This window comes from Pseudarthrobacter sp. NPDC058119 (assembly GCF_042884655.1).
Lineage (GTDB): Bacteria > Actinomycetota > Actinomycetes > Actinomycetales > Micrococcaceae > Arthrobacter.
The window spans coordinates 1-111,616 of the sequence record NZ_JBHVTN010000004.1; the positions used below are offsets into that span (position 1 = coordinate 1).

General features: G+C 66.4%; 111 protein-coding genes and 1 tRNA gene (1 of these 112 cut by a window edge). 61 read left to right on the forward strand and 51 right to left on the reverse strand.

The window, feature by feature from the left end:
* Positions 1-498: 498 nt before the first annotated feature.
* The 8 genes from ACFVTD_RS09955 to ACFVTD_RS09990 form a co-directional block, all read right to left on the reverse strand.
* Positions 499-1,524, reverse strand: coding sequence for an amidohydrolase family protein (locus ACFVTD_RS09955; protein ID WP_387561740.1), 1,026 nt, complete (start codon positions 1,522-1,524; stop codon positions 499-501).
* Between the two features lie 242 nt (positions 1,525-1,766).
* Complete coding sequence (locus ACFVTD_RS09960) at positions 1,767-2,009, reverse strand: hypothetical protein (RefSeq protein ID WP_387561743.1); 243 nt, start codon at positions 2,007-2,009, stop codon at positions 1,767-1,769.
* A 5-nt stretch (positions 2,010-2,014) separates the two neighbouring features.
* A complete protein-coding gene (locus ACFVTD_RS09965) occupies positions 2,015-2,314 on the reverse strand; it encodes an antibiotic biosynthesis monooxygenase family protein (protein ID WP_387561745.1) in 300 nt (99 codons plus the stop codon).
* Positions 2,311-2,769: a cupin domain-containing protein gene (locus ACFVTD_RS09970; RefSeq protein ID WP_387561748.1), complete on the reverse strand. Its 459-nt coding sequence runs from the start codon at positions 2,767-2,769 to the stop codon at positions 2,311-2,313. Before ACFVTD_RS09970 ends, ACFVTD_RS09965 begins: the two co-directional genes overlap by 4 nt.
* Before the next feature lie 8 nt (positions 2,770-2,777).
* Positions 2,778-4,175 (reverse strand): NAD-dependent succinate-semialdehyde dehydrogenase, encoded by a 1,398-nt coding sequence (locus tag ACFVTD_RS09975; RefSeq protein WP_387561751.1) that lies wholly within the window; start codon positions 4,173-4,175, stop codon positions 2,778-2,780.
* A 25-nt stretch (positions 4,176-4,200) separates the two neighbouring features.
* The gene (locus ACFVTD_RS09980) at positions 4,201-5,286 is read right to left on the reverse strand and encodes an isocitrate/isopropylmalate dehydrogenase family protein (RefSeq protein ID WP_387561754.1); all 1,086 of its coding nucleotides are present in this window, start codon (positions 5,284-5,286) and stop codon (positions 4,201-4,203) included.
* A 43-nt stretch (positions 5,287-5,329) separates the two neighbouring features.
* The gene (locus ACFVTD_RS09985) at positions 5,330-6,691 is read right to left on the reverse strand and encodes a 2-hydroxycarboxylate transporter family protein (RefSeq protein ID WP_387561757.1); all 1,362 of its coding nucleotides are present in this window, start codon (positions 6,689-6,691) and stop codon (positions 5,330-5,332) included.
* A 28-nt stretch (positions 6,692-6,719) separates the two neighbouring features.
* Positions 6,720-7,616, reverse strand: a complete 897-nt coding sequence (locus ACFVTD_RS09990) for an amidohydrolase family protein (protein WP_387561760.1) — start codon at positions 7,614-7,616, stop codon at positions 6,720-6,722.
* Between the two features lie 207 nt (positions 7,617-7,823).
* On the opposite strand from ACFVTD_RS09990, the gene ACFVTD_RS09995 reads away from it, so the two are divergent.
* The 10 genes from ACFVTD_RS09995 (at position 7,824) to ACFVTD_RS10040 (ending at position 18,214) form a co-directional block, all read left to right on the forward strand.
* On the forward strand, positions 7,824-8,672 hold the full coding sequence (locus ACFVTD_RS09995; RefSeq protein ID WP_387561763.1) for an FCD domain-containing protein: 849 nt from the start codon (positions 7,824-7,826) through the stop codon (positions 8,670-8,672).
* A 290-nt stretch (positions 8,673-8,962) separates the two neighbouring features.
* Positions 8,963-9,976 carry a Bug family tripartite tricarboxylate transporter substrate binding protein gene (locus tag ACFVTD_RS10000; protein ID WP_387561766.1) on the forward strand — a complete coding sequence of 338 codons (1,014 nt, stop codon included), beginning with the start codon at positions 8,963-8,965 and terminating at the stop codon, positions 9,974-9,976.
* Positions 9,973-10,464, forward strand: coding sequence for a tripartite tricarboxylate transporter TctB family protein (locus tag ACFVTD_RS10005; RefSeq protein WP_387561769.1), 492 nt, complete (start codon positions 9,973-9,975; stop codon positions 10,462-10,464). The genes ACFVTD_RS10000 and ACFVTD_RS10005 overlap by 4 nt, the downstream gene beginning before the upstream one ends.
* Positions 10,465-10,477: 13 nt before the next feature.
* Complete coding sequence (locus ACFVTD_RS10010; RefSeq protein WP_387561772.1) at positions 10,478-12,052, forward strand: tripartite tricarboxylate transporter permease; 1,575 nt, start codon at positions 10,478-10,480, stop codon at positions 12,050-12,052.
* Between the two features lie 302 nt (positions 12,053-12,354).
* Complete coding sequence (locus ACFVTD_RS10015) at positions 12,355-13,407, forward strand: D-2-hydroxyacid dehydrogenase (RefSeq protein WP_387561775.1); 1,053 nt, start codon at positions 12,355-12,357, stop codon at positions 13,405-13,407.
* 14 nt (positions 13,408-13,421) lie between these two features.
* Positions 13,422-14,159, forward strand: a complete 738-nt coding sequence (locus tag ACFVTD_RS10020; RefSeq protein ID WP_387561778.1) for a fumarylacetoacetate hydrolase family protein — start codon at positions 13,422-13,424, stop codon at positions 14,157-14,159.
* A 90-nt stretch (positions 14,160-14,249) separates the two neighbouring features.
* A complete protein-coding gene (locus ACFVTD_RS10025; protein WP_387561781.1) occupies positions 14,250-15,047 on the forward strand; it encodes an IclR family transcriptional regulator in 798 nt (265 codons plus the stop codon).
* Positions 15,048-15,225: 178 nt separating this feature from the next.
* The gene (locus ACFVTD_RS10030; protein ID WP_387561784.1) at positions 15,226-16,575 is read left to right on the forward strand and encodes an MFS transporter; all 1,350 of its coding nucleotides are present in this window, start codon (positions 15,226-15,228) and stop codon (positions 16,573-16,575) included.
* The gene (locus tag ACFVTD_RS10035) at positions 16,572-17,504 is read left to right on the forward strand and encodes an NAD(P)-dependent oxidoreductase (protein WP_387561786.1); all 933 of its coding nucleotides are present in this window, start codon (positions 16,572-16,574) and stop codon (positions 17,502-17,504) included. Before ACFVTD_RS10030 ends, ACFVTD_RS10035 begins: the two co-directional genes overlap by 4 nt.
* A 74-nt stretch (positions 17,505-17,578) precedes the next feature.
* A complete protein-coding gene (locus ACFVTD_RS10040) occupies positions 17,579-18,214 on the forward strand; it encodes an ANTAR domain-containing protein (protein ID WP_387561789.1) in 636 nt (211 codons plus the stop codon).
* Positions 18,215-18,236: 22 nt separating this feature from the next.
* On the opposite strand, the gene ACFVTD_RS10045 is transcribed toward ACFVTD_RS10040, so the two are convergent.
* The gene (locus ACFVTD_RS10045) at positions 18,237-19,259 is read right to left on the reverse strand and encodes a sugar phosphate isomerase/epimerase family protein (RefSeq protein ID WP_387561792.1); all 1,023 of its coding nucleotides are present in this window, start codon (positions 19,257-19,259) and stop codon (positions 18,237-18,239) included.
* A gap of 143 nt (positions 19,260-19,402) precedes the next feature.
* A complete protein-coding gene (locus ACFVTD_RS10050; RefSeq protein ID WP_387561795.1) occupies positions 19,403-19,792 on the reverse strand; it encodes a hypothetical protein in 390 nt (129 codons plus the stop codon).
* Between the two features lie 223 nt (positions 19,793-20,015).
* On the opposite strand from ACFVTD_RS10050, the gene ACFVTD_RS10055 reads away from it, so the two are divergent.
* The 3 genes from ACFVTD_RS10055 to ACFVTD_RS10065 all read left to right on the forward strand — a co-directional run bounded on the left by ACFVTD_RS10055 (position 20,016) and on the right by ACFVTD_RS10065 (position 23,363).
* Positions 20,016-20,465, forward strand: coding sequence for a helix-turn-helix transcriptional regulator (locus ACFVTD_RS10055; protein WP_387561798.1), 450 nt, complete (start codon positions 20,016-20,018; stop codon positions 20,463-20,465).
* Positions 20,462-20,881: a VOC family protein gene (locus ACFVTD_RS10060; protein WP_387561801.1), complete on the forward strand. Its 420-nt coding sequence runs from the start codon at positions 20,462-20,464 to the stop codon at positions 20,879-20,881. Before ACFVTD_RS10055 ends, ACFVTD_RS10060 begins: the two co-directional genes overlap by 4 nt.
* Before the next feature lie 94 nt (positions 20,882-20,975).
* Positions 20,976-23,363 carry an ATP-binding cassette domain-containing protein gene (locus ACFVTD_RS10065; protein ID WP_387561804.1) on the forward strand — a complete coding sequence of 796 codons (2,388 nt, stop codon included), beginning with the start codon at positions 20,976-20,978 and terminating at the stop codon, positions 23,361-23,363.
* A gap of 18 nt (positions 23,364-23,381) precedes the next feature.
* Here the strand turns inward: ACFVTD_RS10065 and ACFVTD_RS10070 are convergent, their stop codons facing one another.
* Positions 23,382-24,356, reverse strand: a complete 975-nt coding sequence (locus ACFVTD_RS10070; protein WP_387561807.1) for an alpha/beta hydrolase — start codon at positions 24,354-24,356, stop codon at positions 23,382-23,384.
* 61 nt (positions 24,357-24,417) lie between these two features.
* Between ACFVTD_RS10070 and ACFVTD_RS10075 the strand changes: the two genes are divergently transcribed.
* Positions 24,418-24,990, forward strand: coding sequence for an MOSC domain-containing protein (locus tag ACFVTD_RS10075; protein WP_387562668.1), 573 nt, complete (start codon positions 24,418-24,420; stop codon positions 24,988-24,990).
* A gap of 14 nt (positions 24,991-25,004) precedes the next feature.
* On the opposite strand, the gene ACFVTD_RS10080 is transcribed toward ACFVTD_RS10075, so the two are convergent.
* The 18 genes from ACFVTD_RS10080 to ACFVTD_RS10165 form a co-directional block, all read right to left on the reverse strand.
* Positions 25,005-26,549 (reverse strand): aldehyde dehydrogenase family protein, encoded by a 1,545-nt coding sequence (locus ACFVTD_RS10080; protein ID WP_387561810.1) that lies wholly within the window; start codon positions 26,547-26,549, stop codon positions 25,005-25,007.
* Positions 26,546-27,316, reverse strand: a complete 771-nt coding sequence (locus ACFVTD_RS10085) for an HD domain-containing protein (RefSeq protein ID WP_387561813.1) — start codon at positions 27,314-27,316, stop codon at positions 26,546-26,548. The genes ACFVTD_RS10080 and ACFVTD_RS10085 overlap by 4 nt, the downstream gene beginning before the upstream one ends.
* 30 nt (positions 27,317-27,346) lie before the next feature.
* Positions 27,347-28,648: an NAD(P)/FAD-dependent oxidoreductase gene (locus tag ACFVTD_RS10090; RefSeq protein ID WP_387561816.1), complete on the reverse strand. Its 1,302-nt coding sequence runs from the start codon at positions 28,646-28,648 to the stop codon at positions 27,347-27,349.
* A gap of 2 nt (positions 28,649-28,650) precedes the next feature.
* On the reverse strand, positions 28,651-28,971 hold the full coding sequence (locus ACFVTD_RS10095) for a 2Fe-2S iron-sulfur cluster-binding protein (RefSeq protein ID WP_387561819.1): 321 nt from the start codon (positions 28,969-28,971) through the stop codon (positions 28,651-28,653).
* Between the two features lie 49 nt (positions 28,972-29,020).
* Positions 29,021-29,764 (reverse strand): SDR family NAD(P)-dependent oxidoreductase, encoded by a 744-nt coding sequence (locus ACFVTD_RS10100; protein WP_387561822.1) that lies wholly within the window; start codon positions 29,762-29,764, stop codon positions 29,021-29,023.
* A 37-nt stretch (positions 29,765-29,801) separates the two neighbouring features.
* Entirely contained in the window at positions 29,802-31,667 is a 1,866-nt protein-coding gene (locus ACFVTD_RS10105; protein ID WP_387561824.1) for a PEP-utilizing enzyme, read from the reverse strand.
* Positions 31,668-31,728: 61 nt separating this feature from the next.
* Positions 31,729-32,802 carry a PEP/pyruvate-binding domain-containing protein gene (locus ACFVTD_RS10110; protein WP_387561827.1) on the reverse strand — a complete coding sequence of 358 codons (1,074 nt, stop codon included), beginning with the start codon at positions 32,800-32,802 and terminating at the stop codon, positions 31,729-31,731.
* Positions 32,803-32,807: 5 nt separating this feature from the next.
* Positions 32,808-34,085, reverse strand: coding sequence for a cytochrome P450 (locus tag ACFVTD_RS10115; protein ID WP_387561830.1), 1,278 nt, complete (start codon positions 34,083-34,085; stop codon positions 32,808-32,810).
* A 122-nt stretch (positions 34,086-34,207) separates the two neighbouring features.
* Positions 34,208-35,002: an IclR family transcriptional regulator gene (locus ACFVTD_RS10120; protein ID WP_387561833.1), complete on the reverse strand. Its 795-nt coding sequence runs from the start codon at positions 35,000-35,002 to the stop codon at positions 34,208-34,210.
* A 97-nt stretch (positions 35,003-35,099) separates the two neighbouring features.
* Positions 35,100-35,789: an HD domain-containing protein gene (locus ACFVTD_RS10125; protein ID WP_387561836.1), complete on the reverse strand. Its 690-nt coding sequence runs from the start codon at positions 35,787-35,789 to the stop codon at positions 35,100-35,102.
* 197 nt (positions 35,790-35,986) lie between these two features.
* Complete coding sequence (locus ACFVTD_RS10130; protein ID WP_387561839.1) at positions 35,987-36,967, reverse strand: cyclase family protein; 981 nt, start codon at positions 36,965-36,967, stop codon at positions 35,987-35,989.
* Entirely contained in the window at positions 36,964-37,221 is a 258-nt protein-coding gene (locus ACFVTD_RS10135; RefSeq protein WP_387561842.1) for a hypothetical protein, read from the reverse strand. Before ACFVTD_RS10135 ends, ACFVTD_RS10130 begins: the two co-directional genes overlap by 4 nt.
* 9 nt (positions 37,222-37,230) lie before the next feature.
* Entirely contained in the window at positions 37,231-38,568 is a 1,338-nt protein-coding gene (locus ACFVTD_RS10140) for a TRAP transporter large permease subunit (protein ID WP_387561845.1), read from the reverse strand.
* Positions 38,569-38,647: 79 nt separating this feature from the next.
* On the reverse strand, positions 38,648-39,427 hold the full coding sequence (locus ACFVTD_RS10145) for a DUF1932 domain-containing protein (RefSeq protein WP_387561848.1): 780 nt from the start codon (positions 39,425-39,427) through the stop codon (positions 38,648-38,650).
* A 33-nt stretch (positions 39,428-39,460) separates the two neighbouring features.
* On the reverse strand, positions 39,461-40,087 hold the full coding sequence (locus ACFVTD_RS10150) for a methyltransferase (protein WP_387561851.1): 627 nt from the start codon (positions 40,085-40,087) through the stop codon (positions 39,461-39,463).
* A 25-nt stretch (positions 40,088-40,112) separates the two neighbouring features.
* Positions 40,113-41,120 (reverse strand): tripartite tricarboxylate transporter substrate binding protein, encoded by a 1,008-nt coding sequence (locus ACFVTD_RS10155; protein WP_387561854.1) that lies wholly within the window; start codon positions 41,118-41,120, stop codon positions 40,113-40,115.
* A 49-nt stretch (positions 41,121-41,169) separates the two neighbouring features.
* Positions 41,170-42,672, reverse strand: a complete 1,503-nt coding sequence (locus tag ACFVTD_RS10160) for a tripartite tricarboxylate transporter permease (RefSeq protein WP_387561856.1) — start codon at positions 42,670-42,672, stop codon at positions 41,170-41,172.
* A gap of 2 nt (positions 42,673-42,674) precedes the next feature.
* Complete coding sequence (locus tag ACFVTD_RS10165) at positions 42,675-43,178, reverse strand: tripartite tricarboxylate transporter TctB family protein (protein WP_387561859.1); 504 nt, start codon at positions 43,176-43,178, stop codon at positions 42,675-42,677.
* 120 nt (positions 43,179-43,298) lie between these two features.
* Here ACFVTD_RS10165 and ACFVTD_RS10170 point away from each other — a divergent pair, with 120 nt between their 5' ends.
* A complete protein-coding gene (locus ACFVTD_RS10170) occupies positions 43,299-44,099 on the forward strand; it encodes an IclR family transcriptional regulator (RefSeq protein ID WP_387561862.1) in 801 nt (266 codons plus the stop codon).
* 152 nt (positions 44,100-44,251) lie between these two features.
* Here the strand turns inward: ACFVTD_RS10170 and ACFVTD_RS10175 are convergent, their stop codons facing one another.
* The 4 genes from ACFVTD_RS10175 to ACFVTD_RS10190 all read right to left on the reverse strand — a co-directional run bounded on the left by ACFVTD_RS10175 (position 44,252) and on the right by ACFVTD_RS10190 (position 48,702).
* Positions 44,252-45,424 carry an MFS transporter gene (locus tag ACFVTD_RS10175; RefSeq protein WP_387561865.1) on the reverse strand — a complete coding sequence of 391 codons (1,173 nt, stop codon included), beginning with the start codon at positions 45,422-45,424 and terminating at the stop codon, positions 44,252-44,254.
* Positions 45,421-46,098, reverse strand: coding sequence for a GntR family transcriptional regulator (locus ACFVTD_RS10180; RefSeq protein WP_387561868.1), 678 nt, complete (start codon positions 46,096-46,098; stop codon positions 45,421-45,423). Before ACFVTD_RS10180 ends, ACFVTD_RS10175 begins: the two co-directional genes overlap by 4 nt.
* Before the next feature lie 147 nt (positions 46,099-46,245).
* Positions 46,246-47,622: an MFS transporter gene (locus tag ACFVTD_RS10185; RefSeq protein ID WP_387561871.1), complete on the reverse strand. Its 1,377-nt coding sequence runs from the start codon at positions 47,620-47,622 to the stop codon at positions 46,246-46,248.
* A 207-nt stretch (positions 47,623-47,829) separates the two neighbouring features.
* A complete protein-coding gene (locus ACFVTD_RS10190) occupies positions 47,830-48,702 on the reverse strand; it encodes an NAD(P)-dependent oxidoreductase (protein ID WP_387561874.1) in 873 nt (290 codons plus the stop codon).
* A 139-nt stretch (positions 48,703-48,841) separates the two neighbouring features.
* Between ACFVTD_RS10190 and ACFVTD_RS10195 the strand changes: the two genes are divergently transcribed.
* Complete coding sequence (locus ACFVTD_RS10195; protein ID WP_387561877.1) at positions 48,842-49,102, forward strand: DUF3072 domain-containing protein; 261 nt, start codon at positions 48,842-48,844, stop codon at positions 49,100-49,102.
* Between the two features lie 106 nt (positions 49,103-49,208).
* Here ACFVTD_RS10195 and ACFVTD_RS10200 read toward each other — a convergent pair whose 3' ends face one another.
* The gene (locus ACFVTD_RS10200) at positions 49,209-49,412 is read right to left on the reverse strand and encodes a hypothetical protein (RefSeq protein WP_387561880.1); all 204 of its coding nucleotides are present in this window, start codon (positions 49,410-49,412) and stop codon (positions 49,209-49,211) included.
* Between the two features lie 357 nt (positions 49,413-49,769).
* On the opposite strand from ACFVTD_RS10200, the gene ACFVTD_RS10205 reads away from it, so the two are divergent.
* Positions 49,770-51,059 (forward strand): glycosyltransferase family 87 protein, encoded by a 1,290-nt coding sequence (locus ACFVTD_RS10205; RefSeq protein WP_387562671.1) that lies wholly within the window; start codon positions 49,770-49,772, stop codon positions 51,057-51,059.
* Positions 51,060-51,087: 28 nt separating this feature from the next.
* Entirely contained in the window at positions 51,088-52,344 is a 1,257-nt protein-coding gene (locus tag ACFVTD_RS10210) for a glycosyltransferase 87 family protein (protein WP_387561883.1), read from the forward strand.
* A gap of 23 nt (positions 52,345-52,367) precedes the next feature.
* Here the strand turns inward: ACFVTD_RS10210 and mptB are convergent, their stop codons facing one another.
* Both mptB and ACFVTD_RS10220 read right to left on the reverse strand, forming a co-directional pair.
* A complete protein-coding gene (mptB, locus tag ACFVTD_RS10215; protein WP_387561886.1) occupies positions 52,368-53,993 on the reverse strand; it encodes a polyprenol phosphomannose-dependent alpha 1,6 mannosyltransferase MptB in 1,626 nt (541 codons plus the stop codon).
* A gap of 148 nt (positions 53,994-54,141) precedes the next feature.
* Positions 54,142-54,543: a MerR family transcriptional regulator gene (locus tag ACFVTD_RS10220; protein WP_387561888.1), complete on the reverse strand. Its 402-nt coding sequence runs from the start codon at positions 54,541-54,543 to the stop codon at positions 54,142-54,144.
* Between the two features lie 182 nt (positions 54,544-54,725).
* Here ACFVTD_RS10220 and ACFVTD_RS10225 point away from each other — a divergent pair, with 182 nt between their 5' ends.
* Positions 54,726-56,225, forward strand: coding sequence for a SulP family inorganic anion transporter (locus tag ACFVTD_RS10225; RefSeq protein ID WP_387561891.1), 1,500 nt, complete (start codon positions 54,726-54,728; stop codon positions 56,223-56,225).
* Positions 56,226-56,235: 10 nt separating this feature from the next.
* On the opposite strand, the gene ACFVTD_RS10230 is transcribed toward ACFVTD_RS10225, so the two are convergent.
* Positions 56,236-56,979, reverse strand: a complete 744-nt coding sequence (locus ACFVTD_RS10230; protein ID WP_387561893.1) for a FadR/GntR family transcriptional regulator — start codon at positions 56,977-56,979, stop codon at positions 56,236-56,238.
* A 225-nt stretch (positions 56,980-57,204) separates the two neighbouring features.
* Between ACFVTD_RS10230 and ACFVTD_RS10235 the strand changes: the two genes are divergently transcribed.
* The 6 genes from ACFVTD_RS10235 (at position 57,205) to ACFVTD_RS10260 (ending at position 63,331) form a co-directional block, all read left to right on the forward strand.
* Positions 57,205-58,569 carry an MFS transporter gene (locus ACFVTD_RS10235; RefSeq protein ID WP_387561896.1) on the forward strand — a complete coding sequence of 455 codons (1,365 nt, stop codon included), beginning with the start codon at positions 57,205-57,207 and terminating at the stop codon, positions 58,567-58,569.
* A gap of 106 nt (positions 58,570-58,675) precedes the next feature.
* Positions 58,676-60,418 (forward strand): dihydroxyacetone kinase family protein, encoded by a 1,743-nt coding sequence (locus ACFVTD_RS10240; protein ID WP_387561899.1) that lies wholly within the window; start codon positions 58,676-58,678, stop codon positions 60,416-60,418.
* Positions 60,415-60,885 carry a ribose-5-phosphate isomerase gene (locus tag ACFVTD_RS10245; RefSeq protein WP_387561901.1) on the forward strand — a complete coding sequence of 157 codons (471 nt, stop codon included), beginning with the start codon at positions 60,415-60,417 and terminating at the stop codon, positions 60,883-60,885. Before ACFVTD_RS10240 ends, ACFVTD_RS10245 begins: the two co-directional genes overlap by 4 nt.
* Positions 60,869-61,672 carry a triose-phosphate isomerase family protein gene (locus ACFVTD_RS10250; RefSeq protein WP_387561904.1) on the forward strand — a complete coding sequence of 268 codons (804 nt, stop codon included), beginning with the start codon at positions 60,869-60,871 and terminating at the stop codon, positions 61,670-61,672. The genes ACFVTD_RS10245 and ACFVTD_RS10250 overlap by 17 nt, the downstream gene beginning before the upstream one ends.
* Positions 61,669-62,469 carry a sugar phosphate isomerase/epimerase family protein gene (locus ACFVTD_RS10255; protein WP_387561907.1) on the forward strand — a complete coding sequence of 267 codons (801 nt, stop codon included), beginning with the start codon at positions 61,669-61,671 and terminating at the stop codon, positions 62,467-62,469. The genes ACFVTD_RS10250 and ACFVTD_RS10255 overlap by 4 nt, the downstream gene beginning before the upstream one ends.
* Position 62,470: 1 nt before the next feature.
* Positions 62,471-63,331: a phosphogluconate dehydrogenase C-terminal domain-containing protein gene (locus ACFVTD_RS10260; RefSeq protein ID WP_387561910.1), complete on the forward strand. Its 861-nt coding sequence runs from the start codon at positions 62,471-62,473 to the stop codon at positions 63,329-63,331.
* Between the two features lie 93 nt (positions 63,332-63,424).
* Here the strand turns inward: ACFVTD_RS10260 and ACFVTD_RS10265 are convergent, their stop codons facing one another.
* The gene (locus ACFVTD_RS10265) at positions 63,425-64,462 is read right to left on the reverse strand and encodes a LacI family DNA-binding transcriptional regulator (protein WP_387561913.1); all 1,038 of its coding nucleotides are present in this window, start codon (positions 64,460-64,462) and stop codon (positions 63,425-63,427) included.
* A 296-nt stretch (positions 64,463-64,758) separates the two neighbouring features.
* On the opposite strand from ACFVTD_RS10265, the gene ACFVTD_RS10270 reads away from it, so the two are divergent.
* The 7 genes from ACFVTD_RS10270 to ACFVTD_RS10300 are packed head-to-tail and all read left to right on the forward strand — an operon-like array spanning position 64,759 to position 71,997.
* Positions 64,759-66,078: an extracellular solute-binding protein gene (locus ACFVTD_RS10270; protein WP_387561916.1), complete on the forward strand. Its 1,320-nt coding sequence runs from the start codon at positions 64,759-64,761 to the stop codon at positions 66,076-66,078.
* Between the two features lie 6 nt (positions 66,079-66,084).
* The gene (locus tag ACFVTD_RS10275) at positions 66,085-66,987 is read left to right on the forward strand and encodes a carbohydrate ABC transporter permease (protein ID WP_387561919.1); all 903 of its coding nucleotides are present in this window, start codon (positions 66,085-66,087) and stop codon (positions 66,985-66,987) included.
* Complete coding sequence (locus tag ACFVTD_RS10280) at positions 66,987-67,889, forward strand: carbohydrate ABC transporter permease (protein WP_387561922.1); 903 nt, start codon at positions 66,987-66,989, stop codon at positions 67,887-67,889. Before ACFVTD_RS10275 ends, ACFVTD_RS10280 begins: the two co-directional genes overlap by 1 nt.
* Positions 67,890-67,902: 13 nt before the next feature.
* Positions 67,903-69,093: a Gfo/Idh/MocA family protein gene (locus tag ACFVTD_RS10285; protein WP_387561925.1), complete on the forward strand. Its 1,191-nt coding sequence runs from the start codon at positions 67,903-67,905 to the stop codon at positions 69,091-69,093.
* A gap of 53 nt (positions 69,094-69,146) precedes the next feature.
* Positions 69,147-70,151 carry a sugar phosphate isomerase/epimerase family protein gene (locus ACFVTD_RS10290; RefSeq protein WP_387561928.1) on the forward strand — a complete coding sequence of 335 codons (1,005 nt, stop codon included), beginning with the start codon at positions 69,147-69,149 and terminating at the stop codon, positions 70,149-70,151.
* 47 nt (positions 70,152-70,198) lie between these two features.
* Complete coding sequence (locus ACFVTD_RS10295; RefSeq protein WP_387561931.1) at positions 70,199-70,897, forward strand: ThuA domain-containing protein; 699 nt, start codon at positions 70,199-70,201, stop codon at positions 70,895-70,897.
* Positions 70,882-71,997 (forward strand): Gfo/Idh/MocA family protein, encoded by a 1,116-nt coding sequence (locus tag ACFVTD_RS10300; protein ID WP_387561934.1) that lies wholly within the window; start codon positions 70,882-70,884, stop codon positions 71,995-71,997. The genes ACFVTD_RS10295 and ACFVTD_RS10300 overlap by 16 nt, the downstream gene beginning before the upstream one ends.
* A 37-nt stretch (positions 71,998-72,034) precedes the next feature.
* Here ACFVTD_RS10300 and ACFVTD_RS10305 read toward each other — a convergent pair whose 3' ends face one another.
* Entirely contained in the window at positions 72,035-73,186 is a 1,152-nt protein-coding gene (locus ACFVTD_RS10305) for a diguanylate cyclase (RefSeq protein ID WP_387562674.1), read from the reverse strand.
* Positions 73,187-73,402: 216 nt separating this feature from the next.
* Here ACFVTD_RS10305 and ACFVTD_RS10310 point away from each other — a divergent pair, with 216 nt between their 5' ends.
* Positions 73,403-74,764: a hemolysin family protein gene (locus tag ACFVTD_RS10310; RefSeq protein ID WP_387561937.1), complete on the forward strand. Its 1,362-nt coding sequence runs from the start codon at positions 73,403-73,405 to the stop codon at positions 74,762-74,764.
* Complete coding sequence (locus tag ACFVTD_RS10315) at positions 74,757-75,797, forward strand: hemolysin family protein (protein ID WP_387561940.1); 1,041 nt, start codon at positions 74,757-74,759, stop codon at positions 75,795-75,797. Before ACFVTD_RS10310 ends, ACFVTD_RS10315 begins: the two co-directional genes overlap by 8 nt.
* Positions 75,798-75,834: 37 nt before the next feature.
* On the opposite strand, the gene ACFVTD_RS10320 is transcribed toward ACFVTD_RS10315, so the two are convergent.
* Positions 75,835-77,100, reverse strand: coding sequence for an MFS transporter (locus ACFVTD_RS10320; protein ID WP_387561943.1), 1,266 nt, complete (start codon positions 77,098-77,100; stop codon positions 75,835-75,837).
* A gap of 87 nt (positions 77,101-77,187) precedes the next feature.
* Here ACFVTD_RS10320 and ACFVTD_RS10325 point away from each other — a divergent pair, with 87 nt between their 5' ends.
* The 8 genes from ACFVTD_RS10325 to ACFVTD_RS10360 all read left to right on the forward strand — a co-directional run bounded on the left by ACFVTD_RS10325 (position 77,188) and on the right by ACFVTD_RS10360 (position 85,391).
* A complete protein-coding gene (locus ACFVTD_RS10325) occupies positions 77,188-77,727 on the forward strand; it encodes a CGNR zinc finger domain-containing protein (RefSeq protein WP_387561946.1) in 540 nt (179 codons plus the stop codon).
* Positions 77,728-77,979: 252 nt separating this feature from the next.
* Positions 77,980-79,140 carry a ribosome small subunit-dependent GTPase A gene (rsgA, locus tag ACFVTD_RS10330; protein WP_387561949.1) on the forward strand — a complete coding sequence of 387 codons (1,161 nt, stop codon included), beginning with the start codon at positions 77,980-77,982 and terminating at the stop codon, positions 79,138-79,140.
* Positions 79,141-79,185: 45 nt separating this feature from the next.
* Positions 79,186-79,902 carry an alpha/beta fold hydrolase gene (locus ACFVTD_RS10335; protein WP_387561952.1) on the forward strand — a complete coding sequence of 239 codons (717 nt, stop codon included), beginning with the start codon at positions 79,186-79,188 and terminating at the stop codon, positions 79,900-79,902.
* A gap of 42 nt (positions 79,903-79,944) precedes the next feature.
* Positions 79,945-81,048: an agmatine/peptidylarginine deiminase gene (locus tag ACFVTD_RS10340; RefSeq protein ID WP_387561955.1), complete on the forward strand. Its 1,104-nt coding sequence runs from the start codon at positions 79,945-79,947 to the stop codon at positions 81,046-81,048.
* A complete protein-coding gene (locus ACFVTD_RS10345; protein ID WP_387561958.1) occupies positions 81,045-82,811 on the forward strand; it encodes an amidase in 1,767 nt (588 codons plus the stop codon). The genes ACFVTD_RS10340 and ACFVTD_RS10345 overlap by 4 nt, the downstream gene beginning before the upstream one ends.
* A gap of 32 nt (positions 82,812-82,843) precedes the next feature.
* Positions 82,844-83,677, forward strand: coding sequence for a pentapeptide repeat-containing protein (locus ACFVTD_RS10350; protein ID WP_387561961.1), 834 nt, complete (start codon positions 82,844-82,846; stop codon positions 83,675-83,677).
* A gap of 99 nt (positions 83,678-83,776) precedes the next feature.
* The gene (locus ACFVTD_RS10355; RefSeq protein ID WP_387561964.1) at positions 83,777-85,027 is read left to right on the forward strand and encodes a D-arabinono-1,4-lactone oxidase; all 1,251 of its coding nucleotides are present in this window, start codon (positions 83,777-83,779) and stop codon (positions 85,025-85,027) included.
* 22 nt (positions 85,028-85,049) lie between these two features.
* Positions 85,050-85,391, forward strand: a complete 342-nt coding sequence (locus ACFVTD_RS10360; protein ID WP_387561967.1) for a hypothetical protein — start codon at positions 85,050-85,052, stop codon at positions 85,389-85,391.
* A gap of 13 nt (positions 85,392-85,404) precedes the next feature.
* On the opposite strand, the gene ACFVTD_RS10365 is transcribed toward ACFVTD_RS10360, so the two are convergent.
* Positions 85,405-85,938: a MarR family winged helix-turn-helix transcriptional regulator gene (locus ACFVTD_RS10365; protein ID WP_387561970.1), complete on the reverse strand. Its 534-nt coding sequence runs from the start codon at positions 85,936-85,938 to the stop codon at positions 85,405-85,407.
* A gap of 274 nt (positions 85,939-86,212) precedes the next feature.
* Between ACFVTD_RS10365 and ACFVTD_RS10370 the strand changes: the two genes are divergently transcribed.
* From ACFVTD_RS10370 to ACFVTD_RS10380, 3 genes are read left to right on the forward strand one after another with little or no spacing between them, the layout of a single operon-like run.
* Positions 86,213-87,124, forward strand: coding sequence for a hypothetical protein (locus tag ACFVTD_RS10370; protein ID WP_387561973.1), 912 nt, complete (start codon positions 86,213-86,215; stop codon positions 87,122-87,124).
* Positions 87,124-87,552, forward strand: coding sequence for a phage holin family protein (locus ACFVTD_RS10375; RefSeq protein WP_387561976.1), 429 nt, complete (start codon positions 87,124-87,126; stop codon positions 87,550-87,552). Before ACFVTD_RS10370 ends, ACFVTD_RS10375 begins: the two co-directional genes overlap by 1 nt.
* Positions 87,549-88,211: a DUF3618 domain-containing protein gene (locus ACFVTD_RS10380; protein WP_387561979.1), complete on the forward strand. Its 663-nt coding sequence runs from the start codon at positions 87,549-87,551 to the stop codon at positions 88,209-88,211. Before ACFVTD_RS10375 ends, ACFVTD_RS10380 begins: the two co-directional genes overlap by 4 nt.
* A 98-nt stretch (positions 88,212-88,309) precedes the next feature.
* On the opposite strand, the gene ACFVTD_RS10385 is transcribed toward ACFVTD_RS10380, so the two are convergent.
* Entirely contained in the window at positions 88,310-89,095 is a 786-nt protein-coding gene (locus ACFVTD_RS10385) for a LysR family substrate-binding domain-containing protein (RefSeq protein ID WP_387562677.1), read from the reverse strand.
* Here ACFVTD_RS10385 and ACFVTD_RS10390 point away from each other — a divergent pair.
* Positions 89,094-89,495 carry a DUF5997 family protein gene (locus tag ACFVTD_RS10390; RefSeq protein ID WP_387561982.1) on the forward strand — a complete coding sequence of 134 codons (402 nt, stop codon included), beginning with the start codon at positions 89,094-89,096 and terminating at the stop codon, positions 89,493-89,495. The genes ACFVTD_RS10385 and ACFVTD_RS10390 overlap by 2 nt on opposite strands.
* A 13-nt stretch (positions 89,496-89,508) precedes the next feature.
* On the opposite strand, the gene ACFVTD_RS10395 is transcribed toward ACFVTD_RS10390, so the two are convergent.
* Positions 89,509-89,889: a VOC family protein gene (locus ACFVTD_RS10395; RefSeq protein ID WP_387561985.1), complete on the reverse strand. Its 381-nt coding sequence runs from the start codon at positions 89,887-89,889 to the stop codon at positions 89,509-89,511.
* 163 nt (positions 89,890-90,052) lie between these two features.
* Here ACFVTD_RS10395 and ACFVTD_RS10400 point away from each other — a divergent pair, with 163 nt between their 5' ends.
* On the forward strand, positions 90,053-90,679 hold the full coding sequence (locus tag ACFVTD_RS10400; RefSeq protein WP_387561988.1) for a hypothetical protein: 627 nt from the start codon (positions 90,053-90,055) through the stop codon (positions 90,677-90,679).
* 60 nt (positions 90,680-90,739) lie between these two features.
* Positions 90,740-91,348 carry a DUF6919 domain-containing protein gene (locus ACFVTD_RS10405; protein WP_387561991.1) on the forward strand — a complete coding sequence of 203 codons (609 nt, stop codon included), beginning with the start codon at positions 90,740-90,742 and terminating at the stop codon, positions 91,346-91,348.
* A 26-nt stretch (positions 91,349-91,374) separates the two neighbouring features.
* On the opposite strand, the gene ACFVTD_RS10410 is transcribed toward ACFVTD_RS10405, so the two are convergent.
* Both ACFVTD_RS10410 and ACFVTD_RS10415 read right to left on the reverse strand, forming a co-directional pair.
* Entirely contained in the window at positions 91,375-91,857 is a 483-nt protein-coding gene (locus ACFVTD_RS10410; RefSeq protein ID WP_141158775.1) for a pyridoxamine 5'-phosphate oxidase family protein, read from the reverse strand.
* Positions 91,858-91,923: 66 nt separating this feature from the next.
* Positions 91,924-93,315 (reverse strand): flavin monoamine oxidase family protein, encoded by a 1,392-nt coding sequence (locus tag ACFVTD_RS10415; RefSeq protein WP_387561994.1) that lies wholly within the window; start codon positions 93,313-93,315, stop codon positions 91,924-91,926.
* A 136-nt stretch (positions 93,316-93,451) separates the two neighbouring features.
* Here ACFVTD_RS10415 and ACFVTD_RS10420 point away from each other — a divergent pair, with 136 nt between their 5' ends.
* From ACFVTD_RS10420 to ACFVTD_RS10435, 4 genes are all read left to right on the forward strand, one after another.
* Positions 93,452-94,144, forward strand: coding sequence for a TetR/AcrR family transcriptional regulator (locus ACFVTD_RS10420; protein ID WP_387561997.1), 693 nt, complete (start codon positions 93,452-93,454; stop codon positions 94,142-94,144).
* 111 nt (positions 94,145-94,255) lie between these two features.
* Positions 94,256-95,458: an MFS transporter gene (locus tag ACFVTD_RS10425; protein WP_387562000.1), complete on the forward strand. Its 1,203-nt coding sequence runs from the start codon at positions 94,256-94,258 to the stop codon at positions 95,456-95,458.
* Positions 95,459-95,553: 95 nt separating this feature from the next.
* Positions 95,554-96,681: a mandelate racemase/muconate lactonizing enzyme family protein gene (locus tag ACFVTD_RS10430; RefSeq protein ID WP_387562003.1), complete on the forward strand. Its 1,128-nt coding sequence runs from the start codon at positions 95,554-95,556 to the stop codon at positions 96,679-96,681.
* Between the two features lie 23 nt (positions 96,682-96,704).
* Entirely contained in the window at positions 96,705-97,409 is a 705-nt protein-coding gene (locus ACFVTD_RS10435; protein WP_387562006.1) for a FadR/GntR family transcriptional regulator, read from the forward strand.
* A gap of 62 nt (positions 97,410-97,471) precedes the next feature.
* Here the strand turns inward: ACFVTD_RS10435 and ACFVTD_RS10440 are convergent.
* Positions 97,472-97,554, reverse strand: a tRNA-Leu gene (locus tag ACFVTD_RS10440).
* A 394-nt stretch (positions 97,555-97,948) separates the two neighbouring features.
* Here ACFVTD_RS10440 and ACFVTD_RS10445 point away from each other — a divergent pair.
* From ACFVTD_RS10445 to pknB, 7 genes are read left to right on the forward strand one after another with little or no spacing between them, the layout of a single operon-like run.
* Positions 97,949-98,689 (forward strand): FhaA domain-containing protein, encoded by a 741-nt coding sequence (locus tag ACFVTD_RS10445; protein WP_387562009.1) that lies wholly within the window; start codon positions 97,949-97,951, stop codon positions 98,687-98,689.
* Positions 98,686-99,168, forward strand: a complete 483-nt coding sequence (locus tag ACFVTD_RS10450; protein WP_141158780.1) for an FHA domain-containing protein — start codon at positions 98,686-98,688, stop codon at positions 99,166-99,168. Before ACFVTD_RS10445 ends, ACFVTD_RS10450 begins: the two co-directional genes overlap by 4 nt.
* Positions 99,169-99,170: 2 nt before the next feature.
* Positions 99,171-100,880 (forward strand): PP2C family protein-serine/threonine phosphatase, encoded by a 1,710-nt coding sequence (locus tag ACFVTD_RS10455; RefSeq protein ID WP_387562013.1) that lies wholly within the window; start codon positions 99,171-99,173, stop codon positions 100,878-100,880.
* Entirely contained in the window at positions 100,877-102,265 is a 1,389-nt protein-coding gene (locus ACFVTD_RS10460) for an FtsW/RodA/SpoVE family cell cycle protein (protein ID WP_387562016.1), read from the forward strand. The genes ACFVTD_RS10455 and ACFVTD_RS10460 overlap by 4 nt, the downstream gene beginning before the upstream one ends.
* Positions 102,262-103,722, forward strand: coding sequence for a peptidoglycan D,D-transpeptidase FtsI family protein (locus ACFVTD_RS10465; RefSeq protein ID WP_387562019.1), 1,461 nt, complete (start codon positions 102,262-102,264; stop codon positions 103,720-103,722). Before ACFVTD_RS10460 ends, ACFVTD_RS10465 begins: the two co-directional genes overlap by 4 nt.
* Entirely contained in the window at positions 103,719-105,449 is a 1,731-nt protein-coding gene (locus ACFVTD_RS10470) for a protein kinase (protein ID WP_387562022.1), read from the forward strand. The genes ACFVTD_RS10465 and ACFVTD_RS10470 overlap by 4 nt, the downstream gene beginning before the upstream one ends.
* A gap of 15 nt (positions 105,450-105,464) precedes the next feature.
* Positions 105,465-107,429, forward strand: a complete 1,965-nt coding sequence (gene pknB / locus ACFVTD_RS10475; RefSeq protein ID WP_387562025.1) for a Stk1 family PASTA domain-containing Ser/Thr kinase — start codon at positions 105,465-105,467, stop codon at positions 107,427-107,429.
* Between the two features lie 15 nt (positions 107,430-107,444).
* On the opposite strand, the gene ACFVTD_RS10480 is transcribed toward pknB, so the two are convergent.
* From ACFVTD_RS10480 to ACFVTD_RS10490, 3 genes are read right to left on the reverse strand one after another with little or no spacing between them, the layout of a single operon-like run.
* The gene (locus tag ACFVTD_RS10480) at positions 107,445-108,086 is read right to left on the reverse strand and encodes an aminodeoxychorismate/anthranilate synthase component II (RefSeq protein ID WP_141158786.1); all 642 of its coding nucleotides are present in this window, start codon (positions 108,084-108,086) and stop codon (positions 107,445-107,447) included.
* Complete coding sequence (locus ACFVTD_RS10485; protein ID WP_387562029.1) at positions 108,083-108,253, reverse strand: hypothetical protein; 171 nt, start codon at positions 108,251-108,253, stop codon at positions 108,083-108,085. The genes ACFVTD_RS10480 and ACFVTD_RS10485 overlap by 4 nt, the downstream gene beginning before the upstream one ends.
* Positions 108,254-108,255: 2 nt before the next feature.
* Entirely contained in the window at positions 108,256-109,050 is a 795-nt protein-coding gene (locus tag ACFVTD_RS10490) for a class E sortase (RefSeq protein WP_387562032.1), read from the reverse strand.
* Between the two features lie 173 nt (positions 109,051-109,223).
* Between ACFVTD_RS10490 and ACFVTD_RS10495 the strand changes: the two genes are divergently transcribed.
* Both ACFVTD_RS10495 and ACFVTD_RS10500 read left to right on the forward strand, forming a co-directional pair.
* A complete protein-coding gene (locus ACFVTD_RS10495; protein ID WP_141158788.1) occupies positions 109,224-109,475 on the forward strand; it encodes a cell division protein CrgA in 252 nt (83 codons plus the stop codon).
* A gap of 34 nt (positions 109,476-109,509) precedes the next feature.
* Complete coding sequence (locus ACFVTD_RS10500) at positions 109,510-110,121, forward strand: DNA-3-methyladenine glycosylase I (protein ID WP_387562679.1); 612 nt, start codon at positions 109,510-109,512, stop codon at positions 110,119-110,121.
* Positions 110,122-110,325: 204 nt separating this feature from the next.
* On the opposite strand, the gene ACFVTD_RS10505 is transcribed toward ACFVTD_RS10500, so the two are convergent.
* Entirely contained in the window at positions 110,326-110,793 is a 468-nt protein-coding gene (locus tag ACFVTD_RS10505; RefSeq protein ID WP_387562035.1) for a carboxymuconolactone decarboxylase family protein, read from the reverse strand.
* 541 nt (positions 110,794-111,334) lie between these two features.
* Positions 111,335-111,616 carry the 3' end of a rhomboid family intramembrane serine protease gene (locus ACFVTD_RS10510; protein ID WP_387562038.1) on the reverse strand. 597 nt of this gene lie beyond the right edge of the window, so the window shows 282 of its 879 coding nt (coding positions 598-879); its start codon lies off the right edge, out of view; the stop codon is at positions 111,335-111,337.

Genomic DNA, 111,616 nt, shown 5'->3' on the forward strand with positions numbered 1-111,616 from the left:
ACTCCACTGTGCAACCGGAGGTCCTCACCTTTGGCTCAACGACTCCAGCGAGTCATCACATTCACCGAACCAACGTCCCTGGGCAGTACACCTAGCACTGGTCGCTGCCGGCGAGGCGGTGGCCATTGCGCCCACCCTAGGCGCTGGCCGACGTAGTCCCTGACGGCGTGGAAATCTTGGATATCCCCAGACTAGGGACGTGTCGCATCGTCCTGCGACGGGTTGACGGCCGCCATCCTAACAGCACGCCGATGGATACCGTCGCGCGGCTACTGCGCAAATCAGCTGCGGCCTTCGACACACGAGCGGCGTCCTGACAGGCACCTTTACCCCCCAAGCGTTAGCCTGTTTGGAGTCGCCGTGGGGCTAACCACTCCCAAGAGCAGGCACACAGGTCCCCCTAAGGCTGTTGGGTGTTGATTCCGCGGCCCCGTGTTGACGCACGCATTTGCACTCTGACCGGAGCGGGCACGGTCTGACCGTGCCCGCTCCCACGTGTCACGCGTTTTCCGAGGACGCGGGGAATCCGTAGAGCTTTTCCGGGTTGTCGACCAGGATTCGTTTGCGGTCTTGCTGTTTGGGAACCCAGCTGGCGAACAGGTCAAGCATGGCTGAGTCGTCGGGGATGGGCACTTCACCCCGTGAGGCGGTGGTATGCGGCCAGTCTGATCCCCAAACCATCCGTTCAGGGGCTTGCGCCACGAAGGCTGCCCCGATGGCAGCACGATCCGTATATGACGGCGGTCCATCGTGGGATTCGAGGTAAACGCCGGAGAGTTTGACCCAGGTTTTGCCGCCGTCAAGAAGCCTGGAGATGGCCGCGTAGGCCGGGTGTGACGTGCCGGAAGGTCCCGGAATGCGCCCCATGTGGTCAATCACCAGATCAGTCGGCAGGTCGGTGAGACGGTCAAGGTTCTCGAGTATTCCGTCCGCTGTCATGTGGATTTGAACGTGCCATCCAAGGTCGGCAATCCGGGCGGCCAGCGGCCGGATCAACTCGTTTCCGGCTCCCCCGGGACGGGTCAGGTTGAACCTGATTCCACGGATTCCTGCGCTGTCGAGCTCCAGCAGCTGGCTCCGAGTGAAGCTGGCGTCGATGACGGCGACACCCCGGGCGGTATGCAACCCCAGCTGACTGATTGCATCAAGGGTGCAGCGGTTGTCGGTGCTGTAGTTCGAGGGTGTGACGACAACAGTTCGTTTTGTCCCGGTGCGGCCCTGCAACAGGCGGTAGTCATCGACCGTTGCCTTGGGCGGCGGTGTCGACGTCGGGTTGGGATATGGAAACCGGTCAGGATCAAGGACGTGGATGTGACAATCGGTGGCTTGCCCGGGCACACGGTATCCCGCCCTGGCCGTTCCTGCCGAGAAGGGGGCTGTCCGTTGGGTGGATGCCTGGGCTGAGGCCGCCCCCATGGCCGTAAGCGCTGCGCCCGCAAGTGTGCCTTGCAGCAGGCTTCGGCGGCCGATCAACTTGCCTTTTTCTTTAGGTTCCGGACTTCTATGGCCGCGCTGGTGTGTCATGGAGTCTCTCCTTTGAGCCTGATCTGGTTCTCGTCGCTGGGTCTGGGTATCTGGCAGTCTTGCCCTGCCCCATATGGTCCGTCGACGGCGTTCTTCCTGTAATTGTTAGGTTTGGGGCCGATGCTGGCCTTGGGTGGACTGGCTGGTCAGGAAGCTTCCCAACCTGCTTTGACGGCATCGACTGGCGGGCTTAAGTGGAAGCAGGGGATGCGTCAGCCGGTGGCGTAGCATCCCCTGCCCGGTTATTCGCAGGTGTAGAGAGTCAGCGGGTCTGTTTTAAGGTGTAGTGATCTGTGACCGCTGCCCTCGGTGACGAGCCAAATGATGGAGCCGTCCGCCGCGAGGTCGTCGACATACGCCCTGGAGAGCTCTCCGTCTTCGCTCAGTGCTTCCACCCAGGTCCCCGGTTCCAGGTGCTTCCACTTCCGCACGATACGGCCTGCGGGCAGGGCTTTGTCATGGTGCTTTGCAGTCGCCCGTGTCATAACGGTCAGAATCCGACGTAGGTGTGCTGGACGTGCTTGACCTGCGGCGGAGCTGCGAAGTGCGGACCGACCAGTTCCCGCCACTGCTGGAATTCCGCTGATTCCCTAAAGCCGACCGTGTGGTCTTCCAGGGTGGCCCAGCCGACGGTCAGGGTGTATTCGTTGGGGCTTTCGATAGTGCGGTCGAGGCGCCAGCTGAGTGCGCCGGGCGCCTTTTGGAACAGGGGAACGGCTTTCGCTGCCGCTGCTTCGAAGTCTTCCTCGGAGCCCGGAGTGATGGTGAGGGTGGCCACTTCCTGAATCATGCGTTTGCTCCTTCCGTTACGGGCGGCTGGTTGGCTTGCTCTTCGTCGATACGGTTGCGGTTGGTGGTTCCGGCCATGGTGCGCGTGGCGTCAATGGAGGCGTAGGTCCAGAAGATTTTCATCTCCTCGGTATCGGAGGCATTCCGGAACCGGTGGACGATGTTGGCCGGCACGAAGGTTGTGTCGTAGGTATCCAGGTAGTACTCCGTGCCATCGATGTCCACCCAGGCGGTGCCTTCGATGACGGCGACGGATTCGACGCAGTTGTGGGAGTGATGCCCGATGGCAGCTCCCGGCTCGAAGGTCGTGATTCCGTTCAGGAAGGCGGTGGAGCCCAGGTGGGATCCGACCAGCGGGACGGTGGCGGCGCCGTTTCCCCGGTCTTTTCGGGGCAGTTCGGCCGGGCGCAGGATGACCGCGTCGACGGAACTGGTGCTGGTGCTGATGTGGGTCATGGGTGTCCTTAGTCTGCGACGGCGGGGATAGTGGGGGTGGCCTTGCCGGTCCAGAAGGTCTTCATGTTGGTGAATTCCCGGATGCCGTAGGAGCCCAGCTCCCGTCCGTAGCCTGATTTCTTGATGCCGCCGAAGGGCAGGCGCGGGTCTGAGGCGACCATGCCGTTGATGAAGACGGCGCCGGCGTCGATGCGGGGCAGCAGGTCCCGGACGGCTGTTTCGGTGTCGCGGGTCCAGAGCGCCGCGCCAAGCCCGAACTCGGTCTGGTTGGCCAGTGCGATCGCTTCCTGGGTGGAAGAGACCCGAACGATCGCCGCAACGGGGCCGAAGGTTTCCTCATCGAACGCGGCCTGGCCGGGACGGACGTGGTCGATGACGGTGGGCTGGTAAAAGTAGCCCGCGCCGTCGACGACGTTACCGCCGAGGATGATTTTCCCGCCCGCTTCGGCGGTGCGCACCACCTGGTCGTGCAGTTCGGCGCGGAGGTTTTCCCGGGCCATCGGGCCGATGGTGGTTTCCCGGTCGGTGGGGTCGCCGACGACCAGCGCCTTGGTGTTGGCGACAAACTCGGCCACAAATTCATCGGCGATCTTTTCATCGACGATGAAGCGCTTCGCGTTCACGCAGGACTGGCCGTTGTTGGTGAAGCGGGCCTTCACGGCGACCTTGGCGGCTTCTTTGATATCAGCATCGGCCAGGACGATGAACGGGTCGGAACCGCCGAGCTCCAGGACCTGCTTCTTCAGCGCGGCGCCGGCCTGCGATGCGACGATCTGGCCGACCTGGGTGGAGCCGGTCAGGGTCACGGCAGCGATCCGGTCATCAGCGATGAGCCCGGCGACCCGGCTGGATTCGACCAGGAGGGTGGCGAACAGGCCCTCCGGCAACCCTGCCTGGTCCATGATGTCCTCGACTGCCAAAGCAGCCTGCGGAACGTTGTTGGCGTGCTTGAGGATCGCACCGTTCCCGGCCGCAAGCGCCGGCAAGGCAAAGCGGAAGAACTGCCAGAACGGGTAGTTCCATGGCATGATCGCCAGCACCACGCCCAGCGGGTCGAACACGACGCCGGACTCCGCAGCGTCGGACTCGATCAGTTCCGGTGCCAGGAAGCGCGGGGCATGTTCGGCGTAGTAGTCAGCGGTTTTGGCGCACTTTTCGATTTCTGCTTCGGCTTCGGTGATTGGCTTGCCCATTTCCAGGGTGATCAGCCGGGCGTACTCGGCCTTGCCGTCGCGCAGGACCTTGGCGGTGTTCCGCAGCACCTGGACCCGTTCCTCGACCGGGACCAGCCGCCATGCGTTCTGCGCCTCGGCAGCAGCAGTCAACGCTGCATCGACCTGCTGATCGGTATGGGCATCGAACGCCTGGGTCTGCTCACCGGTAACCGGGTTGATCGTGGAGATCATGATTCCTCCTTAGGGGTCGTGAATATTAGGCCGAGGCCTGGGCCACGCGTTCGCGCGGCAAGCTGGCGATGACTTCGTCGGCGAACTCGCGGGTTCCCAGGGAGCCGCCGATGTCGCCAGTGCGGGTCAGGGGGTTTGCGAGGACCGTCTCGACGGCGGCTTCGATGTCGGCAGCGGCGTTGATGAGCGCCTGGTTGTTGTCACGGCGGCCGCGCCAGTCCAGCAACATGGCTGCCGACAGGATCAGGGACGTTGGGTTGGCAATGCCCTTGTTGGCGATATCCGGGGCGGATCCGTGCTGCGCCTGGGCGACACCGATGTTGTGGCCGGCGTTCAGCGAGCCGCCCAGGCCCAGGCTGCCGGAGAGCTCGGAGGCTTCGTCTGAGAGGATGTCGCCGAACATGTTGGTGGTGACGATGACGTCGAACTCGTGCGGCTTGCGGATGAGCAGTGCTGCCGCGGCGTCGACGATCAGTTCTTCGAGCTGGACATCGGGGAATTCGGCGGCGACCTTGCGGACTTCGCGCAGGAACAGGCCATCCGAGAGCTTGACGACGTTGGCCTTGTGGACGGCCGTGACCTTCTTATTCCGGCCCTGGGCGATTTCGAAGGCGGCGCGTGCGACGCGTTCGGATGCCTTGGCAGTGATCTTGCGGACGCTCAAGGCGATGTCTTCGTCCGGCATGAATTCACCGGTTCCCGCGAACATGTTGCGGTCGGAGTAGAAGCCTTCGGTGTTTTCCCGGACGATCACCAGGTCCATGGGGGTGCGCAGGATGCTCAGGCCGGGGCGGGAGCGGCAGGGGCGGACGTTGGCGAAGAGTTCGAACTGGACGCGCAGTTCGGCGGAGGGGTTGAAGCCGCCTTCCTGTTTGGTCGGGTACTCGTAGTGGGAGACCGGGCCCAGGATGACGCCGTCAACCTGGGGTATGCGCTCCATGACAGCTGCCGGGAGGGTGGTGCCCTGTTCGGCCAGGCTTTTGAGTCCGATGTCTTTTTGCTCGAATTCCAGGCCAAGGTTGTGGGTCTGGTCAACGACCTTGAGGACGTCGAGGGTGGTTTCGGTGATTTCGGGGCCGATGCCGTCACCGGGGAGAACGAGGATCTTCATGATGGTGCCTTTCGGAAAAACGTGGTGAAAAGAAGTTGGGGGGTTAGTGAACGATGCTGATGAGGATGAGGGCGCCTGCGACCGTAAGGCCGCCGCCGATACGGGTGGCGATCTGTGCGAACGGCATGAGGCGCATCCTGTCCGCGGCCGTCAGGATGGCGATGTCCCCTGCTCCGCCCATGCCGCTGTGGGTGCTGGTGATCATCGCCGTTTCGATCGGGTGCAGTTTGACCCACCGCGCGGTGAAGAAACCACCGGCCACCATGGCCACGACGGTGGTGACGATTGTGATGAGGTTGGCCGGAGCGAAGCCTGCCACCAAGCTCTGCCAGGGGGTCTGGATGAGGCTGAAGGTGAAGAGAAGGGGGAAGGCAACGGCTGTGAGCGCGAACCGGTACACCATCTTGAGCCCTCCCTGGAGGCGGGGCGAGACACCGTGGGCCAATGCGAGCAGGACTGCAGCAAACAGCATGACCACAGGGGCAGGCCAACCAAGGAGCTCGTTGGCGAGGACACCGAGCAGGTACAGCGTGACGGCGACGATGCCGCCCGCGGCCACACCCTTGAGGTCGAACCGTGCCGGCTTCTGTCCGTCTTCCAGATCCAGGATGTCGTCGCTTCCGCCGCCGGCCTGCAGCTGTCCGTTGCCGGTCAGGTTCGGATACTTTTTGCCAAGAAGAGCCAGGGCTCCGGCCAGGATCACCGCGGTCAGGTTGCCCACCATGATCGGAGGCAGGACCCGGGCCAGCGCAGCACCCTGCTCCATGCCAAGGATCTGTGAGTAGCCGATGGTCAGCGGGATGGCGCCTTCACCTACACCGCCGGCCATGATCGGCACCACGGTGAAGAAGAAGGTGTCGTGCAGCCCCAGGCCCAGGGCGGTGCCCACGGCGGTGCCGGCAACAACGGCCAGGACACTGCCGGCCAGCAAGGGAACGAAGATCTTGAAAAAGCCCTTGATCAGAACTTGCCGGTTCATACTAAGGATGCTGCCGACGATGACGGCGGCAATGAAGAGATTGAGGATCTTGCTGCTGGTGAAGAAATCGCCCACGGCCTTCTTCATCGGGTCCGGCACCCAGCCGAGGTAGCCCAGAAGCGAAGGGATAAAGGTGACGAGGACAGCCCCGCCCCCGATCTTGCGCAGCAGCGGCAGTCGGTTGCCGATTTCACCGAGCGTGAAGGCGAATACGGCCGAAATGGCGATCACCATTGCCAGTTCGCCGGTGATGCCCTTGGTGGCAGTGAAGGCGATCAGCAGGATGATCAGGATTAGATAGAACGGGAGCGGGATGATTCCCACATCCGTATCCATGAGTTTCCACCAAAAGGCCCGGCCCTTGGGAATGGCGCCTTCGGTGGTTTCAGGGGGTTGGGATGCGGTCTTGGTCTTAGGAGTAGACATCGTCGTCCTTGGTCTCTATTGGAGGGGGTTAGTGTTCGGTGGGGCCGAAGTCGAAAAGTCGGGCCGGGTTATCCACGAGGATTTGCCTTGCAAGGTTGGAGGTCTCGAGCCACGCGAGGAAACTGCTGGTTTCTGCAACGTCGTCGATATCCCGGAAGGGCTCGACGGCGCTGGGGCCGCGGCGTTTACGGTCGGCGCCGCCGCCGGTGTGGGGCCAGTCCGAGGCCCACACCAGGCGGTCTGCCCGGGCCTCGACGAGGGCCCGCACGATGATGGGAATGGCCGGTGAGGCTGCTCCCGCTCCGGCCACCCGGTAGGGGGCTGAGAGCTTCACCCATACGTGCGGCAGTGACAACAGGTCGATGACCTGCGGCAAGCCGTTTACCGTTCCGTCGTCAGCTACTTTCACACCGCCGAAGTGGTCCAGGATGACGGGAACCGGCGAGGCGGCAATCAGGTCTGCTGCGCCGGCGAGGGAAGTGGCGCTGCAAAAGAGTTCCACGGCCAGGCCATACGGCCGTGCCCGGGCAACGAGCTCCTGCAGGGGTTCGCGGACGTCTGCTTTGCCGCCATCGGGATTGGACTTTACATTCAAGCGCAGCCCACGGACACCGGCGGCGCGAAGGACTTCCAGTTCCCCTTCGGAGGTTTCCGGTCCAACGACGGCCACTCCCCGGGACCGCTCGGCGCCGTGCAGCTTCAAAGCAGCCAGCAACGCTGAGTTGTCCGTGCCATACACGCTGGGCTGAACGAAGACGAACCGGTCCAGACCGATGGTCCTTCCGTAGGCCCGCACATCATCCAGGTCAGCTTGCGCCGGAGTGTAATCGCGGTCCCCAGCGTAGGCAAACCAGGCTGGATCAAAAACATGCACATGGGTGTCGATTGACCCTTCAGGCACTACGCGATGGATCACATCGGACATTGGTACTCCCTCACTGCGGTGTGTGGTGCACGTCGGTGACGTACACAACAATCATGAAGGCAAACTTGGTTTTTTGCAAGCCACAAAAACCAAAATTTGGTTAAGATCGTTTGGACGAGCGGCTCCTCCGCGTATGGTGGGACTAGTCGCCGCAGCAAAGGAGTGGATGTGCCAGCCGGTGTCGCTGGAAGTACTGAACTGACTTCCATGATTGAAACCAGGATCCGCGCTTACCTGCGCGACGAAACACCCGCCGTGGGCGATCGGCTGACCGAACGCTTCCTGGCTGAACGACTCAGAGTCTCCCGCTCGCCCATCCGCAAGGCCCTGCAGGAGCTGCAGCGCGACGGCACGGTTGGCAGGACCGAGAGTGGCGGTTACGTCGTTGCCAGGTCCGGGGCAGACGTTTCACTCCCGGAATCATCGGATGACACGGGCGACGACAATGCCGCCTATATGAAAATTGCCGCCGACCGCCTCGACGGGGCCCTTCCCGAGAGAGTGACCGAAAACGGGCTGATGCGCCGGTACAGCCTGACCCGGGGCCAAGTTGGCCAACTCCTGCTTCGGATCTCGGCTGAAGGATGGATCGCACCGCTGCCGGGATACGGCTGGGAGTTCCTCCCGGTTCTGACCTCCGTGAAGTCCTACCGGGACAGCTACCACTTCCGTCTCGTTGTGGAACCAGCGGCCATTCTTGAGGATACTTTTGTCCTCGACCGTGAGGCTGTGCGTGAACGGATGCTGGAACAGCAGGAACTGGTGGACGGAAAAATCTGGTCTATTTCAGGTTCCGAACTCTTTGATCTGAATACCCGCTTCCACGAAACAGTGGCAAAGTGCAGCAATAATGACTTCTTCATCGAAAGCCTCGCGCGCATCAACCGGCTGCGCCGGCTCATCGAGTACCGGCAGGCCCTGGTCCCTGAACGGGCCGTCCTAAGGTGCGCCGAGCACGTCGAACTCGCCCGACTGTTGCTCAAGGGTGACCTCCAGGAAGCCTCCGATCATCTGCGCCGCCACTTGTCCAGCGTTGGCAGCGAGAAGTCCCAGTAAGACGGCGCCGGGCCAAATCGTGCGCGGTGCGCGCGCCCGCCTTTCGGCCTTATGAAGCCGAGTATCAGCAATATTGCCGCGCATCACTACTGGACCTGCAGCAGCCTTTCCCTGCAACTTTGTCTTCGTTTCGCCCTGTGGATTGCGCCAAGCAAGACAACCTCGCCGCTACTTTTGGACCTTCGCTCACTAAAAAACCATTTTTTGGTTTTTTAAGTTGTGAAATACCACACAGGTTGGCATGATTGTTGCGTCCGTCACGGACTACAACTGAAGAAAGCGGAAAATCAATGAAGATCACTCCCCCTCGCCGCCGGCATATTCTTGCCGGTTCCGCCGCTGCCCTCGCCGCCGTCGTAGCACTCACTGGATGCGGTCCGGCAGCCAGCAACCCCAACGCCTCCGGCAGCACCTCGGTCGCCAAGGACATCACCATCGACGCGCCCTCCGGTCCAGGCAGCGGATACGACCAAACAGCCCGCGCCTTGGAAAAGGCGCTGAAGGGCGAAAAACTCAGCGACAAGATTGAAGTCCGTAACACCCAGGGTGCCGGCGGAACTGTTGCCTTGTCGCAATTCGTCCAGAAGTCCGGCACGAAAGACCTTATGCTCGGCGGCCTGTCCCTGGTCGGCGCCACCATAACCAACTCAGCGCCGAACAAGCTTACGGACCTGACGCCGGTTTCGCGGCTCATTGGCGAATACGAGGTCATCGTGGTGCCCGCCGCGTCCCCCCATAAGACGCTGAAGGATTTCCTTGACGCGTTGAAAGCCAACCCTGGCGCCAACCCGATCGCCATCGGCAACCAGGGCGGTGTGGACCATATCTGGGGTGGCACCCTGGTTAAGGACGCAGGCGTCAAGCCCACCGACGTGAACTTCGTGACCTTCTCCGGTGGAGGTGAAGCGCTGGTGGCGCTGCTGGGCAACAAGGTGGCAGCCGGGATCGCCGGCTACAACGAATTCGGCGACCAGGTTGACGCTGGCAAACTGCGCATCCTGGCAGTCTCCTCAGACAAGCCCATCGACGTCGCACCCGACGCCCCAACCATAAAAGACGCCGGGTACCCCAACGCCGTCCTGGTGAACTGGCGCGGGATCTTCGCCCCTCCAGGCGTCAGCGACGCTGACCGCAAAGCCCTCTCCGACGTTTTCGCCAAACTCGTCGAAAGCAACACATGGAAAGAAACCGTGAAGACCAATGGCTGGTCCAATGAATACCTGGACAGCGACAAATTCAAAGCCGACCTGGAATCCCAACAAACCAAGACTCATGACATCCTGACGACACTTGGACTGGCATGATCACCAGCGTTAAGAGCAGGGGTGAGCTCGTCTTTGCCGGGCTCACCCTCGCCCTGGGTATCTTCATCCTGATCGGCACCAGCTTCATCCACGAACCCGTCGCGGCGAGCAACGTCGGACCCCGGTTCTTCCCCTACGCCATAGGCATCCTCCTGACTGCTGCCTCAGCGTTTGTGGTGCTCGACGTGCTTCGCGGCAACAGCGCCGCACCGGAGGAAGGGGAACTGGTTGATCCCAGCCTGCCCATGAACAAGAAGCGAGTGGTTCTGCTCCTGATCTCCATCCTTGCCTTCGCCGTTCTTCTCGAGCCGGCCGGATACGTCATAGCCTGCGCGGTGTCCTTCTTCGGGATCGCCGTAACCCTCGGCGCCCGTCTGAGCTGGCGCGTCGCCGTCACGTCCGTCGCACTCTCTCTTGCCATCTACCTCCTGTTCACACGGCCCCTCGGGATCTACCTCCCACCGGGCGTGCTGGCCGGGATCCTCTAAGGAAGTACTCCGCATGGAAGGAATCAACGGCCTAATCCAAGGGTTCGCCGTCGCCGCAACACCCGGGAACCTGCTTTTCGCCCTGGTCGGCGTAATAGCAGGCACCTTCGTCGGCGTCCTGCCCGGCATCGGCCCCGCACTGACGATCGCACTGCTGCTGCCCGTCACCTACAACATGCCGCCTTCGGCGGCCTTCATCCTGTTCGCCGGCATCTACTACGGTGCCATGTACGGCGGTTCCACCACCTCGATCCTGCTCAACGCACCCGGCGAATCAGGGTCCATGATGACAGCCATCGAAGGAAACAAAATGGCCCGGGCCGGGCGGGCAGCTGCTGCCCTGGCCACCGCAGCCATCGGATCCTTCGTCGCCGGAACCCTCGCAACCCTGGCGCTGGCATTCTGCGCACCGTACGTCGTGGACATCGCCATCAGCCTCGGCCCCGCGGACTACCTGGCATTGATGGTCGTGGCATTCATGACTGTCGGTGCCCTCCTCGGATCCTCCGCAGCCCGAGGCTTCGCCAGCGTAGCTCTCGGGCTGGTCATCGGAATCATAGGCCTCGATGCCCAAAGCGGCTCCGCCCGCTTTACGTTCGGAGTTCCGCTGCTGCTCGACGGCATCGACACTGTGGTCCTGATTGTGGCACTTTTCGCCATGGGCGAAGCCATCTATCTCGCTGCCAAAATGCGTCCCGGCAAGCCCAAATTTATTGACCTCAAAGGCAAGTCGGGCAAATCAAGGACCGGCATGACGGGCCAGGACTGGAAGCGCTCCTGGCCTGCGTGGCTCCGCGGCACAGCCATCGGATGGCCCCTCGGCGCCATACCCGTGGGCGGCTCCGAGATCCCGACCTTCTTGTCCTATGCACTGGAGAAGAAGCTCAGCAAGCACCCCCAGGAATTCGGCAAGGGCGCCATTGAGGGTGTCGCCGGCCCCGAAGCGACCAACAACGCCAACGCTGCCGGCTCACTCATGCCGCTGCTCACGCTGGGACTGCCGACGTCGGCTACAGCCGCCGTCATCCTCGTCGCCTTCCAGCAATACGGCCTCCAGCCCGGCCCCCTGCTGCTGCAAAAGGAACCGGAGCTGGTGTGGGGACTGGTCGCGGCACTGCTCATCGGCAACGTCATGCTGCTGCTGCTCAACCTGCCCCTGGTGGGACTGTGGGCAAAGGTCCTTCTCATTCCCACCCCCTACCTCTACGCGGGAATCGCGGCCTTCGCCCTCCTCGGTGCCTACAGCATCAACGGCTCAGTCTTTGACGTGTACGTCATGCTGGCGATCGGGATCCTGGGGTACTTCCTGCGCCAATACGGGTTCCCGGTGGCGCCACTGATCATCGGCGCCATCCTGGGGCCGCTGGCAGAGACACAGTTGCGCCGGGCAATGTCCATCGCAGACGGGGACTTCGGTGCACTGGTTTCCACACCATTCTCCATCGCGGCCTACGTCATCGTGATTCTGGTGGCGCTTGTGCCCCAGTTCATGAAGCGCTGGGAACGCCGGACCGCGAAGGAAGTGGGCATTCTTCCGGAATTCGAACACGCCTCAGCTTCAGCGGTGGACAAGGGTCAAATGAATTAGAAAGTAGCGGCGGCGGGAACCTCCCCGCCGCCGCACTTTTTGCACAGCATCCGGCGTCAGCGTCACGCACACCCCACCCTGACGTCAGATCGGCGCCTGAACCACGTCAGAGTAGGGTCCGAAGCCGGCTTTTCTAATTCATTCCAAGGTCCTAGACCTCAACCGGACAAAAGTGCCGCCGGCAGGCCCGGCGGGGTGACAAAAGAGGCACACACCAGGTAGCCGCGGCAGCCGCTGAAGGGGCGCTCGAAATAAAACTCAGTTCGTTCATAATTTAGGACGTAGTCCAGTATGCTGAACAGATGACTTCCTCTAAGACCGTGGCCATCGCCGTCCCGCTCGAAGCAGAGCTTGTGGACCAGATCCGCGCCGTTGACCCCACCGTCACTGTCCTTTACGAGCCCGTCCTCCTGCCCCCGGAGCGCTTCCCGGCCGACCACGCAGGGGATCCGGCCTTCAAACGGACGGCTGAACAGGAAGAGCGCTACTGGGCCATGCTCAACAGTGCCGACGTGCTGTACGGCTTTCCCAACGAGAGTCCTGACGGCCTGGCGCGCATCGCCCGGGAAAACCCAAGGCTGGAGTGGGTCCACGCGATGGCGGCCGGGGCGGGCGGAGCGGTCAAGGCGTCGGGCCTGAGCCAGGACGCCCTGCAGAAGTTCAAGATCACCACCTCCGCCGGGGTCCACGCCCTGCCCCTCGCGGAGTTCGCAGCGATGGGAATCCTCAACGGCTTCAAGCGCAGCGCCGAACTTGCCCAGGACCAGGCCGTGAAGGCCTGGCCCAGCCTCCGTGTCCCCACCCGACTGGTCAACGGATCCAACCTGGTCATCACCGGCCTCGGCGAAATCGGCCTGGAAACCGCCCGGATCGCCAAGGCACTGGGCATGAAGGTCAGCGGCACCAAGCGGACCGTGGAACCCATCGACGGCATCGACCAGGTTGCTGACAACAAAGGCCTTCCCGCCCTCCTGGCCACGGCAGACGCCGTCGTCAACACCCTGCCCGGCACCGCCTACACGGAGAAACTGTTCAACCGTGAACTGTTCGCCGCCATGAAGCCCGGAACCACCTTCGTCAACGTGGGCCGCGGAACCGTGGTGGATGAGGATGCCCTGCTGGAGGCACTGGACAACGGCCAGGTGGGCTACGCCTGCCTTGACGTCTTCGCCGTGGAGCCGCTGCCGCAGGACAGCCCCCTGTGGAACCACCCCAAGGTCATGGTCTCGCCGCACACCTCAGCCCTCAGCGCCGCCGAGAACCGCCTCATCACCGAACGGTTCTGCAGCAACCTCCGGACGTTCCTCGACGGCGGGGATCTCCCCCACCTCGTGGACACGGTCCACTTCTACTAGGACGGGGCAGGGAAGTGCGCATCGCCAGAATCCAAACAGCCGCTGGCCCGCAGTACGCCGTTGAGAACGACGGCGGCTGGGACCACATTGCCGATCCTTTCGAGGAGCCACTTCGCTACACCAGCGGTACTACCTCCCACAGCGACGCAACGTTCCTCGCCCCAGTGAGGCCCGCCGTCGTCCTCGGCATTGGCCACAACCGGACGATGAATGACCACGCCCTGCCCATCCAGGCGTGGCACAAGTCCGTCCATACGGTCGCCCCGCCGGAAGCAGCCATCGTTGCGGCCCGCGACCGCGGCACCGTCCACGCAGAGGGTGAACTCGCCGTCGTCATCGGCAGGACAGCCGTCAACCTGACGATGGAAAACGCCCTGGAGCACGTCTTCGGCTACACCTGCGTCAACGACGTCACCAACGTGGACCAGAACGCAGTGGACGAGCGGAACTTCCAGGGCAAGGCCGGCGTCAACTACACACCCCTGGGCCCCTGGATAGAAACGGACCTCCCGGATCCCGAAAAGGTGGCCATCGACGTGTACGTCAACGGGACAGCCAAAGCCAGCTCCGGGACCTTCAACCTCCCCTCCACGGTGGTGGACTGCCTGGTCTACATCACGGCGTGGCTGACCCTGGAACCCGGGGACGTGGTGATGACGGGCGCACCCAGCACCGCGATTCCCATCGCCCCCGGGGACCAGGTGGACATCCTCGTGGAGGGCATAGGTACGTTGAGCAACCGTGTGGCGTGAGGTCCGGGGGACCAGCCTGGGGCCTTTATGATGGATAGCGTTCAGTTGACTGAACGCCTATGCCACCCATCCGGCGACCGAAGGAGAATCATGGCCGATTCCCACATCACCGCGTCATCCGACAAGCCGGGAGCCACCTCGCCGGCGCCGGCCGTGACCCGGGCAGCAGCCGTCCTGGATGCCCTCGCCGCCTCGGCCACCGGCCGCCTCACCTTGAGCGACCTGTCCCGCGAGGTGGGAATCCCCAAGTCCTCCACCTCCAACCTCCTGCTGGCCCTGGAGGAAGCCCGGCTGATCAGCCGGCAGGGCTCGGAGTTCACCTTGGGCCGCAAGCTGGTGGAACTGGGCGCCGCCTATCTGGGCCGCATGGATGAGGTACAGGAGTTTTACCGGTACTGCGAGCAGGCCTCCGTCCTTTCCCGCGAAACGGTGCGGATTGCCATGCTGGACGGCACCAACGTCATCTACCTGGCCCGGTACGAAGGCCATCCAGCAGTACGGCTCACGTCCAACATCGGCGACAAGATGCCGGTTTCCCTGTGCGCCGTGGGCAAGGCCCTGATCGCGCGTTTGCGTGACCATGACCTTGAGGAAATGTTCCCGGATGACGCCGAACTGCCGGTCCTCACCCCCAAATCCCTGCGCACAGGCGCGGAGCTGAAGGCGCAGCTGAAGGAGATCCGCGAGCAGGGCTTCGCCTTCGAGGACGAGGAATCCACCACCGGCGTGGTGTGCCTCGCCGTCTCCGTCCCCACCCGCGGCGCCCACGGCCCCAGCCTCGGCCTTTCCGTGACCGCCCTCAAGGCCACCTACACGCCGGAGCAGGGCGCCCAAATGGTCAAGGAGCTGAAGGAACTGGCCCACTCCCTGGGCAACCCGATGGGCTGACCCACTACAGCTAGCTAGGATCCGCGCCGGCCCGGAGACCTTCCGCAACTTCACAAGAAAAACTCTTGCCAGCCGTTCAGGATGCTGTATTGTGTTCAGCATAGTGACCGGCACAACAGGTGCTGCCGCTATCCCACCAGGCCAACGGGGGCCTGGAGTGCATTAGAGGGAGTTTCTCGTGACAACTCGTACTAACTCACCGCAGGCCACCGCGGACGGCGCCGTCGTCGATCCGGACCAGCTGCGAAGGGCAACACTTGCCAGCTCCGTTGGGTCCGCCCTGGAGTACTACGACTTCTACATCTACGGCCTGGCCTCGGCCCTGATCTTCGGCCCGCTGTTCTTCGCGCCGCTCGGAGACAGCGGCGCGGTTATCGCCTCCTTCGCCACCTACGGCGTCGGCTTCGCGGCCCGGCCCTTCGGCGGCGTGGTCTTCGGCCACATCGGCGACCGCTTCGGCCGCAAGATGGTCCTGATCCTGACCATCGGCCTGATGGGACTCTCCAGCTGCGCCATCGGGCTCCTGCCCACCTTCGACCAGGCAGGAATGCTCGGAGCGGTGCTCCTGGTGACGCTGCGCATCCTCCAGGGCCTGGGCGCCGGCGCCGAGCAGGCAGGCGCCACCACCCTCATCTCCGAGGTGGCCCCGCGCCGTCGTCGTGGCTTCTTCGCTTCCCTGCCGTTCGTAGGCATCCAGCTGGGCACCCTGCTGGGCGCCGGCACCTTTGCCCTGATGGCGCTGGCGGACAAGCAGGTCCTCCAGGGCTGGCTGTGGCGCGTCCCCTTCCTGGCCAGCGTCATCCTGATCGCGATCGCCATCTTCATCCGGCTCCGGCTCAAGGAAACCCCGGTCTTCCAGGAACTGGAGAAGCACAAGGCCGTCATCAAGAACCCGGTGGGCCAGATTTGGAAGCACTCCAAGAAGAACGTGCTGGTGGGCATTGGCCTTCGCATGGGCGAAAACGGCAACTCGTCCATCTACTCCGCGCTGCTGGTGTCCTTCATCAGCATGCCGGCCGGCGTCTTCCCCGGCGACAAGTTCATCGGCCCCACCGGCCTGCTGATTGCCGCGGGTTTCGCTGCGGTGCTGGTGGTTGCCTTCGGCGCCCTGTCCGACCGCTTCGGCCGGGTTCCTGTCTACCGCTACGGCGCACTCTTTCAGGCCGTCATCGCCCTGCCCGCGTTCTACCTGGTGACGCTCGGCAATGTGGCCCTGGTCTGGGTAGTCATGGTGGTGGGCATCGCCCTGGGCGTGCAAGCCATGCTCGGCCCGCAGTGCGCCCTGCTCCCGGAACTCTTCGGCTCCCAGCACCGCTTCACCGGCGTGGCCCTCAGCCGTGAGCTCTCCGCGGTGCTCGCCGGCGGCTTCGCCCCGATGATCGGCGTCGCCCTACTGGCGGCCACCAACCACTCCTGGCTGGTGCCGGCACTCTACTCACTGGTCCTGGCGGGCATCTCGTTCGCCACCACCTTCTTCACCCCGGAAACCAACGGCCGCGACCTGGTGCTCGTTGAGGACGCCAGGTGAACAACGGCAACGATGCCCTGACAAATCCCGCGCCTCACCGTGCGGGATTTGTCGGGCTGGGGCTGATGGGGGCACCGATGGCCGCCAACCTGCTCAAGGCGGGGTGGCAGGTCACGGGCTGGAACCGCTCCCCCGCCGCCGTCCGCGGCTTCGAGGCGCTGGGCGGGACCGGCGCCAGCCACGTTGCGGACCTACGGGACGAACCGGTCGTATTCTTCATGCTCCCCGACCTCCCCTTCATCGAAGACGCCGCGGCGGGGCTTTTGGAGTCGTGGCGGGATGCGCCGCCCGCCCCTGGAACGCTCGTAGTGGTGATGAGCAGCGTGTCGCCGGTGGGCGTGCAGGCGTTCGGCCTGGCGGTGGCCGCAGCGAGCGCCGGCAACGCCTCGGTGCTCGATGCCCCGGTCAGCGGCGGAACGGTCGGAGCGCAGCAGGGAACCCTGGCCATCATGGCCGGCGGGTCCCCAGAAGACTTCAACCGGGCCCTCCCGGCGTTGGAGGCAATGGGGACCTCCGTCCGCCGGCTGGGCGGCCTGGGTGCCGGCTCGCTGGCCAAGGCGTGCAACCAGCTGATCGTGGGAAGCACGACGGCGGCACTCGCCGAAGCGGCGGAGCTTGCGGAACGCTCGGGCCTGGATGTCAGCGCCCTCTTTGAGGTCCTGTCCGGCGGCCTCGCTGCCAGCCGGGTGCTGGAGGTGGTGGGACCACGGCTGGCGGCCAAGGATTACACCCCCACCGGCCCGGCGAAGTTCATGCTGAAGGATCTGTCCTTCGTCCTGGAAAGCGCCGCCACTGCCCGCACCGCCACACCCATGGCGTCCGCCGGCGTCGACCTGTATGCGGAACTGGTGGCGCAGGGCCTGGGCGACCAGGACCTGGCCGTGGTGCGGCAGGCGATCGCCACCCTGGCCGCCAACGCCGCCGGTTAGGTCCCTGCTATATTCTGAATGTTTTCAGGCCTGGGCAGGGGAGCCGGGCCACAGCACGTCGAACGGCCCTTTCAGTGATTTCCAGCAGCGCACACCCAGACTCCAGGCGAGGGAAAGCCCCGTCCACCGATTTCCTCAACTGCCCCACCGGGTTCGTCGAGTACTACTTCTCGGACGGCATCTTCCGCTGGTCGGACGGGCTGTACCGGATGTACGGGTATGAACGGGGCGAGGTGGTTCCCTCCATGGAGATGGTGCTCCCCCACATCGAGCCCGAAGACCGGCCAAGGGTCCAGGCCTATTGGGACCACGTGTCCACCCAGGGCGGACCGTTATCCATCTACCTGTCCATCCGGGACCGCAAGGACCACCAGCACAAGCTGCTCTACTCGGCCGACTACATCATGGACGGAAATACCCCGATCGGCGTCTGGGGCGTGGTGGTGGATCTCACCACGTCAATCCACACGGACCGGCACCAACTCGCCACCGAGGCTGTGGCTGCGTCCGCCGTCAACCGGGCAATTATCGAACAGGCCAAGGGAATCCTGATGGGCCGCACCGGCGTCACCGCCGACCACGCCTACCAGCTCATCAACCAACTGAGCCAGGACACCAACCGCAAGGTCTACGCAATTGCCCAGGACATTGTGGACCGGGCCACCATCGGCGCCGGAGATCCGGACGCCCAGGCCCACCCCCTGCTGTAGTCGGCGGGAAGAACAGGCCCCCTTACACGGCAGTTGAGGCCAGCGAGTCCCGCAGCGCTACGTCCGCGTCACGCAGGACCTTCGCGGCGACCTGGAGGCCTTCGATCCGGCCGAGCGATACGTCCTCGTGCTCAATGTTGACAAACATCCCCGGGTCCACCTCGTGAAGGGCGCGCAGGAACTCCGTCCAGTAAGCGGTGTCATGCCCGCGGCCCAGGGCCACGAAGTCCCAGGCGGAGTTCCGCGGCCATTCATTGACCCATTCGTCCCCGCCCAGGTTGGTACGGTCCTCGTCCTGGGACAACCGGCGGAAGCTGTTGTCCAGCACCCCGTACAGCGCCGCATTCCCCTTGTTGATCCGCACATCCTTTGCCGCGGCCTGGAACACCAGCGGGCCCAGCTCGCGGACCACGGCCACCGGGTCCATCTGCTGCCAGAACAGGTGGCTGGCATCCAGTTCCACGCCCACGTGGGTGGCGCCGGTGAGCTCGATCAGCTTGCGGACATCGGCGGTGTTGAACACCAGGTTCTGCGGGTGCAGCTCCAGGGCCACCTTGACGTCGAGTTCGCGTGCCAGCTGGTCGATTTCCTTCCAGAACGCGGCTGCGATCCCCCACTGGTAGTCCAAAACATCCAGGGCGGCCGAGTTCCAGGCGTTGACGATCCAGTTGGGCACCGTCGCGCCGGGCTCTCCGCCGGGCAGCCCGGACATGGTGACCACGCGGTCCTGGCCCAGCCGGTGCGCCAACCTGATGGAACGCCGGATGTCCTCGGCATGCTTTTGCCCAATCTCCGGGTTGGGGTGCAGGGGGTTGCCGTTGCAGTTCAGGCCGGCAATGGAAACTCCGGTGCCCTCGAAGACCGCCAGGTACTCGTCCCGCGCGGCGTCACTTTCCAGGATCTGGTCGAAAGTGGGAACGTGCACCGCGGGAAGGAATCCGCCGGTGTTGATTTCGATGCCCGTCAGGCCCAGGTTGGCGATCACCTTGAGCGCCTCGGGCAGCGGACGGTCGTGCAGGATCGCGTTGTAGACACCAAGCCTCATGGGTTCTCTCCTTTGAAGGGGCCCCGTACGAGAAATGGAGCGCTCTAACACAAGATAGGAGCCCAAGTTTGTCCTGTCAATAGGATAAACGTTGCCAAGTGGGCGCACCCACCCGCCCAACCGCCGTCAGGCATTGCCGGACGCTAAAGCGCCAGGCGAGCCCCATCCGCAACCGCCGGCGCAGGAGACACCGCGGGCAGCGCATCGGTGAAGGCCTCGACAACTGCCATCTGGCCGGTGGAGTCGGGAACGCCCGGGTACTGGACATGGGCAGCTTCCACCGGCTCGGCGGCGGCTTCCTCCGACCGCATCCGGACCAGCGCCACGGCGGAGATCAGGAACCAGGCCACATTGGTGACCACGGAAGGCCATGCGCTGTGCAGGGTGCCGTTGATGATGAAAGCCACGGAGCCAAACAGGTTGGCGGTCTGGAATCCCTTGCCAGCCTTCAGCCAGCCCATGGAAACGGCGAGGTACGCACTAAGAATCGCAACAGCGCCTGCCCAGCCGGCGAGTTCCCACAGCAGATTCATGGCGTCCTTTCAAGGGTTCCCGAGCAGTATTCGGGCAGGGTTCAGGAGGGGTAAAACGGGGGTTGGTTTTGCCGGGGCTTGTTTACTCGAGCCCTGATCGGGCGAGGACCTCATGCTGGCCGGCGGCATAATCATATCCCGCGCCCGGACACCACTTTTACCCGTGAAAGGTGATTCTCCCCACGTCTGGACAAGGCCTGCGCGGCGTAGCACGATCAGAGCTGTGACCAACAGTTCCGGCCCCGATCCCTATCTTCGCGAACTCACCCAGCTGAGGCGCGTCAAGGACCGGATGGACCGCGAATATGCGCAGCCGCTGGACGTCGAATCACTCGCCAAGGATGTCCATATGTCGGCCGGCCATTTCAGCCGCCGCTTCAAGCTGGCCTACGGCGAATCCCCGTACAGCTACCTCATGACCCGCCGGATTGAACGGGCCATGGCGCTGCTCCGCAAAGGTGACCTCAGCGTGACCGAGGTGTGCTTCGCCGTCGGCTGTTCCTCGCTGGGCACCTTCAGCACCCGCTTCAGCGAACTGGTGGGCATGCCGCCGAGCGCCTATAAGCAGGAGGCAGCGGAGTCGACGGCGGGGATCCCGGCCTGCGTGGCAAAACAGGTCACCAGACCGGTCAGGAATCGAGAAGCGCCGGCCCGTGAGCCGTCACTAGCATGACTGGCATGGACATCAACATTTCCTCAACCTTCCTTCCCGCCACCGATCCCGACGCTTCCCTCGCCTTCTACCGAGACGCGCTCGGCTTCGAAATCCGCAACGACGTGGGCCGCGGCACCATGCGCTGGATCACCGTGGGCCCTGCCGGCCAGAAGGACGTCTCCATCGTCCTGCACCCGCCGGCAGTGGACCCGGGCATCACCGAGGACGAGCGCCGCACCATCACCGCGATGATGGCCAAGGGCACCTACGCCACCATCGTGCTGTCCTCCCCCAACGTGGACGCCGCCTTCGCCAAGGTGGAGGCCGCCGGGGCCGACGTCGTCCAGGAACCCATCGACCAGCCCTACGGCATCCGCGACTGCGCCTTCCGCGACCCTGCCGGCAACACGGTCCGCATCAACCAGCAGCCCTAGGCATATAAACAGACACGTATATAACGGACGACGCCGGAGCGGGGCTGCCAGCGCAGCTTCGCTTCGGCGCCGCTCCAGGAAGAAGGGGGACACCTTGAGCACCGAAGCAGACACGGAAACCACCCAGGCGGCGCACATTGCCGACAGCCACGACCTGATCCGGGTGCAGGGCGCCCGGGAAAACAACCTGAAGGACGTGAGCCTGGAACTGCCCAAACGCCGCCTGACAGCGTTCACGGGTGTCTCCGGCTCGGGGAAGAGTTCGCTGGTGTTCGCCACCATCGCCGCCGAGTCACAGCGGATGATCAACGAAACCTACAGCGCCTTCGTCCAGGGGTTCATGCCCAGCTTGGCCCGGCCGGACGTGGACCGTTTGGAGGGCTTGACGACGGCGATCATCGTGGACCAGGAGCGGATGGGTGCCAACCCGCGCTCCACCGTGGGCACCGCCACCGACGCCAACGCCATGCTCCGGATCCTGTTCAGCAGGCTGGGCCAGCCCTATGTCGGGCCGCCCACCGCATTCTCCTTCAACGTGCCCACCCGCAAGGCCAGCGGCATCATGAGCACCGAGAAGGGCGGCCGGGTGGAAAAGAACGTGGTCCGCCAGGTCACGTACCTCGGCGGCATGTGCCCGCGCTGCGAGGGCATGGGGAACATCAGCGACATCGACCGGACGGCCCTCTATGACGACTCGAAGTCCCTTTCCGAAGGCGCGCTCACCGTTCCCGGCTACTCCATGGATGGCTGGTACGGCCGCCTCTTCGAGGGCATGGGCCTGCCCATGGACAAGCCGATCGCCAAGTTCACGGCCAAGCAGCTGGACACCATGCTGTACGCCGAGCCCACCAAGATCAAGGTGGAGGGCGTCAACCTCACGTTCGAAGGCGTGATCCCCAAGATCCAGAAGTCCATGCTCTCCAAGGACGTGGAGGCCATGCAGCCGCATGTAAAGCGGTTCGTGGAGCGCGCCGTCACGTTCGCCACCTGCCCGGACTGCGGCGGCACCCGCCTGACCCAGGAGGTGCTGGGCTCGAAAATCAACGGCAAGAACATCGCCGAACTGTGCACCATGCAGATCAGCGACCTGGCGCAGTGGGTCCGCGGACTGGACGAGCCCTCCGTGCGGCCGCTGCTCGCCGCGCTGCGGGACCTGCTGGATTCGTTCGCCGGCATCGGCCTGGGCTACCTGTCGCTGGACCGTCCCGCCGGCACCCTCTCCGGTGGCGAGGCGCAGCGGACCAAGATGATCCGCCACCTGGGGTCCTCCCTGACCGATGTCACCTACGTTTTCGACGAGCCAAGCATCGGCCTGCACCCGCACGACATCGAGCGGATGAACACGCTCCTGCTGCAGCTGCGGGACAAAGGCAACACCGTCCTGGTGGTGGAGCACAAACCGGAGATGATCGCCATCGCCGACCACGTCGTCGACCTCGGCCCCAAGGCCGGCACCGGCGGCGGCGAGATCATGTACGAGGGCGATGTGCACGGCCTGCGTTCCAGCGGCACCATCACCGGCCGGCACCTGGACGACCGCGCCCGCGTCAAGGACTCCGTCCGGAAGGCCACCGGCGCGCTCGAGGTCCGGGGCGCCTCGACGAACAACCTGCAGGACGTCGACGTCGATGTGCCGCTCGGCGTGCTCTGCGTGGTGACGGGCGTGGCCGGCTCCGGAAAGAGCTCCCTGATCCACGGCTCTCTGGCCAAGCGCGAGGGCGTTATCGTCATCGACCAAGGGGCCATCAAGGGTTCGCGGCGCAGCAACCCGGCCACCTACACGGGGCTGCTGGAGCCCATCCGGAAGGCCTTCGCCAAGGCCAACGGCGTGAAGCCGGCGCTCTTCAGTTCCAACTCCGAGGGCGCCTGCCCCACGTGCAACGGCGCCGGCGTGATCTTCACCGAACTGGGCGTCATGGCCACGGTGGAGTCCACCTGCGAGGACTGCGAGGGCCGCCGCTTCCAGCCCGCCGTCCTCGAATACACCCTCGGCGGCCAGAACATTGCGGACGTCCTGGACATGTCCGTGGAGGCGGCACTGGCGTACTTTGCCGAGGGCGAGGCGAAAACGCCGGCCGCGCACAAGGTCCTGGAACGCCTGGCGGACGTGGGCCTGGGCTACATTTCACTGGGCCAGCCGCTGACCACACTGTCCGGCGGCGAGCGCCAGCGGCTCAAGCTGGCCACCCAAATGGCCGAGTCCGGGGACGTCTACATCCTGGATGAGCCCACGGTGGGGCTGCACCTGGCGGACGTGGAACAGCTGCTGGGGCTGCTGGACCGGCTGGTGGACTCCGGAAAGTCGGTCATCGTCATCGAGCACCACCAGGCAGTGATGGCGCACGGTGACTGGATCATCGACATCGGCCCGGGAGCAGGGCACGACGGCGGCAGGATCGTTTTCGAGGGCACCCCGGCTGACCTGGTGGCCGGCCGGTCCACGCTCACCGGGCAGCATCTGGCAGCCTACGTCGGGTCCTGACGCCGGCGGTAATCCTGTTTACCGTCCGCCCGGCAACAGGCCCAGGAAGCTGGCGGTGGCGGCGCCTATCTGCTGCTGCGCTGCGCCGCGGCTGATGCCGGGCTCGCCGTCGCCTGGTTGTGGCCCGTAGTCGCCGAAGAACGCGTGCACCCCGCCCTGGACGGCGATGAACTCGGTATCCGACGGCAGCAGGTCCCTGGAGGCCTGGATCTTCTCCGGCGTGCTGAGTCCGTCCTTGGTCCCGGAGGCGGACAGCACTGCCAGGCCGGTCCGTCCCCGCAGCGATTCCACCGGGTAGGAGGCGTACAGGACCAGCCCGGAAATATCCGTGTTGTGCAGGGCGAACGATGAAGCCGCCACCCCGCCAAGCGAGTGGCCGCCCACCGCCCAGCTGGTGATGTCCGGGTTGTCCTGGATGGCACTGCGTGCCTGGTTTCCGTCCAGCAGGCTGAGCCCGAGCGGCTCCTTCAGGATGACCACCCGGTACCCGGCGCCCACCACGGGGCCCAGAATGTCCTGGTAGGCCCGGGCGTCCACGCGCGCGCCCGGGTAGAAGACCAGCCCCCTGGTGGTCCTGGCCCCATCGGGTGACATGGTGATGGCAGTGCTGGTTTCGGTGACGGTGAGGTCCGACGCCGGCCCGGCCTCCGCCGTCGGTCCGGGCTGGTAGGCGAAGGGGTTGAGCCAGGCCAGCGCGGCGGCGAGCGCCAGGACGGCCAGCCTGGCAGCCCACGCCCCGACGGCCCGGACACGGGAGCGGGGGCGGGGGACATTGCGGCGGCGCCAGAGCAGGGCCGCCCATGCGGCACCGGCGGCTGCCGCGGCCAGCAGGATGCCCGGCAGCAGCGGGTGGCCGCCCGGGACGGCGGGGTTCCCGGCCAGCATCCACAGCGCAACACCTGTCAGGGCGGTAGCACAAGCCACCGATGTCCAGAAAAGGGCCGTCCGTTTCCTGGGCGGCGCGCTGGCCTGGCCCGCAGGTGAGGTCTCCATGGTTCCTGATCCTTCCATCCGGCGGCAGGATTTCAATGCCGGGCTGGCCTACGCTGGCCGTATGCCCGAAAAGTTCCGGTACGACGTCGAGATCCTGCACCTGCTGGTCTCCCCCGCGCATGCTTACTTTGGCCGTGCCCGTGACGGCGCCGCCGACGTTCCCACCGCTGATGCTTCACAGGCTGAGGTGGTGGCCGGTAAGGGCATCGTGGGCGACCGCTTCTTCGGGAAGGCCGCGCACATGGATGCTGCGGTGACCCTGTTCGCCGTCGAATCCCTCGAGGCCATCGCCGAAGAGCTGGGCGCGGCGCCGTTCGATCCGCTGCTGACGCGCCGGAACGTGGTGCTCCGCGGAGCCCAGCTCGCGCCATTGCTGGGGCAGGACTTCGTGCTGGAATCCGGCGGTTCCGCGGTGACCCTGCACGGCGGGCGGCACGCCCAGCCCTGCGCGTGGATGAACGAGATGCTGGCCCCGGGCGCCCACCCGGCCATGCGCGGCCGCGGCGGCATCCGCTGCCGCGCGGTCTCCAGCGGATTCCTTCACCGGGGTCCTGCCGTGCTGGTCAGCCCAGTGCCACTGGACCCTGCGCTGGCCGGCGAGGCAAGCCTGCTCCGGCCCTCCAGGCTTCCCTAGCGGGCCCCGAGTGCCTACCGCTTCCGGTGGATGGACTTGTAGCTCAGGTAGGCGTTGAGGCCCTCGATCCCGTATTCGGTGCCCAGCCCGGAGTCGTGCCGTCCGCCGAACGGGGCGGAGTGGTTGGAGGCGAAGAAGTTCAGGCCCACCGACCCCGTGTCCATGCGGTCCGCCACGGCGAGCGCGGCGTCCTCGTCCCGGCCGAACACCAGGCCGCCCAGCCCGAATTCGGTGTTGTTCGCCAGCGCCAATGCCTCCTCGACGCTGCCGCCGGCGTCGTTGTACTTGAGGATGGTGATCACCGGCCCGAAGATCTCCTCGCGGGCGATCCGCATGTCCGGGGTGACGTCGGCGAACACCGTGGGCTCAATGAAGCAGCCGTTCTCCAGCCCTCCTGTCAGCGACGCAGGGCGCCCTCCGGTGGTGGCCCGGGCGCCTTCGGCGAGTCCGGACTCGACGTATTCCATGACCGTCCGGTACTGCGCTTCGGTGGCGCAGGGGCCAAACACCGTCTCCGGATCCAGGGGGTCGCCCTGCTTCCCGGCGGCGATGGTGGCCGTGACCATGTCCACCACCTCGTCGTACCGGCTGGCCGGGGCCAGGATGCGGGTGGAGATGTAGCAGGTCTGCCCCGTGTTCCGCATGGAGGACTTGATCAGCACCCGGGACATGGCGTCCAGGTCCGCGTCCGGCAGGACAATGGCGCTGGACTTCCCACCCAGTTCCAGCGTGACCGGGCGCAGCAGCTCACCGCAGGCAGCGGCAATCTTCCGGCCCACCGGCGTCGATCCCGTGAACGCCACCTTGGCCACTCCGGGGTGCTTGACCAGCACGTCGCCCAGGCGGCCGGAGCCGGTGACCAGGTTGACGACGCCGGCCGGGACGCCTGCTGCGGCGACCGCATCGATAATCACGCGGATGGACAGCGGGGTGGGCGACGCCGGCTTGATCACCACGGTGCAGCCGGCCAGCAGCGCCGGCGCCAGCTTGATCATCACCAGGTTGATGGGGAAGTTCCACGGGGCGATCAGGGCACAGACACCCAAGGGATCGCGCCGCACCACGGATTCGCCGCCGCCGCGGGGGAAGGGACGGACGTCCTCCTGTTCCAGGTACCCGGCCAGGGTGGCGAAGTAGCGCAGGATGCCGGCGGCGTTGGCCGCGGCGCCGGAGGATTCGGCCACCGGGGACCCGTTCTCCCGGGAATTGGTCAGGGAGAGTTCGTCGGCGCGCTTCTCCACTTCATCGGCGATCCGGAGCAGGTAGGCGGCCCGTTCGGACGGCGAGAGCCGGGGCCACGCGCCGTCGTCAGCGCCCTCAAAGGCTTGCTGCGCGGAGCCGACGGCGGCGTCCACGTCCTCGGGGGTTCCGTCGGGGACAGAGCCCCAGACTTCGCCGGTGGCGGGGTCGGTGACCGGGTTCCGGCCGGTGCCCCGGGAGGGCTGCCAGGCGCCGTTGAAGAAGATGGTGTCCACGTGCGTGTGCGGCAGGCGCAGGCCGAAGCGGGCGGACACGGCCGGCGCATCATGGGTGGCGGCGTCATGCGCCGGGGCAGTCATCGGATCACCGCCGTCTTCAGCAGGGCGTTGGACCGGGCAAGGTCGGCGGTGGCCATGTCCACGGCGGCCTGCGTGATGAGCTCCGGGACGATTTCGGTGACCAGCCGGTCCGTGTAGGTGGCGGGGTCCATGGCGAACCAGGAGGAGGCCAGCGCGATGCCGGCATGGTCGAACCGCCACAGCCTGTCCGCGTCACGCATCAGCGCGTCCTCCAGCGAGCGCGCCACCGGACGGGTGTCGTGGCCGTCGATGATCCCGCAGACGCGCTCCACGAACTCCGGCGGGTAGCCCAGGCCGGGCAGGACCCGGCGGGCCACGTCGCAGCCCTGCTTCTCGTGTTCGTAGCGGATGGTGGCCTTGCGCCAGTCCCCCGTGAACCCCTCCGAGAGGATGCGGGATTCGTCCACGTGCGCCCAGCCGGTGTCATGCAGCAGCGTTGCCACCCGGACCAGTTCGGCGTCGGCCTGCGGGTAGGCCCGGCAGAGCCGTTCTGCGAAGGCCAGGGAGATGGGCAGGTGGATGTCGTTGCCGCGGGTCCTGGTTTCGTGGACCACCGCTTTCCAGAGCGCGTCGAGCGAATCAAGGGCCGCGGGGGTGCCGGCAATGGGGGTGGTGTCCACGGGTCCAGCGGCGGGGATGGGGCGGACGCCGTATTCGGCGGCGAAGGCATCGGCCAGGGCGTCGCCCGTGTCCGGTGCGGTGCCGGGGGCGCTCCCGGCGGCAGTGCCGGGCTCCGCCGGGGCAAACGGCGTCTTGGGGGTGCTCATAATGCTCCTTCGGGTTGGCTGGCCTCGCGACTAGCTGTCCGTGGTGATGGTCTTGAGTTGGGTGCCGGGGTCTGCGGCGGCTTCGGCGGGAATGTTGAGGCCTTTGGCGAGCGCGTTCTTGACGGCCATGAAGTCCAGCGGCGCGTTCACGCAGTCCGCGGCGATAATGCGGCTCTGCCGGTAGTAGAGGACGCTGAATTTGCCGCGTTCCTGGTCGTTCCGGACCACGGTCTGGTCGTAGCCGTTGCACAGCCCGGCGATCTGCAGCTTGAGGTCCGCCTGGTTGGACCAGAACCACGGGATGCCGGCGTATTCCTCGCGCCGTCCGGTCAGCGAGTAGGCGGCCACCTTGGCGTGCTCGATGGCGTTGTTGACACTTTCCAGCCGGATCCGTTCCCCGGGCTCGGAGCCGGGAACGGGGTTGGGCATGTTGGCGACGTCCCCCACGGCCACCGTGGTGCCGTCGGAGGCCAGCGCGAACCGGTCCACCACCACGCCGTTGTCCACGGCCAGGCCCAGCTGTTCCGCCAGCTGGGTGTTGGGGATGACGCCGATGCCGATCAGGACGATCTGTGCCGGCAGAACCGTCCCGTCCTGGAGCTCGACGCCGGCAACGCGCGTGCCGCCGTCGTCTGCGGTGAAGCGCGCCGCACTGGTGTTGAGGCGGATGTCCAGTCCGCGGGACCGGTGGGCCTGCAGGAAGTATTCGGCGGTCTCCTCCCCCACGGCCCGGCCCACCAGGCGGGGGCCGAACTCGAGCACGGTGACATTCTTTCCCATCTTCTGCAGGCTGGACGCGGCCTCGAGGCCGATGAACCCGCCGCCGATCACCACCACATCCGCGGCGTCGCCCACCTTGGCCTTCAGCGCCAGGGCGTCGTCGGCGTTGCGGAGGTAGAGCACACCGTCCAGGCCGCTGCCCTCGATCTCCAGCTTCCGGGCGCGGGCTCCCACGGTGAGGGCCAGCCGCTTGAAGGGGAACTCCCGGCCGGACGAGGCGTGCGCCACTCCGGAGCCGTCCGCTTCCTTGTCGATCCGGACGATATATTCGCCCTTCACCAGGTCCACGCTGTGCTCGGCCCAGTAATCATTGGAGCGGAAGATCAGGGACTCGCTCTCCACCGTGCCCTGCAGGAACTCCTTGGACAGCGCCGGCCGCTGGTACGGGCGGTGGTCCTCGTCCCCGAGAAGGGTGATGTGTTCGTCGAATCCCAGGGCCCGGAGCGATACCGCCAGCTGGACCCCGGACTGGCTGGCGCCAATGATGAGAAGGCCCGTCCGGGTGGGAACCGTGGCCGCTGCCGTTTCCTTCTCCACTGCCTGCGTTCCCATGGCTACACCTGGGTTTCGGGGGTGGTGACGAAGAGTTCGAGCTCTTCCGTCAGGCGGAGCTGGCAGGACAGCCGGGAGTTGTCCTCGCGGTCCACGGCGGTGCCGTAGAGCATCTCGTCCTCCATGTCCTCCATGGCGGGCAGCTGCGAAGCGCAGTCCTCCCGGACAAAGACGTGGCAGGTGGCGCAGGACAGCGAGCCGCCGCACTCGGCCACGATGCCGGGGACGCCGTTGCGCACCGCGGTTTCCATGACCGAATCGCCTGGATTGCCTTCGACGTCCCGGACGGTGCCTTCTGCGTCGGTGAAGTGAACCGTTGGCATTGTGGTCCTCCTTGGTTGAAGTTGGTTTCGATGGTGGCGGGGTGGCCGGTCAGATGAACTGCCGGCCGCCGTCCACCACCATGGTCTGGCCGGTGTAGTAGGAGCTGTCCGGCCCGGCGAGGAACAGGGCGGCGCCAACGATGTCCTCGGGCTGGCTGGCGCGTTTGATCGCTCCACGGTCCACACCGTAGTTCTCGGCGTTTTCCATTAGTCCGTAGCTGGCCTCGGTGAGGGTGAAGCCTGGGGCGATCGCGTTCACGGTGATCCCCCGCCGGCCCAGTTCCTTGGCCATGACCCGGGTGAGTGCCACCACGCCGCCCTTGGAGGCTACGTAGTGCGCCCACTGTTCGGAGCCGCTGAAGATAGTGGCGCTGGAGAGGTTGATGACCCGGCCGCCCTCGGCCAGGTAGGGGCTGGCGGCGCGGGTCACCAGCCAGGGGCCTTTGAGGTTGACGTTCATCACCAGGTCCCATTCGGCCGGGTCGATGTCCTCGAAGCGGCTGCGGGTCACCCCCGCGTAGACCGCCGCGTTGTTAAGGACGACGTCGATGCGGCCGTTCCCGAACTCCGCGCAGCTTTTCGCGAGCTGCTCCGTGGAGTCCACATCGGTCACGTCGGCGGAGAAGGCTGCGGCGCGGGCGCCGGCCTCGCGGACCAGCTTGGCGGTCTGCTCGGCACCCTCGAGGTTGATGTCGGCCACCGCCACCCGGTAGCCGCGGACGGCGAAGCCGAGCGCGAACGCCCTGCCCAGCCCGCCGGCAGCTCCGGTGATGAGGACGGTTCTCCCTTTCATGCCCTCAACGGAATATTCTCCTGAGGGCATGTCCTGATCAGACATGGCTGTGGCTGTGGGCGCCTGGTCCGGCAACCACTAGGTCGTCGGCGTCCAGGATCTGGACCGTGCCCTTGGTGCCGTCCACCCGCAGCCGCTGGCCGGTCCTGATGGTGGTGGACCCGGAGCCCGTGCCGGTGACTGCGGGCAGGCCGTACTCCCGGCACACGATCGCGGCGTGACTCATCATGCCGCCGATGTCCGTCACCGTGGCGCTGATCTTGCCGAAGATCGGGCCCCAGGACGGGGCCGTCACGGTGGCCACCAGGATTTCGCCCTGCTGCACCTCGGAGAGCTGGTCGGCGTCGGTGACCACGCGGGCCAGTCCTTCCACCACGCCGGGCGAGGCGGCCATGCCGCGCAGTCCGCCGCCTTCCACTTCCTTGCCGGCTCCCAGCCACTGCTGGACCTGTTCGGTGGTGATGCCCCAGAGCATCCGGGTGAAGGGTTCGGTGATGGACGCCGGCGGGGTGTTCAGTGCGGGCGCGGGGCGGGCGGTCTTGAGGGCGTCCACGATGCCGCGGCGGCGTTCGATTTCCTCGGGCCAGTAGTCGGGGCCGATGGGCTTGGCCCCCACGCCCCAGCCGGTGATCAGGTCGAAGAGGGCGTCGCGGACCTCGTTGCGGCCCAGGTAGAGCAGGTCGTCCGGTTGGGTCCAGAAACCTTCGGCATGCATCATGCGGGAGAGTTCGCGGATCTTGCGCCAGAAGACGCCCATGGTCCAGTGCTCGATGTAGAAGTTGTGGTTCTCCACGTAGGGGTAGGCGGTGGCGGCGAGGCCGCGCTTGGCGTCGAAGACTGCCTGGCTGTCGCCTTCGAGGAGGTCCCGGTATTCCTCGATGATGCGGTCGCGTTCGGTGATCAGGGCCTCGACGGGGCGCATGATTTCCTGGCCCTCGTCCACGCGCCGGATGTAGTCGGCAATATAGCCCAGCGGGATTTCCTGGTTCACGTTCCAGTATTTGTCATGGCCGTAGAAGCCGTTGCCCACGGTGAAGTTGAACCACGGGTGCTTGGCACCTTCGTACTGGGCCAGCCAGCGGTCCCCGCCGGGGTCGGCGGCGATGGCACCCAAAGTAGCCTCGACGTCGTCCGTGTTTCCAAAGTGCGGCTGGAGGCCCAGTTCGACGGCGAGCTTGGCGAGCTGCTTGAGCTCGTCATCGGGGCGGAACAGTTCCATGTCCACGCCCTGCACCATGCTGGCGATGGACTGGTCCGGGATGTTGGGGAAGACCTGCTTGCAGAAGTTGAAGAAGTCCAGGTAGGCGATGTAGCCCAGGTTCAGGAACTCGAAGTGGTACTGCCAATTCTGGTATGCCAGCTGGATGAGGCGGTCGTAGCTTTCCAGGAGCTTCTCGGAGCCGTCCTTGCCCTTGCCGGAGGTGATGTCCTCCATGGGGACCATGTCCGGAAGCCTGGGGAAGGAGATGGTTTCCATCTCGTCGATGGTGCCCTTGACCTTGACGTGCCAGTCCTTCAGGAGCTGCTCCCAGTTCTGGAAGTAGTGGCCCACCCGCTGCTCGAACAGCGGCACGCGGGCGGCGATCTGGTCCCCCGGCACGGGAATGGGGGACATGTAGAGGTAGCCGAGGTGGATGCGGAACTCGATGCCGTTGGCATTGGGGATCATCAGGTGGCGGGCGTTGTACTGGCCCAGGCATTTGACCGCGAATTCGCCGCCGATGGTCTCGAAGGGCTTGAACACGGTGGGCCAGTGCTGGCTGTCGCAGAACCAGAACTTGGCGTCCTCCTGCTCCTTGAGCTTGTCCTGGAAGACCAGGTAGTAGGGGTAGATCTTTTCCCAGCCTTCGGCGCCGGCGGGGACCGGAAGCTCGGAGGGCTTGGGGAACGACTTCATGGACATGGCGGTCCTTTCGGGAGGGCTCGGCGGTGAGCCTTGGTGGGGTGAAGCCTCGGGTTTCGGGTCAGGCGGTCGGCTTGAGCGCGGGGGTGCTCAGTCCGCTGAAGTAGCCGCCGGTGACGACGGGCTGCGGCGCGGTCACCGGCTTGGAGGAGTGGACCGTTTCCGGCCGGGACTGCAGGAGGAGCAGGTTTTCGCCGTCGGGGAGGTCGGCGTCGAGGGCCCATTCGATGTCCTGCGGGCACTTGTAGTGCTTCTCGGCCCGCTTGGCCATCTGGGCGACGGCGGTGAGTTCCGCATCGGTGAGGCTGCGGCGGCCCCGGCGTTCGTCGTCGACCTCGCGTTCCACCAGGCGCTTGGCACCGGAGTCGGGGACCAGTTCGGCGTGCTTGTCGCCCAGGTGTTCGGTGACGACGGCGAGGGTCACCTTGTCCAGCACGATATTGTCCGGGGTGACCTGGCCGGACACCACCATCTCGCCCACGCCGTAGGAGGAATCGATGGTGATCTTGGACCTGTCGCCGTTGGTGGGGTCCATGGTGATGGCGACGCCGGAGACCCTGGAGTTGACCATCTTCTGCACCACCACGGCCATGGACAGGCCTTCGTTGGGGATGCTGTTCTTGAGCCTGTAGATGATGGCCCGGGACGTGTAGAGCGAGGCCCAGCATTGGCGGATGTGCTCGGTGACGGCCTTGACGCCGTCCAGCCAGAGGTAGGTGTCCTGCTGCCCGGCAAAGGAGGCGTCCGGCAGGTCCTCCGCGGTCGCGCTGGACCGGACGGCCACCGGAACAGGCGCGTCGAAGCGTCCCATCAGGGATTCGTAGGCCTCGATGGTCAGGCTGCGCAGCTTTTCAGGCACCGGGCGGGAGCAGATGTCCTCGCGGATGGCTGCGGACACCTGGTCCACCTGCCGGGTGTCCTCCGGGTCCAGCCCGGCGAGCACTTCGTGGATCTTCGCCGTGATCCCGGCTTCATCCATGAAGGCATCGAACTGCGCGGTGGTGACCACGAAGCCGGGCGGAACAGGCATGCCGGCTGAGGTCATGGTGACCAGGGACGCGCCCTTGCCGCCGAGGTTTTCAAGCTTCGGCTCGATGCCGCCGTCGAAGAACTGAACGTATTCGTTGCTTTGCATGGTGCTTAGGCCTTCCAGGTGACAGGAACGGTCTCGGGAACACGGAAGGAGAGGTTTTCGCGGAAGGCGATGTCCTCCGGGGCGTCGAGCTGCAACCGGGGGGCGAGCCGGGCCACTTCCTCGAGTGCGATTTTTGCCTGCAGCTTGGCGAGCATGTTGCCCAGGCAGTAATGGATGCCGAACCCGAAGGAGAGGTGCTCGCGGGCGTTGGGCCGGGTGATGTCGAAGTGCTCGCCAGCCTCGAACTTGGTTTCGTCGCGGTTGGCCGAGCCCATCAGGAGCAGCAGCTGCGAGCCCATTTCGATGGGCACGCCGCCCACCTCGGTGTCCTTGAGGGCCTTGCGGCGCCAGCCGACGATGGAACCGGCGTAGCGGAGGACCTCGTCGATGGCGGCGGGGATCTTCTTGGGATCCGCCACCAGCTGCTGCCACTGCTCCGGACGGGCCAGGAGTTCGCGCAGGGCGTTGGAGATGAGGGTGGTGGTGGTCTCGTGCCCGGCGAACAGCAGGCTGTAGAGGACAGAGGCGATCTCATGGTCCGAGATCTCGGCGCCGTCCTGCTGGGCCTTGACCAGGTCCGCCGTGAGGTTGTCGCCGCCCTGTTCGTGCGCCACCCGGACCAGGCGCAGGCATTCCTGCCAGTACTCCACCAGGTTGTGTGCGTGCGGGATCTGCTCCTCGTCGCTCAGGTCGCCCCAGGTCATGGCGGCGCGGGAGTCGGACCAGCGCTTGAACGTGTCCACCTGGGAGACGTCGGCCCCGATCAGGGTGAGGATGGTGATGGTGGGAACGTCGTAGGCCAGGTCCTTGACCAGGTCCCCTCGGTGCTCGTCGCGGGACAGCATCTTTTCGAGCAGGTCCACCACGTTCTGCCGGATGAACGGTTCCAGGGCCTTGTAGCGGCGGGGCGTGAAGGCCTTCTGCACCACGGCGCGGATGCGGGTGTGCTCCGGCGGACGCCTGGCGGACAGGCCGGAGTAGGCGGTGAAGCCGCCCTCTTCCATGATCTTCTTCGCGGCGGGTCCCCGCTCCCGGACCGGGGCCTGGGCGTTCTCGCTGGAGAACGTTTCCCAGTCCTCGAAGATGGCTTTGATGTCGTCGTAACGGGAGACGACGTACAGGCCGGTGCGCTCATCGAACATCACGGGCTGTTCGGCCCGGAGTTCCGCATAGGCGGTGAAGGGATCCTTCATCTGGAAGGGTTCGTAGCCATGGTGCCCGGCGGGGGCTTCGGCGCCGTACCCGAAGGGACAGCGGCCAGCCGTTTCTGTCGACGATGACATGGTGACTCCTGGTGACTTGGCTCCCCCGGCGCCTGGCGGGCCGCGGGGGTTTCTTAGTGACCAGTGTGGTCCACATCACCGGACGGGGACACTGCCCGCTTCCACTGGACGGAAGCCAATCATCAGCCGCGCGTTCCCTTGTGCACGCCGATCAACGTTTCCAGGGGGATCCGTGCCGTGGCCTTCTCAATTTGGGTGGAGATGCCCCTGAGTACGGGCAGGTACCGGGTCATGGTGGACGCCTGGGCCGTGGGCAGCACCAGGCCAATGGCGGCACCGATCCGTCCGGTATGGAACACCGGGACGGCGATGGAGCACGAGCCAAGGCGAACTTCCTCGAGGGTGGTGGCATAGCCCTGCGCATGGATGTCCGCCAGCTCGGCCGCGAATTTTTGGGGGTCGATGTGGGTGTGGGCGGTGGCCCGTTCCAGGTCCCGGTGCAGGTAGGCGTCGCGCACCCAGTCGTCTTCGAAGGCCAGGATGACTTTGCCGACGGCGGTGGCGTGCATGGGCAGGCGGCCGCCCACCCGGGACGCGCGGGGTACGCGCTTGGAGCCGTAGACCCGGTCTATGTAGAGAACTTCGTTGCCGGCCCGGATGGCCAGGTGTGCCGTTTCGCCGGTGAGCGAGAACAGGTCCTGGATGTAGGGGTGGGCGGCATCGCGCAGCTGGCGGCCGGTGTTCTGCGCCAGCTCCCACAGCCGGATCCCCAGCTGGTAGCGGCCGTTCGGTTCCCGCGACAGGAAGCCCCAGTCGGCCAACTCGTTCACCAGGCGGTGCGCGGTGCTGAGCGGGAGCCCGGATTTGTCAGCGATATCGGTCAGGCTCAGAGCACCGCGGGACGTCTCGAAGGCTTCCAGGATGGACAGCACTTTGGATGTCACTGTGCGTCCGGGGTCGCGGCTGCCGCCGGCCATGGGGGCCTCCTCGCTCCTGGCGCTGGGCCCAGGGTGCCGGCAGCGTCCGGAATGAGTCTAAGCGCGGGAACGGCTCCGGGCCGCGCCGGTTTCCAGGTCAGCCAAGCAGGCGTTGCCGCTGCGGCCAGAGGGTAACCGATTCCAGTGCCGACAGTGCCCGGGCCATGGCCTGCGCCTCTGCCGTGAACAGGTGGCCGTGCACGCGCTGGGAGCAGAGCCGCAGGGCCTGCCCGCGGTCCAGCCCGAACCAGTCCATGACGGTGTCGATGCCGTGTGGGCTGAGCCGCCAGGTCTTGTCCGCGTCCTTGACGATGGCGTCCTCGACGGAAATCGCCTCGCGCCGCGAATCGTGGCCGTCGATGATGTTGAGGATGGCGGGGATTTTGGCGGCGTCGTAACGGCACTTCGCGAGGATGTCCGCGGCCAGGCGCGCCCCCTCCTTTTCGTGCAGCAGCACCAGGTCTGGCCTGCCGCCGCCCGGTGCAATGGCTGCCAGGACGTCGCCCGGCGGGACCTGCGACCAGCCGATGTCGTGCAGCATGATCGCGGGAAGGACGACGGTGGCATCCGCCTCCGGGTGGGCGTCCAGCAGGGCGCGGGCCAGGCCGAACGCATATAGGGTGTGGGCGTCGTTGTCCCGGACCTTTAGGTATGGTGCGGCCAGTTCCCAGATTCCTGCCAGCACCGGGTCCAGCGCGATGACCCCAACCGGGTCCGGTTCGATTCCGGAGGCAACAGCGGCGGCGGCGAGGCCTGAGTGGTTGGCGGCGGGCTGCAGCTTCGTCATCCATCCAGCCTGCCCGGCAACCGGCCCGCGGGCAACGGGTGGCTTCTGCCCAGTGGAACTCCGGTGGTGAGGCGCACGACGGCGTCACGCACGGCACGCTTTCGGCCCACCTAAGGCGGGGAAGCCCCGGAAAGCCGGGCCCCGCCGTCGACCGTTGCCTTAAAGCGTGCCCCGCGTGACGCTCCCGCGCCTCCAGGTCACACGATGGCGGTGGCGTTGGCCGGGGAACCGGTGCCGCCGGTGATGTTCAGCGGCTTGATGCTGATGAAAGAGTCCCACCTGCCCGTGCTGCGCATGTGCCGGGCCAGCGGGCCGAGCCGCCACAGCTCACCCAGCGGCATGCCGAGCTTGGCCAGGAGCTGCTGGTGCATCATGCCGTGGTCGTTGAACGCGGACTCCCGGTAGGGGCTGTCCGGGACGGCGGGGAGGCATTCGAAGGCAAAGTTATCCGCCGCGACCACGGCAAACCGGCTGTCCCACGCCCAGGCCACGAACTCCTGCGACTGCGCCACGCCCGTTGCCATCCGGCTCTTCCGGAGCCGCTGCTTCTCTTCCGGATCCAGCGCCAGGAACCATTCGCACCATCCGGTGTGGAGCAGAAGGATGTCGCCGGGGCGGGCGGTCAGGGACTGAGACTCCAAGGCCGCATGGACCAATTCCAGGCCCAGGGGTTCCCCGGCCGCATGGTCGATGGGCTCCCCCATGCCGTTACGGAAGCCCTCAAGGTCCACCAGCACGCCCCTGCCGGCAATAGGGTGTTCAGCCCATTCCTGGACTCCCAGGTCCGGGGTGCCTTCGGTGATCCGGTGGTCCGGAACGCCGTTGTAGAAGCCAACGTCATCGGCACGGCGGTGCCTAAGACCGTCAATCTGGGTAGATCCCTGCAGGAAGTACCCGTCAAGGTAGTCGTCCCGGTGGGCGGGGTGGGAGGAGTAGATGGTGTGCCGGGGCGCCCCGCGCTTGAGCGACATGCCCGGATCAAAGGCGTCGGCGGGATAGTCCAAGCCGAACACGGCGCCGGCCCGGATGCAGTCCCTTGCCTCCAGGACGGCCGCGGGAGTGATGAACGACGGTGTTCCCCTGCCCGGTTCTGGGAAGAGGCCCCACGATGTACCCGCCAGGTTGCCCTCCCTCGCCAGGAGCTCCGAGAAGGTGGGAAACATTCCGGGTGCGGTCATCGGGTGGTGGCTTCCTGCTGCTGTTCGGCCTGTTTCCGGGGGCGCTGGTAGCTGAGCAGGAACCCGGCCACGGCGCAGACCGACGCGGCAATGCAAACCGGCGGCTTGACGTAGGTGTTGAAGAACTCGAGCCAGGCGTTTTGCCCGGCCACAAGGCCCGCGGCCTGTCCGGCAACGAACAGGACGCCGCCGATGAGGAGGACACCGAGCGTGAGGGTGAAGACGCTTTGGATGAACCGTCGGGGTGTTTTCATGGTGGTTCCTTAGATGGGCAGGATGCCGAGGGTGATCAGCACGCCGATGACCAGCAGGGGCAGCGCATAGTGGGTGAGCAGGCGGGCGAAGGTCTTGAGGGGGTTGACGTCCGCGATGCCGCAGGCCACATAGAGCGGTGCGCCACCGGGCGGAACCGCGGCCTCGCAGGAGGAGAAAATGAGCACGGCGACGGCGGCTGTGGTGGCCGGGACACCGGCGGCGACAAGGGCGGCAACGCCGACCGTTCCCACGGCGGCCATGGTGGCAGTGGCGGACAGCGGGGCTGCGACGGCGATGACGATCAGCCCGATCAGGATGGCGAGCAGCCAGAGGGGAAGGTTCAGCCCGTTCAGCAGGGCGGTCATTTGCTTGGGCAGGCCGGTGGCGGCGAGCGCGTTGGCGCCGGCGAAGGCGAAGAGCACCGTGACGCCGACGATTCCGAACCGCGGGGCCGAGCCCTGCAGCAGGTTTCCCCAGTCCCGGCCGGTGCGGGGCAGCCGCTTCCTGCCCAGCAGGGCACCGGTGATGAGGAGGACCACCGGGATCCAGACGATGACGCTGACCGATTTGCTGACGTCACCGCCGGTCCAGTCGGAGAGCGTTGAGGTCAGGAACCCGGAGGTGATGACCAGCGGGATGGCGACGACGACGAACAGCAGGAGCGTGGCCCATCCCTGGCCGAACGCGGCCCGGACGGACAGCCGGTGGGCAGGGTCCAGCGGTGCCATTCCGCTTTTCCTGATCAACAGCCAGGTGACGATGAGCCGGTGCAGGAAGCACCAGAGGCCGCCGAAGAGCAGGGGAAGGACCAGTGCGTTGATGTCCAGCAGCGGCCCCACGGTTGCTGAGCCGACCAGGACGAACATGGAGGCGCTGAACGGGAAGGTGATGCCCATCCCGGCGTTCCCCGCCACCAGGGTTGCCGCCGCGGGCTTGTCGAGCCTGGATTTTTCCATCCAGGGAATGGTCACCGAGCCTACCGTCGCGGCGATGGCTGCCTGGTTGTGGACCACTCCCCCCAGGGCGGCGGACGCCACGGTGGAGACCCAGGCCGGGCCGCCCCTGACTCCGCCGATCAGCGAGTTGAGCAGGTCGATCAGCCTATCGAGGACGCCGCCCTTATCCAGCAGGTAGCCCATGAAGACGAACGCCATGGTGGCGTAGACAATTTCGTCGGTCGCTGCCGAAGAGAGCGCTGACCAGCCGACCTGTGCCGCGGCAGCGCCGGTAAACGGCAGCACCACCAGGAAGCCCAGGATCATGGCCTCGCCCACGCTGCGCTTGACGGCGGTCGTCCAAAGCAGGATGACGGCGAGGTAGGCGCCCAGTGCCCAGATGCCGATCATGCTGCTGCTCCTGACGGCGGAATGCCGGTTGCTGTTGAAATCACGTATTTCCCGTTCCTGATTGTGCCCTGCTGTGCGGTCAGCGCAAGGCCGGTTCCGTGTCCTGGGCCATCCGGCCAAGGGCGGCGGCGGAGGCGGTGGTCATCTCGGCTGGCACGCCGAGGTCCGAGAGGTAGCTGGCGGTGTCCTGCATCTCCTTTGAGCGGCGGACGGCGTGCTTGGCGGTTCCGGTGAGGAACCTGTCGATGACCGCCTGGCCATCCCCAGCCAGCTGGTTCGCGATCTGGCCCCGGATCCAGTCCTCCAGGCCGGCCGCCTGGCCGGCCGTGACCGCTTCCACCACCACGGACGCCAGGCCCTTCATCAGGACGCTGCGCAGCAGCTTGTGGGCCATCGCCTCCCCCGGGCCGCCGTCGACGATCTCGACCTGCACGCCGAGGGGACGCAGCAGGGCGGCAACGGCCTGGGCTCCGGGACCACTCACCATCAACGGGGTCTTTTCCCCCAGTGCGGAAACCGGTCCCAGGATAGCGACGTCGGCAAAGGCTGCCTTGGCGGGCAGCTGTCCGAGTTCCTGCATGACACCCGGGGAAGATGATGTGAAGTCCGCGTAGACGCTGCCGTCACCGAGGACCGGCAGGCATTCCTGCGCCACACTGCGGGCCGCGGCGGCTCCGGTCATCACCAGGACGATGTCAGCCCCGGCACAGGCCTCGGCCGCCGTTGCCGCCCGGGATACACCTTCCGGGGTTGTGGCGGCCACGGGGTCGAACCCGGTGACGTGGTGGCCCGCAGCTGCGAGCGCTGCGGCGTAGGTGGCTCCGGCTTCGCCGAGGCCAATGACGGTGCACGTTGTCATGGTTTGCTCAGTTCCTTCTGGTGGTATTGCGGTCTAGTTGCGGGCGGCGACGATGGCCTGGCGGCGGCCGGTTTCATCAGCGAACACCGCTTCGGCGGCTTCGGCGACGGCGGCGGCCTGGTCCCGGGGGATGACCACCACCCCGTCGGAGTCACCAACGATGACGTCGCCGGGCAGGACCGGGACTCCGCCGAAGGCGACGGCGGTTCCCAGCCTGAACGGGCCGTCCTTGTAGGGGCCGGCGGGCGAAGTAGCCCTGGCGAAGACGGGCATGCCGATCTCACCCAGCGCCTCGGCGTCGCGCGCTGCTCCGTCCAGCGCGAAGCCCGCTACGCCAAGGTTGATGGCCCGCTCCCCGATCAGTTCACCCAGGAGGGCGCGGGACTCATCTGCGCCCCCGGCGACCACAATGACGTCTCCGGGACGGGCATGCTGCAGGGCAGCGTGTATGCCCTTGTTGTCTCCTGGCCGGGTCCACACGGTGAATGCCGGCCCGGCGAGCTTGGCACCGGGCCACACGGCCTGGATGGCGGAGTCCGCCACGCCGAGCCGGTCCATGGCGTCGCCGATGTTGGCGGCGGGCAGCTTGGCGAGCCGGTCCACGATGCCTTGGTCGGGGCGGGCGAAGTCGGCGCTGGTGTCGATGGCTGGAGTTGTCATGGTCGGTTCCTTACGGGTGTGTGGGTCAGTCTTTTTTCTGGACCTGCGGAAGGACCTTCTTGAAGTCGTCTTCCTGGCCTGCCCAGAACTTCTGGTACTCGGCGCCGCTGAGGTAGCTGGTCTGCAGGCCCAGGTCCTTCATCTTCTGCACCACGGCGGGGTCCTCGATGGCCTTCTCAATGGCGGCTTCAAGCTTCTTGGCCACGTCAGCCGGGAGCCCGGCGGGGGCGGAGTAGCCGCGGGCGGTCCCGGCGGTCAGGTCGTAGCCGGATTCCTTGAAGGTGGGGATCTCCGGCAGCGAGGGGGCGCGGTCCGCGGACATAACGCCGAGCACCCGTGCCTTGCCCTGCTTGCTGAGGTCGTTCACGTCGCTGACATTGGCCACCAGGACGTCCACGTGCTTCCCCAGGAACGCGGTAGTGGCCTGCGAGGCGCCCTCGGAGAAGTGGACCGGCGCGAACTCCGAGCCGGTGCTTTCCTGGATCTGGGCCAGGGCGAAGTGTTCGCCGGTCTGGATGCCGGTGGTGCTGGCGGTGAGGGACTTCGGCTTGGCCTTGACCGCGTCCAGCAGTTCCTTCAGGGTCTGGTACGGGCTGTCCGGCTGGACGGCGATGACGGTGGGGTCGATCACCTGCCGGCCCAGCGGCTGGAAGCTGTCCCTGGTGTACTTCGCGCCGCGGGCCGGATCCAGGGGTGAGACCACCACCGAGGGGGAACCGGTGGCGCCGATGGTGTAGCCGTCGGGCTTGGCGCTGGTCAGGGCCGTGTAGCCGATCTGGCCACCGGCACCGGGCTTGTTGATGACCTCGACGTTGGTGCCGAGCTCCTTTTCGAGGACCGGCTGGATGAGCCTGGCCGCGGTGTCCACTGCGCCGCCCGACGAGAAGGCGACAATCAGGTCGATGGACTTGCCTTTCTTGGGGAAGTCGCCGGCGGCTGCACCGGAATTGCTGGCTCCGGCGTTGGCGCCGCAGCCGGTGAGGGCGAGCAGGGACGCAGCCGCTACTGCTGCGAAGATCTTCTTGCGTGACATGGTTCTTCTCCTTTGAAGGGGTGCGGGTGTAGGGGTTACGGGTGGGGAGTCAGGCCTCCGGATCCTCCATGAGGGCCTTGGGCTTGCGGAGTTTGAGCAGCGGGCTGCAGATGATGAGGAGGCCGATGCCGATCAGGACAGCGGAGATGGGACGGCTGGTGAAGACGGTGAAGTCGCCCTGGGAGATCTCCAGCGATTCGCGGAGGGAGCGTTCCATCAGCGGGCCGAGGACCAGGGTGAGCACCATCGGGGCCAGCGGAATGTCGAGGTTGCGCAGTGCGAGGCCCAAGAGGCCGAAGCCGATCATGACGTAGACATCGAAGACGCTGAAGTTGATGGTGTAGGCCCCGATGACCATGAACACGAGGATCACTGCGGTCAGGATCGGGGTGGGTACGCGGAGGATTGAGGTCCACAGTCCGACGAGCGGGACGTTCAGCAGCAGCAGGAGGACGTTGCCGATGAAGAGGCTGGCGATGATGGCCCAGGCGATTTCCGAGTGTTCCGTGAACAGGCTGGGTCCCGGGGTGAGGCCCTGCTGCAGGAAGGCGCCCATCAGGACGGCGATGGTGGGCGAGGCGGGGATGCCAAGGGTGAACAGCGGGATAAGGGCAGCATTGGCGTGGGCATTGTTGGCGGTCTCCGGACCGGCGACGCCTTCGACGGCCCCCTTGCCGAGTTCGTGGCGGAAGCGGGAGAACCGCTTTTCCGTAGCGTAGGAAAGGAGCGAGGATACGGACCCGGTCATGCCGGGAATGAGGCCCAGGCCGAAGCCGACGCCGGTGCCGCGGGCCATGGACGGCGCGCTGCGGCGCCATTCCGTCCTGGAGGGGAACAGCTGCCGGAAACCGGGGGCGTGGACCACCGGGGTGGGCTCGTTCCGGCGGAAGGAGAGGATTTCGGAGAGCCCAAAGACGCCAACGATGACGGCGACGAAGCTGACTCCGTCCATCAGGTTGTCAATACCGAAGGTGAACCGAGGTGCTCCGGCCACGGGGTCGATGCCCACCATGGAGATCAGCAAACCCAGGGCGCCGGAGATCAGTGCCTTGACCATGGATTTTCCAGCCAAGGCAACCAGCAGGGAGATGCCCACCACCATGAGGGCGAAGAATTCGGGCGGCCCCACCAGCAGGCCCATCTCGCCGAGCGGCTTGGCGGCGGCGACCAGGCCGACGGTGGCGATGGTGCCGCCGATGAAGGAGCCGACGGCGGCCAGCGTCAGTGCCGCTCCGGCCCTCCCCATCCTGGTCATGGCGTAGCCGTCGATGGTGGTGATGGCCGATGACGCTTCACCGGGGGTGTTCAGCAGGACGCTGGTAATGGTGCCGCCGTACTGGGTGCCGTAGAAGATGGCACACAGCATGATGATGGACCCTGCGGGGTCGAGGTTGAGCGTCAGCGGGATGAGCAGTGCCACGCCCGCGACGGGCCCCACGCCGGGCAGGACACCGATGATGGTGCCGAGCAGGCAGCCGAGGAAGGCAAACAGCAGGTTTTGCCAGGTCATGGCGGTGGCAAAGCCGCCCAGCAGTTCGTTGAGGGTTTCCATGCCTAGAGTCCGATCAGGTTCAGCGGAGTAAATGCCGAGACGGGAAGGGCCACGTTCAGGCCGTAATTGAAGGCGTAGAAAGCACCGACGCTTCCCACCAGGGCGATGATCAGTGAGGGCACCCATGCCCGGCGTCCCCGGATTTTCAGGTGGTACAGCAGGAACGCGAACATGCTCAACTGGAAGCCCAGCAGGTCCATCACGGACGCCAGGATGACCAGGCTGGCCACGACGGAGATGACCACGCCTTTGTCCACGCCTTCGCCCCTGGCGCTTGGCCGGCGGAATTCCTGGATGAGCCAGACGGCCGACATTGCCACCAGAAGGGCGCCCATCGCGAAGGGGAACAGTCCGGCACCCGGGCCAAGGGACGTCCAAAGGCCCAGGCCCACCGAGCTCACCAGGACATAGATTCCGACGGCGGCGAAGGCGCCTATTCCCGTCAGCACACCGGGAGCGATCCGGATGGTGCTCCCTGCTTTTGTCGTGACTGACTCCGTTGTCATGAGTTTCCTTTTCACAGCGCGTCATTGCGTTTCACAGAATGAAACTATATTGCGTACTGAGAAATAGTGACAGGAGACACAGGGACTGTCAAGCGCAAGGAACTTACATAGAATGAAAGAATGGCGACGACGACTTCCACCACGGCCGGCCCGGCAGAAGAGGGCCCCAAGTCCTCGAACATGCGCTCCCTTTCGAGGGCCATGGAGGTCTTCGCCGAGCTGCAGCGGGCCGAGCGGCCGCAGCGGCTCAGTGATTTGGCGCGGAACTGCGGCATGAGCCTGCCCACCACGTTGCGGATCCTCCGGGTGCTGCAGGATTTCGGCATGGTGAGCCAGAAGGACAAGTCCTACCGGATCGGCCCGGCCGTGCTGCCGGCGGCAAAGAGTTTCCTGGAGAACGATCCACTGGCGGTCGCGGGCCGCCCGGTCCTGCAGCAGCTCGCAACCCAGACGGGAATGTCTGTCTCCTTGCACACCAGGCTCGGTTTTGAGCGGATTCTGGTGGCAAGGGTTCAAGGTGAAGCGCCCATGCAGTATGACCTGCCCTTGGGTAAGCGCCTCCCGCTGACGCGCGGTGCGGCGGGAAAGATTCTGATCGCGGGCGCCACTGACGCTGAACTCGAACAGGTGGTAGCGGCCGCGATTGCCTCCGGTCACGAGGAGCAGGGATTTACTGTGGAGGAACTGAAGTCGCGGCTGCCCGAGCCCGGCTGCGACTACGCCTATTCTGCGAATGAGCGCGTGATCGGCGTGCTCTCCGTAGGGGTGGCATTGACGAATAGAGCCGGCCGCGCCAACGAATCAATGGCGTTGAACTGCCCTGCGGAGGCGACGACCGAGGAGAAAATCAAAGCCAACGTCCCGGAACTGCGCCGTGCCGCCAGCCGGCTCTCGGAGCTGCTCGAGGGCTCCGTCTACTGACCCCCTGGCCACCTACCGCACCAACAAGGCGGACGAGGGCGTCACGCACGGCATCCTTTCGGCGCGCCTGGGGCGGGGAAGCCCCGGAAACCCGGCGGCCGCCGTCGTCCGCTGCCCAAAACCCTGCCCGGCCTGACGCGGGGCGGCGGCAATCAGTCCAGCTGCACCCCGCGGAGCAGCAGGAGCGTCCCTCCCACCACAGCTGCCGACGCCAGGAACACGCCGCCCGCGCCGAGTCCGGCGGCAACGACCCCGATGGCGCTGGGCAGGACCACCTGGCCCACCCGGTTTCCGGCGAGCCGGAGCGCCAGCGCCCGCCCCCGCTGCCCGGCAGGGGCCTGCGCGGAAAGCCAGGACATGGTCAGCGGCTGGCCGATGCCCAGGCCCAGCCCCAGCACGGCCATCACCACAAAGAGCAGCCACGCCGGCATGGGAATGGCCGCCGCCGCCAATGCCGCGGTGGACAGGGCCAGGCTGACCACCAGCAGCCGCATCCGGCCGATCCTCCGGGACACCCTGCCCAAAAGGAGCCGCGACACCATGGAGAAGACGGCGCGGACGGTCAGCATGGCGCCCACGGTGGCCGCTGTGAGTCCCCGGTCGGCGCCGAGGGCCGGCAGGTAGACCATGGTCAGGTCCACCACGGCGAGGACGGTGGCGCTGGTGGCGAGGGCACGGGCCACGCCGGGCGACTTCAGCAGGGATACGGCACTGCCGCTGGGTCCGGGCCCGCCGGCCTTCTTCCTCCCGCCGCTGACGTGGGCCGGGACAACGAAGGTGGTGGCAAAGAGCACGAGGCCCATGGCGACCGAAAGGAGGAAGATCGCATGCGTGTCGGGACGGATGGAAGCGCCGCCCACCAGGGAAATCGCCAGCGGCCCGAGGGCCTGGCCCAGGGACGCGGCGAACGTCAGGTATCCGAACGCGGAGTCCATCCGGGACGAGGCGGCATTGTTGGCCACCACCGCCTGCTGCCCCACCACGCAGGCCAGTTGTCCGGCGCCCAGCAGCGCGGTTCCGATGACCAGGGCCACGATCGAGGAGCCCCACAGCAACAGGAAGGCTGAGCAGGAAAGGACGACGGCGGACCCGATCGCCATGAGCCGGCGCTCACCCAGGCGGTCCACCAGGCCGCCCGTGGGCACGGCGAGCAGCAGCGGAAAGACAGCGTAGCTGGCGGCGAGGAGGCCCAGGGCGAAGCCGGGGACATCGAGTTCGAGCGCACGGTAGGTGGCGGCTGGGCGGACCAGGAACGTGACGGCCTGGATCAGCGCGGAATGGACCAGCAGGGCCGTGGACGTCCGGCGCCCGAGTTCACCGATCATGCGCCCGCGGCGGTGCTGGCACCGGTGGCGCCGGAGATGGCCCGCACCGCAGCGTCCCGGGCGCCCATCACATGCTCGAACGCGATGGCGGCAGCCTTCTCCGGATCGCCGCCGGCAATGGCTTCCACCAGGGTCCGGTGCTGGGCCAGGGCCTGGTCCCGGCGCTCCTGCGTGCTGTTGGTGAAGTGCCGGTACCGCTCCATATGGCTCGAGATCTGGCCGTGGAAGCGGCGGGCCCAGGAGTTTCCGGCGATTGCGGCGATCTTTGCGTGCAGCGCCATGCCCTGCTGCATGGCGTCGTCGGCGAACGTCACCATCGCGGCATTGCGTTCCAGGATGCCGTGCAGGGCTTCGATATCGTCCGGCGTCGCTTTCAGGCAGGCGTTGCGTGCCATCAGTGATTCGATGGCCGCGCGGACCTCGTACAGTTCCGAGATGGCGCCTTCGTCCAGTGCCGGCACCAGTACCCCGCCGGTGGGCTGCTGCTCCAGGAGGCCTTCGGAGATCAGCCGCCGGATGGCCTCGCGCAGCGGCGTCCGGCTCACCTGCAGAGCCGACGCCATCGCTGGTTCGTAGATACGCTCCCCTGGTTTCAGCTCCAGGCCCAGGATGCGGCGCTTGAGCTCGGCGTAGACATAATGGGCCCCGGTGTTCCGGGCGGGTGACTCTGGCATCGTGTGGACCTCCAGCAGTCATCATACTTGTATACAACTATGCACTTGTGCACCCGCGGCGTCCGCACCTCTTCCTCGGAGGTTCCAGCGGGGCACGAAGAAGGGGCAGCAGCCGCTGCCCCTTCATCGTTTCCTTATCGTCCGGAATCAGGCCCGATCCGCGGTGCGCCCGGCCTCCCGCTCCTCAAGATCCTCCAGGGACGTGCCCCTGGTATCGGAGGACATCAGGGTGGCCACCGCCGAGACAAGGCAGATGCCGAGCGTGGCAAGTCCGATGGTCAGCGGGATGTTGCCGGAGCCCGGAGGGGCGATCGCCGTGAAGATACTCGGGAAGAACGACGCGATCATGAGGCCGATGTTCTGCGACACCGCGAAGCCGGTCACGCGGATCCGCATGGGGAACTGCTCCTGGAAGAACGTGGCGAACGTGGCGTTCCACATCTGGAAGAAGATGCCCTGCACAATCACCACGCAGACGAAGACCAGCGGCAGGCTCCCCTGCTCGATCGCCCACAGGTATCCGGTCACCAGGACGCCGCCCACTATGCCGCCGGCCGCCATCAGCATCCGCCGGCCTATCCTGTCCGAGAGCGCGCCGAACATCGGAATGGTCACCACGGCTGCGACGTTGGCCACCAGCGTCACCCACAGGAACTCGCTGCTGGAGAAGCCGTTGCCGTAGCCCTTCTGCGTGGCGTAGGAGACGCCGAAGACCAGCGTGGCCATGCCGATGACATTGGTGAAGGTCATGAGGATGCAGCGGACCAGGTCGCCGGGGCGGGTGCGGAGGAGCTCAACGAGCGGGAAGCGCTGCCGGGCCGGCGCCGCTCCGGACTGCGCGGCGTAGGCAGGGGGTTCGGTCACCCTGCGGCGGATGAGGTATCCGGCGAAGATGACGACGGCGCTGAGCAGGAACGGGATGCGCCAGCCCCAGGAGCCGAACTGGTCAGCCGGGAGGAGGGCGGCGAGCGGCAGCAGGACGGCGGTGGCGAGGATGGATCCCACCTGCGTGCCCTGGAGGCTGAAGCTGGCGAAGAAGCCGCGCCGGGCGTCCGGCGAGTGTTCAACGATCATCGCGCTGGCGCCGCCCAGTTCTCCGGCCACCGCGAAGCCCTGGATCAGCCGGAGGATCACCAGGAGGGCGGGCGCAAGGAGGCCCACCTGCCCGTACGTGGGCAGGAGTCCGACCGCGAAGGTTGCGAAGCCCATCAGCAGCATGGCGAAGACGAGCACCTTCTTGCGCCCATGCCTGTCACCATAGGCACCCAGGACGACGGCGCCTACCGGGCGGGAGACGTAGCCCACCGCATAGGTTGCCAGGGAAGCAATGATCCCAACGGTGGGGTTCTCCGCGGGAAAGAAGATGGCGGGGAAGATCAGCGTGGCGGCCAGCGAGTACAGCGCGAAGTCGTAGTACTCAAGTGCGCTTCCGATCCAGCCGCTCAGCGCCGCTTTCCGCGGGTCCCGGGAGCCGGTTGCGCCTTCCAGGCGTGCATGGACGACGCGGGTTGGGGTGGTGCTCATGCTGCTTGTATCCTTCGTCTTCATTGGCAAGGAACCGGACCGCTAATGGCACTGGAGGCCGTGGCGGCGTCTGCGCCCGCGTCCCGCCGAAGCGGGGGCTCGGGCAACAGCTCTTGAATCGATTCATCCAATATAGAAGGTGACCTGGGTTACGTCAACGGGCAAGCGCTATCCCGCGTGCTTGCAAGCGCCTCGACGCTCTGCCTGCTACCGGCTGGCGTAGTAGGCCGCGGCCATGTCCTGCTTGGTCCGGCCCTGTTCTGCCACCCGGTCCAGCCTGGCGGCGAACGCTTCGGCGCCGTCAAGCTTGAGGCCCTGTTCAGCGGCGGCATCGACGATCAGGTGGGCATCCTTGCGGGCGGTGTCCACGGCGAAGGACGCCGGCTCCAGTCCGTCGTCCTGGATGAGCCCCATCTTGGTGCGCAGGTAGGGAAGGTCCAGGCCGCCGCCGTCGATCACGTCGAGGAACTGCTGCGGATCGACGCCGAGCGCCCCAGCCAGGGCCACCACCTCACCGGCCGCATTGGAGGCGGCAATGACCCAGCTGTTCACCACGAGTTTCAGCCGGGTGGCGGACCCTTCGGCGGGGTCCTGCCCGGTCCAGATGGCCCGGGCCCCGATGGCATCCAGGACCGGCGCCACCCGCTGGCGTACCGCATCAGGTCCGGCGGCCAGCACCAGGAGCTGGCCGGCCTCAGCAGGCGCCCGGGTGCCGGAAACGGGCGCCTCCACCAGGTCCAGGCCGAGCTCTGCGGCCAGTTTGGCCAGGCCGGGGACGTCCTGGACGCCCACGGTGGTGGACTGCACCCAGGCCATGCCGGGCCGGATGCCGTGGGCCGCAGCCCGCATGACCTCTTCCACCGCGGCAGCGTCGTAGAGCATGGTCAGGACCACGTCGGCCGACTCGACGGCGTCAGCCGGGTCAGCGGCGCTCCGGGCACCGTCAGCAGCCAGGGGTTCAGTTTTGGCCGCGTCCCGGTTCCACACCGAGACGTCATGGCCGGCCCGCAGGAGGTTCCGGGCCATGGCCGCTCCCATGATTCCCGTGCCGAGCACTGCGACTTTGAGCTTGGTATCCATCGGGTCGTTCTCCTGGCTGCGTTGAGTTTTGCGTAGACCTACTCAACGTCTCCATGATTTGCCGACTTATTCAAGCCAAGGCATTTCGGCACGCACCCGCCCGGGCGGAATGTCTGTGCCCCGACCTAGACTCGTACCCATGAGCGACAGCAACCAGGAAACCATCGGCAGCCCCGAACCGGAACCGAACGCAGGCCTCAACAGAGACCCGGAAGACTGGGTGACCGGGGACGAACCCATGACGGCGGCCCAGCGCAGCTACCTCGATACCCTTGCACGCGAGGCTGGGGAGGAACTTCCCGCAGACCTGAGCAAGGCCGACGCGTCAAAGCACATCGACCGGCTGCAGCAGCGCAGCAACCGCGTGGGCGGCGACGGGGACAGCAGCGCCGGTAGCTAGGAACGGCATAAGGGCGACGCCGACAGTGACGGCGGCACCAAAGGCACCGCCGTCAGGGGACCAGGGTTTGTCCGGGCCGGCCAGGCCATGTGTCTGCCGGAGGGACCTACCAGGCCTGGTGTTCGCGGGTGAGGCCGAAGGGGACGGCGTCGCTGAGGTCCACCGTGAACTTGTCGGCGCCATGGCGGGTCACCAGGATGCCGTGGCGGCGGCCAAGGAGCGCGTGGGCCTTGGCGGCTGCGACGGCGGCGTCGAGCTCGGTGTCCATGCTGTGGCGGTCGGAGACGGTGAGGGTCAGGGGGAAGTTCATGGAATGTTGCCTGTGTCTTTCAGGGGATGGGTGGGCAAACCCCGCCCAGCGCTCCCCCTGGCTGCATAGGCGGCAGGCGCTGTCGCGCCTCGACCCATGGTGCCTGAGGGAAAATGTGCCAGCAACTTTAGATAAATGACGCAGGTCAGCGCCTTGGGCACCACCATTTGTCCTGACAATTACTGGCCGCAGGGCGCTGTCAATTAGAGTTGAAAGGGAGTGGGAGCCGTTTTCCGGGGCTTCCATCTCCCTCCGAACCCCGCCCCGCGGCCCACCCGAGCCATTATTGCGCGACCGCTGACTGTGCAACGACCTGACAAGGATTCCGCCATTTCCACCGACGCTCTCTTCGGCAATCTGACCAGGATCCGCAACGTCATCCTTCCAGCTCCCGTGCGTGGTGCACTGGACTCCGGACGCGGCCTGCTGGGCGGCTTCATCGTGGTGCATCTGGTTTTCCTGGTGTTCGCCGCTTCGCTCTCCCTGCGCGGCGAGGCCTTCAGCGATACCTTCATCTACCGCGAATGGGCCATGGCCGGCTTCAACGACGCGAACTTGAGTGGCGGCCCCAGCCCTTGGGTCTATCCCATCCTGGCCCTGATTCCCATGGCCATTGCAGGCGTCGCGGGGCCGGGACCGTTTTTCTTCCTCTGGGTCCTCATGACAACGCTCCTCAACGGCTGGGCGCTGCTGAAACTCACGGAGCGCGGACGGAACGCCAACGCCATCCCGGCCGGCTGGTGGTGGCTCGCCTTTACCTTCCTCATGGGATGGCTGGGTTTTGCCCGTGTTGACGGCCTCACCGCCCCGTTGGTCCTCGTTGCCCTGGCGTACGGCGTCCAGCGCCCGTTCATCGCCTCGATCCTGCTGGCTGTCGGCACCTGGGTGAAGGTGTGGCCGGCGGCCATCATGCTGGCCCTCTTCGCGGTGGTCAAGAACCGCCTGCTGGTGGTGCTGGCAGGAATTGCGACGACGGCCGGCGTCGTTGCGCTGGCGGCAGCCCTGGGCAGCGTCCCCAAGCTGCTGAATTTCCTCACCCAGCAGGGCGACCGGGGCATGCAGCTCGAGGCCACGTTCACCACCCCGTGGCTGTGGCTTTCCGTCCTGAACGTGGGCGGCTCCCGCATGTACATGAACACGGACATCAACTCCATGCAGGTGGATGGTCCGGGCACCGCCACCATGTCCGTGCTGATGCAGCCGCTCCTGGTCCTGGCCGCCCTGCTGGTGGCAGGCCTGGCCTTCTGGGCGCTCCACAACGGCAAGCAGCACAAGGTTGCCGGCGGCGTGGACCGGACCGAGCTGCTTCTCGCCGGCGCCCTGGCCCTGGCCGCCGCCTTCGTGGTGTTCAACAAGGTGGGTTCGCCCCAGTTCATGGTCTGGCTGGGCCCCGCCGTCGCGGTCGGCCTGGCGCACAGCTGGCGCGAATGGCGCATCCCGGCACTGATGCTGATCGCCATCGCCATGGCCACCTACTTCATCTATCCGCTCTTCTACGACGCCCTCAGCCACAACAACCCGTGGATGGCACTGGTTCTGACCATCCGCAACATCCTGGTGGTGGTCCTGTTCCTGTGGAGCGTCCGGCGCCTGTATTCACTGGGCAAGAAGACCGCCGCACCCGCCCCCGCGCTCAAGGAGACCTGAGATTTCCACAAGGTTCTTTGACCGTTTGGTGACGGTCCGCAGCAAAGTCCTGCCGGCCAAGGTGGTGGACTGGTTCGCCCGTCCCTCCAGCGTGTGGTGGGGTTTCGCCGTCGTCCATCTGTACTTCCTGGGCTGGATGGCGTCCTTCTTCCTGAACGGTGAAACGTTCAGCGACACCGAGCAGTACCGGCAGTGGGCCATGGCCGGGTACAACCCGGCGGACCTGACCGGGAAGATCAGCCCCTGGGTCTACCCGGTGCTGGCGCAGATCCCCATCTTCCTGGCGAACATCGCCGGGCCAAGCCTCTACCTGCTGGTGTGGTTCCTGATCATCACCGCGCTCAACGCCGTCGGCCTGCTCTACCTCACCCGCGGCCCGCGGAAGGTGACGGGCGTGGCCCCGGCCTGGTGGTGGCTGTTCTTCACCGTCTTCATGGGCTACCTCAGCTTCGCCCGGGTGGAAGGCATCACCGCACCGATCGTGCTGATCGCACTGCTCTACGCCGCCGAGCGGCCCGTGGTGGCAGGCATCCTGCTCAGCATCGCCACGTGGATCAAGGTGTGGCCGGCGGCGGTGCTGGTGCCCATTGTCATCGCCAGCCACAAGCGCGTCCAGGTGGTGGTCGCCGGTGCCGCCGTGACCGCCGTCGTGGGATTGGGGACCTGGCTGACCGGCGGCCTTCCGCACATCATGGACTTCCTCCTGAACCAGGGCGAGCGCGGCATGCAGCTCGAGGCCACCTTTTCCACGCCGTGGGTCTGGCTGAGCGTCTTTCACATCGCCGGCTCGAAAATGGCGGACAACACGGCCATCAACTCCACCGAGGTCTACGGGCCCGGAGCCGGTACCGCGGCGTTCCTGATGCAGCCGCTGCTGGTCCTGGCCGCTGTCACTGCAGCCATCCTGCTGGTGCGCGCCATGCGCCGCGGTGCCGAACGCGAGGAGCTGTTCCTCGAAGGCTCGCTCATGATGGTCACCGCGTTCATCGTGTTCAACAAGGTGGGCTCGCCGCAGTTCATCGTCTGGCTGGCGCCGGTGATCATCGCCGGCCTGACCCACGACTGGGAGCGCTGGAAGGTGCCCGCGGCCCTGCTGATGGGCATCGCCATGACCACCTTCGTGATCTACCCGCTGTTCTACACCCCGCTGATCCACGCCCACCCGGTCATGGCAGCCATCCTCACTACCCGCAACGTGCTGCTGGTGGTGCTGCTGTGGTGGTCGGTGAAGCGCACGGCGGAACTGGGCCGCAAGGCTTCCACCCGGGTGCCCGCGGGCGCCTAAACGTTTACGGGGCGGCCGCCGGGCTAGCGGCTTTCGGACCGGTCGACGGCGGCGGGGGCCTGGGGTGCGGCACGGCGGCGTGCCGCCCTGCGCTCCACCGCCCACTGCCAGCCCCGCCGGCCCAGGTCCAGCGGCCGGCCCTCGATGAGCAGCTTCCGGGTGTGGACGTCCAGCACCAGCAGGTAGAACGTGAAGGCCAGAGCGGTGAAGAACGCCAGGGACGACGCGTCGATGGGCAGTTCCACGAAGGACCAGACCGAAAGCTGGTCCTGCGCGCCGAACACCACGAAGAACGTCACCCCCACGTACAGCGAGCGGATCTGCCAGTCGTCCCGGATGCCGGTCACCGCCAGGAACGGCAGGAACCAGAGGATGTACCAGGGCTGGATGATGGGTGAGAGCATCACCACGGCGGTGAACGCCAGGGCCATCCGGCGCACGGCGCGGGAGTAGTCACCGCGGAACATCAGCAGCAGGACCAGGGCAATGGCGGCCCACTTCATGGCGGTCCGCAGCCAGGTGGCCAGCGTTCCGCCCGGCAAGCCCAGGGCGTTGGCGAGCATCTCCACCTGCTGGCCGATGAAACCGGACGGCGAGTAGCCGGTGTAGCCGGGAGTGGGGTCCATGATGGCCCAGGTCCAGCCGATGCCCAGGTTGTAGGGGATGCCACTGAGGGCCAGCACGCAGAAGCTGATGGCCGCCGTCGCGCCCCACGTAAGGAACTTCCGCGGCCAGGAGGCGGACGGTCCCGCCCACATGACACCGATGAACGGCAACAGCAGCACGGTGATGGGCTTGATGCCCACGGACGCAGTGACCAGGAGGATGCCCAGCAGGTAGCGGCGGGTGGCGGCAAGGTAGACACCGGCGACGGCGAGCCCCACCATGAGTGCGTCATTGTGGGCGCTGGCGATGAAGCTGATGAGGAAGAGCGGGTTGGCCACGGAGATCCACAGGGCCCGTGCACCGTTGATGCCGTGCAGTTCGGCCAGCTTGGGTACGTAGATGACACAGAGCAGGACGCCGACGCCGGCAAGGAGCCTGAAGAGCAGGACTGACGCGTCGGGCTGGGCACCGGTCAGCCCCACCACAGCGCGCGCCAGCCACAGGAAGTACGGGCCGTAGGGGGTCCTGTTTTCCGCCCAGGCGGGGTCGGCGCCCAGGGCAAACCAGTTGTTGAGCGTGGAAATACCCACTTCGTAAGGGTTCTGGCCCTCCTGGACCAGGCGGCCCTGGCCGGTGTAGGCGTAGACGTCGCGTGAAAAGACGGGGACGCAGAACAGCAGGGGCAGTGACCAGGCCGAAATGGCGATGACCACGGACCGCAGCGAGGACTGCCCCCAGTCCCCCAACCTCTGGCCCAGCCGCAGCCAGGAGCGCATCAGGAGCATGGCACCGGCCGTGAGCAGCACGGTGGACACGGCCACACCCCACCCTTCGGTGCGGAGCGCGATCACCACCGGCTGGCGGATCATGGGCGACCCGTTGGCGATCCAGCCGGTCCCGATGGAGCCGACGAACATCATCAGGGCGCCGATGAAGCCTTCGATGGTGGCGAGGTAGGCACGGCCCCTGGCAGGCGCGGAGGCGTCGACCGGTTTACCCGGCCTGCTCTCCGACGTCTCGAGGTGTGACCCGCCTGCCGTCATGATTGTGTGGTCCCCTACTTTGATACGGCTTTGGTTGCACCGGCTCTATAGGCCGCCCTGCAACCCGGTCATTTTATCAGCCGCGCTTACTGCTGCCCGGGGGCATGACCGGGCGGCAAGGCACAGTTTGGCAACAGCGGCCGCTTCCCTACCGTGCGCGCAGCAGCGCCAGGAACTCATCGGCCATGCCGAGTTGTTCCTCCAATTTGGCCCGGCGCTTCGCCGCCTCTTCGATAAACCCGTTCAACTCGGACCTGATGTCCTTCACGTCCTGGCCCGGTTCGGCCGCTTCAAGGGCGTCAATGACCTTCAGGAGCCCGGCCATGGCTTCGAGCGTGAACCCCAGCGGCTTCATCCTGCGGATCAGCAGCAGCCGGGTGAAGTCGCGTTCGGTGTAGAGGCGGAATCCACCCTCCGTCCTGCCCGAGGGTTTGAGCAGGCCCACCTCGTCGTAGTGGCGGATGGTGCGCAGGGACATCTGCGAACGGTCCGCCAGTTCGCCGATATGCATTGTGGCCACCACTTCTTCGGCGGTCATCTCTTTCACCATCACGTCACCAATCCTGCCCAACCCTCACGTTAGGGTAGTGTTGCATGCGCAGCCGGGAGTCACCGGCCCTTTTCTCTCCACCCCAATTGTCTTCCATGGCAGGGCTGGACCCTTGCGCACCGTTGCGCGCACAACGTTGCCCACCCGCTCTTTCCCGAGAGCCAAGTCCCTGGAGCCGCTCCTTGGCCGTCGCCGACCGCCCCCGCCCCGCCCGGCAACCGAATTCTGCCCTGGCCGCGCTCCGCTCTCCGCGGCAGCTGACCCGTGAGGTCCTCGCCGGCATGGTCACCACGCTCGCGCTCGTCCCGGAAGTCATCTCGTTCTCGATCGTGGCCGGGGTCGATCCAATGGTCAGCCTGGTCGCTTCCATCGTGCTTGCCCTGGCGATGTCCATCCTCGGCGGACGGCCCGGCGTCGTGACGGCTGCCGCGGGCTCGGTGGCCCTGGTCATCGCCCCGCTGGTCCACGAGCACGGCGTCCAGTACGTCCTGCCCGCGGTGCTGCTCGCCGGCGTCATCCAGGTGGTCTTCGGACTGGCCGGGCTTGCCCGCCTGATGCGGTTCATCCCGCGCTCGGTGATGATCGGGTTCGTCAACGCTTTGGGCGTGCTGATCTTCATAGCGCAGGTGCCGCACGTCCTCAATGTTCCCTGGCTCGCCTACGTCCTGTTCGCCGTAACGCTGGCCATCATCTTCATCCTTCCCCGCTTCACCAAGGTGGTCCCGTCGCCGCTGGTGGCCATCGTCGTCGTCACCGCGATCGCCATCCTTGCCGGCCTTGCGGTTCCGAACGTCGCCGACGAGGGCCCCCTCACCGGCCACATGCCGGGAATCACCCCGTTCCTTGTTCCGCTTGATGTTGAGACGTTCCGGCTGGTGCTGCCCACGGCGCTAAGCGTGGCGTTCGTCGGCCTCATGGAAACCCTCCTCACAGCAAAACTGGTCGATGACATCACGGAGACGCCCTCGCACAAGGGCCGCGAGTCGTGGGGCCTGGGCGTCTCGAACATCCTGGCCGGTTTCTACGGCGGCATCGCGGGCTGCGCCATGATCGGCCAAACGGTCCTGAACGTGAAGACCGGGCAGGCGCGCACTCGAATCTCAACGGTGGTGGCCGGGGTGTTCCTGCTGGCCTTGGTGACGGGGCTGAGCTCGATCATGGGGCAGATCCCCATGGTGGCCCTCGCCGCCGTCATGATGGTCGTGGCCGTTACCACCGTGGACTGGCACAGCGTCAGGCCGTCCACCCTGAGGCGGATGCCCGTGCCGGAGACGGTCGTTATGGCTGTCACGGTGGCTGTTGTCGTGTTCACGGGGAACCTTGCCTACGGCGTGCTGGTGGGCGTCATCCTGGCAATGGTGCTGTTCGCCCGCCGGGTGGCGCACGTCATCACCGTCGGGCGGAAGCTGGCGGACGACGGCGGGAGCGTGCGTTACGAGGTTGTGGGGCCGCTGTTCTTCGGCAGCAGCAACGACCTGGTGGAGCATTTCGCGTACGGTGACGATCCCGCCTCGGTGACCATCGACCTTACCCGCGCCCAGATCTGGGACGCGTCGACAGTGGCCGCCCTGGACTCCATCGAGACCAAGTACGGGCTCCACGGAGCCACCGTGGCCATTGAGGGCCTGGATGAGCGCAGCACCGGCTTCCACCGGCGCCTTACCGGCCATTTGGGCGCCTGAGAGCAACGACCTACTGGGCGGCGTCGAATCCCGCCAGCAGGCGACGGGTAGCTGTCTCCATGTGGGAGCTCATGGTTGCTGTCACGGCACCGGCATCCCTGGCAGTCAGCGCTTCGTAGATTTTGGTGTGCTCCCTCAGCGCGGCAGCAGCATGCCCTTCGTCCGTGAGGGCCCGGTCCACCCAGATCCGCAGCAACGAGCGGATGCTTTGCAGGAGTTCCTGGAGCACCTGGTTCCCGGAAGCCGCGGCGATTTCGCGGTGGAACGAAGCGTCGGCCTCCACGAAGGCCGTAAGGTCGTCAAGCGTGCGTTCCATCGTGTCCAGGTTCGAGCGCATCCGCTCCAGCGCCTCGTCAGTGATGCGTTCGGCGGCCAGCTGGGCAGCCTGGACTTCCAGGCCGCTGCGCAATTCAACGAGCTCGCGCGTGCGGGGCGCCCCAAGCATGAGGCCCCAACTGAGCGTCCGCGGCAGGAGCTCGGAGACGCCGTCGCGCAGGTAGGTGCCGGAGCCGGGACGCACCACCACGATGCCCAGGATTTCCAGGGCGGCAAGGGCTTCCCGCACTGCCGAGCGGCCCACTCCCAGGGATGCGGCCAGTGTCCTCTCGGCGGGCAGCCTGGTGCCCGGGGCGATGTCGCCGCTGGTGAAAAAGGCGAGCAGGCGCTCCGCTACTTCCGACACCACGGAGCCCTGTCCCACGGAGCCCAGGGCGGCGCTGATCTTGGCCGTCGCGGCGGCGGATTCTACGGACACCCCCCAAGCGTAACAACTGGTTGACCACGCCGGACGGCCCCAGAGGACCACCTACGGGATTGCCATCGGAGGATAACCAGTCAACCGGTTGACCAATTCTGGTTTCAGTCCTATGGTGGAACTCACAGCTTCAGCCGCCGCGGAACCCCAAGCCCGCGTGCACATGAGACAGCCCCACGCCTCCAGTGACGGATGCGGCCGGGACACCAACATCTAGGAGTCAACGTGGACACCACACAATCGGTGGTCGAAAAATCCGCAATCAGGAAAGTGGCGATCCGGCTTGTCCCGTTCGTCGCGCTGATGTTCTTCATCAACTACCTCGACCGCACCGCCATCTCTTTCGCCGGCCCCAACGGCATGAACAAGGACCTGGCCCTTAACGCCGCCCAGTTCGGCTTCGCCTCTGGCGTCTTCTTCATCGGCTACATCCTGCTGGAGGTACCCTCCAACCTGGCACTGCACAAGTTCGGCGCCCGCCGCTGGCTGGCCCGCATCATGGTCAGCTGGGGCATCGTCTCCCTGCTGTTCACCTGGGTGGCCAACGTTGAGCAGCTTTACATCCTGCGTTTCATCCTCGGCGTGGCCGAAGCCGGCTTCTTCCCCGGTGCCATCCTCTTCCTGAGCCTCTGGGTTCCTGCCCGGCACCGCAGCAAGATCCTGGCCCTGTTCTACCTGGCCCAGCCGCTGACCACCGTTATCGGTGCCCCGCTGGCCGGCATCCTCATCCAGCAGCACGGCCTCTTCGGGCTCGAAGGCTGGCGCGTGATGTTCCTCGGCGTTGCCATCCCCGCCATCCTCATCGGCATCGTTTCCTGGTTCTACCTGGCCGACTCCCCCGCCAAGGCCAAGTGGCTCACGGCCGAGGAAAAGACCTGGCTGACGGGCGCGCTGGAGAGGGAAAAGAACGAAACCGCCGCGGGGAACAAGCACGTCAGCGTCCGCACCGTCTTCGGCAACGGCCGCGTGTGGATGCTCTCCCTGATCTACTTCGGCTTCATCTACGGCCTCTACGCCCTCGGCTTCTTCCTGCCGACCATCATCTCCGGCTTCGAAGGCATCTACGGCACCAAGTTCGACGTCTTCCAGAAGGGCCTGATCACCGCCATCCCGTACCTGCCGGCAGCCGTTGCCCTGTACTTCTGGTCCAAGGACGCCACCAAGCGCGGCGTCAAGACCTGGCACATCGCAGTACCGGCCCTGGTAGGCGGCCTGAGCATCCCGCTGGCACTGTTCGCCGGCTCCCCCGCAGCCACCATCGCCGTCATCACCATCACGGCAATGGCCATCTTCGCCGCGCTGCCCAACTTCTGGACGGTCCCCACGCAGTTCCTCACCGGCGCAGCGGCGGCAGCAGGCATCGCCCTGATCAACACGGTGGGCAACCTGGCAGGCTTCAGCGCCGGCTACATCACCGGCTGGCTCAAGGACTGGACCGGCGACTACACGGTGCCGATGTTCGTGGTGGGCGGCTTCATGCTCCTGTCCGCCGTCCTGATGGTGGCCCTGAGCCGCTCCGGCCGCGTCGCGGAGGGAATCCAGGCAGAGGCCCTGGACCCGGCCGCCGCCGGCCAGCACGCCGAGCCCTAAGCGGAACCGCACCGAAAAACCCGGGGGCGCCTTCCTTGCCCGAAGGCGCCCCCACACCAACCACTGCCCCCAGACCCTTCCCCAGCTAGGCCCAGGAGCTTTTCCCATGACCCGCCTGTTCAACGAACCGTCAGCCTTCGCTGACGAAATGATCGAAGGCTTTGTCGCCTCCCACGGACGCTGGGTTAGGCGTGTTTCCGGCGGTGTTGTCCGCAACACCAGGAGCGCCCCGGACACGGTGGCCCTGGTCATTGGTGGCGGCTCCGGCCACTATCCCGCCTTCGCAGGGCTCGTGGGCCAGGGCCTGGCACACGGCGCCGCCATGGGCAACCTCTTCGCGTCGCCGTCCGCCCAGCAGGTGTACAACGTGGCCAAGGCCGCCGACAACGGCGGGGGCGTTCTGCTCGGATACGGCAACTACGCCGGCGACGTCCTGCACTTCACCCAGGCCCAGGAAAAGCTCCGCCGGGACGGCATCGACTGCCGCAGCATCGCCGTCACTGACGACGTTTCCTCTGCCCCGATCGAAGAGCACACCAAGCGGCGCGGCATCGCCGGAGACCTCACCGTGTTCAAGGTGGCGGCCGCCGCCGCCGAGGCCGGCTACTCGATGGACCAGGTGATGGAGGTCGCCGAACGCGCCAACCACCGCACCCGCTCGTTCGGCGTCGCCTTCACCGGCTGCACCCTCCCAGGCGCGGACACACCGCTGTTCTCCGTCCCTGAGGGCCGGATGGCGGTAGGCATGGGCATCCACGGTGAGCCAGGCATCGAGGAAACAGGCATTCCGACGGCGGACGAGCTCGCCGGACTGCTGGTGGGCAAGCTCCTCACCGAGGTACCCGACGGCGTGGACGCTACGGGAGCCCGCGTGGTGCCGATCCTCAACGGCCTGGGCAGCGTGAAGTACGAAGAGCTCTTCGTGGTGTACCGCCGCGTGGCCCAGCTCCTGTCCGGGGCCGGCCTGGAGGCGGTGGACCCGCAGGTGGGCGAACTGGTCACCAGCTTCGATATGGCCGGTACCTCCCTGACCCTGTTCTGGCTCGACGACGAACTCGAGACCCTCTGGAACGCCCCCGCCGACGCACCCGCCTTCCGCCGCGGCGCCGTCACCGCCGAAGCGCTGGAAGAGGCGGCGGCCGAGGCGGCCGACGTCGAACTTTCCGTCCCGGAAGCAACCGCTGAATCCCGGGCCGGCGCGGCCCGGGTCCTCGCGGCGCTTGGCGCCGCCAAGGATGTGGTGGACGCCAACGCCGCTGAGCTGGGACGCATCGACGCGATTGCCGGCGACGGCGACCATGGCATCGGCATGGAGCGCGGCGTCCGCGCCGCCGTACACGCCGCGGCAGACGCCGTCGGCCGCGGAGCCGGTGCGGCCACCACCCTCTACTTCGCCGCCGATGCCTGGGCCGACAAGGCCGGCGGCACGTCCGGTGCACTGTGGGGCATGGCCCTGCGCGCCGTCGGTGACGCCGTGGGTGACACCAAGGCGCCCGACGCCGGTGCTGTCGCCGCCGGAGTGGCCGGCGCCGCAGCCGCGATCATGGACTTCGGCAAGGCCAAGGTGGGCGACAAGACCCTGGTGGACGTGCTGGTCCCCTTCCGCGACGCCCTCACCGCCGGCGTCAACAGCGGCAAGCTGCTGCACGACGCGTGGGGTGCGGCCGCCACCACCGCCCATGAGGCTGCCGAGGACACCGCCAACCTGCTGCCCCTCATGGGCCGCGCCCGGCCGCACGCCGAGAAAAGCTTAGGCACCCCTGACGCCGGCGCCGTGTCCATGGCCCTGATTGTCCGGGCCATCCACAACACCCTCAGCCAGAACACCACCATCAAGGAGAACGCATGAGCACCAAGCTGCGCCTGGTCATCGGGGCCGACGACGCCGGCTTCGACTACAAGGAAACCCTCAAGGCCGACCTGGAAGCCTCCGAACTGGTCGAATCCGTGACCGACGTGGGGGTGGACGCCACCAGCCACACCCCCTACCCGTCCGTGGCCATCGCCGCCGCCGAACTCATCGCTGCCGGCAAGGCCGACCGCGCCCTGCTGGTCTGCGGCACCGGACTCGGCGTCGCCATCGCCGCCAACAAGGTCCCCGGCGTCCGCGCGGTCACCGCCCACGATTCCTTCTCCGTGGAGCGCGCTATCCAGTCCAACAACGCCCAGGTCCTCACCTTCGGCCAGCGCGTCGTCGGCCTGGAACTCGCCCGCCGCCTGGCCAAGGAATGGCTCACCTACACCTTCGACGAAAGCTCCGCCTCGGCGGAGAAGGTCGCCCTGATTAAGGACTACGAGGGTGTCACTTCCTGCTAAGAACCCCCAAGCGATCATCGGCGTCAGCCTGAAGATGTACTTCGGCTACACCCGCTCGGTGGACTACTGCCGCGACGTTGCCGCCATCGCACTCGCCCACCCCGCGGTCCAGAACGGCGACATTGAACTGTTCGTCCTGCCCATCCTCCCAGCCCTGCCCGAAGCCGCCCGGATCCTGGGGCCAGCCGGCGCAGCCACCGGGGCACAGGACATCTTCTGGGAGGACGAGGGCGCGTTCACCGGTGAAGTGGGCGGCAAGACGATCGCAGAAATCGGCGGCCGGTACGCCGAGGTGGGCCACGCCGAACGCCGCCGGATCTTCGGCGAGGATCACCGCACCATCGGGCTGAAGACCGCTGCCGCCTACCGCAACGGCCTCACCCCCGTCCTCTGCGTCGGGGAACTGCACCAGGGTTCCGTGCAGGAAGCCATCGCGCACTGTTCGGCGGAGATTGACGCAGCCCTGAACCGTGCTTCGTCGCTGGCGCCCGCCGGCCGGACCATCGTGGCCTACGAGCCGCAGTGGGCCATCGGCGCCCCCGAACCTGCCACACCGGAGTACATCAGCGCCGTCACCACCGGACTGGACGCGCACCTGCGCAGCCTCCCGGGCCAGGACACCAGCCGCGTGATCTACGGCGGCAGCGCCGGTCCGGGCCTGATCACCCAGCTGGATCCCGCCGTCGCCGGTTTGTTCCTGGGCCGCTTTGCCCATGACCCCATGGCACTCAAGACCATCCTTGACGAGACGGCGGCGCGGCTTGCGGCTGTGGGGGTGGCGGCATGACCTCACGAATAGGCCTCAGCAGCTACGCGTTCTTCTGGCAGCTCTCGGACAAGGTCTCCGCGCCCCTGAACCTCCATGACGCCCTGAAGCGGACGGCGGAACTGGGCGTGGACCTGTTCCAGGTCTGCGACTACGCACCGCTGGAGGAGATGGACGACGCCGGCCTTGCCGCCGTACGTGCCACCGCGGACCGGCTGGGGATCAGCCTTGAGCTGGGCACCAGAGGGATCCGCCCGGAGCACCTGCGGAAGTTCCTGCACATCGCGGGAATCCTGGGATCCCCGCTGCTGCGGACCATGTTCAACACCCCGGGCCACACCCCCACCACGGAGGAAGCAGCTGCCATCTTCAAGGAGGTGCTGCCCGAGTTCGAGGGCGCCGGGGTGAAGGTCGCGGTGGAAACCTACGAACAGGTCCCCACCTCCCGGGTCCTGGACGTGATCCGCGGCGTGGACAGCCCGTACCTGGGGATCTGCAGCGACCCCGCCAACACCGTCGCGGCGCTGGAGATGCCGCGTGAGGTGATTGACGCCGTCGCGCCCTATGTCCTGAACATGCACATCAAGGACTTTGCCTTCAGCCGCAAGGACGGATGGGTGGGGTTCACCTACTCCGGCGCCCCGCTCGGCGAAGGCCTGCTCGACTACGGGTACATGGCCGGGAAGATCCGGCCGCACGAACGAAACATCAACCAAATCGTCGAACACTGGCTGCCCTGGCAGGACTCCGAGGCGGAAACCATCCGGCTCGAAAACCAGTGGACCCGGCAAAGCATCGAATTCCTAAGGAGCAAGTGAAATGTCAGCAGAAACTTTGACCGTCGCCGTCATCGGAGCCGGGGGCAAGATGGGGCTGCGGGTTTCCCGGAACCTCCAGAAGTCCGGCCACACCGTCTTCTACAGCGAGAACTCCCCCGCCGGCCAGGAGCGCGTCCGCGCCGAGGGCCGCGAGATCACCGCCACGGACGACGCCGTCAAGGGCGCCGACGTCGTGATCCTCGCCGTCCCGGACACTGTCCTGGGCATCGTGTCAGAAGGCGTGGTCCCGCAGATGAAAGCCGGATCCATCCTCCTCACCCTGGACCCCGCCGCCGCCTACGCCGGGCTGCTGGCCAAGCGCGACGACGTCGTGCAGGCGGTAGCGCACCCCTGCCACCCATCCGTGTTCCTGGAGCGCACGACCAAGGAAGAATGGGCCGACACCTTCGGCGGCCAGGGCGCCCCGCAGAACGTGGTGGCCGCCATCGACGAAGACGCCCCTGAGGCCACCAAGGCCGCTGCGGAGGCGACCATCCGCACCATCTACGCCCCCGTCATCGACGTCCACTGGGTCACCGTCAAGCAGCTCGCCATCCTCGAACCCACCCTCGTGGAAACGGTGGCCTGCATGATCGGCACCCTGCTCAACGAGGCACTGCACGAAACCGTCCACACCGCCGGCGTCCCCGAGGAAGCCGCCAAGGCCATGCTGTTCGGCCACGTCCAGATCGCGCTGACCAACGCCCTGCGCGGATCCAACCCGTTCTCCGAGGCCTGCGAAATCGCCATCCAGTACGGCAAGGACACCATCATCAAGGACGACTGGAAGAAGATCTTCGACGACTCCGAACTCGACGGCGTCATTGCCAAGATGCTCAAGCTCGAGGCAGTCAAGCGCTAGGACTCCACCCGAGCGGCGGCTGCCACCCCGGTCCTCTTTGGACGGGGGTGGCAGCCGCCGCTTTTGGTTTATCGACCCTGGCCAGGCCTGGAATCAGGCGGGAGCTGCCGTGGATTCCCGGACAATCACATGCGTGGCTAATTCCACGCGGTGGGAATCCAGGACCTCGCCGCGGGCCTGGCGCAGGAGTGACCTCAGGGCAGCCCGCCCCATCTCCTCGAGGGGCTGCGCCACCGACGTGAGCGCCGGCACGGATTCTTCGCCCTGGATGGTGCCATCAAAACCAACGAGGCTGATATCCCCCGGGACCTTCAGGCCGCAGTGAACCGCCTCGCTGAGCACGCCCAGGGCGATGCTGTCGCTACCGGCGAAGATGGCCGTGGGGCGCTTTTCGAGCTTGAGCAGCGCCTTCATCCCGGACACCCCGCTGTCCCGGCGGAACCTGCCGCCGGAAACGATGTACTGCGGATCCACAGCGAGGCCATGGGCTGCGAGGGCGGCCATGTAGCCGTGGAGCCGGGCCTGGTTGCATTCGGCCCGCTCGATGCCGCCGATGTAGGCGATGCGCCGGTGGCCCAGTTCCAGCAGGTGTTCAGTGGCGGCCTTACCGCCGGCCCAGTTGGTGGCACCTACGCTGACCACATCCGCGGGCGGCGGGTTGAGCGGATCGATCACCACCACCGGAATCCGGCGCCGCCGGAAGGCGTGCATCTGCGCCTCGCTGAATGCCGAGGTCACCACGATCATTCCCGCCCGGCCTTCGTCGACCATCCGCTGCGCGCGGCGCTCCGCGGCCTGCACCGTGGGGGTCGACGGACCGGTGACGCTGACCAGGACCTCCACATCCTCAGCGGCGGCGAAATGCAGGATCCCGTCCAGGACCTCGGTGGTGTAGGCGGAGGTCAGGACATCCACCACCACCTCGATCACGGTGCTGGTCCTCGTCGCCGAACGGCGCTGCACGGGTGATTGGTACCCCGCCTGCTCCAAAGCGGTCAGGATCCGGGCCCTGGTCTCCGGTGCAACGTCTTCGCGGCCGTTGACCACCTTGGACACCGTGGGGGTTGAAACCCCCGCCTGCAAGGCAACAGCTGCCAAGGTTGCCTTCGCGGGCCGTGCAGTCTTCGCCAATGGCTCATCCACTCTTTCGAAACATTTCGCTTATGGCCATCTTGCCCGCGTTTAATCACGGCGTCAACCGATTGCCCACGCAACTGCGTATGAAGCAAAGAAGCGAACCCTTGACTGTGACTCTGCTCACGGCTAGATTGGCACCACCGCTCGCAAAGTTTCGAAAACTTTCGAAAGCTGCACGGTACGACCACCGACCGAATTGACGCGGGCCATCCGCCTCGGAGCCGAGGCAAACGCCTGCTTCACACGTTACCGGGACCCAGCGTTGAGCCCGGAGGATGAACGGAAACGAAATGAAGATTCGAAAGTTGCGCTCGGCAGCGTTGGCAATTTCCGCAGCGGGTCTGGCAGTCAGCCTCGCCGCCTGCGGTTCGTCAGGTCCTGCCGGCTCAAACGTCAGCAGCGATTCGGCCACCATGTGGGGACTCACCGGCGGCAACCAGCCGGTGCTCCAGAAGTCGGTGGATGACTGGAACCAGGCCAACCCGGACAAGTCCATCAAGCTGGATTTCTTCGCCAACGACGCCTACAAGACCAAAGTCCGCACCGCCGTCGGCGCCGGCGAAGGCCCCACCTTCATTTACGGCTGGGGCGGCGGAGTCCTGAAGTCGTACGTCGACGCCAGCCAGGTTGACGACCTGTCCACGTTCATCAAGGACAATCCCCAGGTCAAGGACCGCTACCTACCCTCGGTGCTTAAGAACGGTGAAGTGAACGGCAAAAGCTACGCACTCCCGAACAACAACGTCCAGCCGGTAGTCCTCTATTTCAACAAGGACGTCTTCGACAAGGTAGGGGCCCAGCCCCCGAAGACCTGGGATGAGCTGATGGCCCTGGTGCCGAAGTTCAAGGCGGCCGGCGTGGCCCCGTTCTCCCTGGGCGGCCAGTCCAAGTGGCCGGACCTGATGTGGCTTGAATACCTCGTCGAGCGCATTGGCGGCCCCGAAGTGTTCGCCAACATCGCAGCCAACAAGCCGGGAGCCTGGTCCGACCCCGCCGTCAAGGAGGCGCTGACCAAGATCCAGGACCTGGCCGACGCCGGCGGATTCATCAACGGCTTCTCATCCATCGCGGCGGACAGCAACGCAGACCAGGCCCTGATGTACACCGGCAAGGCCGCCATGATCCTGCAGGGCGGCTGGATCTACCAGGGCATGAAGAAGGACGCCGCCGACTTCGTCAAGAGTGGAAAGCTGGGATACACCACCTTCCCCACCGTTTCCGGCGGCAAGGGTGACCCGGCGAACGTCGTGGGCAACCCCTCCAACTTCTGGTCCATCTCCGCCAAGGCCACGGATGCCCAGAAGAAAGCCGCCCTGGACTACGTCAAGGACGGCATGTTCACCGACGCCAACACCGATGCCCTGATCAGCTCCGGTGCGGTGCCGGTAGTCAAGGGAATCGAAGGCAAACTGGCTGCCTCACCCGACAAGGACTTCCTGACCTTCGTCTACGGCCTGGCCAAGAACGCCCCGAGCTTCACCCTCTCCTGGGACCAGGCCCTCAGCCCCGCGCAGGGCGACGCCATGCTGTCCAACCTGGACCAGATCTTCCTCAAGAAGATCAGCCCTGACCAGTTCATCAGCACCATGAACGCCACGATCGGAAAGTAAGGGACCATGACGTCTCTTGGTTCCGCCAACCGGGGGGTCCGCGACGCGGGCCCCTCGGGGTGGCTTGCAGTCCCGGCCCTGGCCTTCTTCCTGGCGTTCGCTGTTGTCCCGCTGATCGGCGTCGTCTTCCTCAGCTTCACCAGCTGGAACGGCTTGGGCGAAATCAAACTGGACGGCCTGTCCAGCTGGACCACGGTGCTCACGGATCCGGTCACGGGAAACGCCCTGGTGGTCACCGCGAAGATCATGTTCTTCTCGTTCATCGTCCAGGCGCCCATCAGCCTGCTGCTGGGGGTCTTCACGGCCGGTGGCCAGAAGTACCGCGCCGCCCTCGCCGTGCTCTACTTCCTGCCATTGCTGCTTTCGTCCGCGGCCGTTGCCATCGCCTTCAAGGCCCTGCTCGATCCCAACTTCGGCCTCGGCCCCGGATTCAACCTGCCCATCCTTGCCCAGGACTGGCTTGGCAACTCGGATTTGGTCCTGTTCGTGGTGGTCTTCGTGATTGCGTGGCAGTTCGTTCCGTTCCACACGCTGATCTACCAGGGCGGCGTACGCCAGATCCCCACGTCGCTGTACGAGGCCGCTGAAATCGACGGCGCGGGACGCTTCCGCCAGTTCTGGAACATCACCCTGCCCCAGCTGAAGTACACCATCATCACGTCCTCCACCCTGATGGTGGTGGGCAGCCTCGCCTACTTCGACCTCATTTTCGTGCTCACCGGGGGCGGACCCGGGTACAGCACGCGGCTGCTGCCGCTGCACATGTACCTGACGGGTTTCAAGGCCAACGATATGGGCGCCGCGAGCGCCCTGGGGGTCATTCTCGTCGTCATCGGACTGGGACTTGCCCTCATCCTCCAGCGGTTGGGCGGCAAAAACCGCAACGCAAGCCAACTGGAAGGTGCCTGATGGCCTCCACAACACAACTTCCCGTCCCACCGGCCCCGGCGGGCAGCATCACCGCAGCACCGATCACCCGCACCAAGGGACCCGGCCGGCTCCGGCCCAACCTCCTCGGCGGCCTGGGCGGCTGGCTTTGGCTGGCCATCATCATCGTCCCCATCTATTACGTGGTGATCACCAGCTTCAAGAACCAGGCCGGCTTCTTCACCTCCAACCCCATGCTCCCGGCAACGGAACCCACACTGGACAACTACAAGCTGGTCCTGGAGAACAACTTCGTCAGGTACTTCACCAACAGCCTCATCGTCACCCTGGGCACGGTCCTGCCTGCCCTGCTGGTGTCCTTCATGGCCGCCTACGCCATCGTCCGCGGCAAGAGCCGGTTCCTGAGCCTGACGAACAACCTGTTCCTCCTTGGCCTCGCCATCCCGCTGCACGCCACGATCATCCCCATATACTGGATGATCACCCGGGCGCACATGTATGACACCCTGCTGGCCTTGATCCTTCCGTCCGTGGCCTTTGCCATCCCGGTCAGCGTCCTCATCCTGTCCAACTTCATGCGCGATGTCCCCAATGAGCTTTTCGAATCGATGCGCCTGGACGGTTGTTCCGACTGGGCCATGATGTGGCGCCTCGCCCTCCCCATGACCAAGCCGGCGGTCATCACCGTCGGCATCTACAACGCCCTGCACGTCTGGAACGGTTTCCTTTTCCCGCTGATCCTGACGCAGAGCCCGGCAACCAGGGTCCTGCCGCTGTCCCTGTGGACTTTCCAGGGGGAGTTCAGCGTGAACATCCCCGCCATTCTCGCCTCCGTCGTCCTGGCGACCCTCCCCCTGCTGGTGGTGTACGTCGTCGCCCGCCGTCAACTGCTGAGCGGCCTGACGGCCGGCTTCAGCAAGTAGAAAGGACTCCCCGATGAGCACCGCACAACCCCTGCGGGTCGGCATGGTGGGCTACGCCTTCATGGGTGCCGCCCACTCCCACGCCTGGCGCACCGCGCCCCGGTTCTTCGACCTGCCCCTCCAGCCCCGGCTGGCCGCGGTGGCGGGAAGGAATGCCGACGGCGTCCGTGCCGCAGCTGGCAAACTCGGCTGGGACTCTGTTGAGACGGACTGGCGCCGCCTGATCGAGCGCGACGACATCGACCTCATCGACATCTGCACGCCCGGCAACACGCACGCCGAAATCGCCATCGCCGCCCTGGAAGCCGGCAAGCACGTGCTGTGCGAAAAGCCGCTGGCCAACTCCGTGGAGGAAGCCGAACGGATGACACTCGCCGCAGAAACGGCCGCCAAGAATGGTGTCCTCTCAATGTGCGGCTTCAGCTACCGCCGCACGCCGGCCCTGGCGCTGGCCAAGCGGTTCGTGGACCAGGGACGGCTGGGCGAAATCCGCCACGTCAGGGCCCAGTACCTGCAGGACTGGCTCACCGATGCCAACGCCCCCATGACCTGGCGGCTGGACAAGGAGAAATCGGGTTCCGGCTCCCTGGGTGACATTGGAGCGCACAGCATCGACGCCGCCCAGTGGGTTACCGGACTGAACATCAGCGGCGTGTCGGCACTGCTGGAGACCTTCGTGCAGGAACGCCCGCTGGCCGGTGACCTGGTGGGCCTCGGCGGGCACGGCGACCTCAGCAGCGGCGCCCCACGCGGAAAAGTCACGGTGGATGACGCGGCCATCTTCAGCGCAAGGTTCGACGGCGGCACCTCAGCAGGTGCCATCGGCGTCTTTGAAGCTACGCGCTACGCCCTGGGCAGAAAGAACGCCATGCGGCTGGAGGTCAACGGCACCAAGGGTTCCCTCGCCTTCGATTTCGAGGACATGAACGCCCTGTCCTTCTACGACGCCGCCGAATCCCCCGACGCCGGGTTCCGGAAGATCTTCGTCACCGAGCCCGAACACCCCTACGCCGCGAACTGGTGGCCCACCGGCCACGGCCTGGGATACGAGCACGGCTTCACCCACCAGGTGGTGGACCTGGTCACGGCCATCGGCGAAGGCCGCCAACCCGAACCGTCCTTCGCGGACGCCCTGCAGGTGCAGCGGGTCCTGGCCGCCGTGGAGTCCAGCGCCGCGAATTCCAGCCAGTGGCAAAAGGTCTGAGCAGCCGTACGGCACAGGAAACAACCAGCTTCAACCCAATCAAGGAAACACACATGACACGACCAATCACGCTGTTCACCGGCCAATGGGCCGACCTGCCCTTCGAGGAGGTGGCGCGCCTTGCCGGTGAGTGGGGCTTCGACGGCCTGGAGATCGCCTGCTGGGGCGACCACCTGGATCCGCGCCGTGCGGCCGAGGACGACAACTACCTCCAGGGCCGGCTGGACATCCTCGAAAAGAACAACCTGAAGGTGTTCGCCATCGCCAACCACCTGACCGGCCAGGCCGTCTGTGACGACCCCATCGATGAGCGCCACCAGGGCATCCTGTCCGCTGAGGTCTGGGGTGACGGCCAGCCCGAGGGGGTCCGCCGCCGGGCAGCGGAAACCATGAAGGACACCGCGCGCACGGCGGCCCGCCTCGGCGTGAAAACCGTTACCGGGTTCACCGGCTCCTCCATCTGGAAGGCGGTGGCCATGTTCCCCCCTGCCTCCCAGGGCATGATCGACGCCGGATACCAGGACTTTGCGGACCGCTGGAACCCCATTCTCGATGTCTTTGACGAGGAGGGCGTCCGGTTCGCCCTGGAAGTCCACCCCTCAGAAATCGCCTACGACTACTGGACCGCCAAGCGAACCCTCGAGGCGATCGGCCACAGGGAGAACTTTGGCCTGAACTTCGATCCCTCCCATTTCATCTGGCAGGACCTGGACCCCGTGATGTTCCTGCAGGACTTCGCGGACAAGATCTTCCACGTCCATGTCAAGGAATCCGTCCGGCAGCTCGACGGCCGCAACGGCCGGCTGGGTTCCCACCTTGCCTGGGCCGACCCCCGGCGCGGCTGGGACTTCGTCACTGCCGGCCACGGTGACGTCCAGTGGAACCGGATCTTCCGCACCCTGAACGCAATCGGCTACGAAGGTCCCACCAGCATCGAATGGGAGGACGCCGGGATGGACCGGCTGGCAGGTGCCCCGCAGGCGCTGGCCATGGTCCGGGAACTCGCCCGGATCGCCCCGCCCCCAGCCGCCTTCGACGCCGCCTTCGCCAGCCGCTGACCCCCGCTTCGCCGGCCCAGGCCGGCAGCCAAACAAAGGAAACTCCCATGACAGAACGCAAGAACGCGCTGGTCGTCCGCGGCGGCTGGGACGGCCACCAACCCTACGAGGCCACCGAACTCTTCATTCCCTACCTCAAGGACAACGGCTACGACGTACGGGTGGAGGAATCCCCCAAGGTCTACGCCGACGCCGGATACATGGCCGGGGTGGACCTGATCGTGCAGTGCATGACCATGTCCACCATCGAAAAGGACGAGTTCGCCGGACTGCGGGCAGCCGTGGAGAACGGCACCGGCCTGGCCGGCTGGCACGGCGGGATCGCCGATTCCTACCGGAACAACTCGGACTACCTGCACCTGATCGGCGGTCAGTTCGCCTGCCACCCCGGCAAGCATCCGGACGAACGCACCGGTGAACAGTCGGACAACTACGTTCCCTACACGGTCAACATGCTGCCCGCGGCCGCGGAGCACCCCATCACCAAGGGCATCAAGGACTTCGACCTGGTCACCGAACAGTATTGGGTCCTCTCTGACGACTACGTCGACGTCCTGGCCACCACTACCCAGAAGGTCCGTGAATGGGATCCCTGGCACCGGGAAGTGACCTCCCCGGCCATCTGGACCCGTCAGTGGGGCAAGGGCCGGATTTTCGTCTGCACGCCGGGCCACCGGGTGGAAATCCTCCAGGACCAGAACGTACGCACCATCATCGAAAGGGGCATGCTGTGGGCAAGCCGTTGAACGTAGGAATCATTGGCTGCGGAGCGATCATCGCCCAGTACCTCACCAACTTCCGGCGGCTGGACCAGGTCAACCTGGTGGCCGTGGCCGACCTGAATCCGGCACGCGCCCAGGCCGTGGCGGATGACTACGACGGCGTCCGAGCCCTGTCCGTGGACGACCTGCTCGCCGCCGACGATGTCGACCTGGTCCTGAACCTCACCATCCCGGCCGCGCACGCGGACGTTGCCCTGAAGGCAATTGCCGCCGGAAAAAGCGTCTATGGCGAAAAGCCCCTGGCCGCCACCACCGGGGAAGCACGCCAGGTGCTGGACGCGGCACGGGAGGCGGGCGTCGTCGTCGGCTGTGCACCGGACACCGTGCTGGGCACGGGGATCCAGACCGCCCGCAAGGCCATCGATGACGGACTGATCGGCGCCCCCATCTCGGCGTCTGCCACCATGGCCACGCCGGGCCATGAACGCTGGCATCCCAACCCGGACTTCTACTACCAGCCCGGCGGCGGCCCCCTTTTGGACATGGGCCCCTACTACGTCACCGCGCTCGTGACACTGCTGGGTCCTGTGGTGTCGGTCCTCGGTGCGGCCAGCCACACCCGGGACGAGCGGACCATCGGCTCCGGGCCCCGGCAGGGCGAAAAAGTCCCCGTGACCATCGACTCCCACGTCACCGGCGTCCTGGTCCACGCCTCGGGGGCCATGTCCACGCTCTTCATGAGCTTCGACGCCGTGAAGTCCAAGTCGCCCAACATCGAGATCCACGGTGAGCGTGGATCCCTGGTGGTACCGGATCCCAACCACTTCGACGGGGACGTCCAGCTGTTCTCCCTCGGCGCCACGGACTGGGAAACCCTTCCCGTGTCCGCCGGGTACGTTGATTCCGGCCGCGGGTTCGGCATCGCGGACCTGGCCGCCACCCCGCAGGGCAAGGAGCCCCGGGCCGGCGGCGCCCTGGCCTACCACGCCTTGGAGGTCATGGAGTCCGTGCTCGAGTCCGCGCACAAGGGCACCTCGGTGGCCATCCACAGCACCGTCGACCGCCCTGAACGCGTGGAGCTGACGGTCCTGGCCGAACAGGCGGCCGCACTCCAGCCCAAGTAGGCCGGGCATCCGGAACCACGCTGCCAACGCAGCCTTGCTAGTGCAGCCCGTCGCTGCGGGCGGCGCGGTTCCGGCCCAGGGACTTGGCCCGGTATAAAGCGGCGTCCGCGGAAGCCACGAGGTCGTCCACGTCGGAGGTCCCGGCGTCGTACGTGGAAATCCCGTAGCTGGCGGTGGGCATCTGCATCCCGTTCAACGTATTGGCGCCGGCCAGCCGCCTGCTGATCTCCTCCGCGATCGTCTCCGCGCGCTCGGCACTTGCCCCGGGGACCAGGATGACGAACTCCTCCCCGCCGTACCTGCCGATCAGGTCGGTGGAGCGGACTGTGGCAACGCAGGCGCCGGCGAAGGCCTGCAGCGCCAGGTCGCCGGCGGCATGGCCGTGGGTGTCGTTGACGGCCTTGAAATGGTCGAGGTCGGCGAGGATCAGGGCCCCGGAACCGCCCGTGATGCTGCGGTCGGCCAACTGCTCCGCCGCCAGGTCCATGAAGGCCTTCCGGTTCAACAGCCCGGTGAGGTCGTCCCGGGAAGCCACCACCCGCAGGGCGCGGGTCTGCTGCTCGCTGCTCAACGCTGCCATGCTGAAGGACACCACCACCAGCAGCACCATGGTGACCATGGTGGTGACGGCCGATCCGAAGACGGTGACGAAAACGGGACCGTCCGGGCCTTCCACCAGGAACGCAAGCCAGCGGAAGAAATAGAAAACGGACAGCCCGCCGGCAGCCATGGCCATGGGGATGCGCACCCGTGAGTAGCCCGGTTCAAGCCGCCACAGCTCACGCGACGCCATTCCGATGGTCAGGCTCATTGCGGCGAGGAACACCGGGCCGCCGGACCAGGTATTGGTGGCAGGATGGTCCAGCAGGGAGGCAACCAGGGTCACCAGTGGGATACCGGTGAAGGCCCATTTAGGCGGGCGCACCGTCCGCAGCGACCGCGCTCCGGCCCACACCGCGACCCCGCCGTGGACCAGCAGGGTGTTTCCCACCGGGTTGGCCCACACCTGGTGGGACGTGCCGTCCAGGAGGAAGCAACCTGATCCGGACAGGAAGAACAGCAGGGCTCCGCACCACCAGGCACTGTACGGCGAGCGCGTCACCCGGTACGCGGAAAAATAGAACAGGACCACCAGCACCAGGGCCATCAGGCCGAAAGCGATGCGCAGGGTTGCCGTATCCAGAACCATGTGCCAGAAGTCCCCCCAAACGCGGCGAATGCTGCTCACGACAGTATTGCATTCCACCCTGACATCGCAGAAGCTCCTGCACACCCCTGACGGCTGCCGGGAACTTCCGCGGAGGCACCGGAGTTGGACTGGATATGGACGACCCTCCTTCACACATGCCTTGGCCCCTCTGCCACCTGACCGGAACACCGGCCACACCAGGAGAGGGGCGCCCCAATGTATGAATGGATCATGCTGGGCATCGGCCTGGTCCTGACCGTCGGCACCGGCTTCTTCGTCGCCTCGGAGTTCGCGCTGGTGAACCTTGACCGGCATGACCTTGAAGCCCGCCAGGCCCGCGGCGAAAAGCGGCTGGGCCCCACCATCAAAGCCCTCCGAATCACCTCCACCCACCTCTCCGGCGCCCAGCTGGGCATTACCCTGACCACCCTCCTGACGGGTTACACCTTCGAGCCCGCCATCAGCCGGATGCTCAGCGGCCCGCTGCAGTCTGCGGGGCTGGCCGAAGCCCTGGTGCCCGCCGTCGGCTCCGTCGCCGGCATCTTCCTGGCCACGGTCTTTTCGATGGTGGTGGGCGAGCTTGTCCCCAAGAACTTCGCCCTGGCGCTGCCCTTGGCCACCGCCAGGCTGGTGGTCCCGTTCCAGGCCCTTTTCACCGCAGTGTTCAAGCCGGTCATCCTGCTGTTCAACAACACGGCCAACAGCATCATCCGCAGCTTCGGCATCGAACCGAAGGAGGAGCTCTCCGGAGCCCGCAGCGCGGAGGAGCTCAGCTCCCTGGTGCGCCGCTCCGCCGTCGAGGGCGTCCTGGACCTGGACCATGCCACGCTCCTGCACCGCACCCTCCGCTTCTCCGAGTACAGCGCTGCGGATGTGATGACCCCGCGCGTCCGGATGGCGGCCGTTGCCGCCGCAGACACCGCGGAGGACATCGTGGCCCTGGCCACCGCCACCGGCTACTCCCGGTTTCCCGTGATCGGGCGCGACCGGGACGACGTCCTGGGCGTCCTGCACGTCAAGCAGGCCTTCGCGGTCCCGCTTGGCCAGCGGGCCGGCACCACCGCGGCGGACCTCATGATCGAACCGCTCCGGGTCCCGGAATCCATGGGCGTTGACACCCTCCTGGGGCTGCTGCGACGCCAGGGACTCCAGGTAGCCATCGTCTCCGACGAGCACGGCGGCACCGACGGGATCGTTACCCTCGAGGACCTGGTGGAGGAAATCGTGGGTGAGCTTGAGGACGAACACGACCGGGCACGTGCCGGGGTGGTCCGCACGGGCCGTTCCATTACGTTCGACGCCGCCCTGCGGCCGGACGAGCTCCTGGACCGCACCGGGATCGAAGTACCCGACGGGGAGGAGTACGACACTGTGGCCGGATTCGTCACGGACCGGCTGGACCGCCTGCCGGAGCTGGGTGACGAGGTCACGGTCGACGGCGGCACCCTCCGCGTGGAGCGCGTGTCAGGCGTGCACGTGGAGCGGCTGCGTTTCACCCCCGGAGCGTCCGGCGAACCGCCGCGGAGCCCGCACGACCGGATCATCGACAACCTGACCCAGGAGCTGACCCATGAGTGAGTACCTTCCCGGCATCATCTGGCTGGTGGTGCTCCTTGTGGTGAACGGCTTCTTCGTGGGGGCGGAGTTCGCCGTCATCTCGGCACGCCGCTCCCAGATCGAACCCCGCGCCGAGGCCGGCAGCAAAGCGGCCAGGACCACGCTGTGGGCCATGGAGCACGCCACGCTCATGCTGGCCACCAGCCAGCTGGGCATTACGGTCTGTTCACTGGTCATCCTGAACGTCTCCGAACCCGCCATCCACCACCTGCTGGAAATCCCGCTGGGCCTGACCGCATTGTCCTATGAGGCAATCAGCATCATCGCGTTCGTGGTGGCGCTGCTGCTGGTGACGTTCCTGCACGTGGTGGTGGGCGAGATGGTGCCCAAGAACATCTCCTTCTCGGTGCCCACCCGGGCGGCCCTCCTGCTGGCCCCGCCGCTGGTGTTCGTGGCCACGGTGTTCAAGCCGGTGATCTGGACGCTGAACGGGATCGCCAACTTGATCCTTCGCCTCTTCAGGGTGGAGCCCAAGGACGAGGCCACCAGTGCGTACACACTGGACGAGGTGGCCAACATCGTGGAGCAGTCCACCCGGGACGGCATGCTCAAGGACACCACCGGCGCCCTGACCAATGCCTTCGAGTTCACCGCCAAGACGGTGGCCGACGTCCAGGTGCCCATGGCGGACATGGTGCTGCTGCCGGGGACCGCCGCCCCGTCCGACATCCAGCAGGCCGTTGCGGCATATGGCTACTCCCGCTACATCCTGGCCAATGCGGCAGGAGAGCCTGACGGGTACCTGCACCTCAAGGACGTCATGGACCTGACGTCGGCGGAAAAGTTCCACCGTCCGGTTCCGGCCAAGCGGATCCGCCGCCTTGCCTCTGCGTTTGCGGGGGCTGACCTCGAGGACGCGTTGGCGGCGATGCGGCGGACGGGCGCCCACGTGGCCAGGGTGTTCGACGCCGGCGGCAGGACCACCGGGGTGCTCTTCCTTGAGGACATCATCGAGGAGCTGGTGGGCGAGGTGCAGGACGCCACCAGCGCCTGAACCCCCGGCCAACGGGGGCGGCCCTTCGCCTGCGGGTTCAGCGGCGCAGTTCCCGGAGCCGAAGCAGGGCGACGGCCGCCGCCGCCACCAGGAGGGCGGCGGCGGCACTGATTCCCGAGTAGCCGGCCATGCCCATGACGGGTCCTGCGGCCGCGCTGCCCAATGCTGCCGCCAATGACATGGCGGCGTCCGAGAAACCCTGGGCGGGGATCCGCTGGGAAGGCGCCAAAGCAGCGACGAGCAGGGTGGATCCGGCCACGGTGGTGGCGGACCAGCCCAGGCCCAGCAGGACCAGCCCGGTGGTGACGGCCGCCGGATACTCCGGAGCAAGTCCCGTCAGTGCCACAGCGGCCAGGAGGGTGGCCAGCCCCGCCAGCACCATCCGTGCCGGTCCCATCCTGTCCGTGAGCCACCCCATCAGCGGCGACAGTGCGTACATCCCGGCGATATGGAGGGAGATGGTCAGGCCGATCAGCGCGATGGTATCCGGGTGGCCCGCTGCTGCCCCGGCCTGGTGCTGCATGTGCAGCGGCGTCATCGACATCACCGCCACCATCACGGCGTGCGCGGCCACCACCGCCACCACTGCCCCGCGGGTGGTGCGGTTCTCCCGCACGATCCGCCATCCGGCCTGGAGGCCGCCCCGGGGCCGGACACCGTCGCCGGAACCGGGGCCGTCCATGGCGCGGCGGGTCAACAGGGGATCGGGCCGCAGGAAAAGCCACACAATCGAGGCGCCGATAACCATCCCGGCTGCCGAAATGAGGAAGGGCCCGGCAGCGGCCGGAATGCCCAGCCAGCCGGCCACCACCGCGCCCGGACCCACCATGTTGGGTCCGGCCACAGCACCGATGGTGATGGCCCACACCACCAGTGAGAGGTCCCGCCCGCGGTGGGCGGGCTCGGCCAGGTCCGTGACCGCAAAGCGGGCCTGGAGGTTCACCGCGGAGGCCACGCCCACCAGGAAGGCACCGGCGAGCAGGAGGAGGAAGAAGCCCGTGACCACCGCGCCCACCATCAGGGCGGTTCCGGCAATCGCAGCGGCCAGTCCGGAAGCGAGGGCAAAGCGCCGGCCGCGGGAGAGGGCCAGCTGCGCCAGCGGAATGGCGGTCACCGCCGTTCCCAGCGTCAGGGACGTGTTGACGGACCCTGCCCAGGCTTCCGAGCCGGACAAATCCACGGCCAGGATGGAGCCCAGGGCCAGCGTGGAGCCATTGCCCAGGCCGGAAAAGATCTGGGCGGACACCAGCGTCCTGCGCATGCGGGACTGCAGGGACCGGGCGGTATCGGCGGTGGCGGTCAAGGATTTTGCTCCTCGGTCAGGGAAAAGTGGCATGCGGCAGGTTCCGTTGGCAGCCCGCCGCCATGCCAAGTGTGGTGTCATGGGTTTATGCAGTTCAACCATGACAATATGTCCGGTGTCCGGGTGGCAGAGGCACTGGTCAACATGCTCGACGGCGGAGCCGGGGATGCAGGCGCCCTGGGCGACCTCCTGGCTGGCCACCTGTTCCATAACCCGGAGGTGGGCGCGGCCGAGGAAGCGCTCCTGCGGGACTGGACCACGCGGCTGCGCACAGTCTTTGAGTCGGACAGCGAGGAGGACCGCTGTGCAACGGTGAACGCATTGCTGGAACAGGGGGTCAAGCGGGTCTTCCTGACCGCCCACGACGGCCTGGGCCCGCACCTCCACTTTGCTGAAACCTGCGACAGCCTGGTGGAACGCGTGCGTGCCCTCACGGCGGGCGGCCTGGCCATCTTCGTCACCGAGGCTGCGGGCGGGAGGCTGGGCACCTGCGCCAGGGACGGCTGCCGAAAGGTTTTCGCCGACACCAGCCGGGGCGGCCGGAGAGCCTACTGCTCGGCACGCTGCGGCAACGCGGATGCCGTGATGCGCTACCGGAAACGAGGGCGCCCGGCCGGCAGTCGATAACAGGCAGCGTCCAGGTCTGGCCTCCGACGGCGGCCGGCGCTAAAGTGGGACCCGTTCCCGCCCTGCCGTTCCCGGCAGGAAGAATGGGGGGCCCTTGAGGGATTGGAGGTGGTTTCGATGACTGCAGTTGCCGCGCGCCCCGAGCGCCACGCACCCACCACATCAGCCACCCCTCCCGGTCGCCTGCGCCTGGCCTGACGGCACCTTTCCGCAGCAGCGCCACAGCACCGGGGAACCCGCGAGGAAACCACAGTGCACCTTTCTTCAGGCAACCCCCTGGACAACAACCCAAGCACCACCCAACCAACCGGCGGCCCCGGCGCTTACGGCTACACCCCCGCCGTCGCCCGCCACTTCGACCAGCACCCCTGCCCCGGCGCCACTGAACGCGGACGGGTGGTCCGCGTGGACCGCACCCTGCTGCTGGTCGCCGCCGGAGACGGGCTGCTCCACCTGCCGTATCCGCTGTCCGGGGACCCCGCCGTAACAGGCGACTGGGTCTGGATCGGCCCCAACCGGGGCGGGGACCGGCAGATCCTGGCCGTCCTCCCCCGCCGCTCGGAGCTCAGCCGCAAACGCGCGTTCGAGGATTCCTCCGAGGAACAGGTCCTGGCCGCGAACATGGACACCGTGGGCGTGGTGGTCCCCGTTGATCGGCCGCTTACGCACAACCGGCTCGAACGCACCCTAGTTGCCGCGTGGGACTCCGGCGCCACCCCGCTGGTGATCATCACCAAGGCGGACCTGGCTGATGTGGCGGACGACGTCGTCGGGAAAGTCATCCTGCAGGCGGCGGGCGTGGAGGTGGTCACCACGTCCGCCGAAAACGGCGACGGAATCGACGAACTGATGTCCCGCATCCAGCCCGGCGGCACCATCGTGCTCCTGGGTCCGTCCGGCGCGGGAAAATCCACTTTGATCAACGCGCTGGTGGGCCGCCAGGTCCAGCAGACCGGGGAGGTCCGGTCCGGCGACTTCAAGGGCAAGCACACCACCACCTCGCGCGAACTGGTCCCGCTGTCCAACGGCACGGTACTGATGGACACGCCCGGCGTACGGGGCTTCGGGCTGTTCGACGCCGCGGAGGGCCTGGGCGGGATGTTCGCCGACGTGGAGGAACTGGCCGCCAGCTGCCGCTTCGCGGACTGCGGCCACGCCGGTGAGCCCGGCTGCGCGGTCCGGGAAGCGATTGACGGCGGCATCCTGGAAGAACGGCGCTGGAACTCCTACCTGAAGATGCAGCGCGAACTGGCCGCGCTGGCACGCCGCTCGGATGTCGCAGCCCAGCGCACCTACTACCGGGAGTGGCACCAGAAGGTGGTGTCCGCCGGGAAATCCCAGCGCTGGGCGGAACGAGAGGCCACCCAACGCCAAGGCCGGACCGCGGGGAAGGACCGTAAGCGGAAGCGGTAGGAGAGACGATATTCCCCTGTCCGGGGCGGGGAGTAGGGTTCGGTCATGGACATCATCCTGGTTCCCGGTTTCTGGTTGGACGCCTCCTCCTGGGAGGAGGTGGCGCCCGTCCTGGAAGCGACAGGGCACCGCGCCCGCCCCCTGACCCTTCCGGGGAAGGAGTCCGTTGGCGCAAGCCGGGCGGGCATCAGCCTGCAGGACCACATTGATGCGGTAGTGGAGGTTCTGGACGGCCTGCCCGGCAAGGTGGCGCTGGTGGGGCATTCCGGTGGCGGTGCCATCATCCATGGTGCGGCGGATGCACGTCCGGACAAGGTGGAACGGGCCATCTACGTGGACAGCGGCCCGCTCGGTGAAGGCGGTGTCATCAATGACGAATTACCCTCCGTTGGGGATGACGTGCCCCTGCCGTCCTGGGAGGACTTTGACGACGCCGACCTGGTGGACCTCACCGACGGGCTCCGCCAGGCCTTCCGTGCCCGCGCTGTACCGGAGCCCCGGGGCGTGGCCTACGCCAAGCAGCGGCTGCACGACCAGCGGCGCTATTCCATACCTGCTACCGTGATCGCCTGCGAGTTCCCGTCCGCCATGATCCGGGAATGGATCGCGGCGGGGCATCCGTTTGTCGCGGAACTGGCCAAGGTCCGGGACGTCGAGTACATCGACCTGCCCACGGGGCACTGGCCGCAGCTCACCAAACCGGAGCCACTCGCGCAGGCCATCGTGGCGGCCGTTGACCGGACCACGGTGTCCCCGGCCTGAAAAACCCTTGCGCTGGGCGGGCATGGTCCCCATAATAAATGAATGGCATTCATTTATTCGACCACCGCCGCGGGCAGCGCCGCCCCCGGCCACGCCCACACCGAGCCCGCAGCCCGCATGCCGGCAGAGTGGGAGTCCCACCAGCGGACGTGGATGGCCTTCCCGCCGCCCAACGACACTTTCGGGCCGGTGGGAAGCTCAACCCTGGACCGGGCACGGGCCGCGTGGAGCAAGGTGGCCCAGGTCATCGCCCGGTATGAGCCAGTCACCGTCATCGCCGATCCGCGGGACGCCACTCCCGCACGGGAATGGCTCGGCCCGGGCATCGACGTCCTGGAGATTCCACTGGACGACGCCTGGCTGCGGGACAGTGGCCCCACCTTTGTCCACACGGCGGACGGTTCATTGGCCGCCGTCGACTGGATCTTCAACGGGTGGGGCGCGCAGCACTGGGCCGCCTGGTCCAGGGACCAAAACGTTGCCCGGAGCGTTGCAGCCTGCATCGATGCGCCGGTCCGGCCAAGCTCCCTGGTGAATGAGGGCGGCGGGTTCCACGTGGACGGTGAAGGCACTGTGCTGCTGACCGAGACGGTCCAGCTCGATCCCAGCCGCAACCCCGGCGCCACCAAGGAATCGGTCGAAGCGGAAGTCCACGCAGCCCTGGGCACCACCAAGGCCATCTGGCTTCCGCGCGGCCTTACCCGGGACTACGACGAATTCGGCACCCGCGGACACGTGGACATCGTGGCCGCCTTTGCCGGACCGGGCACCATCCTGCTGCACCGGCAGGACGATCCCGCCCACCCCGACCACGCGGTCTACCTCCAGCTGGAAGCCGTTCTCGGAGGCCAACTGGATGCCCAGGGCCGGCCCCTGCGGATTATCGACGTTCCCGCCCCCACCACGCTCAAGGACGGCGAGGGCTGGGTGGACTGGTCCTACATCAACCACTATGTCGGCAACAATGTGGTGGTGCTCTGCTCCTTCGACGATCCCAATGACGCCATCGCCGCCGGCATCCTGGAACGTGCCTACCCCGGACGAACAGTGGAACTGGTGGACGCCCGGGACATCTTCGCCTTCGGCGGAGGCATCCACTGCATCACCCAGCAGCAGCCGGCCCGGCAGAAGGGCGGTGCAGCATGAAACTGGCCGAGCCCAGCACCCAGCCCGCCACTTCCCGCCCGTTCGAGGTGGTGGAGGCCGGCATCAGCCAACTCAGGGCAGCCCTGGAAGCGGGAGAGGTAACCAGTGAGGAACTTGTCACCCTCTACTTGGCGCGCATCGAGAAGTATGACTCAGCAGGAATATGCCTGAACTCGCTTGTCGTGGTGAACCCGGAAGCCGTTGCCGAAGCGCGGGCATCGGACCGGCGGCGGGCTGCCGGCTTCACCCTGGGCCCCCTGGACGGCATCCCCTACACGGCAAAGGACAGCTACCAGGTCAGAGGCCTGACCGTGGCCGCGGGATCACCGGCCTTCAAGGACCTGGTGGCCCAGCAGGATGCCTTCACGATTGAACGGCTGAGGGCCGGCGGTGCTGTCCTGATCGGCCTGACCAACATGCCACCCATGGCCAACGGAGGCATGCAGCGCGGGGCATATGGCCGGGCGGAAAGCCCCTACAACGCTGATTTCCTCACGGCCGCCTTCGCTTCCGGGTCATCCAACGGTTCGGGCACGGCCACTGCCGCCAGTTTCGCGGCGTTTGGGCTGGCGGAGGAAACGTGGTCCTCGGGCCGCGCCCCGGCGTCGAACAACGCCCTCTGCGCCTACACACCGTCCCGCGGCGTTATCTCCGTCCGCGGAAACTGGCCCCTCGTTCCCACCATGGACGTCGTCGTTCCGCACACCCGCACCATGGCCGACATGCTGGAGGTCCTGGACGTCGTGGTGGCCGACGACGCCAACGCCCGCGGCGATTTCTGGCGCGTCCAGCCGTGGATCACGGTGCCCAAGGCATCAGCTGTGCGCCCGCCGTCGTACGTTGCCCTGGGCGTTCCGGACACGGCCGCAGCGGCAGGCGTACTGGCAGGCAAGCGTTTGGGGGTGCCCCGGATGTACATCAACGCCGATCCGCAGGCAGGCACCGCCGACGCCCCGGGCATTGGTGGACCAACGGGGCAGCGGATCGAAACACGCGAGTCCATCATGGAGCTGTGGAGGGCCGCCCGCCGCGACCTGGAAGCAGCCGGCGCCGAGGTAGTGGAGGTGGACTTCCCCGTCGTCTCCAACTACGAGGGAGACCGGCCCGGTGCGCCCACCGTCGCCACCCGGGGCCTGGTGCCCCCGGAGTACCTGCGCCGGGAGATCGTGGACCTCTCTGCCTGGGCCTGGAACGACTTCCTGGACGCCAACGGCGACCCGCGGCTCAACCGCCTGGCCGACGTCGAAGGCTCGGCCATCTTCCCCGCCCCCGACGGCGCACTGCCGGACCGCTACGACGGCTTCGATGACGACATCGCCGACTATCCCGCGTGGATCCGGGAGCACGGCGTTCCCGACCTCGCCCGCATTCCGCACCTTGCCGCAGGCCTGGCCGGACTCGAGGAGACCCGTCGGGTGGACCTGGAGGAATGGATGGACCGGCTGGGCCTGGACGCGGTGGTGTTCCCCGCCGCCGCGGATGTAGCCCCGGTGGACGCGGACACAAATCCAGCGTCGGCGGACACCGCCTGGCGCAACGGCGTCTGGGTGTCCAACGGGAACCTGGTCCCCCGGCACCTCGGCATTCCCACGGTCACCGTCCCCATGGGCCTCGCGGCGGACATCGCCATGCCGGTGGGCCTCACCATGGCCGGCAGGGCCTACAGCGACACGGAGCTCCTCCGCCTGGCGGCGGCCTTCGAAGCCACCGGCCGGCGCCGTGTCCCGCCGCCCCGCACCACACCCGCAGGAAAAGGAGCCTGACCCCAGCCGGCCACGGTGGGTAGTCTGGACGCATGGCATGGCCCCTTGCCAACCCGGCCGCCCTCCGGCCTGACTGCTCGCAGTGCTTTGCCCTGTGCTGCACGGCCTTCGGTTTTGCCCGTTCCGCAGACTTTGCCGTGGACAAGCCGCCCGCCACGCCGTGCTCCAACCTGGCTGCAGACTTTTCCTGCACCATCCACGACAGGCTCCGGGCCCGCGGTTTTGCCGGCTGCACGGTTTTCGACTGCTTCGGCGCGGGGCAGGCCGTCAGCCGGCGGCTGTTCAACGGAACCTCCTGGCGGGAGAACCCGGAAACGGCAACGGACATGTTCGCGGCCTTCCGGATCCTGCGCCAGCTCCATGAAATGCTGTGGCACCTGGCCCAGGCTGAGGAGGCGGCCTACAGCGCGGACACCGCCGACGAGGTGCGCCAGGTGGAGTCCAGCGTCCGGACGGTCGCCGAAGGCGGCCTTGGCGAGGTCCTGGCAGCCGACGTCGCGACCCTTCACCGGCAGGTGGGCGACGCCCTGCGCTGGGTCAGTGAGGAGGTCCGCGCCGGGTACCTCGACGATGCCCCGCAGCCCGCCCATCTGGCACCCGGCTCCGACCTCGCCGGAGCACACCTGGCCGGGGTGGTGCTGTGCGGCGCGGATCTGCGCGGCGCGTGCCTGATCGCCGCCGACCTCCGCGGCGCAGACCTGACAGCGGTGGACCTGCTGGGTGCGGACCTGCGGGATGCAAGGCTCGACGGCGCCGACCTCAGCCGTGCGCTCTTCCTCACCCAGGCGCAGGTGGCCGCGGGCCGCGGCAGCGCGGCCACCCGCCTCCCCGCAGGGTTGGCACGGCCCGGCCACTGGGTCCTGTGACCTGCACCGGTGCCCCGCCCAGCCAGCGGAAGTACCTTGACAGCCGTGATTGTGAGCGCTGACAGTGGGAGGAAACCGACGCCAAGCGAAAGCCACTCGATGAAGAACTGGGCAGGAAACCTCGAATACTCCTCCGCTGATGTCAGGCGGCCGGAGTCCGTTGCGGAGCTGGCAGCCATCGTGGCCGCTTCACCACGCGTCAAGGCCCTGGGGTCCCGGCACTCATTCAACCGCGTGGGCGACACTGAGGGCGTCCACGTGCTCCTTGATGCCCTGCCGCAGGGGGTTGAGCTGGATCCTCGCCGTGGCACGGTGCGCGTCAGTGGCGGCGTCAGTTACGGGGCGCTGTGCCGGACACTTGAGGAGTCCGGCGTCGCCATCCACAACCTTGCCTCGCTGCCACACATCTCGGTGGCAGGTGCGGTGCAGACCGGCACCCACGGCTCGGGCGTGGAGAACCAGTCCCTCGCCGGCGCCGTGGAATCGATCGACCTGGTGCGCGCCTCCGGCGAGCAGGTAACCCTGACCCGCGCGGACGGGGACGAGTTCCTGGCCAGCGTGGTGGGCATCGGGGCGCTGGGAATCGTCACGGGACTGGAATTGGCGGTCCGCCCCAGCTTCAGGATGCGCCAGCGGGTCCTCGAAGACCTGCCGTGGGACAACGCCCTGGCCGATTTCAGGGCCATCGCGTCGGCCGCCTACAGCGTGAGCCTGTTCACGGACTACGCAGGCGGTGCCGTCAACCAGGTCTGGCTCAAGGCTTTGGACGGGGAGCTGCCGCTTCCCAGCTTGTTCGGGGCCACCGCCGCCCTGCAGCCCCGGCACCCCTTGCCGGATATGTCGGCGGAAAACTGCACAGCGCAGCTGGACGAACCCGGGCTGTGGCTGGACCGGCTGCCGCACTTTAGGCACGAGTTCACCCCGAGCAACGGGGACGAACTCCAGAGTGAGTTCATCCTTCCCATCGAACACGCACCGGCCGCCCTCCAGGCGGTCCGCGCGCTGGCAGAAGGCCTCGCGCCGCTGCTGTTCGTCTCGGAGATACGCACCGGCGCCGCGGATGAGTTCTGGCTCAGCCCGTTCCACCGCCAGCAGAGCGTCGCACTACACTTCACCTGGAAGCCGCTGCAGGCTGAGGTGGAAGCCTTCCTTCCAGTCCTGGAGGAAGCCCTGCGCCCCTATGGCGCGAGGCCGCACTGGGGCAAGCTGTTCACGCCCGACGGCCATGACTGGGAAGCCCTGTATCCGCGCTTCGCAGATTTCCGTGCGTTTGCCGCCGGGCATGATCCCGAAGGCAAATTCCGGAACGGGCTGCTGGACAGCATCCTGGGTGTCCCGGCCCGGCGGTAGGGAGCACCGGTACGCTGGGGGCATGACTTTCCGCCCCGCCGTCGTACCCGCAACCGCCCTGGCCGCCGCCCTCCTGCTGACAGGATGCGGCGCAGTGGGGGACGCGGCAGGAAACGCCGCCAGCGATGCCGCCTCCAAAGCTGCCTCGGCCGCTGCCCAGGAGGTCAACCGGCAAATCTGCGCAGTGGTCAAGGACGGCCTGGTCAGCGCGGAGGACCGCAAGGCATTGGCTGGCTTGGTCTCGGCCGCCAAATCGGCAGGGGTGCCCGAGGAGATCACGACGCCGTTGGGCCAGGTTGCTGAATCCGGAGACCAAGTGCCCGCAGATTCCCTCAGGGCACTGCAGGACGCCTGCCGGGCATAAGGCCGTTCGCCGGTCAGTTTTGGCGCGGCTGTTCCCATCCCCGCATGCCGGCTGCCCGGCCGGCCTGGGGACGGTGCGCCGCGCGGTGGTCCGGCGGAGCGAACGGGACCACCGCGGTATCCCGGCTGAGCGGGACGGCGCGGACAAACTTGGTGAGCTCCTCCCGAAGTACGTTCCAGCCGATATCCGGATCGTCGGGATAGGCATTGACCTCCGCCTGCCGCGCCGCTTCGACGGCTGCAACACCGGCGTCCGTCAGCTCCACCTTCAGCTGGCGCCGGTCTGAGGAGCGGCGGGTCCTGGTGATAAGCCCGGTGGTTTCCAGGCGGGTCAGGACCCGGCCGAGCGTCTGGCTCTGGACCCTGATCGCGTCGGCAAGCTGTTCCTGGTTCAGTGGGCCCCCCGTCAGGCCCTCCAGTGCGATAACGGCTGCACGGGTGAGGCCAAGGGGGGCCAGAGCATCGTCCTGGCGCCGCTGGATCAGCCGCGCCGCCAAAGTGATCAGGCGGTAGCTGCTCCGGGCGTCCGGATCGAGATTGCTGGTCATCGGCCGCGGCCTTCCTATTGGTGGCGAAATGCTGGTCACCCTGCGTCGCTACACCTCTACAATAAGCATGCTTACCAACATGTTTGCAAGTAGGCTTACTATCCCCCGCCGGCCACCGGGTCCGCGCGGCGCTCCCGGTTCCCGAAACCAGACCCACACCCCTTGCACTCCAGATGGAAAGTGTGCTTAGTATCTAATTAGTAACCTTGCTTACTAAGTCGCCAGCATTGCTGGTTCTTGATCGCCAGCTAACCCTTTCTGAAAGAGAGCGAAGATGACAGAGAACCAATGGCCCCAGACCCCGCACACCACCAACGATCCCGCCATCGCCGATCCGTATGGCGGAACCGAGGCAGCCCCCCAGTACGCCTCCTACCCCTCCACCCCGGACGGTGGCTCCAAGACGCAGGCCGCCAGGGATGAAGCCTCCAACGTTGCCGGCGAAGCCGCAGCTGCCGCCCAAGGGGTGGCCCAGACCGCCAAGGGTGAGGCTGCGAACGTTGCGCAGGAGGCGAAGGCCAATGCGCAGGACCTGCTGGGACAGGCGAAGTCAGGCCTGGCCAGCCAGGCAGGAACCCAACAGCAGAAAGCCGCCGAAGGCATCCGCAACATCTCCACCCAGCTGCACAGCATGGCCAACGCCCCGGACCAGCAGGGCATGGCCGGTGACCTGGTCCGCCAGGCAGCCGAGCGCACCTCCTCGATGGCCACCTGGCTCGAAAACCGCGAACCGGGCGACCTCCTCAACGAGGTCCAGCGCTTCGCCCGCAACAAGCCCGGAACCTTCCTGCTCCTCGCCGCCGGCGCCGGCGTCCTGGCAGGCCGCCTCACCCGCGGCCTCACCGCGGGCCCGCCAGAGGCGCAGGGGCAGGCACTGAATTCCAGCCCTGCAACCAGCCCCGCACAGGGTTCGGGCCAGCACCGCGCCGCGCAGTCACCGCCGGCAGCACCCCTGCACCCGGAGACCGTATACGCCGCCGGCACCGACGACCTCTTCAATGAGCCCACAGTGGGCGGATCCGCGCCCGTGTCCACCAGCACCCTGCCGTCGGGGACTGCCGAGGAGACTCCCCTGCGCTTCGAAGACGACCCCTTCCGCGCCGAAAACGGTGTTTACACCGGTGAAGAGGCCCCCGGAACCGACGGGACCTACGGCAGTGGCCGCCACGGCACGGGTGGTCTGTGATGAGCAGCCAGATACCGGAGCCGGCTACCGAGGCGCACCTGAAGGCGGAGAACGCCTCGCTCGGTGAGCTGCTCGGGGACGTCACCCGGGACCTGTCCACCCTGATGCGCCAGGAAGTGGAACTGGCCAAGGCCGAACTCAAACAAACCACCACCCGGGCAGGGAAGGGCGGCGGCATGCTCGCCGGCGCCGGGATCGGCGGACACTTCGTCCTGCTCTTCCTCTCCTTGGCCCTGATGTGGGCCCTCGGCGCCGTCATGGCCCTGGGCTGGGCCGCGCTGATCGTCGCCGTCATCTGGGCGATCATCGCCGCGGTCCTGGCCTCCATCGGCCGGAAAGAACTCAAGCAGATCAAGGGACTGCCCCAAACCGGGGAAACCCTCTCCGAAATACCCCCCACCCTCAAACCAGGCGAGGTAAACCGATGAGCGAAAACCCCGACGTCATCCGAGCAGACATCGAAGCCACCCGGGCACGCCTGGGCACCAACGTCGACGCCGTGGCCGACAAAGTCACCCCGTCCAACATCGTCCACCGCCAAACCGACAAGGTCCGCGACGCCGTGACCGGCGTGAAGGAGAAAATCATGGGCGCAGCAGACCACGCCACCACAAACGTCCACGACGCCACCGCCACCGGGGCCGGGCACACCACCAACGCCATGCACACCGCCGGAGACAACCTCCACCAGGCAGGAGACGCGGTCTCCGCGAAACTCTCCGACGCCGGCCACACCGTCTCCCACGCCCCGGACCAGGTCAAAGCCAAAACCGCCGGGAACCCCCTCGCCGCCGGACTCATCGCCTTCGGCGCCGGGATGCTCATCTCCTCCCTGATCCCGGCCAGCGAGAAGGAACGCGAAGCCGCGGACCACCTCAAAACCGCCGCCCAACCCCTCGCAGAACAGGTCACCGACGCCGCTAAAACCATGGCCCAGGACCTCAAGGAACCCGCCCAGGAAGCCATGGACAACGTCAAAGCCACCGCCACCGACGCCGCCCACAACGTCAAAACCGAAAGCCAAAACGCCGCCACCGACGTCAAAGACAGCGCCACCGACGCCAAAGACAACATCCAAAACACCTAACCAACACCACGCAGCAACAGGAAAGCCGGCTCCGCATAATGCGGAGCCGGCTTTCCCTGCTTCCGGGCAGTGTCCGGCCCTTGCGCGGGCCCCTTGGGCTAGCGCTTGCCCTTCTTGCGGGACCCCTTGCCGCGGCCCTTGTCCGGGTTGGGGGCGTAGCGCTGGGCCACCTTGGGTGCCTTCTTGGTGCCAGTACCGCGGCGGTCCGGTTTGGGTTCCTTCTTCACCTTCTGTGGCTGGGCGGAGGGCTGGCGGGAGCTCTGGGCGGTGCGGCCGCGGACCACGCCGATGAATTCCTCCAGAACGTCATCGGTTGACTCTGCCGGCCACGCCAGGGCGATTTCGGTCGCCTCGGCTCCGGTGAGCCTGCGCGCCACGGTGTCCTTGACGTTGAAGTGGCGGGCTACTGACATTGGAAGGATCAGCAGGCCGGCCCCCGAGGCCACCACCTGGAGCGCCGGATCCGGTCCGCCCAGGGTTTCAGGATCAAGGAAGGACTCCCGTGCGAGGTCGGCAAGCGCCACTTCCTCGAACACTGAAATTTCGTGACCCTTCGGGGCAACCACCACAGGCTGCTCCTCGTACAGCGGGATCACGCTGAGTCCGTCCCGCTCAATGGGAAGGCGGACGAAGGCCATGTCAGCCTGGCCGCCATCCAGCACCTGGCGCTGCACGCCGTCGTCGACCATGAATGCTTCAAGGGGAATATGCGGCATCCGCTCTTCCCAGCGGCGGATCCACTTGCCCGGCGTCACCCCTGCCACATACGCGATGCGCAGCACCCGCGGGGCCGCCTCATCAGGGGCGGGCTGGGCATCAGGGGCGGGGGTGTTGTCGGCGGGCACGTCTTCACAGTACCCGCCGCCCGGATACCCTTGAAGCATGACCTCTGCAAACTCCCAGTCCATGAAGCCGGCCACCGTTGCCAAGAAACTTGGCATCTACCTGCCGGCCACCCCGCAGGAGTTCCAGGATTCAACCATTACCCGCGAAGAATTTGCCGAACTCCAGGCCAACCCGCCGGAATGGCTCGCCGAACTCCGCCGCAACGGACCGCACCCCCGCCCCGTGGTGGCCCAGAAGCTGAACGTTTCCATCAGCGGCCTGGCCCGCGGCGGCGTCGAGGAAGCACTGACGACGGCGGAGATCACCGCGCTGCTGCAGGCTCCCCCGCAGTGGCTGGTCACCGAGCGCGCCACGCACGCAGCCGTCCGCGCCGAAGCCCAGCGGGTCAAGGACGAGGCTGCCAGGAAGCAGGCAAAGAAGGACCGCGCGCAGGCCTAATACGCCAGGCCCCTCAGTCCTGGTGGATTTGGATGTAGTTGCCGCAGCCGTCGTCGAACACGGCGCTGGTCCCGAATGAATCAGTGGTGGGCGGCGTCTTGAAGCTGACGCCGGCTGCCACCAGGCGGTCATACTCTGCCTGGACATCGGGGACCCCGAACACGATGGCAGGAAGGCCGGCCTCGCGGACGGCGTTCATGTAGCTGGCGCCGATGGGATTGTCGCTGGGTTCCAGGAGCAGTCCCACCGAGCTGTCCTCCGCTCCCGGGTCCTTGATGATGTACAGGTTGTACTCCGGCATGGCCATCAGGGTGTCGAAGCCGAGTGTGCCGGTGTAGAAGGCGTGGGCGGCCGCGGGGTCCTGGACGTGGATGCTGCACATTTTGAGTCGCATGGTCCCACGGTACCGCCCTCCGCCATGCCGTCCGGTCTGTCAGTCCCCCCTTTTCCCAGCCATTGACGCTGTGCCCGGAAGACGGTCCAATGGAAGGACCAGCCCCGTGCTTTCCGGCCGGGGCCAAGTCTTAGCGGGGAATGGCGGGCGCGGGAGGTACAGGATGTCCATCTTGGCGGAATCCCTGAACCAGGGACTGCTTCAAGGTGCATGGGCGGTCCTACTGTGCGGTCCGGCGCTGGTAGCCAGCGTCGCCACCACCGTGTTCGTTGTACGGCGCCGGTCCATGGCGCCGGCAAGTGAAGCACCGCAGGCGCCGGACCAGCTATTTTGGGACCTTTTCCTCGGATCCTGCGTGGCCCTTCCTGCACTCGTCATCCCGGCCCTGGCGTCGCCATGGGCGGGACTGGTGCTGGCTGCGGCGGCTGCCGCCTCGGGCACCGCCGCATACCGGGCCAGCCCCCGTATCCTGGCGTGGCGCGCCGGCCGGCGGGAGCACCGCGAGCAGCTGTCCGCCCATCAAGCGGCCCGGATCCAGCATGACGAGCTGATACTCCGGTGGCAGCGCTACGAATTGGATCCCGGCTGCAGCATCGACTATCCGGCGCTGACCGACGTGCGGCTGCCGGAAACGTCCGCGCTGATCAAGGCCATGCGGACCGCGGACCAGTTGCGGACCGCCACGCACACGGGCTACCCGGCCGCCGTCGGAAGCTTGGCTTCTTCCCTGGCAGCGGCCGAGCGGGCAGCGGGGATTCCTGCTGCGCTGCCGGCCGAGCGGGCCGGTTGACGTTAACTGCTGTGTCGAAGGGGTTGGATTGCCCCCGAGGACCGGCGATAGCATCCCAGGATGAAGCCTGAGGAACTGCCTGCCCATGACCAGTACGGCCGGCTCCTGGAAGACCGGGGAGTCTGGCGGCAAGCCACCACGCTGGAGGCTGCCGGTGAACTGACGGCCCGGTGGCTGGAAGGCGGGAGTTCGTACCAGCCCGGGCATTTCGCCGCAGTTTTCGACGCCGAGACCAAACCGATCGCCGCAGCGCTGGCGGAGCTGAACCGCAGCGGGCTGTTCACCAAGGAATCCCAGCCTGGCATCCTTGCCGATGGCGCCGCACAGCGGCAGTACGTCACCGGATTCTGCGGCGCCGAAACCGCGCGTGGCTTGCTGGCGCTGTCCACCCGGACCGAACTCGTAACCGTGGCCCATGCCCCGGGCGAGGCAAGCAGCGCCGCCATTCCCGTGACCCTGGCCGGAACGGAGATCGCCACAGTGCTGGGGTCCAGCGAAAATCCCGTGACAGACGATCAAATCCAGGATTGGGCCGGGGAGACCAACGATGCGCTGGCCCTCCTGCTCGCTGATTCCTGGTACGTGGAGATCCTGGATCCCGTCTGGGGACGCAATGACGTACTCCTGCCGGCAGTCCTGCAGGCACTGGAAAGGGCGGGACAGCCGTAGCCGCCCCGCCCCGCCAATAGCCGGTGTTACAGCTCCACGGTGCCGCTTTCGCCGACGCTCATGCGGCTGTTCGTCACCTTTGACTTGACCCACTGCAGGACCGTAGCGGCAGTGCCGCCCGGGCTGGTCCAGTATTCGGCCGAGTCCGAGTCCACCCGGAGGAGGCAGACCTCGGGGGTGTCAGGACCGTCCGGGAACCATGCCTCAACAACCTGGTTCCACATTTCGTGGATCTTGGCGCGGTCCGTGACCACCTCGGCGGTCCCTGCTACGGAAACCCATTCAGTGTTCTTGCCGAAGGCGACGTTGACGCGCGGATCAGCCCGGACATGGGCGACCTGCGAGGTGCCGAGCCCGGTGAAGAACCACATGTCGCCGTCGTCCTTAACCTCCTGGACGGCCAGCGGGCGGCTGACGAGGGCGCCTTCTTCGTTGATGGTGGTGACCATACCGATCTTGGAATCGTTGATGATCTCAGTAACCTTGCTGATGCTCTGCGCGTCAGTCATGCCTCACCTCGTTCGTCGAAAGTAGGGGAAACTCCCCGCCGCCAGCCTATTAGTAAGCATGCTTATTTACCAGCCGGATGCCACTGGGACCTTGGCAACCTCGGCGATGCGCGCGGCGGTGATGCGGCCCATGCGGATGGCGCCGTCCACGTGCTGGTAGCCTTCCGCGGCGAGGTCCGACGAGGACCAGTAAATCGGGCCGACCGGTGCGTGCTGGTCCTTGCCGTAGCGGTGGAGGCCGCCGAGGTCATAGCTGGCCGCGTAGGCGCCGCGGGTCCATTCCTCGGAGCCCCAGTCGGACTCGTAGTAGACCTCGGGGGTCAGGGCCTCGTCGCCCAGGTAGCCCGCGATGGATTCCAGGATGGCCTTCCTGCGGTCCTCTGCGCTCAACTCAAAAACGGCGTCGGCCTTCTCATCGGAAACGAAACCCACCAGGGTGCCCCGCGGGTCACCATGGTTCGTGTTGTCGTACACCTCCTGGACCAGGGCATCCGCGCCGAAGCCGGTGCCGGAGAGTCCCTTGTCGCGCCAGAACGGGGTGTTGTAGACGGCGTGCACCTTGATGACCAGGCCGAGGGACTGGTGCTGGTGCATCTGGTGCTGCCGGCGCGGCAGCGGCGGGTTGAAGGAGACGCGGGAGTACAGGTTGGGCGGCACGGCCATGATGACGAACCGGGCGTTGACCGCGGCACGGTCCGACTCGACGGTGACGCGGTGGCCACCGTCCGCGTCCGGCTCCCAGTTAATGGTGCGGACCGGCGAATCAAGGACGACGTCGTCACCCAGCTCCTGCGCCTGCAGCAGGGACACCTGCTGCATCCCACCAACCACGCGGCGGTCCAGGATGAAGTCCTCGTCCGTCAGGTGGGTGAAGGAGCCGGCCGAAGCGGCCATCAGGACCGCCTGCAGGGCGGAGAAGGAGTGCGCCGGCTTGGTGAGCATGCCACCGGCGATGAACAGGCCGATGTTCCTGCAGGCTTCCTCATTGGCGGAGTTCTGCCGGAGCCAGTGATGGAAGGAGATCGTGTCCAGTTCACGCGCTTTGGGGTGGGCCCAAGGTTCGGTGGGTCCCACCTCCGCGGCGAGGCCATCCAGCAGCGCCACCAGCCGGTCCATTTCGACGGCGGTGTCCGGGTCCACCGGGAAGGTCTCACCCGTGTAGCGCGCGGGGGTGCCGTCCGAGCCGATGTAGATGGATTCACCGTCGCGGTAGCGCGGGTAGGTCTCCAGGCCCAGTTCCCGGAGGAGTCCCAGGAGGGCGGTCTGGTCCGGGGAAACCCACTGGCCGCCAATCTCGAGCATCGCTCCATCAACGGTGTCGGTCCACGTGCGGCCACCCACCCTGTCGCGCGCCTCAAGCACGGCGACGGTGAGTCCGGCCTTCTTCAGTTCGCGGGCGGCGGTGAGTCCGGACGGCCCGGCTCCAACGACCACAACGTCGCGGTTCAGGTTCAGCATGATGTCCTCTCTGCGGCCCAACGTGACGGGGACCACTAAATGAATGCCGTTCATTTAGTAAGAACTATAGCCGGTGCCTCCCGGCAGCGGAAGTGCTGAATGGAATAATGCAGGGGACGACGACGAAAGGGCAGGAATGCCGGCAGTATCAGCCGCACAGGGGCGCACCACCAGCAATGGCGGAGCGCAGAGGAGGCGGGCGGGCCGGCCCTCGGCGGCAGTGCTGGACAAGGCGGGGATCACGGCGGCGGCACTGGAGCTGGTCGCACGCAAGGGGTACGACGGACTGACCATGGCCGCCCTCGCCAAGGTGCTGGATGTGGCGCCCTCCGCCCTCTACAACCACGTGGCATCGAAACAGGACGTCCTGCTGCTGGTGGAGGATCACCTCATGTCGCTGGTGGACGTCTCAGGCTTTGAGGGCGGCACTTGGGAAGATGCCGTGCACACCTGGGCATGGAGCTACCGGGACGTCTTCGCCGAACATACTCCCCTCATCCCCGTCATTGCCGTGTTGCCGGTAACGGATGCCCCGCAGACCCTTGCCATGTACGAGACGGTCAGCAAGGGATTCTCCGACGCCGGATTCCCCCAGGAGCGCATCATTCCCGCCATCGTGGCGCTGGAGTCCTTTATTTTCGGCTCCGCATACGACGTCACGGCCCCGGAGGACATCTTCGATTCCGGGTCCATGGCAGAGTCCACCCCACACTTCACTGCCGCCGTCCGGAGCTCCTCCGCGTCTTCCCAGGGTGGCCGGCAGGCAGACACCGCCTTTCAACTGGGCCTCACCGCACTGATCTCCGGACTGGCCACGCTGCGGCACTGAAATGCACTGTTCGGCGGCCCGAGGAAGGTATCAGCATTCCCTCCCTCGTGGGGCTGCACCTTCCTACTATGGCGTGGGGCGAAGGAACGTATCGCCAAAATAGGAGAAAACGTGCGGACAGGACAAGACCAGCCAGCCGGAACCCATCGGCAGCATGGCACGGAATCCACTGTGGCCACCGCTGCGACTCCCCTGCTGACATCGTCCGCCGCACTATGCTGGGGCCTGCAATTCGCACTGCTGCTCGTCGGTTTATACGATGCCGGCCCGGCTGACGTCGGATGGGTCCTCGGCGTCTATAACGCCAGCGGATTCGTCGCCGCGCTGGGAATACCGTCGTGGGCCGACAGGAGGAGGGACTACCTCCTGCCCCTCCTCGTATGCGGAGCCCTTACCCTGGCCCTCGCCGGAACCCTCGCCATAACCACAGCCCTTCCGGTTGCGGTGGTGGCCCTCGTCGTCCTCGGCGGTCCCGCGGGCGTCGGAGTGTCCCTCCTGTTCGCCGATATGAAGCATGCCAAGGCTGCCCCTTCCGCGGTGATCAACACGCGCGCCATCGTGTCCTTCGCCTGGGTAGCCGGTCCGCCGCTGGCCACCTTCATCATGGATGCGCTGGGAAACCGTGCGATCCTTCCGGCGCTGGCCGTCATCGCACTCCTCAACATCGCCACAACCGCCGGCATGATCGCCAAGCGCCGCGCAGCAAAGAGCGTGGATCCGGACCCGGATCCGACGCTCCACGCCGGCGGGCAACCGGTCCGCCGCGCGGCTGTTGCCCTCATTGTCGGCGGCTTCGTGGCATTGCAGGCGACCAACAGTGCCGCGGTATCGGTCATGGGACTCTTTGTCACCGATCGCCTCGGGCTCCCGCTGATATGGTCAGGCGTCGCGCTCGGAATCTCCGCATTGCTGGAGATTCCTGCACTGCTTCTTATCGGAAAACTGAGCCGCCGGTTTTCCAGCCAGGCAATCCTCGCGACCGGCTGCATCGCCGGCGTTGCCTATTACGCTGCCATGACCGTACTGTCGGGGCCCGTGCTACTGATCGCCGTCCAACCGCTCAACGCCTGGTTCTTTGGCACCGTTGCGGGCATCGGCTTGACCTTGTTCCAGGACCTGATACCCGGGCCCGGGTTCGCGTCCGGCCTGTTCACCAACACCAGGCGCATCGGAGCGATAGTCTCCGGCGTGATCATCGCGGCCGGACCGGGCATGGGACTCGGGTACCAGGGCGTGTTCGGCATCTGCGCCGGGGCGGCGTTCGCAGCGCTCATCCTTTTCGGACTGTCGCGCAACACCACTCCGAAGGCATGACGGGGACCATTTGGGACGTACTTGTAATACAAGTTTTACACTTGTATTATTGGTTGGCAGGCAAGGAAGCCCGCCCACCGCCACGAGGAGAACCCATGAGCACCGTCGACCTGATCCGGCACGTCAAGCTGTCCACCGCCCACCTCCCTCTCGCCGTTCCCATCAGTGACGCCAAGGTCTTTACCGGCCGGCAGAAGCCCATGACCGAGGTGGTCTTCCTGTTTGCCGAAATCACCACCGAACTGGGCCATTCAGGGATTGGCTTCAGCTACTCCAAGCGGGCCGGCGGACCGGCCCAGTACGCGCATGCCAAGGAAGTTGCCGAAGGCCTCATCGGCGAGGACCCTAACGACATCGCCAGGATCTACACCAAACTCCTTTGGGCAGGCGCGTCCGTGGGACGGTCAGGCGTCGCCACCCAGGCCCTTGCCGCCGTCGACATCGCTCTGTACGACCTCAAGGCAAAGCGCGCCGGCCTGCCGCTGGCAAAGTTCCTCGGCTCCTACCGCGACTCCGTGCGGACCTACAACACCTCAGGCGGTTTCCTGAACGCCACCCTGGACGAGGTCAAAGCACGCGCCACGCAGTCCATCGAGGAAGGCATCGGCGGCATCAAGGTCAAGGTAGGCCTCCCGGACAGCAAGGAGGACCTGCGCCGCGTTGCCGGTATCCGGGAGCACATCGGCTGGGATGTTCCGCTGATGGTGGACGCTAACCAGCAGTGGGACCGCGCCACCGCCCTGCGCATGGGCCGCCGGCTCGAGGAGTTCGACCTCGTCTGGATCGAGGAGCCGCTGGACGCCTACGACTTCGAAGGCCACGCCCACCTGGCCCAGGTCCTGGACACGCCCATCGCCACCGGAGAAATGCTCGCCTCGGTGGCCGAACACAAGGGCCTCATCGCGGCCAACGGCTGCGACATCATCCAGCCCGACGCCCCCCGCGTCGGCGGCATCACCCAGTTCCTCCGCCTCGCTGCCCTCGCGGACGAGCGCGGACTGGGCCTGGCCCCGCACTTCGCCATGGAAATCCATCTGCACCTCGCGGCTGCCTATCCGCGGGAGCCGTGGGTGGAGCACTTCGACTGGCTGGATCCGCTGTTCAACGAGCGCCTCGAAACCAAGGACGGGCGCATGATCGTCCCGGACCGCCCCGGCCTTGGCGTGACGCTCAGCGACCAGGCGCGCGCCTGGACCACCGAGAGCGTGGAATTCGGCGCCTAACCCCAAAGCCGTAACCTTGAGCCATGAGCCGGAACCTCACCGCGGACCTTGCCGCTGACCTTCGCAACCGCATTGTCGACGGCGTGATCCAGCCGGGTGAAAAGCTGCCCAGCGAAAACACCCTGATCAGTGAGTTTGGCGTGAGCCGGACGGTGGTCCGTGCGGCGCTGACCCGGCTGCAGGCCGAGGGGCTTGTGGAAACCGAGCGGGGGCGGGGCAGCTTCGCCCTCACGCCGCCGTCGGACGGCCCGTTGCCGGTGCCGGGCGTCCGGCCGGTGGCCACCACGGAGGACAGGCTGCACCTGCTGGCCTTCCGTATGGGGGTTGAGACAGAAGCTGCAGCGCTGGCGGCCCGGAACCGCACGGACCGGCAGCTGCGGGCGGTCGTCACGGCACTGGATGCCTTCACCGAAAGCGCCGGCCACCCCGCCCATGCCATGAAATCGGATTTCGAGTTCCACCGGGCGGTGGCTGCAGCCTCCGGCAACCCGTATTACTCCGACTGCCTGGCTGCGCTGGGGCAAACAATGATTGCCATGCCGCGCACCCGCCTGATGACCGGCGTCGAGCATTACGCCCGGGACCATTTCGACCAGGTGGTCCAGGAGCACCGGTCCATCCTCGAGGCGATCACCGACGGCGACGAAGCTGCCGCGGCGGCAGCGATGCGCAGCCACCTGGCCAACTCACGACGCCGGTTCAAGGCTTCGGCGCGCCCGTCCAGCTAGAAGGTTGCCTGCGGGAAACGCAGAAGAGCCCCGGTCCTAAGACCGGGGCTCTTCCACTTGCGTGCGCGAGGGGGGATTTGAACCCCCACGCCCTTTCGGACACTGGCACCTGAAGCCAGCGCGTCTGCCGTTCCGCCACTCGCGCGCAACTTCTCCCACGCAGCCGTTTCGGTTTCCCGTTCCGTGCCTCGTAAAAGCAGCGAGATCAAGCATAACGGACAGATGCCGCAAATTACCAATTGGCCGTGCGCCGCCCTTCCACAGGCCTCCCGAACCGTTCTTGAATCGTGTGGAACCATGCAACTTTCGGGCGGCAACCGCCCCGGGCTGGCCGCCCCATAGCCGCCGGGGACGGTCACAGTTCCGAACTTTTGCCGGCGCCCGGCCGTTGTTGATTAAGGTCATTCGCAGGGCTGGCCATTAGTATCGGATGTAGGAGCGGCCACGTCCGGCGGGCATCCCCGCACGGCGGTGGACTGCCCCGCAGATGCGGCCGGCAACAACGACTGCCCCGGAGCCGGGGGGAAAGGAGAAGCACCATGGGTCTGCTGGACAAGGTTGAACGTGGCATTGAAAAGGCCGTCCGCGGCGTCTTCTCCACCGGTTCCAAAGCCCAGGTTGAGCCGGTGGAGATCGCCAGCCGGCTCCGCCGCGAGGTGGACCACAAGGCCCTCACCGTGGCCGCCGGACGCACATTGGTGCCCAATGTCTTCGACGTCCAGCTCAGCAACGATGACTTCGGCAGGGCACAGGAATGGGGCACGCCGCTGGCCGAGGAGCTGTGCGACGTCGTCATCAACCACGTCCGCAGCCAGGGCTACACCCTCCAGGGTCCCGTCCGCATTTCATTCCGTCGTGACGCGGAACTCCGGGCCGGTGACTTTGAAGTAGCTTCCTCGACCGAAAAGTCCCAGGGTTCCGGCGCCGCCCAGCCCCGGCCCAACGTTCCGGCGGCTCCGATCCGGCAGCCGGTCAGGCTCCAGCCGGTGCTGGATATTGACGGGCAGCGCTATTCGCTGAACGCCCCCTCCATTGTCCTGGGCCGGTCATCCGAGGCAGACATCCTCATCGAAGACACGGGCGTTTCGCGGCGCCACCTGGAGATCCGCACGGAGAATGGGGTCACCCGCGCCGTGGACCTCGGGTCCACCAACGGCAGCTATGTCAACGGCCAAAAAGTCTCCGGAAGCACCGAACTCACTGACGGCTCCACCATCACGATGGGACGGACAAAGATCATCTTCCGCCTGCTTCCTGCCAACCAGGGTGGCCACGCATGAGCGACCTCACCATCACCGCGCTGCGGTTCGGTTTCCTGCTGCTCCTCTGGGTCCTGATCTTCAGCATCGTTTCCGCCATGCGCCGGGACCTGATGCTCGGCCGCAAGGCTGCGGCCGGCGCACCCACTGCCCGCCAGCTCCGGCGAAACCCCGAACTGGCCGAAACGCCGCCGCAGCCCGTGAAACAGCAGGCCCGGCAACTGGTGGTGCTGGAAGGACCGCTCAAGGGCCGGACCCTTCCACTGGCAGCGAGCCCCATCCTGCTGGGACGCGCCCAGGAAGCCACCCTGGTACTCGAGGACGATTACGCCTCCGGCCGCCATGCCAGGCTTTTTCCGCAGGGAAGCCGCTGGTTCATCGAGGATCTCGGCTCCACCAACGGAACCTATCTGGGAGACCAGCAACTTACCCGTGCCCTGCCTGTCGAGCCAGGGGTACCCGTGAGAATCGGCAAGACGGTCATTGAATTGAGGCCGTAACCGTGGCCGTTCCCGAAAGCCCCGCAACCGGCCCCAGTCCGGCGCAGCGGCCCCTCATCATGCGCTTCGCCGCGCGGTCGGATGTTGGCCGGATACGTGCCAAGAATGACGATTCCGCCTATGCCGGCCGACACCTGGCCGTGGTCGCGGACGGCATGGGAGGACATGCGGGCGGCGACGTCGCCTCGGCCGCAACCGTCCTGGACATGATCCACCTGGACAGCCCGGACCATGGTGACGACGCCGGGACGATCCTGGCGGACGAGATCCAGACCGCCAATTCCCTCCTCTCCGAGCTGGTCCACATCAATCCGAAGCTGGCGGGTATGGGCACCACCGTCACCGCCCTCCTGCTGGCCCAGGGCAAGCTGCATTTCGCCCATATCGGTGATTCACGCGCATACCGGCTCCGCGACGGTGAATTCAAGCAGGTCAGCGTGGACCACACCTTCGTCCAGCGGCTCATCGACGAAGGCAGGCTGCGGCCTGAAGAAGCCGAAACGCACCCCCACAAGAATGTCCTCATGCGCGTCCTTGGCGATGTCGACGCCAGCCCGGAACTGGACCTGGACACCCTCGACGCCCGGCCCGGGGACCGCTGGCTCCTGTGCTCGGACGGCCTGAACTACGTTGCCGCGCACGCAGTGGAGCGGACGGTCCGCGAAACCCATAACCTGCACGAGTGCGCCGAAACCCTGGTGGAGCTGACCCTCGAGGCCGGCTCCCCCGACAACGTCACCGTGGTCATGGTGGACATCGTGGAGGAAACGCCCGACGACGTCAGCACGGCCGCCGTCGAAATCATCCCACCGGCGCAGGGCAGCAAGCCCGCTGCCGCGGCAGAGGCTGCCCCTGCCGCCGCTGCAACGGAAGCCGCCGCGGAGGATCCCAAGGAAACACCCGTCTCCGGCCCCGGGGATACCACTCCCGGTTCCGGGGACGCTGCTCCCGGTTCCGGCCCGGCCAAGGAACCGACAGATGGCGACGCCGCCGAAGCCGGCCAGGGCGAATCCGGAAGCACAGACCCCCATCTTGGCGAGCACCTCTCGGCTGAGGTCCTGCGGGAGGAACTTGCCTCCCGCCCGCACGAGCTGGTGGGCGCCGCCGCCGCTGCCGCCGAGTCCGGCTCCATTCCCACGGTGGCAGGCCGGACGGTGGCCCGCCGCGCCGCCACGCTGCTCACCCACAAGGCGGAACCTTCCGACGGAGAGGACGCGCTGCCGGCGCTGCGTCCACGCCGCTGGCTGACCTGGTCCATTGCGGCCGCCGTGCTGGTCGTAGTGGCGGTGGGCCTCTGGCTTGGCTACGCCTGGACCCAGACCCGCTACTACGTGGGCGAGTTCGATTCACGCGTGGCCATCTACAACGGTGTGTCCCAGCGGCTGGGTCCCATCCAGCTGTCCTCCCTCGAAGCGGTGACGGACATCCGGATGGATTCCCTTCCACCCTTCTCGCAGCAGCGGGTCCGCCAGACGGTCCCGGCCAATGACCTCTACGACGCCCAGCGCATCGTCAAGAACCTGGAGCTGACCGGGACCACTTCCCCCGAGGAGGAGTGCCCCAAGGTTTCCGCTTCCGCGACCCCGCCCCCTGGCAGCGCACCTCCGGCCACCGCGGCCGCCCCGCCGCCGGCAACCGATGCACCCGCGCCAGCGCCGCCAGCCCCGTCCCCCTCACCCACTCCGACCATCACCTGCGAGGCGGCCAAATGAGCCAGGTAAGCACCATGCCCAAGCCTCGCCGCAACGTCGAACTTGCGTTGCTGCTGCTGGCCCTCGCCGTCGGCATCGGCGCCAACATGATGGTGGGCGTGGACCAGGAAAAGGCGTTCGACTCCGACTTCTGGTTCCAGTCCAGCCTCCTGGCAGTGGCCGCGCTCATTTTCCACGGCGTCCTGCGTTTCCGCGCTAAATATGCAGATCCGGTAATACTTCCGATCGTGATTGCACTGAACGGCTTGGGGCTGGCGATGATCCACCGCCTGGACGCTCCGGGCGAGGACACCGGGAATAACCAGCTCCGGTGGACCCTCATTGCCATGGCCGTTGCCATTGCGGTGGTGTTCTTCCTCAAGGACCACCGCATCCTCCGGCGGTTCACCTTCATTTCGCTGGCCGCTTCGGCCCTTTTGCTGATCCTGCCGCTTGTCCCGGGAATCAGTGCCGGTGAAATCCTGGGCGCCCGGGTATGGATCCGGTTCGGTTCGATGACGTTCCAGCCGGGCGAGGTCGCCAAGATTACGCTGGCCATATTCTTTGCCGGGTATCTTTCGTCCAACCGGGACCTGATCCTGCTAGCGGGCCGGAAGATCGGCCCCATGCAGTTCCCTCGGTTCAAGGACATGGGTCCCATGGTCACGGCCTGGCTGGTCAGTATCGGCGTGCTGGTGTTCCAGCGCGACCTGGGCTCGTCCCTGCTGTTCTTCGGCCTGTTCATCGTGATGATCTACGTGGCCACCAGCCGGATCAGTTGGGTGGTGATCGGACTGGCGCTGATCCTGGGCGGCGGTTTCGTGGCGGCACAGGTCTTTTCCCACGTGCAGCAGCGAGTCTACGGCTGGCTGAACGCCTTCTCCCCCGACGTTTACGAGAACGGCAGCCGGCAGGTCATCGAGGGCCTGTTCGGCATGGCCAACGGCGGGCTGGTGGGTACCGGCCTCGGCCAGGGCCGCCCGGACCTGGTCCCATTCGCCAACAGTGACATGATCATCGCTTCGCTGGGCGAGGAGCTGGGACTGATTGGGCTGTTCGCCATCGTCCTGCTCTACCTGCTGTTCGTCACGCGCGGCTTCCGCGCAGCCTTGGGCACCCGCGACGCGTTCGGAAAGCTGCTTGCCTGCGGCCTGTCCCTTGCCGTGGCCCTCCAGTGCTTCGTGGTGATCGGCGGCGTCACGCGCCTCATCCCGCTGACCGGGCTCACCACCCCGTTCCTGGCGGCCGGCGGATCCTCCCTTTTGGCCAACTGGATCATCGTGGGGTTGCTCCTGCTGATTTCCCATGCTGCCCGTGGGCCGGTGGACACAACCCCGCTCCCACCCGCCGGTGCGGCGGCGGCAAACGGTATTGACACTCCAACCGAGGCGGTGAAGCAGGCATGAACCAGGCAATTCGACACTCATGGGTAGCGGCAGTTGCCATGTTTGCGCTGCTTTTTGGTGCCATCAGCTATGTGCAGGTGGTGGGCGCCGACGACCTCAAGACCAATCCGCTGAACCAGCGCGCCATCCTGCAGAACTACTGCAACGACCGCGGTGCCATCATCGTCGGTGGCACTCCCGTGGCCGAGTCGACGGAAACGGGTTCGGAAACGTGCAAGTTCCAGCGGACCTACCCGCAGCCGGAACTGTACGCCGGCATCACCGGCTACTTCTCGAAGAACTACGGAGCCACAGGTCTGGAACAGACCATGGGCGCTGAGCTGGCAGGGAACTCCGACCAGCTCTTCCTTGACCGGGTGGGCCAGCTCTTCCTGGGCAACCAGCCCAAGGGCGCGTCAGTGGAGCTGACCATCGATCCCCAGATCCAGCAGCTCGCGTACAGCCTGATTCCTGACGGCCAGCGCGGCTCGATCGTGGTCACCAATCCCAAGACCGGCGCCATTTTGGCCATGGCCTCAAAGCCGTCCTACAACCCGAACCTCGTGGCCACCCAGGATGCCAAGGCCGAAAACGCCAACATCAACGAGCTGGTCAAGGTGCCGGGCATCAACCTCAACCAAAACGTCAGCGGCCCCACCGGCGAGCTGCTCGCCCCGGGCTCGGTCTTCAAGCTGGTGGACACCGCCGCGGCACTGGCCTCCGGGAAGTACAACAAGGACAGCGTCCTGCCCAACCCTGCCGAGATGCCCTTTGACGGCATCCAGTACAAACTGCCCAACTACGCCGGCGGCAACTGCTACACCAGGGACACCGCCTCGTTCGCGTTCGCGCTGCAGCAGTCCTGCAACACGCCCTTCGCGAGCATCGCCCTGGACCTGGGCCGTGACGCCATCGCCGCGCAGGCCAAGAAGTTTGGGTTCGGCGAGGACGTCGGGGGCCAGCTGAAGCTCGGCCACGCGTCGGGTAACGGGTTCCCCGACAAACTCGACGCTCCCGGCCTGGCCCAGTCCGCCATCGGCCAGAAGGATGTCCGGGTCACGCCGCTGCAGGTCAACATGATGACGAACGCCATTGCCAACGGGGGCGCCCAGATGGCACCAAGCCTCATCAAGACCCTGCGCTCCCCGGACCTGCGGGTCATTGACGAGCCGCAGCCGTCACAGCTCAGGACGTCCACCACCCCGGAAATTGCCAAGCAGATCACGGAATGGATGACCAGCGTGGTGACAGACGGTATTGCCAAGGGCGCCGCCGTCCCCGGCGTCCAGGTCGCGGGCAAGACCGGCACCGCCGAACTCGGAAACGGAACCAACAATTCGTGGTTCACCGGGTTCGCCCCCGCTGACAACCCGAAGGTCAGCGTCACGATCGTCATGGAAGGCGTAGACATCTACGCGGGAGCAAAGCTGACCAGTCCCAACGCGAAGAAGATTTTTGAGGCGGTGTTGAATAAGTGAGGCCTACAACGGGAATCACCCTCGGCGGCAGATTCCAGCTGACCACCCGGATTGCGATCGGCGGCATGGGGGAAGTGTGGAAGGCCAAAGACCTCGTCCTGGGCCGCATCGTCGCCATCAAGGTGCTGAAGGAGGAGTACACCGGCGACCCGGGATTCCTCCAGCGCTTCCGCGCTGAGGCCCGCCACACCGCCCTGCTGAACCACGTGGGGATCGCCAACGTCTTCGACTACGGCGAGGAGGAGGGCTCGGCCTACCTGGTCATGGAGCTGGTCCCGGGGCAGCCGCTGAGCAGCATCATCGAGCACGAACAGGTGCTCTCGCCGGACCGTACGCTGTCAATCATCGCGCAGACCGCCCGCGCCCTGGCGGTCGCGCACGCCCAGGGCCTGGTCCACCGCGACGTCAAGCCCGGCAACCTCCTGATCACCCCGGACGGGCGGGTCAAGGTCACCGACTTCGGCATCGCCCGCCTCGCCGACCAGGTGCCGCTCACCCAGACCGGGCAGGTCATGGGAACCGCGCAGTACCTGGCGCCCGAACAGGCAACGGGCCAGACCGCCACCGGTTCCTCGGACATCTACTCCCTCGGCGTCATCGGCTACGAGTGCCTCAGCGGCCACCGTCCCTTCTCCGGCGAATCGCAGATCGCGATTGCGCTGGCCCAGGTGAACGACGCCCCGCCGCCGCTTCCCGAGAGCTTGCCGGCGCCGGTCCGGGCGCTCCTGATGTCCATGCTGGCCAAGGACCCCAAGGACCGGCCGGCGAATGCAATCAAGCTTGCCGAAGCAGCGGAGGCCATCCGCAACGGAGATGTGAATGCCGCCCGCGCCGCGGTGCCGGGCATGCTGCTTTTCGACGCCGGGACGGGACCCATCACGGCTCCTGTTGACACCGCCACCGCCCCCACCGGCGTGATTGGTGCGCAGCGCGACTCAGCCCCTACCGCCACCTCGGCACTGCCGGTGATGGGTGCGGGCGCAGCAGGAGCGGCCGCAGCCATGGCTGCCGGTGCCCACGCCGCGTCCGCGGACGACGCGGAGCGGGCGCAGGGGCCGCTTGCCCGCGCCAACGCATTGGCTGCCGAGCGCAACTGGGACCAGGAGGAAGAGACGTACGACGACGGGCCCTCCGATGAGCCCCGGCGCAAGCGCCGCAGCCCCTGGACCTGGCCTTTGGTCGCCTTGATCCTGTTGCTGCTCTTCGCCCTGGTGGGCTTCCTCCTGAACCAGGCGGGACTTTTCTCGCCGGCCGGGAATCCCAGCGCCAGCGCCACAGCCAGCAGCGCACCGCCGTCGTCCGCTACGCCCACGCGGACCACGCCGTCCGCAACGCCGACGCAGACCCGCACCACGCCGACCCCCACGCCCACCACGCCGCCCACCCAGTCCACGGTCAACGTCATTCCGGCCGCGTACCTCGGCAAGGACTACCGGCAGGTCCAGGCTGCGCTTGCAGGCATGGGGCTCCAGGTAACCGTAGTTCCGCAGGAGAGCAGCACGGAGACGCCCGGAACGGTGCTGGAGCTCAACCCCACCGGGACGGTGCCCAAGGGTTCGCTGATCACCGTGGTCTATGCGACCGCTCCCAGCCCTGCGCCCACCACCACGGCACCGAGCCCTGCCCCCACGTCGTCCTCTCCCGTGGCTGGCCCGACACCCATCTCGCCCCTGGCAACCTGCGCGGCCGGCCAAGCGCCCGGAATGCCTCCTACCTGCGCACCCTGATTGTCGGGACCACCAGTGAATGAGTCACCACGCACACCGTTGCACCGGGAGGACAGCCTTCCGGTGGATAACCGGCGCGTCCTGAACGGGCGCTACGAGCTGGGGAACCTCATTGGCCGCGGCGGCATGGCGGACGTCTACAGGGGCACTGACACCCGCCTGGGCAGGACCGTTGCCATCAAGCTGCTGCGGCCGGACATGGCCCGGGATCCGCAGTTCCAGGCACGCTTCAAACGTGAGGCGCAGGCGGTGGCAGCCCTGAACCACCCGTCGATCGTGGCGATTTTCGATACCGGCGAGCACGTGGTCAACGACGGTTCCACCGAAGACGTACGCGTGCCCTACATTGTCATGGAATTCGTTGAGGGCAGGACCCTGCGTGAATTGATCCGTGGCAACGAGGTCAGTATCAGCCAGGCGATCGACTATTGCCTGGGCGTCCTGGCAGCCCTTGAATACAGCCACAAGGCCGGCATCGTGCACCGGGACATCAAACCGGCCAACGTGATGTACTGCCCGGGCAGCAACTCGGTGAAGGTGATGGACTTCGGCATTGCCCGGGCCATCGCCGATTCCTCCGCCACCATGACCCAGACGCAGGCAGTGGTGGGAACGGCCCAGTACCTCTCGCCGGAACAGGCCCGGGGCGAGACCGTGGATGCCCGCAGCGACCTCTATTCCGCTGCGTGCCTGCTGTACGAAATGCTGACTTCGCGGCCGCCGTTCGTCGGCGACAGCCCGGTTTCCGTGGCTTACCAGCACGTTCGCGAGATCCCGGAGCCGGCCAGCAGCCTGAATCCGGATGTGTCGCCGGCGCTGGATACCGTCCTCGCCAAGGCCCTGCAAAAGAACCGGACCGACAGGTTCCAGGACGCGGCGTCCTTCCGACGTGCCCTGCGCGCTGCAAAGGCCGGTGTTCCCGTGCCGGCCGTAGCGGCGTCAGAGGCGCCCACCGATCCCAATGACCACGTTCCGCAGGCACAGCCGCCCACCGAGGCATTCGCCGCCGCAGGGGCAAGCTTCCTTGACGATGCCCCGACCGGGCGGCTCGCTGCCACCAACCTTTACCATGACGACGGCGGAGCAGCAGCCCCGGTGGAACTGGCCGACGAGCACGGGGCGGACGCGTATGGGGCCGGCGTGCTCCCGCTGGGCCTCGCCACGGAACGTGAGCCGAGCACGCGGCAGAAGTCCCGGCGTCGTGCCTGGATCGCGACGCTGGTCATCTTCACCCTCCTGATCCTCGCCGGCGGCGGGCTGTGGCTGTACCAAACGGTCAACCGGCCAGCCCCCGCGCCGCCCAAGGTGTCCATCCCGGCGGTGGCGTCCATGACGGAGACAGCCGCGTTGCAGGAGCTGTACAACGCCGGCCTGAGGCCCCGGATTGCACGTTCCGCCAACGACACAGTTCCCAAGGGGACCGCGATCGGGACGGATCCCGCGGCGGGTGGTTCGCTGGATCCGGGGGCCGAGGTCATCCTCAACGTCTCGGACGGCCCCAGTTCAGTGAAGGTCCCCGACAGCCTCCCCGGCAAGACCGAGGCGGCTGCGCGTGACATCCTCCGCCAGGTCGGCCTGGTGGGCGCCCCGTCCACCACCACCGCCAACAGTGCCACGGTCCCGGCCGGAATTGTCATCAACTCCAACCCGGCTCCCGGACAAAGCGTCGCTGTTGGCAGCAGCGTGGAACTGATCGTCTCCACCGGAAAGGTGGTGGTCCCGGAACTTCGTGGCCTCATGCGTGACGAAGCCGAAGCAGCACTGAAGGAGCTCGGCCTGGTGCCTTCGGTGCTTGAGGTGGAAAACTCCCAGGTGGAGCCGGGCAAGGTCACTGACCAAAGCGACCCGGCCAACGCCGCCGTGGTGCAGGGCAAGACCATCACCGTCGTGGTGGCCAAGGCACCGCCGCCCCCGCCGGCACCGACGGATACGGCCACCCCCACGCCAACACCGACGCCCAAGCCCACTAAGAAGGGCTGACGCGCCGGGTATCGGCTACTGCTGGATCAGCGGGCTCAGCTTCGCAGCCCGCGCAGCCGCACCCTTCATGCCCAGCGACTCAAGCCAGTTTCCGAGCATCTGGTACCCACCCTCGGTAAGGACCGATTCCGGGTGGAACTGTACCCCGCACAGTGGTGCCGTCCGGTGTTGCAGTCCCATGACCACCCCGGAGGCAGTCTGCGCCGTGATTTCCAGGACGTCGGGGATGGATTCCCTGACCGCGGCCAGCGAGTGGTAGCGGGTGGCTGTGACGGGGGAGGGGAGCCCGGCAAAGACGCTGGTCCCGATGTGCTCCACCTTGGACGTTTTGCCGTGCATGAGTTCAGGAGCATGTGTCACCTTGCCGCCGAAGGCCTCTGCCAGCGCCTGGTGGCCCAGGCACACACCGAACATGGGGACGCTGTTTTCGCCGCACCACTTGATCAGCTCGATGCAGACCCCCGCCTCCGCAGGGTTTCCGGGCCCGGGGGAAATGAGGACGCCGTCACGGGTGCTGGCCAGTTCGATGGCCTCGGCGAGGGTGACGTCGTCGTTGCGGACCACGGTGGTCTCGGCACCGAGTTCCTGGAGGTAGCCCACCAGGGTGTAGACAAAGCTGTCGTAGTTATCCACTACAAGGATCTTGGTTGTGGTCATGGCTGGTCTGCGGAACCAATCGTTGAGTCGGTGAATGGGGTGAAATGGGACATCCAGGGGAAGAGGAACTGGACCATCAGGACCAGGGCAAGGAAAACCAGTGCCAGCGAGATGATGATCCGGAGCCACAGCGGCCCGGGGAGGTGGCGGAAGATCCAGGCGTACACGGTCAGCTCCTTCCGGTGGCTGCCGCCACCTGGGCCGCAATCTCGGCCGGTGGTCCTGCCGCTGCAGGCCGCCAACTGTCCAGCAGGGCGTAGGCGATGATGCGTTCTTCCGCTCCGAAGCGCGGGTTGCAGCTGGTCATGGTGAGGTAGCTTTCGGTGGGCGCGGCACCCGGCTGGGTGGGGACCGGTTCCAGGACATCGGTGCGGGAGGGCATCACGATCTGGTTGTTCCGGAAGACGTAGACGTAGAAACCGTCTTTGGTCTGGACGTAGATCTTGTCGCCCGGGACCAGGGTGTGGATGTTGTCCAGCACGGCCCCGTGCGTTTGGCGGTGGCCGGCCACCGCGAAGTTGCCGACGGCGCCGGGCATGGCGGTGTTGCTGTAATGGCCCAGGCCGAGGGTGTCCAGGACGTCCTGGCTGGTTCCCTGGACGATGGGGCGGGTGTAGGTGGGACCGAACCTGGGGATGTACATGATGCCGATGGTGCCGGCGTGGCCTGGAGCCGTCCCCACCACGGGCTTTCCAAAGTCCTCACCGGCGGCAGGAGGGGCCGCCGGTGCCGAAGCCGAGGGAGCGGGGGCCGCGCTGCCCAGGTCCTGGGCGAACTCCTTGATGACCTGGCTTTGCTTGGCATCGGACTCGACGTTGGTCCACCACAACTGCCACGCCACAAAGAGCAGGAGGATGACGCCAACGGTGATCAACAGTTCACCGAGCACCGAGATGATGCCGTGCAGGCGGGCACGGCGGGGCGCGGGCGCAGTGGCGGGCCCCGCCTTTTCCTGCAATACCACGCGTTCTCCTCCGGGCGTCTACCCTGGGCACCGGCTGCCCATCAACTGCGGCTAGAATTGGCTGCTAGTAAGAATCCAGATTTGACCAAGATCGCGCAGACCGCTGGCAATTTCCTTCTTGCAGGATACCAAGCCCGGGCCGCCGAGCTTGCCCAGCCCGCCAAGGAGAGCCAGTGCCCGAGTCAAAGCCTCGCAGGAAGACCGCCAGCACCGCCCAGCCGGCATCACCACAGGCCTATAAGCCCAACCCCGTATGGTTCAAGCCGGTCATGTTCGGCCTCATGATCATCGGCCTCTTCTGGATTATCACGTTCTACATCAGTGAGGGACGGTTCCCGGTCCAGGCCTGGCAGTCCTGGAACATCGTTGCGGGCTTCGGCATCGCCATCGTCGGGTTCCTGATGACCACCCGCTGGCGCTCCTAGCGCCTGCCGCGGAACTGTTCCAAGGAGGACTCCACTGGCTCCGGATTCCAGCGGCGTGATCGTTGGCGACGATGGCCTGGCACGGCCCGCCTGGGCTGCCACGGATCCGCTGATGCGCAACTATTACGACCAGGAATGGGGGCTGCCCGTCACCGACGAGCAGGGCCTTTACGAGCGGATTTGCCTTGAGGGTTTCCAGGCGGGTCTTTCCTGGGCCACCATCCTGCGAAAGCGGCCGGCCTTCCGCGCGGCCTTCGCCGGCTTTGATCCGGATGCCGTGGCCCTGTTTGGCGCCCAGGAGGTGGAGCGCCTGATGCAGGACCCCGGCATCATCAGGAACCGGCTGAAGATCCTTGCAGCGGTGAAGAACGCCCAGGCAACCCAGGAGCTCAGGAACGACGGCGGACTGGTGGACTTCGTATGGAGCTTCCGTCCGGCCAGCACGCCTAAGCCGCAGTCAGTTGCCGATATTCCCACCCAATCCGAAGAGTCAGTAGCACTGTCCAAAGCGCTTCGAAAGCGCGGATTCTCCTTCGTGGGCCCCACCACTATGTTCGCCCTGATGGAAGCCATCGGCATGGTGGACACCCACCTCCTGCAGAGCCACCGCCGCGGATCGTCCGGCGTGTGGTCCAATGGGGCCTAAAGTCACTGGCGCCGGCCATTATCCCCAGCTGTTGGGAAGGTTATCCACAATGTGGAGAACCTTCCCAACAGACCGGAACTGTTGCTGCTGCACCGCCCTGCGGGGCCTTCTCCAACCAACCTGCTGGCCAGATGCGGTTATTAACAGTGTGGAATACCTGTGGAAAAGGGCAGTGCCGCGTGGAGGACGCCCCGCCGGCCAGAACTAGGAACGGTCCCGCCGGACCGGATGGTGGCTGGTGATGGACACCCTGTTGAAGGCATTCATGGTCACGGCCAGCCAACTCACGGCCGAAAATTCACCAACGCTGAGCCGCTCCCGCGCGTAAGCCTCCGTGTGTTCCCGTGACCGTTCATCCGGGAGTTCTGTGATGCTTTCCACCAGTGCCAGGGCGGCCCGCTCCTGGTCTGTGAAGAGTGCCGTTTCGCGCCATGCGGGCAGGACTGCAAGGCGCTGCGGGGTTTCGCCGGCCTCGGCGGCCTTCCGCACATGGAGGTCCAGGCAGTACGCGCAGCCGTTGATCTGGGAAATGCGAACATTCAGGAGTTCCACCAGGCCCCGGCCCAGCCCGGCCTCTTCTGCTGCTTCCTGGACCTTCAGTCCCAACCCGCTGATGGCTCTCCAGAGGGCCGGGTGCTGTTTATCCAGGTACAGGTGTTCGGTGGCGCTCACGGGGGTCCTTGTCAGTTGAACGGCTTGGCAGGCCACCATCATAGGCAGGAGGCTGCCGGCGACCGACGACGCTTGTCCACTTAACAACAATGCGATACCCACAAGTTATCCACAGATGTGGGAAACTTCGTGGAAATCCAGCACTCGTGGCCCTGCCGCCCTACTCCCACGGGCTCAGCCCCGCCCCAAACAACAGTGCTGTCACTTATTAACAGTGTGGATACTGATGTCGATAACCTCCTGCTGGGGGTGTGCAGCGGGTTCCATTCACCCCTCTACTCCCGGTTTTTCCACAAGCAGGTCCGAAAATGGCTGCTTATCCACTTACGCACAGCAATATCCCCACAGGTTATCCACAGATGTGGAGAAGGAAGGCCCGGTGCACCTGTAAGGGAACGAAGAAAGCCGGGAGAAGCCAAACCAACGATTGAACTACAGTTGTGTAAGTTACCAACACTGTGGATAAGCACTGTGGAAAATAGGAATGCCCCCGGCACCGGAAGTGACGGGGGCATTATGTGGCCCGCAGGCCGGGGAGGGGTTAAAGCGCCACCCGTGCCCAGCTGGCGGCGACGAGAAGCACCACAACGGCGGCCAGGCCGAGTGCCTGGAGGACGCCCTGGCGGCGCCCGCGCGGCGTGTAGGCAAGGACGGCAGCGCAAAGCCCACCGGTTATAAGCCCGCCCAAGTGGGCCTGCCAGGCGATGTGGGGGATCAGGAAACCAATGACGCCGTTAATGGCAATCAGGACCCACAGCTGCCGCGTATCGCCACCCCGCCGGCGCTGGATTAGCAGCATGGCGCCGAAGAGGCCAAAGATGGC

What these genes read in the sequence shown, in the direction of transcription:
- ACFVTD_RS09955 (WP_387561740.1), bottom strand. Translation starts at nt 1,524, where the DNA reads ATGACACACCAGCGCGGCCATAGAAGTCCGGAACCTAAAGAAAAAGGC.
- ACFVTD_RS09960 (WP_387561743.1), bottom strand. Translation starts at nt 2,009, where the DNA reads ATGACACGGGCGACTGCAAAGCACCATGACAAAGCCCTGCCCGCAGGC.
- ACFVTD_RS09965 (WP_387561745.1), bottom strand. Translation starts at nt 2,314, where the DNA reads ATGATTCAGGAAGTGGCCACCCTCACCATCACTCCGGGCTCCGAGGAA.
- ACFVTD_RS09970 (WP_387561748.1), bottom strand. Translation starts at nt 2,769, where the DNA reads ATGACCCACATCAGCACCAGCACCAGTTCCGTCGACGCGGTCATCCTG.
- ACFVTD_RS09975 (WP_387561751.1), bottom strand. Translation starts at nt 4,175, where the DNA reads ATGATCTCCACGATCAACCCGGTTACCGGTGAGCAGACCCAGGCGTTC.
- ACFVTD_RS09980 (WP_387561754.1), bottom strand. Translation starts at nt 5,286, where the DNA reads ATGAAGATCCTCGTTCTCCCCGGTGACGGCATCGGCCCCGAAATCACC.
- ACFVTD_RS09985 (WP_387561757.1), bottom strand. Translation starts at nt 6,691, where the DNA reads ATGTCTACTCCTAAGACCAAGACCGCATCCCAACCCCCTGAAACCACC.
- ACFVTD_RS09990 (WP_387561760.1), bottom strand. Translation starts at nt 7,616, where the DNA reads ATGTCCGATGTGATCCATCGCGTAGTGCCTGAAGGGTCAATCGACACC.
- ACFVTD_RS09995 (WP_387561763.1), top strand. Translation starts at nt 7,824, where the DNA reads ATGATTGAAACCAGGATCCGCGCTTACCTGCGCGACGAAACACCCGCC.
- ACFVTD_RS10000 (WP_387561766.1), top strand. Translation starts at nt 8,963, where the DNA reads ATGAAGATCACTCCCCCTCGCCGCCGGCATATTCTTGCCGGTTCCGCC.
- ACFVTD_RS10005 (WP_387561769.1), top strand. Translation starts at nt 9,973, where the DNA reads ATGATCACCAGCGTTAAGAGCAGGGGTGAGCTCGTCTTTGCCGGGCTC.
- ACFVTD_RS10010 (WP_387561772.1), top strand. Translation starts at nt 10,478, where the DNA reads ATGGAAGGAATCAACGGCCTAATCCAAGGGTTCGCCGTCGCCGCAACA.
- ACFVTD_RS10015 (WP_387561775.1), top strand. Translation starts at nt 12,355, where the DNA reads ATGACTTCCTCTAAGACCGTGGCCATCGCCGTCCCGCTCGAAGCAGAG.
- ACFVTD_RS10025 (WP_387561781.1), top strand. Translation starts at nt 14,250, where the DNA reads ATGGCCGATTCCCACATCACCGCGTCATCCGACAAGCCGGGAGCCACC.
- ACFVTD_RS10045 (WP_387561792.1), bottom strand. Translation starts at nt 19,259, where the DNA reads ATGAGGCTTGGTGTCTACAACGCGATCCTGCACGACCGTCCGCTGCCC.
- ACFVTD_RS10050 (WP_387561795.1), bottom strand. Translation starts at nt 19,792, where the DNA reads ATGAATCTGCTGTGGGAACTCGCCGGCTGGGCAGGCGCTGTTGCGATT.
- ACFVTD_RS10060 (WP_387561801.1), top strand. Translation starts at nt 20,462, where the DNA reads ATGACTGGCATGGACATCAACATTTCCTCAACCTTCCTTCCCGCCACC.
- ACFVTD_RS10070 (WP_387561807.1), bottom strand. Translation starts at nt 24,356, where the DNA reads ATGGAGACCTCACCTGCGGGCCAGGCCAGCGCGCCGCCCAGGAAACGG.
- ACFVTD_RS10075 (WP_387562668.1), top strand. Translation starts at nt 24,418, where the DNA reads ATGCCCGAAAAGTTCCGGTACGACGTCGAGATCCTGCACCTGCTGGTC.
- ACFVTD_RS10080 (WP_387561810.1), bottom strand. Translation starts at nt 26,549, where the DNA reads ATGACTGCCCCGGCGCATGACGCCGCCACCCATGATGCGCCGGCCGTG.
- ACFVTD_RS10085 (WP_387561813.1), bottom strand. Translation starts at nt 27,316, where the DNA reads ATGAGCACCCCCAAGACGCCGTTTGCCCCGGCGGAGCCCGGCACTGCC.
- ACFVTD_RS10090 (WP_387561816.1), bottom strand. Translation starts at nt 28,648, where the DNA reads ATGGGAACGCAGGCAGTGGAGAAGGAAACGGCAGCGGCCACGGTTCCC.
- ACFVTD_RS10095 (WP_387561819.1), bottom strand. Translation starts at nt 28,971, where the DNA reads ATGCCAACGGTTCACTTCACCGACGCAGAAGGCACCGTCCGGGACGTC.
- ACFVTD_RS10100 (WP_387561822.1), bottom strand. Translation starts at nt 29,764, where the DNA reads ATGAAAGGGAGAACCGTCCTCATCACCGGAGCTGCCGGCGGGCTGGGC.
- ACFVTD_RS10105 (WP_387561824.1), bottom strand. Translation starts at nt 31,667, where the DNA reads ATGTCCATGAAGTCGTTCCCCAAGCCCTCCGAGCTTCCGGTCCCCGCC.
- ACFVTD_RS10110 (WP_387561827.1), bottom strand. Translation starts at nt 32,802, where the DNA reads ATGCAAAGCAACGAATACGTTCAGTTCTTCGACGGCGGCATCGAGCCG.
- ACFVTD_RS10115 (WP_387561830.1), bottom strand. Translation starts at nt 34,085, where the DNA reads ATGTCATCGTCGACAGAAACGGCTGGCCGCTGTCCCTTCGGGTACGGC.
- ACFVTD_RS10120 (WP_387561833.1), bottom strand. Translation starts at nt 35,002, where the DNA reads ATGGCCGGCGGCAGCCGCGACCCCGGACGCACAGTGACATCCAAAGTG.
- ACFVTD_RS10125 (WP_387561836.1), bottom strand. Translation starts at nt 35,789, where the DNA reads ATGACGAAGCTGCAGCCCGCCGCCAACCACTCAGGCCTCGCCGCCGCC.
- ACFVTD_RS10130 (WP_387561839.1), bottom strand. Translation starts at nt 36,967, where the DNA reads ATGACCGCACCCGGAATGTTTCCCACCTTCTCGGAGCTCCTGGCGAGG.
- ACFVTD_RS10135 (WP_387561842.1), bottom strand. Translation starts at nt 37,221, where the DNA reads ATGAAAACACCCCGACGGTTCATCCAAAGCGTCTTCACCCTCACGCTC.
- ACFVTD_RS10140 (WP_387561845.1), bottom strand. Translation starts at nt 38,568, where the DNA reads ATGATCGGCATCTGGGCACTGGGCGCCTACCTCGCCGTCATCCTGCTT.
- ACFVTD_RS10145 (WP_387561848.1), bottom strand. Translation starts at nt 39,427, where the DNA reads ATGACAACGTGCACCGTCATTGGCCTCGGCGAAGCCGGAGCCACCTAC.
- ACFVTD_RS10150 (WP_387561851.1), bottom strand. Translation starts at nt 40,087, where the DNA reads ATGACAACTCCAGCCATCGACACCAGCGCCGACTTCGCCCGCCCCGAC.
- ACFVTD_RS10155 (WP_387561854.1), bottom strand. Translation starts at nt 41,120, where the DNA reads ATGTCACGCAAGAAGATCTTCGCAGCAGTAGCGGCTGCGTCCCTGCTC.
- ACFVTD_RS10160 (WP_387561856.1), bottom strand. Translation starts at nt 42,672, where the DNA reads ATGGAAACCCTCAACGAACTGCTGGGCGGCTTTGCCACCGCCATGACC.
- ACFVTD_RS10165 (WP_387561859.1), bottom strand. Translation starts at nt 43,178, where the DNA reads ATGACAACGGAGTCAGTCACGACAAAAGCAGGGAGCACCATCCGGATC.
- ACFVTD_RS10170 (WP_387561862.1), top strand. Translation starts at nt 43,299, where the DNA reads ATGGCGACGACGACTTCCACCACGGCCGGCCCGGCAGAAGAGGGCCCC.
- ACFVTD_RS10175 (WP_387561865.1), bottom strand. Translation starts at nt 45,424, where the DNA reads ATGATCGGTGAACTCGGGCGCCGGACGTCCACGGCCCTGCTGGTCCAT.
- ACFVTD_RS10180 (WP_387561868.1), bottom strand. Translation starts at nt 46,098, where the DNA reads ATGCCAGAGTCACCCGCCCGGAACACCGGGGCCCATTATGTCTACGCC.
- ACFVTD_RS10185 (WP_387561871.1), bottom strand. Translation starts at nt 47,622, where the DNA reads ATGAGCACCACCCCAACCCGCGTCGTCCATGCACGCCTGGAAGGCGCA.
- ACFVTD_RS10190 (WP_387561874.1), bottom strand. Translation starts at nt 48,702, where the DNA reads ATGGATACCAAGCTCAAAGTCGCAGTGCTCGGCACGGGAATCATGGGA.
- ACFVTD_RS10195 (WP_387561877.1), top strand. Translation starts at nt 48,842, where the DNA reads ATGAGCGACAGCAACCAGGAAACCATCGGCAGCCCCGAACCGGAACCG.
- ACFVTD_RS10200 (WP_387561880.1), bottom strand. Translation starts at nt 49,412, where the DNA reads ATGAACTTCCCCCTGACCCTCACCGTCTCCGACCGCCACAGCATGGAC.
- mptB (WP_387561886.1), bottom strand. Translation starts at nt 53,993, where the DNA reads ATGACGGCAGGCGGGTCACACCTCGAGACGTCGGAGAGCAGGCCGGGT.
- ACFVTD_RS10220 (WP_387561888.1), bottom strand. Translation starts at nt 54,543, where the DNA reads ATGGTGAAAGAGATGACCGCCGAAGAAGTGGTGGCCACAATGCATATC.
- ACFVTD_RS10240 (WP_387561899.1), top strand. Translation starts at nt 58,676, where the DNA reads ATGACCCGCCTGTTCAACGAACCGTCAGCCTTCGCTGACGAAATGATC.
- ACFVTD_RS10245 (WP_387561901.1), top strand. Translation starts at nt 60,415, where the DNA reads ATGAGCACCAAGCTGCGCCTGGTCATCGGGGCCGACGACGCCGGCTTC.
- ACFVTD_RS10255 (WP_387561907.1), top strand. Translation starts at nt 61,669, where the DNA reads ATGACCTCACGAATAGGCCTCAGCAGCTACGCGTTCTTCTGGCAGCTC.
- ACFVTD_RS10260 (WP_387561910.1), top strand. Translation starts at nt 62,471, where the DNA reads ATGTCAGCAGAAACTTTGACCGTCGCCGTCATCGGAGCCGGGGGCAAG.
- ACFVTD_RS10270 (WP_387561916.1), top strand. Translation starts at nt 64,759, where the DNA reads ATGAAGATTCGAAAGTTGCGCTCGGCAGCGTTGGCAATTTCCGCAGCG.
- ACFVTD_RS10275 (WP_387561919.1), top strand. Translation starts at nt 66,085, where the DNA reads ATGACGTCTCTTGGTTCCGCCAACCGGGGGGTCCGCGACGCGGGCCCC.
- ACFVTD_RS10280 (WP_387561922.1), top strand. Translation starts at nt 66,987, where the DNA reads ATGGCCTCCACAACACAACTTCCCGTCCCACCGGCCCCGGCGGGCAGC.
- ACFVTD_RS10285 (WP_387561925.1), top strand. Translation starts at nt 67,903, where the DNA reads ATGAGCACCGCACAACCCCTGCGGGTCGGCATGGTGGGCTACGCCTTC.
- ACFVTD_RS10290 (WP_387561928.1), top strand. Translation starts at nt 69,147, where the DNA reads ATGACACGACCAATCACGCTGTTCACCGGCCAATGGGCCGACCTGCCC.
- ACFVTD_RS10295 (WP_387561931.1), top strand. Translation starts at nt 70,199, where the DNA reads ATGACAGAACGCAAGAACGCGCTGGTCGTCCGCGGCGGCTGGGACGGC.
- ACFVTD_RS10305 (WP_387562674.1), bottom strand. Translation starts at nt 73,186, where the DNA reads ATGGTTCTGGATACGGCAACCCTGCGCATCGCTTTCGGCCTGATGGCC.
- ACFVTD_RS10310 (WP_387561937.1), top strand. Translation starts at nt 73,403, where the DNA reads ATGTATGAATGGATCATGCTGGGCATCGGCCTGGTCCTGACCGTCGGC.
- ACFVTD_RS10315 (WP_387561940.1), top strand. Translation starts at nt 74,757, where the DNA reads ATGAGTGAGTACCTTCCCGGCATCATCTGGCTGGTGGTGCTCCTTGTG.
- ACFVTD_RS10325 (WP_387561946.1), top strand. Translation starts at nt 77,188, where the DNA reads ATGCAGTTCAACCATGACAATATGTCCGGTGTCCGGGTGGCAGAGGCA.
- ACFVTD_RS10335 (WP_387561952.1), top strand. Translation starts at nt 79,186, where the DNA reads ATGGACATCATCCTGGTTCCCGGTTTCTGGTTGGACGCCTCCTCCTGG.
- ACFVTD_RS10340 (WP_387561955.1), top strand. Translation starts at nt 79,945, where the DNA reads ATGGCATTCATTTATTCGACCACCGCCGCGGGCAGCGCCGCCCCCGGC.
- ACFVTD_RS10345 (WP_387561958.1), top strand. Translation starts at nt 81,045, where the DNA reads ATGAAACTGGCCGAGCCCAGCACCCAGCCCGCCACTTCCCGCCCGTTC.
- ACFVTD_RS10350 (WP_387561961.1), top strand. Translation starts at nt 82,844, where the DNA reads ATGGCATGGCCCCTTGCCAACCCGGCCGCCCTCCGGCCTGACTGCTCG.
- ACFVTD_RS10355 (WP_387561964.1), top strand. Translation starts at nt 83,777, where the DNA reads ATGAAGAACTGGGCAGGAAACCTCGAATACTCCTCCGCTGATGTCAGG.
- ACFVTD_RS10360 (WP_387561967.1), top strand. Translation starts at nt 85,050, where the DNA reads ATGACTTTCCGCCCCGCCGTCGTACCCGCAACCGCCCTGGCCGCCGCC.
- ACFVTD_RS10365 (WP_387561970.1), bottom strand. Translation starts at nt 85,938, where the DNA reads ATGACCAGCAATCTCGATCCGGACGCCCGGAGCAGCTACCGCCTGATC.
- ACFVTD_RS10370 (WP_387561973.1), top strand. Translation starts at nt 86,213, where the DNA reads ATGACAGAGAACCAATGGCCCCAGACCCCGCACACCACCAACGATCCC.
- ACFVTD_RS10375 (WP_387561976.1), top strand. Translation starts at nt 87,124, where the DNA reads ATGAGCAGCCAGATACCGGAGCCGGCTACCGAGGCGCACCTGAAGGCG.
- ACFVTD_RS10380 (WP_387561979.1), top strand. Translation starts at nt 87,549, where the DNA reads ATGAGCGAAAACCCCGACGTCATCCGAGCAGACATCGAAGCCACCCGG.
- ACFVTD_RS10390 (WP_387561982.1), top strand. Translation starts at nt 89,094, where the DNA reads ATGACCTCTGCAAACTCCCAGTCCATGAAGCCGGCCACCGTTGCCAAG.
- ACFVTD_RS10385 (WP_387562677.1), bottom strand. Translation starts at nt 89,095, where the DNA reads ATGCTTCAAGGGTATCCGGGCGGCGGGTACTGTGAAGACGTGCCCGCC.
- ACFVTD_RS10395 (WP_387561985.1), bottom strand. Translation starts at nt 89,889, where the DNA reads ATGCGACTCAAAATGTGCAGCATCCACGTCCAGGACCCCGCGGCCGCC.
- ACFVTD_RS10400 (WP_387561988.1), top strand. Translation starts at nt 90,053, where the DNA reads ATGTCCATCTTGGCGGAATCCCTGAACCAGGGACTGCTTCAAGGTGCA.
- ACFVTD_RS10405 (WP_387561991.1), top strand. Translation starts at nt 90,740, where the DNA reads ATGAAGCCTGAGGAACTGCCTGCCCATGACCAGTACGGCCGGCTCCTG.
- ACFVTD_RS10410 (WP_141158775.1), bottom strand. Translation starts at nt 91,857, where the DNA reads ATGACTGACGCGCAGAGCATCAGCAAGGTTACTGAGATCATCAACGAT.
- ACFVTD_RS10415 (WP_387561994.1), bottom strand. Translation starts at nt 93,315, where the DNA reads ATGCTGAACCTGAACCGCGACGTTGTGGTCGTTGGAGCCGGGCCGTCC.
- ACFVTD_RS10420 (WP_387561997.1), top strand. Translation starts at nt 93,452, where the DNA reads ATGCCGGCAGTATCAGCCGCACAGGGGCGCACCACCAGCAATGGCGGA.
- ACFVTD_RS10430 (WP_387562003.1), top strand. Translation starts at nt 95,554, where the DNA reads ATGAGCACCGTCGACCTGATCCGGCACGTCAAGCTGTCCACCGCCCAC.
- ACFVTD_RS10435 (WP_387562006.1), top strand. Translation starts at nt 96,705, where the DNA reads ATGAGCCGGAACCTCACCGCGGACCTTGCCGCTGACCTTCGCAACCGC.
- ACFVTD_RS10445 (WP_387562009.1), top strand. Translation starts at nt 97,949, where the DNA reads ATGGGTCTGCTGGACAAGGTTGAACGTGGCATTGAAAAGGCCGTCCGC.
- ACFVTD_RS10450 (WP_141158780.1), top strand. Translation starts at nt 98,686, where the DNA reads ATGAGCGACCTCACCATCACCGCGCTGCGGTTCGGTTTCCTGCTGCTC.
- ACFVTD_RS10460 (WP_387562016.1), top strand. Translation starts at nt 100,877, where the DNA reads ATGAGCCAGGTAAGCACCATGCCCAAGCCTCGCCGCAACGTCGAACTT.
- ACFVTD_RS10465 (WP_387562019.1), top strand. Translation starts at nt 102,262, where the DNA reads ATGAACCAGGCAATTCGACACTCATGGGTAGCGGCAGTTGCCATGTTT.
- ACFVTD_RS10480 (WP_141158786.1), bottom strand. Translation starts at nt 108,086, where the DNA reads ATGACCACAACCAAGATCCTTGTAGTGGATAACTACGACAGCTTTGTC.